General features: G+C 57.6%; 94 protein-coding genes, 2 tRNA genes, 1 other RNA gene and 1 pseudogene (1 of these 98 running past the window's edge). 61 read left to right on the top strand and 37 right to left on the bottom strand.

What is annotated here, in order from left to right:
* Together BUE92_RS10570 and BUE92_RS10565 are read right to left on the bottom strand one after the other, a co-directional pair.
* A protein-coding gene (locus BUE92_RS10570) for a cysteine hydrolase family protein (protein ID WP_073523568.1) crosses the window boundary here: on the bottom strand, positions 1–390 show its 5' portion. 129 nt of this gene lie to the left of the window's left edge; 390 of the gene's 519 nt are visible here — the first part of the coding sequence; it begins with the start codon at positions 388–390; its stop codon lies off the left edge, out of view.
* Between the two features lie 372 nt (positions 391–762).
* Positions 763–1,635 (bottom strand): hypothetical protein, encoded by an 873-nt coding sequence (locus BUE92_RS10565; RefSeq protein ID WP_073523566.1) that lies wholly within the window; start codon positions 1,633–1,635, stop codon positions 763–765.
* A gap of 157 nt (positions 1,636–1,792) precedes the next feature.
* On the opposite strand from BUE92_RS10565, the gene BUE92_RS10560 reads away from it, so the two are divergent.
* The 3 genes from BUE92_RS10560 to BUE92_RS10550 all read left to right on the top strand — a co-directional run bounded on the left by BUE92_RS10560 (position 1,793) and on the right by BUE92_RS10550 (position 4,720).
* Complete coding sequence (locus BUE92_RS10560; RefSeq protein ID WP_073523564.1) at positions 1,793–3,112, top strand: hypothetical protein; 1,320 nt, start codon at positions 1,793–1,795, stop codon at positions 3,110–3,112.
* Positions 3,113–3,164: 52 nt separating this feature from the next.
* Positions 3,165–3,392 carry a helix-turn-helix transcriptional regulator gene (locus BUE92_RS10555; RefSeq protein ID WP_025857074.1) on the top strand — a complete coding sequence of 76 codons (228 nt, stop codon included), beginning with the start codon at positions 3,165–3,167 and terminating at the stop codon, positions 3,390–3,392.
* A gap of 335 nt (positions 3,393–3,727) precedes the next feature.
* Positions 3,728–4,720, top strand: coding sequence for a YagK/YfjJ domain-containing protein (locus BUE92_RS10550; protein ID WP_073523563.1), 993 nt, complete (start codon positions 3,728–3,730; stop codon positions 4,718–4,720).
* A gap of 112 nt (positions 4,721–4,832) precedes the next feature.
* Here the strand turns inward: BUE92_RS10550 and BUE92_RS10545 are convergent, their stop codons facing one another.
* Positions 4,833–7,445 carry an AAA family ATPase gene (locus tag BUE92_RS10545; protein WP_073523562.1) on the bottom strand — a complete coding sequence of 871 codons (2,613 nt, stop codon included), beginning with the start codon at positions 7,443–7,445 and terminating at the stop codon, positions 4,833–4,835.
* 321 nt (positions 7,446–7,766) lie between these two features.
* On the opposite strand from BUE92_RS10545, the gene BUE92_RS10540 reads away from it, so the two are divergent.
* Genes BUE92_RS10540 through BUE92_RS10530 form a run of 3 tightly spaced genes read left to right on the top strand, consistent with a single transcriptional unit; the run spans position 7,767 to position 13,440 of the window.
* A complete protein-coding gene (locus BUE92_RS10540) occupies positions 7,767–8,687 on the top strand; it encodes a WYL domain-containing protein (protein ID WP_073523561.1) in 921 nt (306 codons plus the stop codon).
* Between the two features lie 58 nt (positions 8,688–8,745).
* Positions 8,746–10,851, top strand: a complete 2,106-nt coding sequence (locus BUE92_RS10535; protein WP_073523802.1) for a site-specific DNA-methyltransferase — start codon at positions 8,746–8,748, stop codon at positions 10,849–10,851.
* 3 nt (positions 10,852–10,854) lie between these two features.
* A complete protein-coding gene (locus BUE92_RS10530; protein ID WP_073523560.1) occupies positions 10,855–13,440 on the top strand; it encodes a DEAD/DEAH box helicase in 2,586 nt (861 codons plus the stop codon).
* A 130-nt stretch (positions 13,441–13,570) separates the two neighbouring features.
* Here BUE92_RS10530 and BUE92_RS10525 read toward each other — a convergent pair whose 3' ends face one another.
* Both BUE92_RS10525 and BUE92_RS10520 read right to left on the bottom strand, forming a co-directional pair.
* Positions 13,571–13,873: a hypothetical protein gene (locus tag BUE92_RS10525; RefSeq protein WP_073523559.1), complete on the bottom strand. Its 303-nt coding sequence runs from the start codon at positions 13,871–13,873 to the stop codon at positions 13,571–13,573.
* A 205-nt stretch (positions 13,874–14,078) separates the two neighbouring features.
* Positions 14,079–14,582 carry a hypothetical protein gene (locus tag BUE92_RS10520; protein WP_256673955.1) on the bottom strand — a complete coding sequence of 168 codons (504 nt, stop codon included), beginning with the start codon at positions 14,580–14,582 and terminating at the stop codon, positions 14,079–14,081.
* 180 nt (positions 14,583–14,762) lie between these two features.
* Here BUE92_RS10520 and BUE92_RS10515 point away from each other — a divergent pair, with 180 nt between their 5' ends.
* Positions 14,763–15,110, top strand: coding sequence for a helix-turn-helix domain-containing protein (locus BUE92_RS10515; protein WP_073523556.1), 348 nt, complete (start codon positions 14,763–14,765; stop codon positions 15,108–15,110).
* 9 nt (positions 15,111–15,119) lie between these two features.
* On the opposite strand, the gene BUE92_RS10510 is transcribed toward BUE92_RS10515, so the two are convergent.
* The 6 genes from BUE92_RS10510 to BUE92_RS28880 all read right to left on the bottom strand — a co-directional run bounded on the left by BUE92_RS10510 (position 15,120) and on the right by BUE92_RS28880 (position 19,200).
* Positions 15,120–15,440 carry a hypothetical protein gene (locus tag BUE92_RS10510; RefSeq protein WP_073523554.1) on the bottom strand — a complete coding sequence of 107 codons (321 nt, stop codon included), beginning with the start codon at positions 15,438–15,440 and terminating at the stop codon, positions 15,120–15,122.
* Positions 15,441–15,500: 60 nt separating this feature from the next.
* Positions 15,501–15,689, bottom strand: coding sequence for a hypothetical protein (locus BUE92_RS10505; RefSeq protein WP_073523552.1), 189 nt, complete (start codon positions 15,687–15,689; stop codon positions 15,501–15,503).
* Between the two features lie 56 nt (positions 15,690–15,745).
* Positions 15,746–16,639, bottom strand: coding sequence for a recombination directionality factor (locus tag BUE92_RS10500; RefSeq protein WP_073523550.1), 894 nt, complete (start codon positions 16,637–16,639; stop codon positions 15,746–15,748).
* 90 nt (positions 16,640–16,729) lie between these two features.
* On the bottom strand, positions 16,730–17,731 hold the full coding sequence (locus BUE92_RS10495) for a YqaJ viral recombinase family nuclease (protein ID WP_073523548.1): 1,002 nt from the start codon (positions 17,729–17,731) through the stop codon (positions 16,730–16,732).
* Positions 17,732–17,809: 78 nt separating this feature from the next.
* Entirely contained in the window at positions 17,810–18,778 is a 969-nt protein-coding gene (locus BUE92_RS10490; RefSeq protein WP_073523546.1) for a DUF932 domain-containing protein, read from the bottom strand.
* A gap of 92 nt (positions 18,779–18,870) precedes the next feature.
* Positions 18,871–19,200: a hypothetical protein gene (locus BUE92_RS28880; RefSeq protein WP_073523544.1), complete on the bottom strand. Its 330-nt coding sequence runs from the start codon at positions 19,198–19,200 to the stop codon at positions 18,871–18,873.
* Positions 19,201–19,976: 776 nt separating this feature from the next.
* On the opposite strand from BUE92_RS28880, the gene BUE92_RS10475 reads away from it, so the two are divergent.
* From BUE92_RS10475 to BUE92_RS10420, 12 genes are all read left to right on the top strand, one after another.
* The gene (locus BUE92_RS10475; RefSeq protein WP_073523540.1) at positions 19,977–20,999 is read left to right on the top strand and encodes a helix-turn-helix transcriptional regulator; all 1,023 of its coding nucleotides are present in this window, start codon (positions 19,977–19,979) and stop codon (positions 20,997–20,999) included.
* A gap of 174 nt (positions 21,000–21,173) precedes the next feature.
* The gene (locus BUE92_RS10470) at positions 21,174–22,106 is read left to right on the top strand and encodes a dynamin family protein (RefSeq protein WP_256673958.1); all 933 of its coding nucleotides are present in this window, start codon (positions 21,174–21,176) and stop codon (positions 22,104–22,106) included.
* Entirely contained in the window at positions 22,103–24,358 is a 2,256-nt protein-coding gene (locus tag BUE92_RS10465; protein WP_073523538.1) for a dynamin family protein, read from the top strand. The genes BUE92_RS10470 and BUE92_RS10465 overlap by 4 nt, the downstream gene beginning before the upstream one ends.
* Before the next feature lie 13 nt (positions 24,359–24,371).
* Positions 24,372–25,250, top strand: coding sequence for a hypothetical protein (locus BUE92_RS10460; RefSeq protein ID WP_256673954.1), 879 nt, complete (start codon positions 24,372–24,374; stop codon positions 25,248–25,250).
* Positions 25,251–25,254: 4 nt separating this feature from the next.
* A complete protein-coding gene (locus BUE92_RS10455; protein ID WP_073523796.1) occupies positions 25,255–28,524 on the top strand; it encodes an ATP-binding protein in 3,270 nt (1,089 codons plus the stop codon).
* Positions 28,521–29,108 (top strand): HNH/ENDO VII family nuclease, encoded by a 588-nt coding sequence (locus BUE92_RS10450; protein WP_057406260.1) that lies wholly within the window; start codon positions 28,521–28,523, stop codon positions 29,106–29,108. Before BUE92_RS10455 ends, BUE92_RS10450 begins: the two co-directional genes overlap by 4 nt.
* 11 nt (positions 29,109–29,119) lie before the next feature.
* Positions 29,120–29,527, top strand: coding sequence for an SMI1/KNR4 family protein (locus BUE92_RS10445; RefSeq protein WP_057406261.1), 408 nt, complete (start codon positions 29,120–29,122; stop codon positions 29,525–29,527).
* A 217-nt stretch (positions 29,528–29,744) separates the two neighbouring features.
* Positions 29,745–32,372 carry a hypothetical protein gene (locus BUE92_RS10440; protein WP_143169968.1) on the top strand — a complete coding sequence of 876 codons (2,628 nt, stop codon included), beginning with the start codon at positions 29,745–29,747 and terminating at the stop codon, positions 32,370–32,372.
* A complete protein-coding gene (locus BUE92_RS10435; protein ID WP_073523536.1) occupies positions 32,369–34,891 on the top strand; it encodes a hypothetical protein in 2,523 nt (840 codons plus the stop codon). Before BUE92_RS10440 ends, BUE92_RS10435 begins: the two co-directional genes overlap by 4 nt.
* Positions 34,892–35,056: 165 nt before the next feature.
* Entirely contained in the window at positions 35,057–35,890 is an 834-nt protein-coding gene (locus tag BUE92_RS10430) for a vWA domain-containing protein (RefSeq protein ID WP_057406263.1), read from the top strand.
* A 2-nt stretch (positions 35,891–35,892) separates the two neighbouring features.
* The gene (locus BUE92_RS10425; RefSeq protein WP_073523534.1) at positions 35,893–36,630 is read left to right on the top strand and encodes a hypothetical protein; all 738 of its coding nucleotides are present in this window, start codon (positions 35,893–35,895) and stop codon (positions 36,628–36,630) included.
* Between the two features lie 3 nt (positions 36,631–36,633).
* Positions 36,634–38,307: a serine/threonine protein kinase gene (locus BUE92_RS10420; protein ID WP_081372181.1), complete on the top strand. Its 1,674-nt coding sequence runs from the start codon at positions 36,634–36,636 to the stop codon at positions 38,305–38,307.
* Between the two features lie 105 nt (positions 38,308–38,412).
* On the opposite strand, the pseudogene BUE92_RS10415 reads toward BUE92_RS10420, so the two are convergent.
* The 5 genes and pseudogenes from BUE92_RS10415 to BUE92_RS10395 form a co-directional block, all read right to left on the bottom strand.
* Positions 38,413–39,673, bottom strand: a pseudogene (locus BUE92_RS10415) (integrase domain-containing protein).
* 184 nt (positions 39,674–39,857) lie between these two features.
* Positions 39,858–40,254: a transfer-messenger RNA gene (gene ssrA, locus BUE92_RS10410) on the bottom strand.
* Positions 40,255–40,348: 94 nt separating this feature from the next.
* On the bottom strand, positions 40,349–40,627 hold the full coding sequence (locus BUE92_RS10405; protein WP_073523532.1) for a hypothetical protein: 279 nt from the start codon (positions 40,625–40,627) through the stop codon (positions 40,349–40,351).
* A gap of 137 nt (positions 40,628–40,764) precedes the next feature.
* The gene (locus tag BUE92_RS10400; RefSeq protein ID WP_073523530.1) at positions 40,765–43,575 is read right to left on the bottom strand and encodes an FAD-binding and (Fe-S)-binding domain-containing protein; all 2,811 of its coding nucleotides are present in this window, start codon (positions 43,573–43,575) and stop codon (positions 40,765–40,767) included.
* Positions 43,576–43,645: 70 nt separating this feature from the next.
* Complete coding sequence (locus BUE92_RS10395) at positions 43,646–45,340, bottom strand: lactate permease LctP family transporter (RefSeq protein WP_073523528.1); 1,695 nt, start codon at positions 45,338–45,340, stop codon at positions 43,646–43,648.
* 251 nt (positions 45,341–45,591) lie between these two features.
* On the opposite strand from BUE92_RS10395, the gene BUE92_RS10390 reads away from it, so the two are divergent.
* Positions 45,592–46,359 (top strand): FCD domain-containing protein, encoded by a 768-nt coding sequence (locus BUE92_RS10390; RefSeq protein WP_073523526.1) that lies wholly within the window; start codon positions 45,592–45,594, stop codon positions 46,357–46,359.
* 27 nt (positions 46,360–46,386) lie between these two features.
* Here BUE92_RS10390 and smpB read toward each other — a convergent pair whose 3' ends face one another.
* The gene (gene smpB / locus BUE92_RS10385) at positions 46,387–46,869 is read right to left on the bottom strand and encodes an SsrA-binding protein SmpB (protein ID WP_003176160.1); all 483 of its coding nucleotides are present in this window, start codon (positions 46,867–46,869) and stop codon (positions 46,387–46,389) included.
* Between the two features lie 167 nt (positions 46,870–47,036).
* Between smpB and BUE92_RS10380 the strand changes: the two genes are divergently transcribed.
* The gene (locus BUE92_RS10380) at positions 47,037–47,471 is read left to right on the top strand and encodes a type II toxin-antitoxin system RatA family toxin (protein ID WP_005791512.1); all 435 of its coding nucleotides are present in this window, start codon (positions 47,037–47,039) and stop codon (positions 47,469–47,471) included.
* A complete protein-coding gene (locus BUE92_RS10375) occupies positions 47,464–47,766 on the top strand; it encodes an RnfH family protein (RefSeq protein WP_073523524.1) in 303 nt (100 codons plus the stop codon). The genes BUE92_RS10380 and BUE92_RS10375 overlap by 8 nt, the downstream gene beginning before the upstream one ends.
* 289 nt (positions 47,767–48,055) lie before the next feature.
* Here BUE92_RS10375 and BUE92_RS10370 read toward each other — a convergent pair whose 3' ends face one another.
* Positions 48,056–48,583, bottom strand: a complete 528-nt coding sequence (locus BUE92_RS10370) for an outer membrane protein assembly factor BamE (RefSeq protein ID WP_034126997.1) — start codon at positions 48,581–48,583, stop codon at positions 48,056–48,058.
* 98 nt (positions 48,584–48,681) lie between these two features.
* On the opposite strand from BUE92_RS10370, the gene fur reads away from it, so the two are divergent.
* A complete protein-coding gene (gene fur / locus BUE92_RS10365) occupies positions 48,682–49,086 on the top strand; it encodes a ferric iron uptake transcriptional regulator (RefSeq protein WP_003194220.1) in 405 nt (134 codons plus the stop codon).
* Between the two features lie 86 nt (positions 49,087–49,172).
* On the opposite strand, the gene recN is transcribed toward fur, so the two are convergent.
* Positions 49,173–50,846, bottom strand: a complete 1,674-nt coding sequence (gene recN / locus BUE92_RS10360; RefSeq protein WP_073523522.1) for a DNA repair protein RecN — start codon at positions 50,844–50,846, stop codon at positions 49,173–49,175.
* A 254-nt stretch (positions 50,847–51,100) separates the two neighbouring features.
* On the opposite strand from recN, the gene grpE reads away from it, so the two are divergent.
* The 8 genes from grpE (at position 51,101) to BUE92_RS10320 (ending at position 61,567) form a co-directional block, all read left to right on the top strand.
* On the top strand, positions 51,101–51,661 hold the full coding sequence (gene grpE, locus BUE92_RS10355) for a nucleotide exchange factor GrpE (protein WP_073523520.1): 561 nt from the start codon (positions 51,101–51,103) through the stop codon (positions 51,659–51,661).
* A gap of 102 nt (positions 51,662–51,763) precedes the next feature.
* The gene (gene dnaK, locus BUE92_RS10350; protein ID WP_014719959.1) at positions 51,764–53,680 is read left to right on the top strand and encodes a molecular chaperone DnaK; all 1,917 of its coding nucleotides are present in this window, start codon (positions 51,764–51,766) and stop codon (positions 53,678–53,680) included.
* 316 nt (positions 53,681–53,996) lie between these two features.
* A complete protein-coding gene (gene dnaJ / locus BUE92_RS10345; RefSeq protein ID WP_054896114.1) occupies positions 53,997–55,121 on the top strand; it encodes a molecular chaperone DnaJ in 1,125 nt (374 codons plus the stop codon).
* A 10-nt stretch (positions 55,122–55,131) separates the two neighbouring features.
* On the top strand, positions 55,132–55,938 hold the full coding sequence (gene dapB, locus BUE92_RS10340; protein ID WP_073523518.1) for a 4-hydroxy-tetrahydrodipicolinate reductase: 807 nt from the start codon (positions 55,132–55,134) through the stop codon (positions 55,936–55,938).
* 259 nt (positions 55,939–56,197) lie between these two features.
* Entirely contained in the window at positions 56,198–57,334 is a 1,137-nt protein-coding gene (gene carA, locus BUE92_RS10335; RefSeq protein ID WP_073523516.1) for a glutamine-hydrolyzing carbamoyl-phosphate synthase small subunit, read from the top strand.
* 105 nt (positions 57,335–57,439) lie between these two features.
* Positions 57,440–60,661, top strand: coding sequence for a carbamoyl-phosphate synthase large subunit (carB, locus tag BUE92_RS10330; RefSeq protein ID WP_073523514.1), 3,222 nt, complete (start codon positions 57,440–57,442; stop codon positions 60,659–60,661).
* On the top strand, positions 60,658–61,134 hold the full coding sequence (gene greA / locus BUE92_RS10325; RefSeq protein WP_003194203.1) for a transcription elongation factor GreA: 477 nt from the start codon (positions 60,658–60,660) through the stop codon (positions 61,132–61,134). Before carB ends, greA begins: the two co-directional genes overlap by 4 nt.
* Positions 61,135–61,162: 28 nt before the next feature.
* Entirely contained in the window at positions 61,163–61,567 is a 405-nt protein-coding gene (locus BUE92_RS10320) for an MFS transporter (protein WP_073523512.1), read from the top strand.
* A gap of 9 nt (positions 61,568–61,576) precedes the next feature.
* Here the strand turns inward: BUE92_RS10320 and BUE92_RS10315 are convergent, their stop codons facing one another.
* Complete coding sequence (locus BUE92_RS10315; protein ID WP_003176146.1) at positions 61,577–61,885, bottom strand: YhbY family RNA-binding protein; 309 nt, start codon at positions 61,883–61,885, stop codon at positions 61,577–61,579.
* A gap of 107 nt (positions 61,886–61,992) precedes the next feature.
* Between BUE92_RS10315 and rlmE the strand changes: the two genes are divergently transcribed.
* The 16 genes from rlmE to BUE92_RS10235 all read left to right on the top strand — a co-directional run bounded on the left by rlmE (position 61,993) and on the right by BUE92_RS10235 (position 78,207).
* Positions 61,993–62,643 carry a 23S rRNA (uridine(2552)-2'-O)-methyltransferase RlmE gene (rlmE, locus tag BUE92_RS10310; protein WP_003194199.1) on the top strand — a complete coding sequence of 217 codons (651 nt, stop codon included), beginning with the start codon at positions 61,993–61,995 and terminating at the stop codon, positions 62,641–62,643.
* Positions 62,644–62,843: 200 nt separating this feature from the next.
* The gene (gene ftsH / locus BUE92_RS10305) at positions 62,844–64,754 is read left to right on the top strand and encodes an ATP-dependent zinc metalloprotease FtsH (protein WP_073523511.1); all 1,911 of its coding nucleotides are present in this window, start codon (positions 62,844–62,846) and stop codon (positions 64,752–64,754) included.
* An 8-nt stretch (positions 64,755–64,762) separates the two neighbouring features.
* Positions 64,763–65,614: a dihydropteroate synthase gene (gene folP / locus BUE92_RS10300; RefSeq protein ID WP_073523509.1), complete on the top strand. Its 852-nt coding sequence runs from the start codon at positions 64,763–64,765 to the stop codon at positions 65,612–65,614.
* A 16-nt stretch (positions 65,615–65,630) separates the two neighbouring features.
* Positions 65,631–66,968, top strand: a complete 1,338-nt coding sequence (glmM, locus tag BUE92_RS10295) for a phosphoglucosamine mutase (protein ID WP_073523506.1) — start codon at positions 65,631–65,633, stop codon at positions 66,966–66,968.
* Between the two features lie 66 nt (positions 66,969–67,034).
* Entirely contained in the window at positions 67,035–67,790 is a 756-nt protein-coding gene (tpiA, locus tag BUE92_RS10290) for a triose-phosphate isomerase (protein WP_073523505.1), read from the top strand.
* 4 nt (positions 67,791–67,794) lie between these two features.
* Entirely contained in the window at positions 67,795–68,178 is a 384-nt protein-coding gene (gene secG / locus BUE92_RS10285; RefSeq protein ID WP_003194191.1) for a preprotein translocase subunit SecG, read from the top strand.
* Between the two features lie 22 nt (positions 68,179–68,200).
* Positions 68,201–68,286, top strand: a tRNA-Leu gene (locus BUE92_RS10280).
* A 96-nt stretch (positions 68,287–68,382) separates the two neighbouring features.
* Positions 68,383–68,459, top strand: a tRNA-Met gene (locus tag BUE92_RS10275).
* A gap of 140 nt (positions 68,460–68,599) precedes the next feature.
* Positions 68,600–69,058: a ribosome maturation factor RimP gene (gene rimP, locus BUE92_RS10270; protein WP_032873230.1), complete on the top strand. Its 459-nt coding sequence runs from the start codon at positions 68,600–68,602 to the stop codon at positions 69,056–69,058.
* Between the two features lie 47 nt (positions 69,059–69,105).
* Complete coding sequence (gene nusA / locus BUE92_RS10265; RefSeq protein WP_073523503.1) at positions 69,106–70,587, top strand: transcription termination factor NusA; 1,482 nt, start codon at positions 69,106–69,108, stop codon at positions 70,585–70,587.
* Positions 70,588–70,614: 27 nt separating this feature from the next.
* A complete protein-coding gene (gene infB / locus BUE92_RS10260) occupies positions 70,615–73,131 on the top strand; it encodes a translation initiation factor IF-2 (RefSeq protein ID WP_073523501.1) in 2,517 nt (838 codons plus the stop codon).
* A 159-nt stretch (positions 73,132–73,290) separates the two neighbouring features.
* Entirely contained in the window at positions 73,291–73,686 is a 396-nt protein-coding gene (gene rbfA / locus BUE92_RS10255; RefSeq protein WP_003176137.1) for a 30S ribosome-binding factor RbfA, read from the top strand.
* Between the two features lie 3 nt (positions 73,687–73,689).
* On the top strand, positions 73,690–74,607 hold the full coding sequence (gene truB / locus BUE92_RS10250) for a tRNA pseudouridine(55) synthase TruB (protein ID WP_014719950.1): 918 nt from the start codon (positions 73,690–73,692) through the stop codon (positions 74,605–74,607).
* Between the two features lie 116 nt (positions 74,608–74,723).
* Complete coding sequence (gene rpsO, locus BUE92_RS10245) at positions 74,724–74,993, top strand: 30S ribosomal protein S15 (RefSeq protein ID WP_003176135.1); 270 nt, start codon at positions 74,724–74,726, stop codon at positions 74,991–74,993.
* Positions 74,994–75,187: 194 nt separating this feature from the next.
* The gene (pnp, locus tag BUE92_RS10240; RefSeq protein WP_073523498.1) at positions 75,188–77,293 is read left to right on the top strand and encodes a polyribonucleotide nucleotidyltransferase; all 2,106 of its coding nucleotides are present in this window, start codon (positions 75,188–75,190) and stop codon (positions 77,291–77,293) included.
* Positions 77,294–77,586: 293 nt separating this feature from the next.
* Positions 77,587–78,207 (top strand): BON domain-containing protein, encoded by a 621-nt coding sequence (locus BUE92_RS10235; RefSeq protein ID WP_014719949.1) that lies wholly within the window; start codon positions 77,587–77,589, stop codon positions 78,205–78,207.
* Positions 78,208–78,528: 321 nt separating this feature from the next.
* On the opposite strand, the gene BUE92_RS10225 is transcribed toward BUE92_RS10235, so the two are convergent.
* The 13 genes from BUE92_RS10225 to dksA all read right to left on the bottom strand — a co-directional run bounded on the left by BUE92_RS10225 (position 78,529) and on the right by dksA (position 97,181).
* Positions 78,529–81,450: a DUF748 domain-containing protein gene (locus tag BUE92_RS10225; RefSeq protein ID WP_073523496.1), complete on the bottom strand. Its 2,922-nt coding sequence runs from the start codon at positions 81,448–81,450 to the stop codon at positions 78,529–78,531.
* Positions 81,451–81,538: 88 nt separating this feature from the next.
* Positions 81,539–82,555 (bottom strand): class I SAM-dependent rRNA methyltransferase, encoded by a 1,017-nt coding sequence (locus tag BUE92_RS10220; RefSeq protein WP_073523495.1) that lies wholly within the window; start codon positions 82,553–82,555, stop codon positions 81,539–81,541.
* Between the two features lie 92 nt (positions 82,556–82,647).
* Complete coding sequence (gene acs, locus BUE92_RS10215) at positions 82,648–84,585, bottom strand: acetate--CoA ligase (protein ID WP_073523494.1); 1,938 nt, start codon at positions 84,583–84,585, stop codon at positions 82,648–82,650.
* A 105-nt stretch (positions 84,586–84,690) separates the two neighbouring features.
* A complete protein-coding gene (pgi, locus tag BUE92_RS10210; RefSeq protein ID WP_073523493.1) occupies positions 84,691–86,355 on the bottom strand; it encodes a glucose-6-phosphate isomerase in 1,665 nt (554 codons plus the stop codon).
* 224 nt (positions 86,356–86,579) lie between these two features.
* Complete coding sequence (gene panC / locus BUE92_RS10205; protein ID WP_073523492.1) at positions 86,580–87,431, bottom strand: pantoate--beta-alanine ligase; 852 nt, start codon at positions 87,429–87,431, stop codon at positions 86,580–86,582.
* Positions 87,428–88,228, bottom strand: a complete 801-nt coding sequence (gene panB / locus BUE92_RS10200; RefSeq protein ID WP_073523490.1) for a 3-methyl-2-oxobutanoate hydroxymethyltransferase — start codon at positions 88,226–88,228, stop codon at positions 87,428–87,430. The genes panC and panB overlap by 4 nt, the downstream gene beginning before the upstream one ends.
* A gap of 321 nt (positions 88,229–88,549) precedes the next feature.
* Entirely contained in the window at positions 88,550–89,032 is a 483-nt protein-coding gene (gene folK / locus BUE92_RS10195) for a 2-amino-4-hydroxy-6-hydroxymethyldihydropteridine diphosphokinase (protein ID WP_073523488.1), read from the bottom strand.
* Between the two features lie 2 nt (positions 89,033–89,034).
* Positions 89,035–90,438, bottom strand: a complete 1,404-nt coding sequence (locus tag BUE92_RS10190; protein ID WP_073523487.1) for a polynucleotide adenylyltransferase PcnB — start codon at positions 90,436–90,438, stop codon at positions 89,035–89,037.
* Positions 90,439–91,133: 695 nt separating this feature from the next.
* The gene (locus BUE92_RS10185; RefSeq protein WP_073523486.1) at positions 91,134–92,570 is read right to left on the bottom strand and encodes a sigma-54-dependent transcriptional regulator; all 1,437 of its coding nucleotides are present in this window, start codon (positions 92,568–92,570) and stop codon (positions 91,134–91,136) included.
* A 22-nt stretch (positions 92,571–92,592) separates the two neighbouring features.
* Complete coding sequence (locus tag BUE92_RS10180) at positions 92,593–95,547, bottom strand: sensor histidine kinase (RefSeq protein ID WP_178380702.1); 2,955 nt, start codon at positions 95,545–95,547, stop codon at positions 92,593–92,595.
* Positions 95,531–95,707 (bottom strand): hypothetical protein, encoded by a 177-nt coding sequence (locus BUE92_RS27850; protein ID WP_003176118.1) that lies wholly within the window; start codon positions 95,705–95,707, stop codon positions 95,531–95,533. The genes BUE92_RS10180 and BUE92_RS27850 overlap by 17 nt, the downstream gene beginning before the upstream one ends.
* Positions 95,708–95,769: 62 nt before the next feature.
* Complete coding sequence (gene gluQRS, locus BUE92_RS10175; protein ID WP_073523484.1) at positions 95,770–96,657, bottom strand: tRNA glutamyl-Q(34) synthetase GluQRS; 888 nt, start codon at positions 96,655–96,657, stop codon at positions 95,770–95,772.
* Between the two features lie 83 nt (positions 96,658–96,740).
* The gene (gene dksA, locus BUE92_RS10170) at positions 96,741–97,181 is read right to left on the bottom strand and encodes an RNA polymerase-binding protein DksA (protein ID WP_073523483.1); all 441 of its coding nucleotides are present in this window, start codon (positions 97,179–97,181) and stop codon (positions 96,741–96,743) included.
* A gap of 321 nt (positions 97,182–97,502) precedes the next feature.
* Here dksA and BUE92_RS10160 point away from each other — a divergent pair, with 321 nt between their 5' ends.
* Positions 97,503–98,675, top strand: a complete 1,173-nt coding sequence (locus tag BUE92_RS10160) for a pyridoxal phosphate-dependent aminotransferase (RefSeq protein WP_014719940.1) — start codon at positions 97,503–97,505, stop codon at positions 98,673–98,675.
* Positions 98,675–99,388, top strand: coding sequence for a DNA/RNA nuclease SfsA (gene sfsA / locus BUE92_RS10155; protein WP_073523480.1), 714 nt, complete (start codon positions 98,675–98,677; stop codon positions 99,386–99,388). The genes BUE92_RS10160 and sfsA overlap by 1 nt, the downstream gene beginning before the upstream one ends.
* Here sfsA and BUE92_RS10150 read toward each other — a convergent pair.
* Complete coding sequence (locus tag BUE92_RS10150; RefSeq protein ID WP_073523478.1) at positions 99,385–99,702, bottom strand: Rieske (2Fe-2S) protein; 318 nt, start codon at positions 99,700–99,702, stop codon at positions 99,385–99,387. The two genes, sfsA and BUE92_RS10150, sit on opposite strands and share 4 nt — an antisense overlap.
* A gap of 156 nt (positions 99,703–99,858) precedes the next feature.
* On the opposite strand from BUE92_RS10150, the gene BUE92_RS10145 reads away from it, so the two are divergent.
* From BUE92_RS10145 to BUE92_RS10135, 3 genes are read left to right on the top strand one after another with little or no spacing between them, the layout of a single operon-like run.
* Entirely contained in the window at positions 99,859–100,737 is an 879-nt protein-coding gene (locus BUE92_RS10145; RefSeq protein WP_073523476.1) for a heme/hemin ABC transporter substrate-binding protein, read from the top strand.
* The gene (locus tag BUE92_RS10140; RefSeq protein ID WP_057975459.1) at positions 100,734–101,771 is read left to right on the top strand and encodes a FecCD family ABC transporter permease; all 1,038 of its coding nucleotides are present in this window, start codon (positions 100,734–100,736) and stop codon (positions 101,769–101,771) included. The genes BUE92_RS10145 and BUE92_RS10140 overlap by 4 nt, the downstream gene beginning before the upstream one ends.
* On the top strand, positions 101,771–102,538 hold the full coding sequence (locus BUE92_RS10135) for a heme ABC transporter ATP-binding protein (RefSeq protein ID WP_073523473.1): 768 nt from the start codon (positions 101,771–101,773) through the stop codon (positions 102,536–102,538). Before BUE92_RS10140 ends, BUE92_RS10135 begins: the two co-directional genes overlap by 1 nt.
* A gap of 243 nt (positions 102,539–102,781) precedes the next feature.
* Here BUE92_RS10135 and BUE92_RS10130 read toward each other — a convergent pair whose 3' ends face one another.
* The 3 genes from BUE92_RS10130 to BUE92_RS10120 all read right to left on the bottom strand — a co-directional run bounded on the left by BUE92_RS10130 (position 102,782) and on the right by BUE92_RS10120 (position 105,252).
* Positions 102,782–103,054: a TfoX/Sxy family protein gene (locus BUE92_RS10130; protein ID WP_003194139.1), complete on the bottom strand. Its 273-nt coding sequence runs from the start codon at positions 103,052–103,054 to the stop codon at positions 102,782–102,784.
* A gap of 204 nt (positions 103,055–103,258) precedes the next feature.
* A complete protein-coding gene (locus BUE92_RS10125) occupies positions 103,259–103,603 on the bottom strand; it encodes a pentapeptide repeat-containing protein (RefSeq protein WP_073523470.1) in 345 nt (114 codons plus the stop codon).
* Between the two features lie 92 nt (positions 103,604–103,695).
* Positions 103,696–105,252 (bottom strand): bifunctional aminoglycoside phosphotransferase/ATP-binding protein, encoded by a 1,557-nt coding sequence (locus BUE92_RS10120; RefSeq protein WP_073523468.1) that lies wholly within the window; start codon positions 105,250–105,252, stop codon positions 103,696–103,698.
* Between the two features lie 118 nt (positions 105,253–105,370).
* Here BUE92_RS10120 and mrcB point away from each other — a divergent pair, with 118 nt between their 5' ends.
* The 9 genes from mrcB to msrQ all read left to right on the top strand — a co-directional run bounded on the left by mrcB (position 105,371) and on the right by msrQ (position 115,188).
* A complete protein-coding gene (mrcB, locus tag BUE92_RS10115; RefSeq protein WP_073523467.1) occupies positions 105,371–107,695 on the top strand; it encodes a penicillin-binding protein 1B in 2,325 nt (774 codons plus the stop codon).
* 16 nt (positions 107,696–107,711) lie between these two features.
* Complete coding sequence (locus BUE92_RS10110; protein WP_073523466.1) at positions 107,712–108,446, top strand: tetratricopeptide repeat protein; 735 nt, start codon at positions 107,712–107,714, stop codon at positions 108,444–108,446.
* Complete coding sequence (locus BUE92_RS10105) at positions 108,446–108,775, top strand: YqcC family protein (RefSeq protein WP_073523465.1); 330 nt, start codon at positions 108,446–108,448, stop codon at positions 108,773–108,775. Before BUE92_RS10110 ends, BUE92_RS10105 begins: the two co-directional genes overlap by 1 nt.
* Positions 108,776–109,207: 432 nt before the next feature.
* A complete protein-coding gene (locus tag BUE92_RS10100; protein ID WP_003194133.1) occupies positions 109,208–110,932 on the top strand; it encodes an acetolactate synthase 3 large subunit in 1,725 nt (574 codons plus the stop codon).
* A gap of 2 nt (positions 110,933–110,934) precedes the next feature.
* Positions 110,935–111,426, top strand: coding sequence for an acetolactate synthase small subunit (gene ilvN, locus BUE92_RS10095; protein ID WP_003176102.1), 492 nt, complete (start codon positions 110,935–110,937; stop codon positions 111,424–111,426).
* Between the two features lie 46 nt (positions 111,427–111,472).
* Positions 111,473–112,489, top strand: coding sequence for a ketol-acid reductoisomerase (ilvC, locus tag BUE92_RS10090; RefSeq protein ID WP_003194132.1), 1,017 nt, complete (start codon positions 111,473–111,475; stop codon positions 112,487–112,489).
* Positions 112,490–112,633: 144 nt separating this feature from the next.
* A complete protein-coding gene (pssA, locus tag BUE92_RS10085) occupies positions 112,634–113,491 on the top strand; it encodes a CDP-diacylglycerol--serine O-phosphatidyltransferase (protein WP_014719927.1) in 858 nt (285 codons plus the stop codon).
* A gap of 63 nt (positions 113,492–113,554) precedes the next feature.
* The gene (msrP, locus tag BUE92_RS10080; RefSeq protein ID WP_073523464.1) at positions 113,555–114,568 is read left to right on the top strand and encodes a protein-methionine-sulfoxide reductase catalytic subunit MsrP; all 1,014 of its coding nucleotides are present in this window, start codon (positions 113,555–113,557) and stop codon (positions 114,566–114,568) included.
* Positions 114,568–115,188 (top strand): protein-methionine-sulfoxide reductase heme-binding subunit MsrQ, encoded by a 621-nt coding sequence (gene msrQ / locus BUE92_RS10075; RefSeq protein WP_073523462.1) that lies wholly within the window; start codon positions 114,568–114,570, stop codon positions 115,186–115,188. Before msrP ends, msrQ begins: the two co-directional genes overlap by 1 nt.
* Positions 115,189–115,343 lie beyond the last annotated feature (155 nt).

Raw genomic sequence — 115,343 nt, 5'->3', positions numbered from 1 at the left:
TACTGCATCGAAGCCAAGATCACGCGCGGCACGGCAGGTGCTGTCGACGCAGTACTGCGTTTTCATCCCAGTGACTACCACGCCGGTGGCGCCGCTGGAGCGCAGATTGTCCGCTAGGTCAGTCATTGCAAAAGCGTTAGGCCGACGCTTTTCGAACACCACTTCCCCACCCAGCAACTTCAGTTCCGGTGCAACCAGCGTAAGCGGGCTGCCCGACTCGATTGGCGAGCCAGCGGGGCCGATGTGGCGAGCGAGAAAAATCGGCGCACCTGCGCTGCGGGCCTTGTCCATCAGGGTATTGAGCGTTTTCAACAGCGCGTCGCAGCGCCAGGGTTTCTCCGGGCTGTGGATGAGTCCGACTTGGATATCGAGTATCAACAGGGCGTACATAGGTGCATCTCCTTGCGTATGAACCAGCGACACAAGGGCATAAAAAAGGCCCTGTCCATCGCTGGCGGGCCTTTGAAGTGTTCGTTGGTTATTGGCTCACGACACCTCGCACGCTCCGCTTGAAGCGGTCGTGGTGGTGGTTGTCGGGGTGAGGCAATAGGTAGTCATGGGTTGACACTAACATTGCGGTTGCTGGAATGCCAGGCACAAAGAAAGACGTCCTTGGACGTCTTTCTTTGCTGAAGTGGTGGGCCGGGGTAATCTGAATTGATTATGTATGTGATTGATTTTAAATGATTAATATCGGTTTGTTTTTTCGTTGGAATACTTTTTGGAATACTAAGATCTATGCGCTGAGTCAAACCGAGCGCGTCAATCGCTTTGATCTGCTTCCCACGGTTTCGGCAAAAGATCGCTGGGCATAGTGAACCGCCTTTTCTTTTGAGCCCCCATTTTCATCGTGGTCAGTTGGGCGTCGACTTGAGCGCAGGTAGGTACGTTGTCATTCGTCTGCGGGCTTAAATTCACCGCAGCTGATTGCTCAGGTTGGAGCTCGTCCGCAATTGTGGTTGTGGCCGGCACTTGGCTGCCATGGAGTGATTCGGGGAGAGGAGTATTTGTTCGTTGCTGTTCCTGGGAGGCTTCCGCAATCGGTAACGGCCTCGGTGCACCTGAGTACACTTCGGTCACTTCGTGCACAGTGTTTACGTCGTCTTCCACAGTTGTCTCAGGGTGGCGGGCTGAGTTTGGGAACTCTCCGTTATCCCTTTCACCAGTATTGTTCGGTCCCTGGAATGAGTAATTACGAGCTGCTCGCGGGACTTGCTTCGATTGTTGCGTTTGTCGCTTGCGGATATGGGCTTTGTAGGCCTTTGTGATAAGGCTTTCTAGCAATGCTGTGGCGCTCCTTCCCTGGTCCTCGGCCATTTCACTCAAGTTTGTTTTGGCTGACGTGTTCAGAGTGAAGGCGCACACCTTCTTGCCTTTCGCGGAATCCCGCCGGTCCTTTTGCCGCCAGGCAGCTTTCATGTCTTGGAATATTTCGCGTCCATCGTTCCGACGCTCAATCTTTGCACCGAGCTCCAGCATTTCTCCATGTCTCGCAAAATGCATCGGGGAGCCGGCGCGATTCTCTTTATCGAAAACCTTGAAGCCCTTCGCCCATAAGTAATCCAGGGCCCATTGCCGCTGGGTCCCATTCTCTGGGTCAAGCCACTCTAAGCCCGGTTTCCGTTTACGCCCCATTGTTAGCCTTCTGAGGATTGTGAGGTTCGCTCAATCATAGCCTTTTAACGTGGGTTTATTCAATTAAGTACGAATACCGTTATGCAGTCACGTTAAAAATCTTTTTTTATAAAAACAGGGTATATTTATCGATATAAATTTAAATGAGATTGACGCTGTGTTTGTTGATTTGTTGCTAAAGCCGGTGTCAGGTCTTGGGCCGAATGCGAGGTTTTTCCTGGCGGCTTTCGCGATGCGCTTTGGTGGGGAAGGCGCTGTTTTGCTTACGGTGAAGGAATTGGCGAGGCGTCTGATGATCTCGTCGCGGCTGGTGACAGAGGTAGTGCCTGAGTTGGCGAGGGACGAAGCGTTCCTAGTGGTCAAAGAGGTGTCAGTTGGGCGGGGGCGGCCCACACGTAGCTATGAAATTGCACCTGCGCTTCAAGAGGTTGAGCGAAGCAGGCCAGAGTCCATCGCCTCGCTAACTCATGGGCCTCTCATCAGGCACTTGCTGTCCTGCCCAGATATCCAGGAGTCGGACAGCATTGTGGAGGTTGCTGTAGGAGAGCCGGAGCAGGCAGTTGGTTACAAGCAGCTACCTGCCAGGAAAAAATCGAACCGACTCAGCGTCAGTAATCGATTGCTTCTGGCTGTGTTGATGTGTCATGCGGATGACCTCGGAGTTGTTCGCAGGGTTGGGATGCCCATGCTCAAGCAGCTCACCGGCCTGGATGAGGTCAAGCTGAAACCCAGGCTGCGACGACTGGTTCAGCTGGGGTTCATTCGTAGTTCGGTTGCGGGGGTGACCAGTTCGATTTTTGCGGAGGTCAAGGTCAGCACAACTTATTTTCTCAATTTGAACCACCCGCAGCTGAGGCTAGAGGAAGACTGCTGTGCGTCCATCGTGCTTCACGAGTATGGAGTCGGTCGTCGGGAGACTGTCTCTGCCGCAGCTCCGGCTGTTGCACTGCGTTTCTTCCAGGCGCTTAGGGAGCCTGTTTTTGAAGTGCTCTATCTAAAGTTGGCTCGATATGTGTCGCACCTGCTGAGCCACCATTGGAATGAGCTGCGTTTGCCAGAACGCTCGTGGGAGTTCGCGCCGCTGAAGAATATGATCTCGGCCGACTTCAATCGACCGCAAGGAGATTTCACGACAGGCTTGGCGATAGGGGAGATTGATTGGTTGGAGGTCATCGACCATTTTCATTGGTTTGTGGTAGCGCGGGCCGCCAAGATCAAGTCTCGACTTGAGGGCACGGTATTGGGCGACCTTAAGGATTCGCGAATGGAGGTGATACCTTCCCCTGATCGAGACGACGGTAGTCGGATCACTACGCTGTTGCTGAGACGGGGGCCGGTACCTGTGGCCAGTTGCCTGGTCATTAGGGATGCGCGGTCAGGCTTCTGTGAGCCATTCAATGGAGAGACGCAGCTAACTGAGGAAGAGCGCTACCAGTTTGGCTTGCAGACTAATCCCAAGCCGGGTTGGGCTGGTTAGGTCATTTTTAACCGCCTCTTCAGATCCTCTGAGCCAATAGAGGAGCCTGCTCATGAGGATCATCCGCCTGAAAGAAGTCATCGATTCGACCGGCCTGGCAAGGTCGACTATTTACAAGTACATCGGGGAGGGCACCTTCCCGAAGCCGGTCTCATTGGGGGACCGTTGTGTCGGTTGGGTTGAAAGCGAGGTGCACGACTGGATTTTGGGAAGAATCGAAGAGCGCGACTTGGCTGAGAGCGCTGCAGCCCGCCCCGGCCGCCTGAGTATGGCCAGCTAGAAACCACCATTTGCGCCATGACCGGTTGATAGCTGGTCATGGCGCTTATGCCGCTAGGGGGAATCCTTTGTTCTCAGCTAACTCCCCTAGGATCCAAATGGGTCAATCTCTAGGCAGGCTTGGCAATGTTGCTCCCCATTGCCAAGCCTGATCGGGATCGTCCACCGTGGCGTGAGGTGCTTCTAGTTATATAGCTATTAACTATCAGTCAGTAACGATCCAATAGGTTGTCTAACTCAGCTACACACCACCTCCTCAAGCTAGCGATAGGTCATCAGTTAAAAAGTACAAAGCGCACCTACCTGATATGCAAACCACCAATCAGGTACGTCACCATGACCAAGCGCAACACCTACACCTACCTTTCCCAGTCCGACATCGCCATTCAGATTGAACGACTCGTCCAGGCCATTGAGCAGCATGACAGCCCAGCCTTTCGGTTCAGGCAAACCCGTGCAGGTTATGAGCGAGTAGAGGAGACCCGGCTCTCCAGGTACTTCACTCACATCCGCCAGATGATGGACCTGTTCGATGACCGAGTTGAATACCGCTACAGCGAACACCTGCAAGCGTTCAGGGAGGCTTGTCAGGACATCGGACTAGAACCTAACCCTTCCGGTCCTGTGTGCTTGAACAAAGAGAGTACAGCTTACTTGGACCATCATCGCAGCATGAACGTCTTGGTCGATCGTATTCGGCAGTTGACTCGTGAACCGTGGTATCGCCGGCGGAAAGATGACAGGCGCTATCAGGTCAGGCAGCAGGAGGGCAATGTCACCGGTTACGTTGATGCTTTGCTTGATCGCTACTCGCGAACGAACATCATCCGGATTGATCTCTACTACCGTTCTGAAGCTCAAGCCAGATTACGTGTCGAACAAGTGTTCGATGATTTGGACTCGATGCTTACTAAGCATGAGCGTAACCCTATCTTCGACCACCTCACTGGTTACATCTATGCGGTTGAGCAGGGTGAGGATCGTGGCTACCACATCCATGCTGCCTACTTCTTCAATGGCAACGAGGTACGTGGAGACATCTACAAAGCCCAACAGATTGGTGAGCTTTGGGACCGTATCACAAGGGGGCAGGGATGCTTCAACAGTTGCAATCACGACAAGGATCAGTACGGTGAACGGTGCATTCTCGGTGTTGTACGACGAGACGATCTGGATATCCGGAGGCATGTCCACTATGCGATGCGCTATCTGGTCAAAAATCACCAGTTGGGTATGAAACCGTTGCGAGGTAAGTGCCTGCGTAAAGGACAGCTTCGGTGTCCAATGCGATATGACCGCACTACACACCCTGATTCTGCACAACCATAATACTGTAAAGGGCAGGGCGGCACTTGACCGCCCTGCTTCTTGGCGTTGCGCCACTAGACTTCCTTAACTTGCCAGCTTGATCAGCAAACGCTGGCTCCGAGGCCCCTCGCGATCACCCTCGAGCTTTTGCGATTGTTCTGAGGCGATCATCTACAGCCTTGCGCCACGCATCCAGCTTCGCAATATCTTGATCCAGTTCATCGGGCTCTGGAATGGGCAGCCTTCCAACCGCCATAGCGGCATCGTGCTCGAATTTTGAGCTTTTAGTCATTCCGGTTTCAATCTCTCGATAGTCGTCGTCGGTCACGATCACAGACTTGAGCCGTTGAGTTGAAACCCCCTCGCCAAACCGCTGAACAGCACCATTAAGTAGAACTTCCTCGATACACCGCTCCCATGCAAGACGCAGCTTTCCATAGCAAGCGGCGGTAAGGTGGCGATGCTCGTCATCATTTCCCACTTTCTGTGCTTTGCGAACCTCCACCAGCATATCTCTTAGTCGAGCCAGGCGTCCTTTGGTACCCAAAACATCGAAGGGTAAGTCTTGGGAGTGGACACCAAAGCCTTGGGCTGTTCTGCGGATGTAGTTTTTGGTTAGTGTGCCAGCTAGCTCCTCGATTTTTTGCTCCAGAATGCAAAGGAAGTAGATGTCGTGTGTGAAGACGATCACTTGACGAGTCAGAGACTCGATTGCCAAACGCTCAGCCACCTCCCACCGGCGCCGGTGGTCGAGCGAAGAGACCGGATCATCGAACACGATGCCGCCGCGTCCCTTGCCAAGTTTGATCTCAGCTAGGAAGGACGCGATGGCAATCGCGCGCTGTTCCCCTTCGCTTAGAATTGCCCCAGGTGCACCACCACCTGGCAGTTGCAAGACAAGCTTGAATTGCGTCCGGCCTCCAGGCGATTCCGGCTTCATTACGACCTGTAGCTGATGCACCTTTAGCCGCTTGAGTTCTTCATTAAGGGCGTCGGCCAACTCCTGGCTAGCCGTTGTACGAGAAAGCTCGGTGGACTTTCTCGAAATACCACGGGCATCGAGGCTGTCGATGCAGATTTGCAGCTTGCGACAAATCTCATGCTTGGCTAAAGCCTCCAAAACAGCGTCTTTGACCTCTCCGAGGCGCACCCGAGCATCGAACTCACGTTTCTCGGCAACCATGGCGGCGCGTACTGCCTCATCAGCTGTGGCTTCCAGAGCCTTCGCCTGCTCCTGCAAACCTTCAATGATGATGGTCAAGGCATGCAGTGGATTGGTCGATAGTTTCGTAATTTCGGCCCATGGGAGATCAGATGCAGCTGCCCGTAACGTGGATTTCTGTCGGAGGAGCAGGCTGTCCTGCATCGACGTGCATTCTGTTGCAAGGATTGGATCAATCTCAGTCAGTTCCTCAATCAGCGCATCGCGGAACATCACATCTAGAGCGGCTTGCTGGATTGCCCTATAGGCAGATGCCGCGAGCTCGCGAGCTTGCTTCGCAGTCTGCTCGGCTTTCTGTTTGATGAAGGCATCAAATTGGACAAGACGCGCGGTCCCTTCCGGGCCTAGGACATTCTGGCAAAGCGGGCAGGCAGCGCCCTCTGGAAGACCAGGGAACTCATGCTCAGGGTGACAAGTTTGGGCGAATGCTCGGGCCGCTTCGAAGAGAGCCTTCCACTCCTCTCCGCCGGTACCGATCAGTTGTCCAGGGGTCTGCTTGAATTCGGTTGAAGCCAGTTCAGCTGCGGATTTTGCCGTTTTGGATTTATCAATGAGTGTTTGAAGTTGGGCGATCTTATCGTCGTCAACAAAGGCTATCGCGGCTGCGATACGATCCCTCAATCCATTGAGTCGTGTGGCTTTCTGGCGCAGCGCTTGGGCCTTCTGCTTCGGGTCAGCTTCCGACAAGGTCTTTGTCAAAAGAGTTAGCCGGTCCTGTTCAGCCTCGGTGACCTGAGCCAGTGCTTCAATTTGATCTGCTTTGGTCTTGGCCGGTATACCAATAAGCACCATTGCAACTGCCGTTTGTTCCTTCGTCAGCGCCACATAAGCCGCGTCACTCGGAGCGTTTGCCGTCTTTTCATGTGTGGCACGAACCTTGAGTTTGTTGCATGCACTGGCCAGGCCTTCCAGTATGTCCAGCCCATATGGGGCGTAGGCGAAGTCGCCATGGTTGTCGATGTAAGCTCGGGCGCAGTGGGTATCGAAGATGGAAATGTCTGATAGCGGCTCGGGAGCAGCCGCTCCATAGCGCCAGGGTAAGTCTGTGGCAACACCATCTATCATGGTCTCGAATACAGCTTGAGCTGCGCCGGCAGTCTTGGGGTCGAGGTTCGCATTGGGAAGGATAGGTTCGCGTCGGTCCCTTGCGCGGCACGCGTGCTTGAATACCCTGGAGTAGCCCGACTTACCGGCGCCGTTCTCACCATAGATGACAGTCAAGCCTGTCAATGCAATTGGGATACTGCCGCCATGCGCCAATGCGTTGACATGTGCCAACTCCTTGATGCCAACCAACTGAACGATTCGAGCTGGATCGGCAGGTGGGGCGACCTGAGCGTCTTGAAGCTTTTTGGGTTTACGACCTTCTGGGTCAGGAATTCCGGCCTCTACTTTGACCAGCGCATATAAGTCCTCAAGATCGACTGCGCTAAGTGTCCGATCCTCATAGAGCCTGGCGACTGCATCTTGTTGCCAGGCTGAGAGCCCCTTCGACCACGCGTGGATCTCTTGGATAATGGTCACCAGCCTTCCTCCTTGTTTGCGAGCCTTACCAAACCCACTAGTTGTTGTGTCCCCTCTAATTACAGCACCTCATGCTAATTTGCCACCATAAAAAGGGTATTCTTGACCTCTAGCACTTCACGGTGCGTATTTTTTGCCGCCTCTCCTCTGTCCGTGCCTTGTGATGTTCATCCAAAGGGCACTCGCATTCCGGTTTTGTGAGGATATCTGATGATGGAGCGGATCAAAATGATCTGTATATGCAATTTTTATAATTTCTATTTGCTGGCGTTGTGATCGTCATTTATCCTGCGTTACACCCCTTTATATGCTGGCCAAGCCGTGACTATCGATTCCCTCGCGCAATTGACGCAAGCTCAGCGCGACCGCCTCGCTTACCTAGAATTGCGTCTGCGGTTTGTGGGCGAGGTGGGACGGCAGGATCTGATACAGCGCTTTGGCATTCAAACTGCAGCCGCCACTCGTGACCTGGCCACCTACCGTGAGCTGGCCGGTAGCAATATGGCCTACGACCGAAGCAGCAAGATTTATACGCCGGCGAAGGGTTTTCGGCCGCTCTTTGAATATTCAGCGGAAAGGGTATTGGCCTGGTTGGCGGAGGGTTTCGGAGATGGCGAGCCTGCTACTAGTGCGCCGGGAATTCCCTGTGTGACGCCTGGTCGCCTGATTCAGCCTGACCTGGACAGTCTGGGATTAGTAACACGAGCCATCTATCATCGCTGCCCGCTTCGGGTGGAGTACTCCCTGGACAGCGGCAAAACCCAGCGGGAAATCGTGCCTTTCGCTTTGATCGATACAGGTCTGCGCTGGCATGTACGCGCCTACGACCGCAAGCGTGGAGCGTTTCAGGACTTTGTGATCACCCGCATCCGGCGAGCCAAATTGCTTCTGGACTCACAGGTTGCTGAACATGAGCGACCCGAACAAGACGTCCAGTGGACCCGGATTGTGGAGGTGGAGCTGGTAGCGCATCCGGATCAACCGCATCCGGATATCACTGCGATGGATTACGGTATGCGCGATGGGGTGCTGCGCCTACGCCTGCGTGGTGCCACTGCCGGTTATGTACTACGCAAGTGGAGCATCGACTGCTCGCCGGATCACCGACTGCGCGGGGCGGAATACAACCTTTGGCTGAAAGACCCGCTACTGCTCTATGGAGTAGAAACAGCGGCGCTGGCGCCGGGCTATATCATGCCGATGGATTGCAGCCAGACTTTAGAAGAATCCCAAACAAGGTGAGCATTCATGCGGCCTTTCATTATCTCGCAGTATGTACTGCAAAACACAGGGAGCTCCCGTGTCACGACTCACTGATCTGATCGCCAAAGCGAAGGCCGATAACGCCCAGATGGGCGCCGACTTGGAGCGTGAATTCAAGGTTCTGTCCTCGCGCTTGCCATTTGGCCTGAACTTTGAGCGCCACAGTCCGGAAGCTGTAGAACTACCATTGCGCCCGATCCGCAAGGGGGACAAGGTGCGCGTGCTGCCCCCGCGCGGCGCGACTAAGAAAGGTGACCAGCGCCTATGGCAGGTCAAGGCCATCCACAAGGTTAAGAAGATGGCCGACTTGGAACTGCCGGGGGCTGCTGAGGCCGAAACGCAATCGGTGGCACTGGATGAACTGGTAGTTGTGGCCGAGTTCCGCGACACGATCTATCCCGGCTTAATCAGCACGGGCAAGGTGGAGCGCGGTGGCGATAAGCCGTTCCATACTGTTATCAATGGCGAGAACTATCACGTGCTGAAGGCGCTTACCTTCACACACCGCGGCAAGGTAGACGTCATCTACATCGACCCACCATACAACACGGGCGCAAAGGATTGGAAATATAACAACGACTATGTAGAGGGCGACGACCTATACCGTCACAGTAAATGGTTGGCGATGATGGAGCGCCGCTTGCTCTTGGCGAAGGAGTTGTTGAATCCAGCTGATTCTGTACTGATTGCCACCATCGACGAAAAGGAATATCTGCGACTTGGGTTGCTGTTGGAGCAGGTATTTCCTGAGGCGCGGATTCAGATGGTGAGTTCTGTTATCAACCCCAAAGGTGTTCCACGAGATGGATTTTCCCGTGTGGACGAATACATTTTCGTCGCACAATTTGGTTCATCGGAAATTGTTGGTGATATCAAAGAAGGAAGTGGCGGCACAGAAGTTCGTTGGCGTGGCTTGACGAGAACGGGCGCAAACGGCATCCGAAGTAAGTCCCCCGGCGCGTTCTATCCAATTTACTTCAGCCAGGACGGCAAGATTGCAGATGTCGGCGACGCTCTGCTATTAGAGCAAGAAGCAAGCTCCGTGCCGCCCCGAAAAGGGCTGATTGCTGTGTGGCCTACACCTCGTCCCGATGGTGAAGATGGACGATGGTCGGTCGTTCCCGAGCGATTGCGCGAAATGATCAAGATGGGGGCAGTCAGAGTTGGACGTGTAAAACCCGATGAGGGGCAATTCCCAATCTTCTACCTTACATCCAACCAACTTTCAGCAATCGAGTCGGGAGAACTGGAGGTGCGTGGCAAATCTCCAGAGGGTGTTCTGCAAGTCTTCTTCCATGAGGATGGAGGACGGATATCAGCACCTCGTACCGTGTGGGACAAGGTAAGTCATAGCGCCAGCGAACATGGTTCCGGCCTGCTGAAGACATTGCTTCCTGGGAGAAAATTTCCATATCCGAAATCACTGTATGCCGTAGAGGATGTGCTTCGACTTACCGTTCGAGATAAGCCAGAAGCCATCATCCTCGATTTCTTCTCCGGCTCCGGTACCACCGCGCATGCCGTCATGCGACTGAACCGTCAGGATGGCGGTCGCCGCCAATGCATCTCTGCCACCAACAACGAGGTAGCCGCAGACGAGCAGAAAACCCTGCGGGAGCAGGGACTGCGCCCCGGCGATGCACAGTGGGAAAAGTACGGCATATGCGATTACATCACCAAGCCACGTGTGGCTGCCGCGATCACTGGAAAAACCCCAGACGGTGGTCCGATCAAGGGTGAATACAAATTCACCGATGAATTTTCAATTGCCGACGGTTTCGAGGAAAACGCCGAATTCTTCACCCTGACCTACGAGACCAGAAATGCGGTCAACCACAACCTCGCCTACGCACGTATCTCCCCCTTATTGTGGCTGCGGGCTGGCGCGATTGGCCAGCGCATCGACCAGCTGCCTGCGGAGGGTTGGGCGGTAGCGGACAGCTACAGTTTGCTTACCGAGGTGGATCAGGCCACGCCCTTCATCAACGCGCTCAACAAAGTAAGAGGTCTGCGCATCGCTTGCATCGTCACCGACGACGACCGCTGCTTCCAGGCGATAGCCAAGCGACTGCCTGACGGAGTGGAACCGGTGCGTCTGTACGAATCCTATTTGACCAATTTCAGCTTTGCCAACGGGGAATAAGGCATGAAGTTCACTCTTAAAGACTACCAACGCGACGCTGTCCGCGATGCGTTGGATAATCTGAAGGACGCGCGAGATGACTGGCACCGGAAGTCTCGCAAAAGCGCGTTCTCGCTGACCGCTGTGACCGGCGCGGGCAAGACCGTCATGGCCGCCGCCGCATTCGAAGCGCTTTTTCACGGCGATGACGAATTTGATTTTGATGCCGACCCAGGAGCTGTGGTCATTTGGTTTAGTGACGACCCATCACTGAACGAGCAGACCCGCTTTCGGTTGATAGAAGCTAGCGATCGAATCAATCATACCGACCTGGTTGTGGTAGAAAACAACTTCAACCGTCCAAGGTTCGAGGCAGGCAAAATCTACTTCCTCAACACGCAGAAGTTGAGCAAGAACAGCCTACTGGTGCGCGCATATGACCAAAAGGAACTAGAGGCCAAGGCGGGTGACCTGCTTCCAGAAACTCGCCCCGACCTGCGCGCCTACACCATTTGGGACACGATACAGAACACCATCGATGATCCTGACCTGACGCTTTATCTCGTCCTGGACGAGGCGCATCGGGGCATGGGTAGCGCCGCGCCGAAGGAAAAGGGCACCATAGTCCAGCGGCTCATTAATGGTGCCGGTGGAGTCCCAGGCATCTCAGTGGTCTGGGGGATCTCGGCGACGGTGGAGCGTTTCAATAAGGCCATTGAGTTTGCGGGCAAACACATCAAGCTGCCGAACGTGGTGGTGGATGCCGCCAAAGTTCAGGAGTCCGGCCTTATCAAGGACACCATCCTGCTGGATATTCCTAATGAAGTCGGTGACTTCGATACAGTGCTGGTACGGCGTGCGACCGACAAACTGAAAGAATCAACCGTTGCCTGGGCTGAGTATGCCAAGCAGCAAGAAGAGGCACGTGTCGTCGTTCCTCTGATGGTATTGCAGGTTCCCAACACACCTATCCCCAGCGACATCGGACGCGCTCTGGACACCATCTTTGAGCGCTACCCTGAGTTGCCTGCAGCCAGTGTGGCGCACGTCTTCGGCGATCACACCACGCAGCGGTTCGGCAACCACGACGTCCCCTACATCGAGCCGCAGCGCGTCCAAGAATCCAGTTGGGTGCGTGTACTAATTGCCAAAGATGCCATCAGTACCGGCTGGGACTGCCCACGCGCTGAGGTTATGGTGTCCTTCCGTGCCGCCAGCGACCGGACACACATCACCCAGTTGCTGGGCCGCATGATGCGTTCACCATTGGCCCGTCGCATCCCCGGCAATGATCGGTTGAACGCAGTGGACTGTCTGCTGCCAAAGTTCAACCGTAAGACCGTTGAAGCGGTCGTTGATACCCTCATGCAGGGCGACGACACAGCGCCACCCTCTGGACGCATCCTTATCGACTACGTAGAGGTGACGCCTAACCCTGATGCGTCTGCAGCCGTTTGGGAAATATTCGAGGCCCTGCCATCGCAAACACGACCGCAGCGCGGAGCAAAACCTTCTAGGCGATTGACCTCATTGGCTCACGAGCTTGCTTCAGATGACATCCTTCCGCGCGCAGGGAGATTGGCTCATGCACATATGCACAAGGAGCTAGATGCGTTCCAGGAAAGCCAGAAAGAAAAAATCGAGGCGAAACGCGGATCGGTGATGACCGTGGACGGTAAGACGGTGATCGCCGACTTGAAGGGGAAGGAAAAGAACTTCGATCAGTTCTGGGAAGACGCTGACATGGCGGTGATCGACGACGCCTACCGGCGTGCGGCTCGTATCTTCAGTCCGGACATTTCCCGCACCTATGTCGAGCATTTAGCGCAGAAGGTCGCAAGTCTGGACAACGATCCGGAAGAATACTTGGAGGCTATCGTCGAGGCACGCGTCACCGTCGCAGGTTTGGGGCTGGTTACGGAAGTGCAGACGTACTTTGATACAGAGGCTGACAAGCTAGCAAAGGTGTGGCTAAAGACTTATGCGCCGCAGATAAAAGCACTGAGTGATGATCGGAAGGAATCCTACCGGCAAATCATTGAAATGAGCACCGAGCCGCAGAGCGTGGATTTGGCTAAGCCCGAATCTCGCTATGAGCCAACCAAAGCGCGTGAGAACGATAAGGAGGTCGCCTTCCCGAGCTGGAAGCACCATCTGCTATGTGATAAAGGCGGCAAGTACCCGGCCGAACTCAACGATTGGGAGCGTACAGTTGTTGAAACTGAGTCCGAGCGAATCGGCTTCCGCTTTTGGTATCGAAATCCGCAGCAGCCAGGACAGGCCTCGCTGGGTATCGCATATGTCGAAGATGAGCAATATAAAATCGTCCGTCCCGATTTTGTCTTCTTTGTCGAGTTAGACGGTAATATGGTGGTAGACCTAGTTGACCCACATGGTCTGCATTTGGTCGATGCGCTGCCCAAGCTTAAGGGGCTGGCTGTGTATGCTGAAATCCATGCAATTGCCTACCGGCGCATCGAGTCCATTGCAGAGGCCGGCGGTAAGCTACGTGTGTTGGATTTAACCCGCCCCGATGTCAGGGCAGCAATAAAGAGTGCAACGAGCGCGAAGAGCCTATTCGAAAGTGCGTTGGCGAGCGACTATGCTTGAGTTCGTCGTCATCCTGTCATAGCTCAATCCAAGGCTTATTCGAAAGCCAAGGTGTTATCTGAAGTGATCTGACTATGCTCGGGTTTGAGTAGGTATTTATGCGGTGGGGCGTCTATATCGGCGCCCACTTTTAAAACCAGTGCTCGGGGATTTCGATTTCGTAGTTCTTGGCTGTGGTCTTTAGCGTGGCGAGAATTTCAGCGTGCCGCGTCTGCTCGCTGGGCAGCCAGGAATTGCGGCGCTCCAACAGGTTTTTCAGTTCGCTTAGGTTGTACATGCCCAGACGGTGGAGGTTGCCCCAGTTGGGGATGCCGAAAAGGTTGTAGATGACCACGGTGGCGTCGCGCTCGCTGGCTAGGCGTTTCTCCCCGCTGAGCTTTTCGGCTGCAGCTTCGGCTTCATCTCGATCGTCGTAGGTGTTGAGCAATTTCATTGGTTTTCGAATGCAAGCTAAATGGGTCGTAGATTCTGCCCGAGTGACAAAAAAAGAACATCCCTCTCATTGGCCTGGTGCATAGCTGGTCAGCTATGCACCAGGCCAAAAAATAAAGTCTGAAGTGAAGCCAATAGGGGGCATGCCCCCTATTTCTTGGATTAGCAAGGTGACTGGCCTAGCTTGGCCAGCGGTGCGCTAGTCCTCATTGCAACAGATAGCCCATCGGCTGATCATCTTTATCGAAGCAGAGGATGGTCTCACAGTGACCTCCTAGCTGGTCGGCATTCGATTCGCTGATGTCCGGCAACCATTTGCCCAATTCGGCAATAGGTACTTTTTTACTGTTGATGTAACAGTCATCATCCATGCGTGGGTTGCACCAGGCGGTTTTGACTTCTGGCCATTCGGATTGGGGAGTGGAAGGAGTCTTCGCGGCTGCTGATGCAGCTCCGCCCTTCTCCTGATTCCACGCTACCCAACCACCGATGTAACGTTTGTCGAAGGTCGAGACCAGTTCATTGTCCGGGACACCTGCATCGAGGTAGAGCTTCATCAACAGACTACCTGCTTCCGCGTATGACACTTGGCGAGAGGCGTCGGTACGATAGGCGACCGGTTTGTCATCCGTGCTGGTCCCGATCCGGTACCACATCGAGATTAGGAACGGGATGTCCTGGTTCCACTCACCCACCATTGCGTTGCTCACGCGGCACTTGCCACGTTGACACATCCCACTGATCTGGTTGTTGTAGCGGACGTTCTGCTGCAAGCGATAGTGGTTTAGAGAAAAAGTCGCATATCAACCTTTTGGGGTGAGTCTCGGTTTGGTAAGTCCTTCATGTCAATAGGTTGATGACCAACCATCCAAGTTGAATTGGAGGGTGGCATGTCAAAAACCGAATCGAAGCAGCTGGCGGAGCTTGTTGGCCAAGCAATTGCTCGCCAGCGTGCTCGTTGCAAGCTGAGTCAGGAGCAGGTTGCGGAAAAGCTTGGGATTGGAAGCGAGGCCGTATCCCGTATCGAGCGAGGGATCGTTATGCCCAACATCGAGCGTTTGGTGGAGCTTGCGGCAATTTTCGGGTGTGAAACGGCTGACCTGCTGACCGAGGGAAGTTCACGCCCAGAGGACCAGGCGCGGAGGCTCTATGACTTGCTGTCTAGGCTGGAGGCGCATGACCGCGACTTCGTCATGGACATGGTGGAGCGTCTTGTCACTAGGCTTGATCGCGACTGATGGGCTCAGTCACGGCGGTTGCGTTGTTTCAGAGGACTCTTTTTCCCCGGTCTCGTCGAACAGAGCACTACAGCGTAGGCACAAGCAGTTGAACGCCGCGAAGTGATATTTGGCGACATCCTCGGCTACCCGCAACGCCGATGGATACGCGGGAGTGATAGCGGCCAACCCATTGATGAGCAGATGGCTGCCTGGCGCTTGGGTATTCTCATTCGCTTTCTGCACTTCTCGCAACGCGCTGTCAGCCAGGCCGAGCAACAGGGCGATGCCTTTGGCTGCTTCCCTAGTCAGGACGGCCTGGGAGTCGCAGATCAAGCAGTATCGAAGCATGATTCATTCTCCTGGTAAAAGCGGCCGTGTGTATGGCCGCTGACGGTTAATTGGAATATTTCAGGTGGGATTGCCCCGACTGGGGGAAATTAGTCTGAGCAAGCGACTCAGGATCCAGCAGGCCAGCACCACGGCCAGTAACAGCGGTGGGAAGCGCAGCATGAGCAGAATACTCAGCACCAGCGCCCCGGCGGCTGCAAGCGCGCCGACGAATATGAACAAGCAGAGCAAAAATCGCAGTAGCGACATGGCGGGTCTCCAAGATCTTGTGCCTGGCCGATGTACTCGGTACCGACAGGTTTGATTCAGTGGGCCTGCGAGGTGAGGGCTTCTAGTTTTCCCGCGAGGGAATTGGGAGCTGGCTGCGATTCACCCTGGCTAGAGGTGCTGGCGGGCTCCGAATTTACGAAGAACTCCTCGATCACGACGTGACTGTCCTCCTCGCTGTCCTCGAAGGCGCCGTTGCCGAAGCCTCGGCGAGCCGCGTCATCTAGAGCCCTCTGATCGAAACCTGCTGTTTGCCGCTGTGTATCCAGCTCGCTCGCCTTCTGCAGCGCTTCGCTCATATCCATGCCAGCGCGTATCGTGAGGTCGACATAGAAGATCGGCGTGCCATGGCTTTGCCGGGTGGATTTACCGCGTAGACGCAGCTCCAGCGGTAGGCAAGCCAGTCGATTACCTGAGATGGCCTGGAAGTAATGCAGTCGAGCGGCCAGGGTGCGGATGCTGTTGAATCCGGTGGTGCGGAACACAAAGCTACCCAACGAATCCTCATCACCGATAATCACATTCAGTCGGCCGTAAGGCTTGCAGGCACCATCTTTGGCCAGTGGGCAGGCATCGGGCGAAGGGCAGGGCAGAGACTGTATGCCGTCCTGGGCAGCGCGCTTACAGGTTTCACCATTGCCCACGCACAACGGTCGCCCGGACTGCCGGTCGAACAAGGTGTAATCGGCCCGGAAATTCAGCTCCGGTTCGTTGAACAATAGGCGTATAGGAATACTGCGCAGCTTGTCTTCCTTACTCTGGCGCAGTTCGTCGTTGAGTGGATGTAGCAGCCAGCCATCCCTGTTTTGTACCTGGGATGTGATGGTGAACTGATCATCTTTCTCCGGCAGGCGTTTACCGTTTCTTTCAACGACTTTGCCGATGGAGATGCGTCCGAGCACGGGCGGAGTCAGTGCTAAGCCTTTCAACATGATGGTTCTCCTGGAAATGAAAAAAGACCAGTCACGCAGCGCGAACTGCATGGACTGGCCAAGGGGAGGGAAGAGTGAAAGAGGTGGAAATCAGCCGACCAGGAAACGCCTTGCACCGGGTTTCAGCAGCGGGTACTTGGCCTGCAGGTAGGGCTTGTTCTGGAGCAGTTGAGCGACATCGAGACCGATGCTGTCCTTGGCCTTGCGCCAGGAGACGTAGCCGCTGGAGAACTCCGCCCGACTGGCATCGCCCATGGCCTGCTGCAGCATTTGCTTGAGCTCAGCCTCGCGCTTTTCCTTGTCGGCAATCGACTGGCGTACGGCCTTGAGCTCTAAGTAGGCCGCAGCTAATCCTGCATGGCCGCTGAAGTCGACGGTCTGACCGTTGTCCTCCGGGTACAAGCAGCGCAAAGCCGCCTCGGCCGATGCACTACCGTCGGCTGGCGGCGGGGTATCGGTTTCCACGTAGTTCCAAAACTTACGCTCCAGTTCGATCAGGCGGGCGATCATCTGCTCATCTCGCTCGATGCGATGGATCTCCAGGTGCTGACCGCCGAGTAGCACCGCTACATCTGCCGCCTGCTTGCCGGTGACTGCGAGTTGGTGCATCACTTGCAGTTCTACATACTCGGGTACACCTTCCTTCCAGAGGCGTGCCCCGTTTATGCCGGCGGTCTTGCATTCGAGGATCTGCACGTCGTCCGCGGCGATCACCTCACGGTCAATGTTGGCTAGCATCCAGGACATATCCGGATTCGGATGCTGCAGTACGGCGTTGATCCGTCGCACCTTGTTCTTAGTACGCTTGCTGTAGTGCCAGGCCACGATTGGCTCCAGCACGTTGCCCCAGTACATCGGACTTTCTTCATCATGTGGGTCGGCTTTTGGCAGTGTGGTGTCTCGATCGGTTTTCTCCAGCCACAGCTCCAATTGCGATTTGTAGGGATTTAGACCCACCGCAGCGCCGGCATCCGAGCTGCCGATGCCTTGCTTGCGCACCGCCAGCCAATCTTCACGAGGCAGTTCCTTCGTGCTGATCAGGCGCAGCGCTGGACGAGCCTTGCTAGTGCTGCGCAACGGAGTAGCGTTCATAGCGTTCACCTTGCAGAAATAGAAACGCCCGATCAGCCTCGTTGCTGATCGGGCGTTTTGGGGGGAGGAAGTAACCGGTTAGGCGACAAGCTGCAGGGCGGTGTCCAGAGCACGTTGCTTGATCTGCGCCCCTTGGCCGAACCAGGCCGAGTCCATGCGGTACTCGTTGCTACGGGCGCGACGTTCATGGTCGACGTACTCGGTTACGGCGTTGAGCAGGCCCCAGGCGGTACCGCGAGCCGAGTCCAGCTGGCTGCCGCGACCACGGCCTTCATACAGTTCTTGCACCTTGCGCAGGGCGCGTTCGTTGGGTAGTTGCTCCGGTAGTTGATTGCTCGGATTTACCTCACACAATACTGACATGAAATATCCAAGAGCCTCATGCCACTGAACCTTGCGTTCAGCGAGATGGCGCATGCGATACATGAACTCGTCCCAACCGGAGACGGCTATGCCGAGTTGCTTCTTCACTGCCTTCGGATCGAAGCGGGTATTGTGCGGCACCTTGATTGCACGAGATGAGCCGTCCAGGGCTATCGTCAGGGTGTTGTTGCATACCACACGCACGGTGGTGGGTGTTGCCGTGGTGGCCAGGGTGCCGTCGCAGGATGTGGCCAACAGCAGGTAGCCGTTGACCTGATCGTTTCCTTTCAGGGCAGTGCCTTGTCCGGTGCGCGCCAGTGCCCAAAACTTGCGCCCGCCTTTGAGTACCCCCGCAGTCTCCAGCTCGTAACCGGAGACCTCGGTGAGGTCACGATAAAACTCCAACACTTCCCGAGGCTGCACGGTGTGGTAGCGCCGGGAAACCACTGACAGCGGTGCTTTGGTGTCCGAACGGTAGAGCACCTTTTGCTCGGGGAAGGAGTGGATGCTTCCGAGATGGCCGACAGTATCGGCTTTGAAGTGAACGGGGCTTTCTTGGATCTGCCAGTCCATTCCGGCCTCGCGTTGCCAGATTTCGATGGGTTGTTTCTGCGTGAGCTGATTGCCTAGGCCATGCCACGGGGCAGAGCAAGCGTAGGCCATTGTTTCGACGAGATGAGCCATGGTTGCGATTCCTTTAGGTGCACACCGGCATATAGCGCCACGCAGAGCGCAGCACTGTCCGGACGTAATGAATAGAAGGAAAGTTGACTTGGTTAGGTCGGCAGGTTGAAGCGATGACCGCAGAGCCGGCAGAGGTTGTGGGCCAGGACGTAGCGATCGAGCGACTCACCCAACTGGGCGCCGAGAGCACAGCCACCGACACCGCCGGCCAGCCCACCGAGGATGGCACCCGATACCGAACCGAGTGTGATACCGACAGGGCCGGCGATAGCGCCAATAAGCGCGCCCGCTTGGCCTCCAGCCAAAGCAGTACTGACGCCGCGCGCGGCACCACCCAACGTGCCGATGGCCGCGCCGACTTTCATGGCGTGATGGAATGAAGCGACTTTAGGGGAGTTACAACGAGGACACTGCAACGACATGGGATGAACCTTCCTGATAGTGGTGTCATTGCTGTTATGTAGAGTTGAGATTTTGTTGAATCGAATTAGTACGCCTATGGGCACGTGATTTGGTCGCTAGGGCAGCGAACACACTCATCCACTTCTATTGGACCGAATTATGATGAGTTTTGTCTGCTAAACGAGGCGACACACATTGTCGTACCTGTGCCCCAAGCTGGCGCCATTCGACAGTTTAGGACACCGCTATGCCAATCTTCCCGCGTCCGTTCACCTTTGTGTGCGCTCACTGTTCTTGGAAAGAAACAGTTCTACCTCACAACGATTTGGCATCGCTCGGCCAAGCAGCGTTCATAATTTGTCCTGAGTGTCATACCCCTTCGCTGGAGGGGCGAGAAGCCACTCGTCATGAAATCCTCAGAACCCGCTTGGAGCAATTTCTTAGCCTCAACGATTGACTCTTCAAAGTCGCGACACACCTTGTCGCTCTACCCTGGAAAATGACCAAAAAGACCTAGGAGATTACGATTATGAAAAATCTGTTTGCCGTCATCGGTTTTTGTGTGGTGCTGAAGAAAGGCTATGAACTGTATTGCGAGTACAGCGAACTGAAGCGCGACAAGGAAGGGCGCCAGTCTTCTCCCGCCTGAACCTCAAGTTCCGCGCGCCGTTGTCGAAAGACTAAAGTCTCATGTTGAATACAATAGATGGCAAAACGCCATTTTAGTCAGTAGCATCGATGCCAAATTGGCGTCAGCCTGCTGGCTATCAGTCGAATTGCAAACAAGGTAGTCACCATGTCTCAAGCGAAGGATACGCTGCTCCGGCTATTCGCATTATTGCGCCTGATTCCCACCGAGCCGCAGCGTATTGCAACCCCGACCCTGCTCGAAAAGCTTCGCGATAGAGGTTTTTCCGTGACACTGCGCTCGGTTCAGCGTGATTTGAACCGGTTATCGATACCTTTTTCGTTGCAATGCGACGAGCGCGTGATCCCGTTTCGTTGGAGCTTCACGCGGGATGCGCCGCTCAGATTGGAGGATATGGATGCCTCCACCGCACTGGCCTTGTATCTGTCGGAGAGCCATTTAAACACCCTGCTGCCCCAGACCGTATTAGACCAACTCGGTCCACAGTTTCGCCGGGCGCGCAATTTCCTTGGCGATCTAGGCCAAAACGGATTGGCCGATTGGGCGCGACGGGTTCGTGCGATTCCTAATGGGAAAACCTTGCTGCCCGCTGCGATCGATCCCCAAGTCTGGGGGCTGGTGTCTGCCGTTTTGCTGGAGCGCAGGCAATTGCAAGTGACCTATCAGAGCCGGAGCAAGGGCGAACTCAAACAGTTTCGCCTACACCCGGCGGGTCTGGTATCGCGGCATGCCATCAGCTACTTGCTGGCCTCGGTGGATGGCTATGGTGATTTGCGCCAGTTTGCCCTGCACCGTATTCAGCACGTTCAAGTACTTGATGAGCCGTCCGTGCTGCACGCCACCTTTGATGTGGACGATTACATCGCGAGCGGAATATTCAGCCATCGCCAAACCAATATTCAGGTAGAGCTGATCGCGGATGTTCATCCGCAGATTGCCGTCCTGCTCGGCGAGACCCCGCTGAGTCACGAGCAGACCTTGAGCGATATTCCCGCGCATACCTGGAAGCGTCTGCGCGCCCAAGTGCCGCTGGATCGTGAAACGCTGTGGTGGATCTTCGGCCTGAACGACAACATCCGCGTGCATGGGCCGCAGGTCTGGGTCGATGAGATCAGCACCAGATTGAACAGTATGCAAAACCTCTATGCGTCAACTGACTACGCGACATGAACTGTCGCACTGCCGTGCAAGACTGCGGCTGATCAACCTCCAATGGATTAACACGTGTTTGGTGCCCAAGGCACCCGGCAATAGGGACAGAAGCTGATGACGGGCTCCACCGCTACGCCTGCAAAACCTCGAAAGGCCAGGAGGGCGGAACCTTCTGTTACCACCACGTTTGATGTGTTGGTGTTGGCCACAATGAGCGCAGGCAAAACGTCGTTCATCAACGCGCTGATTGGCCAGGAACTGCTGTATACCGCCAATGAAGCCACCACTGCCTGCGTGACCCGTGTCGAGCATCGCCAGGGCGCCCGTCGATTCAATGGCGCCTGTTATTGCTACAACGACACCGAGTTGGCCTCCCTGCATTCCCCGTCGGTAGCCTTGCTAAAGGACTGGAACGCCAATGCCGAGGTCAAGCGCATCAGCTTGGCTGGAACCTTCAAAGTGCAGCCGCGCCCAGCGCCCGGGCTGGTATTTCACGACACGCCAGGGCCTAACAACAGCCAGGATGAAAACCACGCCAGACTGATGCTGGAGGCTATCCGCACGGTGTCGTTCAATGCGCTTTGCTATGTGCTCAACGCCAGCCAACTGGGGACTTGTGACGACCGGTTGCTGCTCGAACAGCTGCGCGAAGAACTCGCCGCCAAGCCTGCCCAGCCGATTTATTTCATCCTCAACAAAGTGGATTTGCTCGATCCCGAGAAGGGCGAAAGCATTCAAGGCTATGTGCACAACGCCCAGCGCTATTTGCGCGATATCGGTTTTGAGCAGCCGATCATCATTCCGACAATGGCCAGTGCCGCGCTGTACGCGCGCAAGGCCCTGAGTGCCGAAACACTGACGCGCGCGCAACGCTCCAAATTGCGTCAGGTACTCGATGACCTGGAAGTGAACAAGCGCGATTTGCTCAATGCCACCATCGTGCCAGAAGTGGTTAAGCGCCGAGTCTTCACATCACTCAACAACCTGGAACGCAGACAGCGAACCAAGGCACTCGATACCCGTGCCTACGATAAAAACCAGTTGCAACAGTTGGTCACAATCAGTGGGCTCAAAACCGTTGAAGCCCTTATCCATCATCAACGCCGATTAGATGAGCAACCATGAATACTATTGAAATCATCCATAACCCATTCATCGTCGAGACTCAGTTCCTGATCAGTGGCCAACCGCCGGCCGAAGGCTGCAAGCTGTCGAGCTATAAAGAATCGCGGCTGCAAGTGTGGATCGAGAAGCTGTTTGATGAGTTGAGTCAGTTGTTCAATGGTGACAATAACTTTGATGTCACTTTCAGAGGGGTCGAGTCGGACTACCTTGACGTGGTTGAGGCGGCGAAAGTCGCGACGGGCAAGGGCATGCAGGTCACTCTGCAGTTTATCGAGGCTGACCCGGCGGAGGAGCGCCTGACCCGCATTCGTGAGTTGATGGAAGAGGCCAAGCTTCATCCTGAATTTGAGCATTTCATTCGTGACAATGCTGATGTCAGCCAATCCTTTGAAGACGCATTCAACAAGGATTTCGACGTGTATGTGGTGGCGACCATGTCCTCGGGCAAGTCGACACTGATCAACGCCATGCTTGGCCAGGACCTTCTGCCTGCCGCCAACGAAGCCACTACCGCGACCATTGCCCGGATCACCGACAACGCATCGATGGGCCAGCGCTTCGCCGCCCAACGCGTAACCAACGATCACCGTATTGCGGAAAACAGCGATGACGTGAGCCTGGAAGTGCTGCAGGCATGGAACAGTCTGCCGGACACGATGCGCATCGATATCGAGGGCAAAATTCACGCGATTCAAGACCGTGACAGCGTACGCTTGGTATTGACCGACACACCTGGGCCGAACAACAGCCAGGACGAAAGACACCAGCTCAAAACCATGAGCTTCATTCAGGACTCCCAGCGCAACCCGCTGATTCTGTATGTGCTCAATGCCAGCCAGTTGGGAACCAACGACGACAAAAACCTTTTGGGTCTGGTCGCTGAAACCATGCGCAAGGGCGGTAAGCAGAGCAAGGATCGGTTCATTTTTGTCATCAACAAGATGGATGTGTTCGACCCGGAGAAAGGCGAGGACCTGCCTTCGGTACTGGCCCGCGTCAAAAACTATCTGGTTGAAAACGGGATTTTCAATCCGCTGATCTACCCGGTGTCGGCCAACCTGACGCGGCTGCTGCGCAAGCCCCAGCACTTGCACTCACGCAAGGAACGCGGCGAGTTGAACTCCATGATGGACATGTTCGGTGAAGAGCCGAGCATGAACTTGCTGCAATACATGCCGATCACCGAGCGGGTCAAACGTAGCTTGCAAGAGAAGAAACTCCCCGAGATCGTGCTGAGTAGTGGCTTGCCGGCGGTCGAAGCGATGATTGACGAGTACATCGACAAGTACAACTTCCCGCATCGGGTCAAGCGCGCCTATGACGCGATGACCAAAGCCATTGCTGTCGGTCTCAACGAAACGCAACTGATCGAGCAACTGGATCAGGACGAGAAGATGCTGGCGCATATCAATGAAGAGATCCAGGCGCTGGAGTATCGGCAGGAGAAAGGGTTCGATACGCAGGCTTACAAGGACAAGATAAAGCGTGAAGGTAAGGTGGTGCCGCGGGTGACTGAGGATGAGCTTGCGAGCTTGGAAAAATCTACGGTCAAGTATCTCAGGTCGGTCAGTGAGCGTTTTAACGGAGAGGTCGAGCCGCGTATCGCTGAAATCCGGGTCAAGGAAGTTGAAGAGGAACTCCAGTTCCAGTACCGAAAGCTCATCAATGCTTATGAAGCGGTGTTCATCACTAGTCAGCGAGTCATTAGTGAAGACCTTCAATCTGAATATCAGCGCTACATCGTGGCTCTGTTCAACGACTGCCAACATTTGAAGTTGCCTATCCTGGACAGCCTCCAAAAAGCTACGGCTGATATTTCCTTCAATCTTACTATCAAGAGTGATGAGGTGCAGACCAAGCGAGTCGTGATTGACCGTTACGAAGTCAGTGACAGCACTTGGTACAACCCCTTCTCGTGGGGGGCCACTCGCACAGTTTACAAATATGGCGAAGAAAAAACCGTCGATCTTAGAGCGCTTTGGAGCGACCGCAGCACGCGTGTTGACGATGAGTTTGGTCGATTGATCGTGGCTGCTCGTACCGAAATCGACAAAGGCAAGACCGTCCTGATTGATCAGTTCGTGGCGTTTATGGGGCGCGAATTCGACACCAAGTTCAATGAGTTGATTGACTCGCTCAAAGACAAGATGACGGACCGCGACCTGCGTCAACGAGCTCTTGAAGAGGCCCGTGAGTTGCAAGCGTGGATCAATCAATTCAAAGAAAAACTCGACGAAACCCTCGCCGTTTGACTTCGGAGTTTCTATGACGACTGACGCCATAATGATTGAAAAAGCTCGTAAGCAGTTTCTGACGGCGCTCGATGACACACAGTGCGACACCGATGTGTTGCAGAAGATAATGGACGCCGTGCAACAGACCCCAGGGGTGATGGAGGCTCATAAGGTCGATGCTGTCACTCGCGCCATTGATGTGGACCCTGTGAGTTGGAACCCGGAATATTTCAGTCGGCAAAAGGTTTTCGCTGCCCGCAACTTTTCCAAGGAGCGGCTGGAGCATCTGATACAGGTCCGCGACGTGTTTCGTCAACGAAACGAAAAGGGATTTACACCAACTGTTGCCGCTTCACATGTGAGAAAAGATCCGATGAGCAGTGCGTCCTCCGATTACCAACCTTCCAGCAACCTCAAGAAGTTTGTCGAAGAAGGTGACTTGTTGACGACCCGCACAGCACTGCGCCTGGAGCTCAACGACCGTCGTCTGGATGGCGCCGAATTGCGCGCTGCGCTGGGGTGGATCAAAGATAGTGTTTCCGGGATATTCGAGGTTTTTTCAGAAGGGGCATTTGCGCGTGAGCTTGTGGCAGATCAGAACAAATGGACCGAAGATTATTACGATCTACAGGTCACTTACCTGAAAACCAACTTCTCGGAAAAGCGCTTTTTGCACCTGATCGACGTTCGCGAGCTTTTGCGCAGCAGCGCTGTTGAGGGCTTTGCTTCGACCAAGACAAAAGCCTCCACCGCGCATTCAGCCTCCCCTGTAGCGCAAGCATCAAGCACCCACTCCCGCCAGCCCATTTGCGATGGTGCATCAGAGCGCAATCCAGCCTTCAAGGCCGCACTGCTGATCGGCGGCGCCATTGCGGCCGTGGTGGTGTTCCTTATTGCACTGGTACGGTGACCTGATGACCTCTCCAATACTGACCCGCACTGCCGTGCAGGATATCCGTGAAAACGCCGGTCTGACCCTTGAAGCTGGGCGTGCGCTGATCAATCGCAGCTACCTGTCGGAGCTGGAGCAGTATCCGGTCCATGCCTTTGCCGAGAAGGGGCTGCGGTTCAATGCTGCCAGTGACGTGCGGATTTTTCGCATTGAGCGCATCGTCCAGGACAACAAACAATCGGTACTCGAGAGCACCACGGCCGCTTACACCGCATTGGGTGCTGCGGGTTACTCGGTTTTCCTGATATTGCGCTCCAACGGTATCGAAACCGACCTTTACATCGGCACCCGGGGTGAGCCCGGTAAAACCCTCGGGCACAGTTCTGGCGAGCTGCTGCGGGAGACCTTCAAGGGGCACTTTTCGGGCAGTTCATTAGTGCCGCTGCCGCAACAGCATGCCGATGCCTTGCTGGGTGCTTTGCAGGCCGAAAAGGCCAACCCTTCGGCAAGTATCACGGCGGTCACGGGTGTGCCTGCGTTGTCGACGGAGAACCGCGAACACTTCATGCAAGGGCTCGAGCGCTTTATCGATGCGGCTGAGCGCCGGGTGTACCACGCGATCATTCTTGCCGAGCCGGTTTCGTCGCAGAACCTTGACTTGATCCGCGCCGGATACGAGCAGGTCGCCACGCAACTTTCGCCATTGCTCAAACAGCAATTGTCGTTCGGCGAACAAGACAGCGATTCCGTGGGGCTGAGCATCAGCCAGGGCTTGAGTGACTCCCTTGGACACAGCCTTGGGCTGACCGAAACCAAGGGTACGTCGACGACGCTGGGCACATCGACCACCGACACAACCGGTACCAGCGAGTCGTTCAGTGCACAGACCCTGACCTCCAAAACGGTCGCTATCGGTGCCAATGTGCTGGGTATGGTGGGTGGTGCGACATTGGGGCCATTCGGCGCGATGCTCGGTAGCCAGATCGGCTCGGCCGCTGCTGCGCTGCTCAACGAACAACGCACCACCGGTACCAGCCAGTCGACGTCCACCGGCCGCAATGAAAGCCACGGCACGTCCTTCAGTGAGGCCGCGTCGAAAACCACCTCGACCACACACACCACCAGCACCACCGACACTCATTCGTTGAACAAAACCCTGGGCTCTAATCGGCAGATTTCGATTGAGACCGTGGACAAGACCATCGAGCAGTTGCTCAGCAAAATCGATCACCACCTCGAGCGTATCGACGAAGCCAAGACATACGGTGGCTGGAACTCGGCGGCGTATTTCATCGGTGACAGCACTGCGTCGTCCGAATCGTTGGCGAGTATCTTTCTTGGGCTGGTACGCGGCAGCAAGTCCAGCCATGAAGACTTCGCCCTGACCACCTGGAAATCTGCCAACAAGTCCGCTGTGCTGGACTGGCTCAGCGCGTTCAGCCATCCGCAATTGAAGCCGGGGTTTTCGAAAAAGATCCCGATCAGTTACCTCACGCCCGCCACGCTGGTGTCTGGTAAGGAGATGGCGATCCAATTGAGCCTGCCCCGACGCTCCACCTCCACGGTGGCCGTGCTGGAAACCCAGGCGTTCGGCCGCAAGGTGCAGCGCCTGGATGGTCACAGCAGTGAGCCAGGCAAGGGCAAGACACTGACTTTGGGCAACATCCGCCACTTATGGGAAAACCTGCCGCAAAAGATCGAGTTGAGCCTCGATCAATTGGCCAGCCATGTGTTTGTCAGTGGTTCGACCGGTGCCGGTAAAAGCAACACGCTGTATGAAATGCTCAGCCAAATCAGCGCCGCCGGCGTGCCATTCCTGGTGATTGAGCCGGCCAAGGGCGAGTACAAACACGTCTTCGGTCATCGCGATGACGTCAATGTATTCGGCACGCATCCGGCCCACTGTGAATTGTTGCGCATCAACCCGTTCCGCTTCCCGTTGGCCATTCATGTGCTGGAGCACGTTGATCGGCTCGTGGAAATCTTCAACGTCTGCTGGCCGATGTATGCCGCAATGCCTGCCGTACTCAAAGAGGCAATCCTGCAGGCGTATCAGCAATGTGGTTGGGACTTGGACGCGTCGACCAACCGTTACAGCGATGCATTGTTTCCGACGTTCAGTGACCTGCTCAGTACCCTGCAAAGCGTGATCGAGGCCTCCGCGTACTCCCAGGAGCTCAAAGGTAACTACATCGGTTCGCTGTCCACGCGGATCAAATCCCTGACCAATGGCTTGAATGGGCAGATTTTTACCGCTAACGAAATCGACAGCGCAGAGCTGTTTGATCAGAGCGCAATCGTGGACCTGAGCCGCGTCGGCTCGTCTGAGACCAAGGCCCTGATCATGGGGATCCTGGTGATGCGCCTGAGTGAGCACCGAATGGCCTGTGGTGGCATGAACCAGCCGCTGCGCCACGTCACAGTCCTTGAGGAAGCGCACAACATCCTCAAGCGCAGCCCGTCCGAAGGCGGTGCTGAAGGGGCAAATGTGGTCGGCAAGTCAGTGGAGATGCTGACCAATGCCATCGCCGAAATGCGCACCTATGGTGAAGGTTTCATCATTGCCGACCAGTCGCCCCATGCGGTGGATATCGCCGCGATTCGCAGCACCAACACCAAAATAATCATGCGCCTGCCGGATGAAATGGACCGTCGTTTAATCGGCAAGTCGGTGGCGTTGCGTGATGACCAGCTTGAAGAAATCGCCAAGTTACCCAAAGGTGTTGCCATCGTTTATCAAAATGACTGGCTGGAGCCGGTGCTGTGTCAGGTGAAGAAATTCGCTGGGCATGAAACCCCTTATGTGTATACCGCCAATGACAAGCGCGCCGTGCGTAGCCAGGATTTCAACCTGCAGGTACTCAACCTGCTGCTGAGCAACCGTATCCGCAGGCCAGTCGCCTTGGATTTAGCGTTGCTGGAAAATGGCTTGTGTGAATTGCCGTTGCTGGCTCGCAGCAAAATTGCGCTGTTCGAGGCGCTCAATGCCCACAAAGAAGAGAAGCCGTCGGCGCTGTGCAAGCCCGAGGCATTTACCTACGCCGCACAATTGGTGGTCGATGTGCTCGGTTGCCGGCAGCAGGTTCAGCAGATCATTCAAACGGCGACCGATTACGGGCAACTCAGCAATCAACTGGACCAGCTACTCCACGAGCGAGCGACAGCCTTGAGCACTGAGCTGGCCCTGGCGACCCAGCAATGCTTGATGAAGGATTACAGCCTCCAGCACGAGAGCCATATCGATATTTATTCTGCATGGCGTGCGCACCTCGAAACAGGGAGCGTTCTGTGAACTTTGAAAATTTCTTTGCTGGAAAAACCGAGGTTCCGTCCAACCTGGCGTTACTGGCGCGTGAAATGCCGGACCGCTGCCTGATCGTTGTCGAGCTTGATCGACCTATCGTGCTCACCCAGGAAACCCGCCTGGAGCTACCGCAAATGTCGCCGGAAACCCGTGAGCGGCTTGAACTGCTGGGCGTTCCAAAAGAGGTTCTGGATGCTATCGGTAGTGAAGCCGAAGCGAAAATCTATGAAGGCGCGAATCTTGAACCGGCCGAGGTCAATGGCAAGGATGCACTGATTCGTACCGACATCGATTACGATCAAAAAGATTATATGGGTACCACCAACCTGGACCGGATGAAGTCGGGAAGGGCTCCGCTGGATGCCAACGGAAAGCCGATCGAGTTACATCACATCGGCCAGAAACAGGACTCGCCATTGGCAGAATTGACCAGCGCTGAGCACCGTGGCAACGGAAACGATAACGTGCTGCACAACAAACAGAAGGAGTCCGAGATCAATCGCGAGGACTTCGATAAAGAGCGAAAAGACTACTGGAAGGCGCGAGCCGAACAGATTGAGAATCAGCGCTGAGGGCGAATCTTATGAAAAAACTTGAACAACTCGTTGATCTCCATCAGGCCAACACCCGGCCAGTAGATACCGCCAGCATCCAGAATCTTGAGCAGAAACTGGGATTCGCACTGTCTGACGAATACAAGCGCTACCTGTCGGCTTTTGGAGTCATTGTCTTTGACGCCTACGAAACGTATGGCCTAGGCGTGCCTGACGACTATTACCTGAATGTCTTTGCCGCATTCTCGGACCTGGGCCGTGACCCGACCTACCCGAAAAATACTGTGCCACTGCTGGAGATTGGTGATGGTCAATACTATCTGTACGACAACCACGCACGGAAAGTTCTGATTTGGGCTACACCGAATGGCGGCATTGTTCGTGTATTGGAAGACGGCCTGGAGACCTTTTTAATCAAGCAGGTTTTCGTCGGCTAGCTGAAGGTAGTTTGAACAAATAGGACTCTGTCTCATTCATCCTATTAGGTCGCGTAGTTGTGTGGGGCGAGTGTCAGACTCCCCCCAACTTGGTCCTAAAACGAATAGTCGAGGCAGAATAATCGCAAAATTTTGCAATGTGAACTATTGAGTAGTGCGCTTTCCCTCCAAGTCACTTTCGACGATGTTTACGATGCAAACCAAGGGAGATACCAGCTTGAACCAGCCTACGCCCGCAACGAGAAGCTTTGATGTGCTTATTCATCTGGATCAAGGAGACAGCGCAAAGGCGCTCTCGGCCAACGAGCTTGTCCAGCGCCGGCACTACGAACTTCTCCGGGATCAAGTGAATGAACACCTCGCCACCTTGAGGCCTGCAGAGTCACTCAAGCAGGACTACCCATACGGCAGTGGTTGGACGCAGTTCCTTGATGGTTCCCGAGGCGCAGGCAAGTCAACTTTCTTGAGTTCAGTAAAGGCTGCCATGAAGGCGGATGTTGACCTGAAAAGTCAGATGGCATTCATCGCTCTGATAGATCCAAGTCGCATCGAGCATAGCGAGATCATCCTGCTCGTCATCCTGCAGCACCTCAACAAGCGGGTCGAGGAGGCCCTCAAGGAACTGCGACAAATGCATAATGAACAGCTTCGGGACGAATGGCGCCGAGCGTTCAAGGGAGTCGCCGGCGGCCTCAGCTTATTCGCAAAGGAATACCACCCGCTCAACGATCTGGATCCGGAGCTTTTCCTCGACTGGGGCCTGGAGCGCACAAGCGACAGCACTAGCTTGAGAACAAAGTTGCACCATCTATTCGAGACTGCGTGTCGCATTCTCGGTGTGCAAGGGCTGATGCTTGGGTTCGACGATGCTGACACAGACTCCACGCATGCAATTAACCTGCTGGAGTGCATCCGAAAATACTTAGATACCCCCCGTTTAATGGTGCTGGTGACGGGGGACATGGAGCTCTATTCGCTCCTCGTGCGTCAACACTTCGCAACAACGGTCGCAGGCAGACCCGAGGCAGCTCTAGACCTTCAGCGCAGTTCAAAGCAAGGAGACCGCTCGGGCCAATATCTACGCATGATTGATCATATGGAAGAGCAGTACTTGCTCAAACTCTTCCCGATACGGCGGCGCATGCAGTTGAAACCATTGTGGAATATCAAGCTTCTTGATAATTGCCACGCTACCTATCCTGCTTGGGGCCAGAACGAGATATCGGTAGAGGATGTAGTCCAAGCAATAGTGCAGCGTGGTCTGCGTGTTAAAGCCAGCTCTGACGTGTCCACATATACCGAATTTCTGCTCAAGCAACCTCTGCGATCAGTTTTACAGGTGCTATCCAGTTGCGCACCGCATCTGGAGATATCGTCTTCTGCCGACTTGAAGTCAGGGGTTTGGTCATTTGATTTGACCAGTGAACTCAGCCGCTCCTTACAGGCCCTAGCGCTGACAAGCCTCTATAAGTTCTCCGTCGATACCGACGCGATTGCCGCAAAAGAGTTGCCAGCTTTAACGCTGGCCGTTTTCGACCTCTCACTGGAGGACGGAGACATTGATACTGCTCCATATCTCCGGCCAATGTCGGCGGAACAGGACATCAAGGCTTGTTTTGCTGCACTGGCAGCGGAGGTACCAAATTTCTGCGCCGGCAAGCCGGGAACGGCTCTTCGGTATCTTTTGCGTGGGCCCGGCAGTGTGTCGCTCTACAACCTTGCCAACTCTCATCTCAGCGATAAGGACTCAACGTCTTCATTGGGTCGCGTGCACCAATTCAAGTCTTACATGGGTATCGGCCGCAGAGAAGACAGCCTAGACTGGGCTCGACGCGCGACAGCAGTCATCGCAATGCCCTACAGCGTGAACTACAAGCCCCGTGTCGTTTTGCCCGGTATTGTGGGGCTGCGTCGAGGTACGAGAGGGAGAAAGGGCGAGCTAATCGCTCGGGCCGTGATCCAACGTGCTGTTGATAATACAGCGATTCCGCATCTGCCCGTGTTTGCGCTAAGCATGGTCAACGTAGTGAGCGCTACTAATCCGCGTACCTATGGGTCCATCTTTACGCTAATCGGCCTCATCGAGAAATTGCTTTCCGCAGATAACCAGGGTGATCTGGAAGCCCGGACGGTCTATGAGCGGGCTTATCCGTCTCTAACCGTTTCTGGTCCCAGTTGGTCGCGCCAAGGCGACGCTACACCGGAAGATGAGGACGACGAAGATAAGCAACGCGCACTGGCTGAGTCTAATGAGTGGGCTAAACAAGAAGCCCTGTGGATGAGCATTAATACTTGGCTCGAAAGCGTGCGCGATTTGTTTAAGAAGACCATGCCTTCAGGCATTTTTCTAGGCAAGGTCTGGACACGACTCTTCTTCAGTCTGCAGAACGCGGCCGAGGATCTGAAACCCAGCGCTAAATTCGACACGGTGATGGAGATTTTTTCACTCTGCGTTATTAACGCATTCTTGGTCGAGGAGGCTGAACACCACCTGCTTGACACGTCAGATGCGTCGAAGACTATTTCGAGGATCGACAGGAACAACCCTCGAACCTCGGCTAGCTGGTTTGTCGACAAGCTCAACTCAGCGAAACCTCAAAGAGATGATTTCCCATTTACGGCAATCATGGCGACATGCCCCTTGCTTCTGGGACTTCTGGACACTGAACTGGATTATGCCCAAGCGTTGAAACCGTTGTTTCCTGATGACATGAATGAAGCGGCGATCAAGGGTTTGTTGTGCCCGAAAGAGCTTAAGGAGCTCATGCAGAAAGTTTCCGTAACGGGCGAGTCACGGTCCCGACAAACTGCATCTCGTGGTGCTGGTGAGGCCACCCACGAATGAGTGCCCAAGCCGCCTCCATCGGCTCACTCCTCTCGACGCTACTGCTGTCGGACTACCGGGTCCTGCGTCTCTCTTGGGAGACGCCCTTCACCCAGCAGTTGGAATGGTCTAAGTTACGGGAGCCCGCCTATCTCGCGTACCAGCCTTGGGCTGCACGCTTTCCGGATCATGTGTTCGATTCGGCATGGCGCTTCCTGGCAGGGCGGCAGCCTGAAAATGGCGTCCTAATCAATGCGCTCCAGGCCCTGGTCGATGAGTTCCTGAGCCTGCGGCATGGCGAGTTGCGTGTCCATCGCGATCTATTCGGCTCCTGGCAGCAAGGCGTTGCCAGCAGGCTTTCTTCGCTCCCAATCCAAGCTGCAGCTGACGTAATTCTCCGCGCGGGGGAGTGCAACCCAGACCGTTCGTTTCGTTTGCGGCTCGACTCATTCAATCGAGAGATAGCCCCGTGGAGACGCCAAGTTGTGCCCTTGCTTCGACCAGAGGAGGCTCCGGTCGCCGACTATGTTGAGCGGGAAGGTTTGCACGAATCACACCTACATCTGAATGGCAGTACGCATGCCGAGATCTGCTGGCTGCGTGCGATCCGCGACTCACGCGCGGAAACTCGGGATTTCGTGAACGCCTGGACCCGCGAGAAGAGCGGAGGCCGTATTCGCGAGCTAGTTGGACAGACGAATCCAGAACTGACTCCGCAGGTCTTTCACCAGCACCTGCAGACTGCAGGCCGGCTTCGTTCTTGGCTCATCGGCTCTACAAATGGCCAGCTCGCGCCGAACGCACTACTGCCATCGTCGTGTCAAAGTTTGTATAGCGCTGGGAACGACGAGTGGTCTGAAGGGTTAAGCGTGCCTACTCCGTCGTGGCGTGACGAACCCGATGTTGAAGAAGAGTTCACGTGGATGGCAGCTCTCGTTGCCAGACTTCGGCAACACCCGAGCGTCCAACTTTCTCGGATGTTTCATACATACTTGCTGCTGCTGAATCAATACTATCGATTGCTCGTTCAGAGTGAAGCGCAGTATGGGTTCGACCAGTTTCAGAAGTTCACTCTGACGGGGCTTCGTGAGCCGTCGGAACGGGAGTTTCGAGCGCGCTTTCACGCCATGCACGGACCTCGATTAGCACGTAGCACTGTCGGATATCTGGAGGGACGCTTCGCCCCCAAAGTCGACCCGCTAAAAGCTTGCCGATTGTTCCAGGCAATCCTGGGCGGCTACCTCAATTATCTAAACGATGCTGCTGCTGGCAGATTGTCCATCAAACCACCCCGTTCTCTCTCTGCCTTGTTGAGCGAGCTAGACCGCTATTTTGAGCGACCGACTTTCCCTCATCGAAGCGTTCATCGGCTGGCACTGGTCGCACATTTTATCAAGCTAGACTGGTCGCCTAATGAAAAGGGCAAGGCAGGCCCATATAGGCACTACCCACTCGACATGCAGCTACGTCGAACTACTAATGTGTTGCTCTCAGTTCTCGCCCGCTGGCCTCGACTAAGGACGTGGGTACGGGGCATCGATGCCGCCGCAAATGAGCTACACGCGCCCCCGGACGTTTTCGCCCCTGCCTTCCGTGTCTGCCGTCGAGCCGGTTTGGATAGGCGCACCTACCACGCGGGTGAAGACTTCCGGCACCTTCTGTCGGGTATAGCCACCATGTGGGAGGCACTGGAACTACTGGATCTGCGCAACGGCGACCGTATCGGACATGGAACAGCCATGGGGATCCGCCCAAGCCTGTGGCTTGATCGTATGCCAGGCAAAATCACCCTGCCTCGAGGTGAGTGGTTGCTGAGTGTGCTTGCCGCTTGGCAGTTGCTGCGGGATGTGCCAGAGATGCAAGCCTGCGTCCACCGCCTTCATCGCGAACTGGAGTTGGTTGCTCACCAAATTTTCGGGCGTTCACTGGTAGCGTTCGACATCGAACGCGCGATGGCGCTTCGAGGTTTGAGTCGCCTTGACTTGATGCGCCAGCTAACCGGTGACGAAAACTCGCCGCACGAACCGCTGAGCGACCTCTGGCGCGAGGAAACTTTGCGGGTTAGGTCAGCGTGCCAGAATCAGCCTCAGGCAGTGGGACTGCTCTGGGAGTGGTTGAACGACGCAGGGGTTCACAAACGTGCAGGCGAACTGACCGAGAAAGAGGCTGACTTCATGGATGCCCAAGGTTACCTCCGACTGCAGCAAGCGCTAATGCAACAGATTGCCGATCGGGGAGTCCTCATTGAGACACTGCCATCTAGTAACGTCCGGATCAGTCAATACCACCATATCGGCGAGCATCACTCGCTACGCTGGATGCGGGTCCCCGGCCACGTTGAGGATGGAGATCCGGACATTAAGGTGTGCCTCGGTTCCGACGATCCAGGGATCTTCGCGAGCGATCTCGAAACCGAGTTCTATCTAATGTACGCCACACTTCGGCGAGCCGGTCTCAGCGATTCTGAGTCGTTACATCGCCTGAGCGTATTAAACGAACGTGGCAGAATTTATCGCTTCCACCATCCCTTGCTGTCGTGAGCGGGCGAATCGTCGCTTCAGACACCAATCTACCAGCGACAGATTGTGCTCTGAAGATTCATTAGTCGCTCTTGGAATCCAAGTCTCAGAAATTTCGTGATTCCAGGATGATTTCAAAATGCTATATGATCGTATTCTGGAGAGTAGATTACCAATGAGGGTTACATGAGCTATAGCGCCGAGATTAGCCGTACCAGTCCTACTGCATTCCTGTTCCTGGTTGACCAGTCCGGGTCAATGCAAGACACCATGACAAATGGGAAGTCGAAAGCTCAGTTCGTGGCGGATGTTCTAAATCGTACTTTTGCCACGTTGATTACCCGCTGCACAAAGTCCGAAGGTACTCGTGATTATTTCGAGGTTGGTGTCTTGGGCTACTCCGGTGCTATTGCTGAGAACGGCTTGTCGGGGGCGCTTTCGGGGACGGTTTTGAACCCGATTTCTCAGATTGAAGCTCATCCTTTGCGCGTTGAAGACCGGGTCAAACGGGTTGATGACGGAGCAGGCGGTTTGGTAGACCAGTCCATCAAGTTTCCGGTGTGGTTCGAGCCCAAAGCCGGAGGCGGCACCCCTATGTGCAATGCAATCACAACCGCAGCGGAGCAGTTGGTTGCATGGTGTGATGCCCATCCGGACAGCTACCCTCCAACCGTTTTGCATGTTACGGATGGTGAATCGACTGATGGGGATCCCGAGGGGCTTGCTCAGCAACTCCAACAAATCAGCACCAGCGATGGAAACGTTCTGTTGTTCAACCTGCACGTGAGTACTAGTGGGGGAGATCCGGTTAAATTTCCTTCCTCTGACGCGGGCTTGAGCGATAACTACGCAAAATTGTTGTTCCGTATGTCCAGCCCCCTGCCTATTCATCTTCATAAAGTTGCAGAAGAGAAGGGTATTAACGCAACCATGGAATCTCGGGGTTTCGTTTTTAACGGTGATATCGCCGAAATTGTCGACTTCTTCGATATCGGTACTCGGGCAGCTCAGTTGCGCTGACCATGACATTCCGAATCCTCTTTGACGGGACGGTAGCCAAGCACCTCGATGCGCCAGATGATAACGAGGACGCTTACCGTATTGCTCAGGATAGGGGGCGTGTGGTGCTATCAGATGGCGCCTCGGAGTCCTTCGATGCGAGTAGCTGGGCGAACTTGGTGGTGGATCAGTTTCTAGGCTCTGATCCGTCGGACGAACAGCTTGGTTTGTGTATTCAGGCATATGGGCTGCTTCACGATCCTCAAACTTTATCTTGGTCTAAAGCAGCTGCTTACGAGCGTGGCAGCTTCGCCACGTTGGTGATTGCACAGAATGATCATGATCGCAAAACGGTAACAGTGACGACCTTAGGCGATAGCCTTGTCGCTTGGTGCAATGAAAATGGTGAAATTGAAACCGTCCCTTACGTATGTGCTGATCAGTTCACAGAGAAGCCAACTCTCTTAGCTACTCGCAGTGCACTGAATGCAGAAGTGGCTATCGGCGACCAAGGGCCTTGGAGTCAAAGGGAGTGGAGTTACGACCAGCAGGAAGCATGTTTGCTTCTTTGCATGACCGATGCGCTGGGAGCTTGGCTACTGCATCGTCAAGAGCAGGGCTATTCGGATGCCTTTGAGCGGCTTAGTGGAATCAGGGATCAACAGGCTTTTCTTGAGCTGGTAGAGGAAGAGCGAGCCTCCGGTGCAATGCGCAGAGATGACACCACCTTGATTATCGTTACTCTCAACAGTTTGACGTAAACCATGGCATACCCAACCTTAGAACAATACAACGAGGCCTTGCAGTCCCCGCAGTTAGTACTGCAAGACGCTGAGTTGAAACATGGCCGATTGAAAACCTCCGGATTGGGTCTGCCCTTGGCTTTGTGCGGCGGATTTGCGTTGACTTATATCGTGGATTTAGCGGGCAAGAGGTTTGCACTTCGTTGTTTCCACAAGGAGTCAAGAGAGCTGGAGCAGCGCTATAAAGCGATCTCCGCGCGAATCAAGCAATTGGCCAGTCCTTATTTTTTGCCCTTCGATTTCATCCCGAATGGAATTCGCATACAAGGATCGACGTATCCCATAGTCAAGATGGCATGGGCGCAAGGGCGTACTCTGGCTGAGTTCCTAGAAGGCGAGCATCAAAACACTCAAGCACTCCAACGTTTACGACAAGCTCTCGCCAAGCTGGCTGGGTTTCTTGAGCAGAACCAGATCGCTCATGGTGACATCCAGCCCGAAAACGTCATGGTTAGCGCAGACGGCGGCACCGTGCAGCTAATTGACTACGACGGAATGTTCGTAGAAGGGTTTCAGGGGGCGGCTGCTACCGAATTGGGGCAAGTCAACTTTCAGCATCCAAAGCGAACGGCTAAAGATTTCAATCAGAAGCTCGACCGCTTCTCGTTCCTCACGTTGGATGTTGCCCTTCAGGCCCTTGCAGTTTCCCCTTCGCTGTGGGGTGTATCTCGTTCAGAACCTAGCGCTGTAGTGTTTCGGCGAAATGACTTTCTTGATCCTGGCTCTTCAATCATTTTTGGTGAGGTTCTAAAGCTTCCTAGCGTGGCAAGTCACGCTAAAAATCTCGCTAGAGTGGTCGTAGGAGAATTTCAAAACGTTCCGACGCTTGCGGATTTTCTTCAGGACAAAGGAGTCGTCGGCGGGGCGATTACATTCCAGCAAAAGGCCACTCCATCCGCGGTTGGATATCAAGGTGCTTACCTAGTCTGCGACGCAACAAAATATGTTCAGGTGCTTGCCCAGGTAGGCAGCCGCATCGAACTTATTGGACAGATTCACTCTGTTCGAACTGGGTGGGGAGCTAATAAAAAACCGTATGTTTTTGTGAACTTTTCTGACTGGCGTGGGCAAGCCGTCAAGCTAGCCATTTGGTCTGACGGGATGAAAGCAATCGGATCGAATGTACCCGATAAATCCTGGGTGGGACGCTGGCTGTCAGTAACAGGGTTGGTTGATCCTCCTTACAAAGGACAGGCCAAAGCGGTTAGTTACACGCACCTTTCACTAACGATTACAGCATCTGGTCAGATACAACAGTTGCCGGAGCAGGAAGCGCAATTCCGACTTCGTAGCTTTGGCCTTTCGCCCGTGGTCAATTCCACCCCGAGTCGAAACGCTGACGTACTTTCGAGTATGGGGAAGGGGCGGGTTGCTTCAGTTACTCCTATTCAGACCGCGCCTCCGAATGTGCCTCCCCCGAAAAGCTCGAACCAGCAGCTACTTGAAAAGATGCAAGCTCAGGCGTCTCAGGCTGCTCGTCAGACGACAAGCGCTCCTCAAGCGTCTACTCAATGGCAAAGCTCTCCTGCGCCGAGGCCAGTAAGTACTCCAAAACGATCTTCAGGAATAGATTGGGTTGGCTGGTTGTTCATTATAATTATGGGGCTTGGCTTATTACGAGCCTGCGTAAAATAGACCCAACCTTCAGCTTAACTTGGCTAGCGAATGCTTATTGCCATTTTCTGCCGACCGCTACCGGTCGAAAACGCCCCGTTACGGCTAATACTAAATATTGATTGGTTAGCGTATCGATACAACTTTCAAACCTCGGGTTGTTTGAAATGCCGAGACGGACAGGCTACCAGTGGCAGCTTGTTGAATGTGGTCGCTCCACCAGTTCATCATGGGCCGTCTGCGCTCAATGTAATCTGCTCGGTTGTAGGCGCTGCGCACTTCGTCTTTGTCGACGTGGGCAAGTGCTACTTCGATCAATTCTGGATCCCAGTCGCCATGTTCATTGAGAATGGTACTGGCCATTGAGCGCATGCCATGACTTACCAGGCGCCCTTCGAAACCCATTCGCTTCAGCGCCATGTTGGCGGTCTGGCTGTTGCAGTGGGTGCGAGGGTTCCGGTCTGCAGGAAACACATAGTCCCTGTTTCCACTGTAAGGCTTGATAGCCTCTAGCAGTGCCAGAGCCTGCTCCGTAAGCGGGATAAAGTGTGTGCGACGCTTCTTCATGCGCTCCGCTGGGATCGTCCAGATCTTCTTATCGAAGTCGATGTCTGCCCAGCGGGTGGTCGCGGCCTCTGCTGGTCGGGTCATAGTGTGGAGCTGCCATTCGATTAGGCAACGCGTTGTTCTTTTGATGCTGGCATTGGCTATTGCCACCATGAGCTCATTTAGCTCATCGGGAGGCAGTGTGGCCATATTTTTCTTTTTTGGCTTCTTAAAGACCGAGCGAATCCCGCTAAGGGGGTTGGCATGGATGAGCCCGTAATTTACCCCGTAAGTCATGATCTCGTTAAGGCGCTGGGTCAGCCTTTTAACGGTTTCCAAGCTACCTTTGGTCTCAAGAGGCCTGAGCAAATTGATGACCTTAGGGGCTCTGATTGCGGAAATTGGGGTTGAGCCTAGGTCCGGGAAAATGTGGAGAGTGAGCGAGCGCCAGATATCTTCAGCGTAGGCAGCAGTCACCGAGTCTTTCTTCAGATCGAACCATGCCTTCGCCACGTTTTGAAACGTGTGCTCTGTCGCGGCTTTTTCTACCAGGCGCTGAACATCACGCTGCTCTTTCGGATCTAGTCCTTGGGCGACAAGCTCCCTGGCCTCAACAGTCCGTTTTCGCGCTTGGGCCAGGCTGACTTCGGGAAAGGTACCCAATCCCATGTTGATCCGTTTTTTGGTCACGGGATGGATATAGTTAAAATTCCAAAGCCTAGAATCCATTGATTCTCACTCGCATTTGAAGGCCGTTGCCATCCGTGAGCGTGTAGTCCTTTTCTTTAGGCTTGGCTGCTTTGACTTTCATGTCTGAAAGCCGCGTGGCTTGGGCGCACATGGTGTATTCCAATGCTGTTTGTGTATTCCAAAAATTACCAGTTGGGAGCTTGGAATACCACTTGGAATACACGTTTGCATGGATGTCTATGGACGCTGACGGATCTTGATTGTGCTGAAAGCCCCGTATTTGCTGGGTTTTAGGCACAAAAAAAGACGTCCGTGGACGTCTTTAGATGTGTATTTGGTGGAGCCGGGGGGATTTGAACCCCCGTCCGCCAGTACTCCGCTGTCGGTACTACATGCGTAGCCGTTTCTATTAAGTTAACCCTCAGCGACCCGAAGGGCAGGGTGCTTTGGGCGAGTTGTGTAAGTTTTAGCCGCTTCGTCCACAACGTACTGCACGGCGATTCTGTTCTATATGACAATCACTTTGGGTTTACAGACATCCCCTGGTGATTGCTGGACCCGAAGGTACCAGAAGCTCAGGGCTAAGGCTGCTTACGCAGCGAGAGCGAATTCCTGGCCGTAGTTTTCGTCATTGGCAACTATAAGAAGTTGCAACAGTGGATTTACGAGTTCTGTTACCAACTCGGCATGCACCTAAAGTTTCGCGACCGGCGTCGAATCCTAAACGGCCCCGTGCTTGTAACTCGTTGTTTCTCAGTGAGTGACAAGCCTGTGTAGTGTACGCCAAACCGTCACGGAAGGCCAACCCGAAGGTTGGCCTTGCCGCTTACTCGCCGCCTTTCTCGCTGTTCTGCAGGTCTTGCAGGGCCTTGGAGGTGATTTCGATGCACTTCTTCTCATCACCTGCGGCGTGGGCGGCCCTGGCTTGGGCAAGGGCGGTGTCTATTTCGCCACTTTTACCGCTGGTGTCGGTGGCGAGCAGGGCCTTGCCGTTGTTGATTTTGTTCAGGTTGATTTCGCATAGGTCTTTGTCACCGGCAGCGAAAGCGGGGGAGGCGAGCATCGCAGCGGTCATGAACACGCCAGCAAGAGCGGAACGCTTCATAGGGTGTCTCCTTGCGCAAAAGGGCTCGACGCTGCTGGCGTGCAACCGCTGCCAGCGACATCACTCATGGGCCTCGATGATCCAGGCCTATGCAGATGACTACGCCAGCGCGCCAGGGTTCTGTTTTTTTTGCCGGGTCAATGGGTGCGGGCGCTGGTGACTCGGTCTACCAGGTAGACCAGGCCGTGGTAGTCGATGCCACCGTGCTGGCTCAGGCCGATTTCGCAGGTGCGGCTGGTGGAGATGCCTTCGCTGCAATAGTGCACGGCGTCCTTCAGTGAGCGCAGGGAGTGGGCGTTGAGCTCCGGTGTGGTGAAGCCTTTGTCGCCGGCAAAGCCGCAGCAATGAATGCCTTCGGGGATCACTACGGTTTTTGCGCAGCGTCGCGCCAGTTCGATCAGTGCCTGGCTTTCGCCCAGGTGTTGGGTGCTGCAGGTGACGTGCACGGCGATGGGCGCTTCCTGGGGCGTGAAGTCGAGGCGGTCCATCAGGTGGGTGCGGATAAAGCGCACGGGGTCGTAGAGGTCCAGGCGCGTTTCTCCCAACTCTTGCACCAGGCGCAGGGTGCAGGGGCTGGTGTCGCAGTAGATGGGGTCAAGGCCGCCACGGCTGGCGTGGAGCAGGGCGCCGATCAGTTCCTGGCGCTTGTGTTCGGCCTGTTCGGCGTAGCCTTTGGACGCGAAGGGCTGGCCGCAGCAGAGACTGTCCTGGTTGTCGGGGAAGACCACCTGGTAGCCGGCTTTTTCCAGCAGCTGGCGGGTTTTGTCGTACAGAGACATTTGCTCTTTATCGCCGGCTGCCGGGCCCATGGCGCGGGAGACGCAGGCGGCCAGGTAAACCACACGCGGGCGCGCGTCCGTCACCGCCGGGCTGAAGCGGATGGCTTTTTCGGGCTGTGGCATGGCGTTGGTCCACTGCGGAATTTGCCCTTTGGACAGCTTGGTCAGCGTGCTCGAGAGCTTGGCCAGCCGTGGGGCACCCAGCAGCATACGTGCGCCATTGGCGACGTGCAGGGTAAAGCGCGCACCTTGCAGCGCGGTGGCGAAATGGCTGGCGAGCCAGTCGGCGGTTTTCGTACGGTCGGCCTCGCGGCTGCGCAGTTTTTTCACCAGGTCGCCGGTATTGATGCCTACAGGGCAGCGTTGCGCGCATAAGCCGGTGGCGGCGCAGGTGTCGATGCCTTGGTAGTGGTAGGCCGCTTCCAGTTCGGTGGTGTCCACGCCTGCGCGTTTTTTGGCCTGGATGTCGCGCCAGATCACGATGCGCTGGCGCGGGCTCAGGGTCAGGCCTTTTGACGGGCACACCGGCTCGCAGAAGCCACACTCGATGCACTTATCCACAAGCTCATCGGCGGCGGGCAACGGCTTGAGGTGTTTGAGGTGGATCTGCGGGTCTTCGCTGAGTACCACGTCCGGGTTGAGGATGGCGTTGGGGTCGAGCAGGCGCTTGAGCTGCCACATCAGTTGATAAGCGTCGCTGCCCCATTCCAGTTCGACGAAAGGGGCCATATTGCGACCGGTGCCGTGTTCAGCCTTCAGCGAGCCACCGAACTCCACGGCCACCAGCTGCGCGACGTCGTCCATGAACGCTTGATAGCGTGCGACTTCTTCGCTGCTGTTGAAGCCTTGGGTGAACACAAAGTGCAGATTGCCTTCCAGGGCATGTCCGAAAAGGATGGCTTCGTCGTAGTGATGTTTGTCGAACAGTGCGATCAAGCGGTTCACGCCAATCGCCAGCTGTTCTACCGGGAAGGTGACGTCTTCGATGATCACGGTGGTGCCGGTTTTGCGCACGGCGCCTACGGCCGGAAAGGTGTCTTTGCGGATGGCCCACAGGCGCGCGTTTTCCAGTGGGTCTTCGGTGAAGTCGACCTGTTTCTCCACGGGGAACGCCGACAGGGACGCCATGATCCGCGTCAGTTGTTCGTGCAGCAGCGATGGCGAAGCGGCGCGGGATTCGATCAGCAGTGCGCAGGCATTTTCCGATAAGTGCTGTACGAAAGCAGGCATGCCCGGTTTGTCCTGCACCGAGCGCATGCTGCGTCGGTCCAGCAGTTCAACCGCTGAGACTGGCTGGGTTTTCAGCACGGTGACCGCGTTGCAGCAGGTTTCGACATCCGGGAAGACGATCAGCGCTGAGGCTTTGTTCGGGTGATCGATCACGGTGTCGTAGGTGACCGCACTGATAAACCCCAGGGTGCCCTCGGAGCCGACCAGCAGGTGGCTGAGGATATCCAGCGGGTCATCGAAATCCACCAAGGCATTGAGTGACAGGCCGGTGGTGTTTTTCAGCCGGTATTTGTGGCGAATCTTTGCCGCCAGCTCAGTATTTGCCCGTGTTTCGCGACCCAGCAGGGCCAGGCGTTCAAGCAGTGCGCTATGTGACTGGCGGAAGGCTTGCACGCTGGTGGCATCTTCGGTGTCCAGGCGGCTGCCATCGGCCAGCACCAGGCGAATGCCCGCCAGGGTGTGGTAGGTGTTTTGCGCCGTGCCGCAGCACATGCCACTGGCATTATTGGCGACGATACCGCCGATCTTGCAAGCATTGATGGATGCCGGGTCCGGCCCGATCTTGCGCCCGAACGGTGCGAGCCAGACATTGGCCTGGGCGCCGATGACGCCGGGTTGCAGGCGTATCTGTGCACCTTGCCCGCGAATTTCACGGTGGTTCCAATTGTCACCGAGCACGATCAGCACCGAGTCGCTGATGGCCTGGCCCGAGAGGCTGGTGCCTGCGGCACGGAAGGTCACCGGCACGCGGTCGCGCTGGGCCAGTTGCAGCAGTGTCACCACTTCGTCTTCTGACTCCACGCGGATCACCAGCTGTGGGATCAGTCTGTAGAAGCTGGCGTCGGTGCCGAAGGCGAGGGTGGAAAGTGGATCGTCGAAGCGGCGATCTTGCGGGATTAGTTGTGCGACGTCGCTCAGGAAAGCAGCAGGCAGGCTCATCGGTCCTCCAGAAATAGCAGACGCCGGAAGGATGCCCCGGCGTCGATTCTTACCCTATTACGTGCAGGTCTCAGTGCACCAGCATGCCGGTGAACCAGTACGCCTGCGCCAAGGTGATCAGCCCGACGATGGTGGCAAAAAACAGGCTGTGCTTGAGGGTAAAGCGGAACAGGTCGGATTCCTTGCCCACCAGGCCGGTGGCGGCGCAGGCCACGGCGATTGATTGCGGCGAGATCATTTTGCCGGTCACGCCACCGCTGGTGTTCGCGGCTACCAGCAAGGTGTCGTTGACGCCGATCTGGTGAGCGGTAGTGGCTTGCAATGAGCTGAACAGGGCGTTGGATGAGGTATCGGAGCCTGTCAGGAAAACTCCCAGCCAACCAAGGAAAGGCGAGAAGAACGGGAAGGCAGCACCGGTGCCGGCCAAAACCAGGGCCATGGTCGAGGACATGCCGGAATAGTTGGTGACGAAGGCGAATGCCAGCACCATGCCGATGGACAGGATCGGCCAGCGCAGCTCGTAGAAGGTTTCTTTTAAAGTGGTAAGACCAGTTTTTACGTCGATTTTCAACACCAGCATAGAGATCAGTGCGGAGAAGAAAATGGCAGTACCGGTGGCCGAAATCGGGTCTAGCTTGAATACGGCCGGGATGGCGGTGGGGTTGGTCACGATGGGCGCGACTTTAACCACCAGTTGATCCAGGTGCGGGATCGCGAAATTGAACACCCAGCCGTACATCGAACCGCCCGCGGCGAACAGGGCCTTGAAGGGTTTGAGGGTCCAGATGGTCACCAGTACGGTGAGGATCAGGAACGGCGACCACGCCTTGAAAATTTGCCCCAGGCTGTAGGGCGAAACCACGGTGTTGCGGGGCAAGCCGAAGCCGCCGGCGCTGGAGGTGACCGCCACGCTGGATGTCGCGCCGGCAATTTGTGCGCCTGCGGTGCGTTTGGGCTGCCAGATTTTCAGGAACAGCGTCAGGGCAATCAAACTGGCGAGTGCCGAGGTGATGTCCGGCAGTTCCGGGCCAATGAAGTTCGAGGTGAAATATTGGGTGACGGCAAAGCTCAAGCCGGCCACCAAGGCCGCCGGCCAGGTTTCGCGAACGCCGCGCAGGCCATCCATCATGAACACCAGCCAGAACGGCACGAACAGCGACAGCAGCGGCAGTTGGCGGCCGGTCATGGCGCCAATCTTGAACGCATCAATGCCGGTGACCTGGCCGGCGACGATGATCGGAATGCCCAATGCGCCGAAAGCCACGGGCGCGGTATTGGCGATCAGGCAGAGGCCGGCGGCGTACAGCGGGTTGAAGCCCAGGCCTACCAGTAACGCGGCGGTGATTGCCACGGGCGCGCCGAAACCGGCCGCACCTTCCAGGAAGGCGCCAAAGCAAAAACCGATCAACAACACCTGCAAGCGCTGGTCGTCGGTGATCGACAAAACGGAGCTGCGGATGATCTCGAACTGGCCGCTCTTGACCGTCAATTTGTACAGGAATACCGCCGCGACAATGATCCAGGCGATGGGCCACAGGCCGTAGGCAAAACCATAGCCGGCCGCGGCCAGCGCCATGTCTACCGGCATCTGGAAGGCGAAAATGGCGACCAGGATCGACAGGGCCAGGGTGATGCTGCCGGCCACATGGCCTTTGAGGCGGAACACGGCCAGCGCCAGAAAGAAGAATACGATGGGAATAACGGCGGCCAGTGCGGACAGGCCGAGGCTGCCGAGTGGGCTGTAAAGCTGTTGCCAGGTTTGCATATGGGGTGGCCCCTGATTGTTGTTGTTTGGTGAGCTTGGGTAATTGGTAATACCAATTTACAATCGCTGTGGGCTAGATTAAGAGCCTGGGCAGGGGTGTGTCAATTTGCCGCCTGCGAAACTTTGGTCGTAGGTCGGGAGGCGGGGTGTTCTGATCGGCGAAATTGAAGGCGTTCTGATAGGTGCTGCCGGCGCGTCGATAGGCCAGAATAGGGGCCCCGGCGATTGGTCGGGATGGTGGAGAGTGAGTTATGGGGTTTGATCAGGTGCGTCAGCGCCGTTTGTCTGACGATATTGTCGAGCAGCTTGAGGGGATGATTCTCGAGGGCACGCTGAAGTCGGGCGAGCGCTTGCCGGCCGAGCGCGCGTTGGCTGAGCGCTTTGGTGTGTCGCGCCCGTCGTTGCGTGAGGCGATTCAGAAACTGGCGGCCAAGGGGTTGCTGGTCAGTCGCCAGGGCGGTGGCAACTATGTGGTGGACTCCCTGGGTTCGACCTTCAGCGATCCGCTGCTGCACTTGTTGGAAAGCAATCCCGAAGCGCAGCGCGATCTGCTGGAGTTTCGCCAGACCCTTGAGGCTTCGTGTGCCTACTACGCGGCGTTACGCGCCACGGAGGTTGACCGTGAACGGCTGACCGCAGCGTTTGAGGCGTTGCAGGATTGCTACGCGCGCGCCGACGAAGTGAGCCGAGTAGAGGAGGGTGCTGCGGATGCAAGGTTTCACTTGGCGATTGCCGAAGCCAGTCATAACGCCGTGTTGCTGCACACCATTCGCGGGCTGTTTGACCTGCTCAAGCGTAACGTGGTGACGAATATTGGTGGCATGTACCAGCAGCGTACTGAGACCCGCGACATGCTGATCAGTCAGCACCGGGACTTGTACCTGGCCATCATCGAGGGGCGGGCCGAACAGGCGCGCGAAGTCTCGACACGGCATCTGTTGTATGTGCAGGAGGTGCTGGAGGAGGTGCGTCAGGAGGTTCAGCGTGTGGCTCGTGCGGAGCGACGCAAAGGGATGTAGCCCGCGTGGGCTACACCGTCACAAGGATTATTCTTCCTTGCCCTTGTTGCGCACGGCGCGATGCAGTTCGCGATTGGAGTCGCGCTCGCGTTCGGTGTCGCGCTTGTCGTATTCCTTCTTGCCCTTGCCCAATGCGATCTCGCATTTGACCAGGTGCTTGCTCCAGTACCAGGACAAGCAGATGCACGCGTAGCCTTTTTGCTGCACGGCTGCGGCGAGCTTTTCGAGTTCGCGGGCATTGAGCAACAACTTGCGCGTACGCACCGGGTCGGCAATCACGTGGGTGCTCGCGGTGGTCAGCGGGGTGATATGACTGCCAAGCAGCCATGCCTCGCCATCCTTGAGCAGCACATAACTGTCGACCAGCTGCAGTTTGCTGGCACGCAGACTTTTTACTTCCCAGCCGGCCAGGACCAGACCAGCCTCGAACCGATGTTCGATGAAGTAATCGTGTCGCGCCTTTTTATTTTGCGCGATGGTCCCTGTGGGGTGTTTCTTTTGTTTAGCCATAGGGGCGGCATTATAGGGAGTTGCGAGCGTGTCGGCTACGGTCAACCTGTGTGCTTGAGCGAGTTGGACGAATCCCGGACAATGCGGGCAGTTCTTTGGTTTTTTTCTCTCGCGGATTGGGCTGTTCTTTCGCGATGTTTGCCTTAAGCAGTGGAAGTAACGCTCACATGACGACGCATATTCAACGTTCGGCCCTGTTGCCCTATCCGGCGCAGGCGCTCTATGACCTGGTCAACGACGTGGCGCGTTACCCGGAGTTTCTGCCTTGGTGTTCGACAGCCGAGGTTCTGGAGAGCAGTGACGAGCACATGGTTGCCAGTGTGGGGGTGGCCAAGGGCGGCCTCAGCCAGCATTTTGTGACACGAAATGTGCTGGTGCCGGGCAAATCCATCGAAATGAACCTGCAGGAAGGGCCGTTCACTCAGTTGCACGGTGTGTGGGTGTTCAAGGCGCTGACGGACAAGGCCTGCAAGATCAGCCTGGATCTTTCGTTTGATTATGCCGGGCCGATTGTGCGTGCGACCTTGGGGCCTTTGTTCAATCAGGCAGCCAATACCCTGGTGGACGCCTTCTGTCAGCGCGCCAAGCAACTGCATGGTTGAGATTGAGGTTGTGTTCGCCGCCGAGGATCGCCAGGTTTTGTTGGCGGTAAAGGTGGCTGAAGGCACTCGTTTGCGCGAGGCGGTGCGGGCGTCGGGAATGGCGGCGCATTTTCCTGATGTTGATCTGGCTGATTGCCCGCTGGGTATATTTGGCAAGGTTGTCGTGGATGCACAGGTGCGTTGCGTACAAGCGGGTGACCGTATTGAGATCTATCGGCCTTTGCTGGCCGACCCTAAAGAGGTGCGCAGGCTGCGCGCGGCCAAGGCGGCATTGGCCAGGCAAGCGAATTCTTGAGCTTGCCAAATGGCAGCTAGCTATCTACACAACTCCGATACAAAGCTGAACCCGTGGCGACCTGCCAACCGACACATATCTCCCCGAAGCCGCGCGATCCAGTTGTGGGAGCTGGCTTGCCTGCGAAGGCGGTGGTTCAGTTGAAGAATCCTTTACTGACACGCCGCCTTCGCGAGCAAGCCCGCTCCCACAGGGGGCTGAGCCAGGCGCTGATACGGTGGGCAATATAGCTATGCAAATAGCAGGCAACAAAAAGCCCGGCATGCCGGGCTTTTTATCGAGCGCAAGATTATTGCGGGCTGGTGTCCAGAGGTTGAGGCGTCGGGACGGGCACGGTTTCCACGTTGTCGATGTCTTTCTGGATGGTGTCCAACAACGAACCTGGCTTGGCCGGTACCTCGGATTTCGGTTTTTCGGCTTCCTGCGCAGGTGCGGTCACGTTGGTGCCGCTGTCCTTGCCCAGCAAGGCTTCATCGCGGCTTACGCCGGGCATGAAGTCACCGGACAGGCTCACGAGCTGGTCATTGCCATTGAATATGACACTGACGCGCTCCTGCTGGCGTTCACCGCCACCAGGCTGCAGGCTGTAGAGATAATCCCAGCGATCGGCATGGAAAGTGTCGGTCAGCAGGGGATTGCCCATGATAAACCGTACTTGCCGTCGGGTCATTCCCGGGCGTAACTGGTCTATCATGTCCTGCGTGACGACATTGCCCTGCTGGATGTCGATTTTGTAAACCCCGGGGAATGAACAACCGGCGAGTGCGAGCAGTCCCACAAAGGTGAAACTGGTTAGCAAGAGCTTGGTGTTTTGCATCGGTGGGCGACTTCCACTATCTTGGCTGGGACAACGTAAACGCCGATCATACCCGTATTAAGAGAAGCTGCGAAGCAGCATCCGCGAGAAAGCTAACCATGGTTGAAAATAGCGAACTACGCAAAGCCGGTCTCAAAGTGACTCTGCCACGAGTCAAGATTCTACAAATGCTCGATTCTGCTGAGCAGCGCCACATGAGTGCCGAAGATGTTTACAAGGCACTGATGGAGTCTAACGAGGACGTCGGCCTGGCCACGGTCTACCGTGTACTGACCCAGTTTGAAGCCGCAGGGCTGGTGGTTCGTCATAATTTCGACGGCGGTCATGCGGTGTTTGAATTGGCTGACGGTGGTCATCATGACCACATGGTTGATCTGGATACCAATGAGGTTATCGAGTTCACCAGCCCTGAAATCGAAGCGCTGCAGCACAAGATTGCTGAGGAGCATGGGTTCGATTTGGTCGACCACAATCTCGTGTTGTACATCCGTAAGAAAAAGTAAAAATCGACGCAGTTTTGCTCTGCGAAACGATTGAAGGCGACCCTCGGGTCGCCTTCGTGCTTTCTATAGGTGGGAAAAACGTCGCTTCAGGCCTTCGCGGCCACCACCATTTTTTTCGCGTGGGCCAAGGACTCCTTGGTCAAGTCGATACCACCAAGCATCCGCGCCACTTCTTCCACCCGTTCCGACTTGTTCAGCTTGGAGACGGCTGTGTGTGTCGCGTCGCTACCGCGCACCTTATGCACAAACAGGTGCTGATGCCCTTGGGCTGCCACTTGCGGCAAGTGGGTCACCGTAAGCACCTGGCCGCGATCGCCCAGGCGACGCAGCAATTGGCCAACAATTTCTGCGGTCGGCCCGCCAATGCCCACATCCACTTCATCGAATACCAGTGTGGGTACGCGTGAGGTCTGGGCGGTAATCACCTGGATCGCCAGGCTGATCCGCGAGAGTTCGCCGCCGGAGGCCACTTTGGCCAGGGCCTTGAGCGGTTGGCCGGGGTTGGCACTCACCAGCAGTTCGACGTGCTCCAGCCCATGGGGCTGCAATTCTTGACTGGCGTTGGGATGCAACTCGATGGTGAAACGCCCGCCTGGCATGCCCAGGCGTTGGATTTCAAGCTCAACGGCGCTTGCCAGGCTGGTGGCTGCCTGCTGGCGCAGAGCGCTCAGCTCCCGGGCCTTTTCCTGATAATGACGGGCAAACGAAGCGAGCTCCTCGCCCAGTCGTTCGATGGACTCGTCGTTCGCGTTGAGTGTTTCGATTTCATCCAGCAGTTTCTGCTGCATGGTTGCGACTTCAGTCGGCTGGATTCGATGCTTGCGAGCCAGGGTATAAATAGTGTCCAGGCGCTCTTCTATTTCCTGCAGGCGAGCTGGGTCGGCGTCGAAATGGTCCAGGAAACGATTGAGTTCGCCCACGGCCTCTTCAACCTGGATCTGTGCGCTGGTCAACAGGGTGGTCGCTTCGCTCAGTGAGCCGGAAGCATTGTTCACACTGGACAGGCGGTTCAGGCTGGCGGTCAGTGCGTTGAGCACATTGCCGGAGTCGCTCTCGCTGCATTGCTCGACCACTTGGCGGCAGATCCCCAGCAGGGTTTCGGCGTTGGTCAGGTTCTTGTGTTCCTGCTCAAGTTGCTCCAGTTCTGTCTCACCCAGGCCAAGGCTTTCGAGCTCTTCCAATTGGTAGCTGAGCAACTGGTGGCGGGCGCGTTGTTCGTCGCCGGAGTTGGAGAGGCGTTCCAGTTCCTGGCGTGTCTGGCGCCAGCGTTGGGCTGCCAGTTGAACTTGCCGGGAAAGATCGGTGGCGCCGGCGTACTCATCGAGCAGACGACGGTGGGTATCGGTTTTCAGCAGGGATTGGTGTTCGTGCTGGCTGTGGATATCGATCAGCAATTCGCCCAGGGCTTTCAAGTCGCCCAGTGGGCAAGGCGTGCCGTTGATATAGCCGCGGGAGCGCCCCTCGGCGGTGATCACCCGGCGCAGAATGCAGGGGCCTTCATTATTAAGGTCGCGCTCGGCCAGCCATGCTTCGGCTTCGGGGATGTCCGCCAGGTCGAAGGTGGCCAGGATGTCGGCCTTGTCGGCGCCAGGGCGTACCACGCCACTGTCGGCGCGGTCGCCGAGGGTAAGGCCGAGGGCGTCGAGCATGATCGACTTGCCGGCGCCGGTTTCGCCTGTGATTACGCTCATCCCGCGATCCAGTTCAAGATCCAGATGTTCAACGATGGCGTAGTTATGTACAGACAGGTGCACGAGCATGACGGCCGCTCCCAGGCTTTAGGTCTGGTTATTTATACAGTGTTTTGTTCAGGCCTGACAATCCTGGCGCTTAGCTCGATTTGCTTGAGTTGCGATTTTTTTTAGCGCGATGTGGAATGAGCGCGAAGGAAATGATCCAGGTCAATCGAAAGACTTTTGGTAACGCCTGCGCCCTTGAACCTGAAAATTGTGGCCCCATATACCGGAGCAGAAGCGCGAGTTGAGTTCGCGCATGATTTTGAAAGGAGAAATCTATGGCTGACGAACAGACGCAGGATACGCAAACTCCAGACGCCAATTCGGCTGTCGGTGATGAACTGGCGACTCGTGTGCAAGTGCTCGAAGAGCAATTGGCCGCTGCGCAGGATCAATCGTTGCGTGTTGCCGCCGATCTGCAGAACGTCCGCCGCCGTGCCGAGCAGGATGTAGAGAAGGCTCACAAGTTTGCGCTGGAAAAATTCGCCGGTGACCTGCTGCCGATCATCGACAGTCTGGAGCGTGGCCTTGAGTTGTCCAACCCGGACGATGAAAACATCCGCCCAATGCGCGAAGGCATCGAGCTGACCCTGAAAATGTTCCAGGACACCCTGAAGCGTTATCAGTTGGAAGCTATCGATCCGCAAGCCGGCGAGCCGTTCAATGCTGAACATCACCAAGCCATGGCCATGCAGGAAAGCCATGACCTGGAACCCAATAGCGTCATCAAGGTATTCCAGAAGGGCTACCAGCTCAACGGTCGCCTGATGCGTCCGGCAATGGTGGTGGTGAGCAAGGCTCCTGCACCCGTTGCGCCTTCTATTGATGAGCAGGCTTGAAATTCGCCGCAAGGCCCCCATTTATAAGTCAAGCGTTTAAGTGCTACCGCAGTTAGCCAAAACTGCTGCGGCAACCAAATTCAAGTTTCGGGAGAGTAAATCATGGGCAAAATTATCGGTATCGACCTGGGGACCACCAACTCCTGCGTCTCCGTGCTGGAAAACGGCGTTGCAAAAGTTATTGAAAACGCCGAAGGCGCACGTACCACTCCGTCGATCATCGCTTACGCCAACGACGGTGAAATCCTCGTCGGTCAATCGGCCAAGCGTCAGGCGGTGACCAACCCGCACAACACCCTGTACGCGGTAAAGCGTCTGATCGGTCGTAAGTTCGACGAAGAAGTCGTACAGAAAGACATCAAGATGGTGCCTTACAAAATCGCCAAGGCCGACAACGGTGACGCCTGGGTTGAAGTGAACGGCCAGAAAATGTCGCCGCCGCAAATCTCGGCTGAAATCTTGAAAAAGATGAAGAAGACCGCCGAAGACTACCTCGGTGAAGCAGTGACTGAAGCGGTGATCACCGTTCCTGCCTACTTCAACGACAGCCAGCGCCAGGCCACCAAAGACGCCGGCCGCATCGCGGGCCTGGATGTAAAACGTATCATCAACGAACCAACCGCAGCCGCGCTGGCTTACGGTATGGACAAGGCCAAGGGCGACCACACCGTGATCGTTTACGACCTGGGTGGCGGTACGTTCGACGTTTCCGTGATCGAGATCGCAGAAGTTGACGGCGAGCACCAGTTCGAAGTGTTGGCCACCAACGGTGACACCTTCCTGGGTGGTGAAGACTTTGACATTCGTCTGATCGACTACCTCGTTGACGAATTCAAGAAAGAAAGCGGCATGAACCTCAAGGGTGACCCGCTGGCCATGCAGCGCCTGAAAGAGGCCGCTGAAAAAGCCAAGATCGAACTGTCTTCCGCTCAGTCGACCGACGTGAACCTGCCGTACATCACTGCAGACGCTACCGGTCCTAAGCACTTGAACGTGAAGATCTCGCGTTCCAAGCTCGAAGCACTGGTTGAAGACCTGGTTCAGCGCACCATTGAACCTTGCCGCATCGCGCTGAAAGACTCCGGTATCGACGTTGGCTCTATCAACGACGTGATCCTGGTGGGCGGTCAGACCCGTATGCCACTGGTTCAGAAGCTGGTCACCGAGTTCTTCGGCAAAGAAGCCCGTAAAGACGTGAACCCGGACGAAGCCGTTGCCATGGGTGCTGCTATCCAGGGTGCTGTGCTGGCTGGTGACGTGAAAGACGTGCTGCTGCTGGACGTAAGCCCGCTGACCCTGGGTATCGAAACCATGGGTGGCGTGATGACTGCGCTGATCGAGAAGAACACTACGATTCCTACCAAGAAATCCCAGGTGTTCTCGACTGCCGATGACAACCAGGGCGCCGTGACTATCCACGTGCTGCAGGGCGAGCGTAAGCAAGCCGCACAGAACAAGTCCCTGGGCAAGTTCGACCTGGCTGAGATTCCACCAGCACCACGTGGCGTGCCACAAATCGAAGTGACCTTCGACATCGACGCTAACGGCATCTTGCACGTCGGCGCGAAAGACAAGGCGACCGGCAAAGAGCAGAAGATCACCATCAAGGCCAACTCCGGCCTGTCTGATGAAGAAATTCAACAGATGATCCGTGATGCTGAAACCAATGCTGAAGCGGACAAGAAGTTCGAAGAGTTGGCAGGCGCCCGTAACCAGGGTGACGCGCTGGTTCACTCGACGCGCAAAATGATCGCTGATGCTGGCGACAAAGTGACGGACGAAGAGAAAACCGCAATCGAAGCGGCAGTGGTTGCCCTGGAAGCCGCCATTAAAGGCGACGACAAGGCTGCCATCGAAGCCAAGGTTGAGGAACTGTCGAAAGTCTCCGCGCCAGTTGCCCAGAAAATGTACGCCGAGCAAGGCCAGCCGGCTGACGGCGCTGCGCAACAAGCAGAGCCTGAAGCCAAGCACGACGATGTTGTCGATGCCGAGTTCGAAGAAGTTAAAGACAACAAGTAAGTTGTCGCCCGGTTGACCGCGCACAGGCGGTGACTGGTAGGATGTCGCCGCGCGGGAGCTTGCTCCCGCGTTGGCGTGTCTGGGGTATGCGAATTTTTACAGCATGCGACAACGCTCGGATGCTGGCGGTGTGAACGGGAATGCTCCTGCTTTCCGAATGACAGTCACCGCGTTTTTGGCCGGCTCCCTGGCTAAAAGCAGTAATGACCAGGATCGTTGAATTGACGTGAGTTGGGTCCGGGCCTGTATTGGGGCTCAACGAGTTTGGCAGGGTTCAGGAGGGCCAGGTCAAACGTCCTTAAGAGTGCAAAGACTTATGGCAAAGCGTGACTATTACGAAGTATTGGGTGTGGAGCGTGGCGCCAGCGAGGCGGACCTGAAGAAGGCCTACCGCCGCCTGGCGATGAAGCACCACCCGGACCGTAATCCGGATAACAAAGAATCCGAAGAGATGTTCAAAGAGGCCAACGAGGCCTACGAATGCCTGTGTGATCCCAATAAGCGTGCGGCCTACGACCAGTATGGCCATGCTGGCGTCGACCCGAGCATGGGCGGCGGCGGTGCCGGTTTTGGTGGCCAGAACTTCTCCGATATTTTCGGCGACGTATTCAGCGACTTCTTCGGCGGCGGCCGTGGCGGCCAGCGTGGCGGCCCTCAGCGCGGCAGTGACTTGCGTTACACCTTGGAGTTGAACCTGGAAGAGGCCGTGCGCGGCACCAGTGTCAATATCCGTGTGCCGACGCTGGTCAACTGCAAGCCGTGCGACGGCTCCGGTGCGAAGAAAGGCTCCTCGCCGATCACTTGCCCGACCTGCGGCGGTATCGGGCAGGTGCGCATGCAGCAGGGCTTCTTCTCGGTGCAGCAAACCTGCCCGCGTTGCCATGGCCAGGGCAAGATCATTTCCGATCCGTGCGATTCCTGCCACGGCGAAGGCCGCGTCGAAGAGTACAAGACGCTGTCGGTGAAAGTGCCGGCAGGTGTGGATACCGGTGATCGTATTCGCCTGTCGGGCGAAGGCGAGGCGGGTGCCCAGGGTGGCCCTACGGGCGACCTGTACGTGGTGATCAATGTGCGCGAGCACTCGATCTTCCAGCGTGACGGCAAGCATTTGTTCTGCGAAGTGCCGATCAGCTTTGTTGATGCGGCCCTGGGTGGCGAGCTGGAGATTCCGACGCTGGATGGTCGGGTCAAACTCAAGATTCCCGAGGGGACTCAAACCGGCAAGCAGTTCCGCATTCGTGGCAAAGGCGTTGCGCCCGTGCGCGGTGGCGGTGCTGGCGACCTGATGTGCCGTGTGGCGGTTGAGACCCCGGTGAACCTGAATCGTCGTCAGCGTGAACTGCTCGAAGAGTTCCGCAGCTCGCTGGAAGGCGATGACTCGCACTCGCCGAAGACCACGGGCTTCTTTGACGGTGTAAAACGCTTCTTCGGCGACCTGTAAGGATCTGAATATGCGACGTATAGCCGTAATGGGCGCTGCCGGGCGCATGGGCAAGACGCTGGTCGAGGCGGTGCAGCAACGCTCGCCGGCCTCCGGGCTGACGGCGGCGATTGTTCGCCCAGGCAGTACGTTGATCGGCGCGGACGCAGGTGAGTTGGCCTCGTTGGGTCGCATCGGTGTTTCGTTGTCTGGCAACCTCGAGCAGGTAGCTGACGAGTTCGACGTGCTGATCGACTTCACCCTGCCGGAAGTGATGCTGAAAAATCTGGCCTTCTGCCGCAAGGCAGGCAAGGCCATGGTGATCGGTACGACCGGTTTGAATGCCGAGCAGAAACAGTTGCTGGTGGAGGCGGGCAAGGATATTCCGATCGTCTTCGCGGCCAATTTCAGTGTGGGTGTGAACCTGTCGCTGAAGTTGCTGGACCTGGCGGCGCGCGTGCTGGGTGATGAAGCGGATATCGAGATCATCGAAACCCATCATCGCCACAAGATCGATGCGCCTTCGGGCACGGCATTGCGCATGGGTGAAGCCATTGCGGATGCGTTGGGTCGCGATCTGTCGAAAGTGGCGGTGTACGGGCGTGAGGGCCATACCGGTGCTCGTGCGCGTGACACCATTGGTTTTGCCACTGTGCGTGGTGGTGATGTGGTCGGTGATCACACGGTGCTGTTTGCTACCGAAGGCGAGCGCCTGGAAATCACCCACAAAGCCTCCAGTCGCATGACTTTCGCCAAGGGCGCGGTGCGTGCTGCACTCTGGTTGGAAGGGCGTGAGCCAAGCTTGTATGACATGCGTGACGTGCTGGACCTGCACTAACCAGTAGCTAAAACGGGGCCTCAGGATTATCCTGTGGCCCCGTTTTTACCCGCTAAGCGACGTCCTGTCGCATTCTCCTGCCTTTAAGGCTCATTAGCGGTGGACCAAAAAAGCCTTTTTCTGTAAGCTACAGCTTTAGTGTGTCCACTAAAAGCGCGCAGAATAATTCAGTGAAGAAGCGGGGTGACGTGTCCATACGTCACTCCGCTTTTTTACAACCTGCGATCGCCCTTTCAGGCTTTATTTACGGGAGGTCTTCTTGACTAAGCCAGCCATACTCGCCCTTGCTGATGGCAGCATTTTTCGCGGCGAAGCCATTGGAGCCGACGGTCAAACCGTTGGAGAGGTGGTGTTTAACACCGCCATGACCGGCTATCAGGAAATCCTTACCGATCCTTCCTACGCCCAACAGATCGTTACCCTGACCTATCCGCACATTGGCAACACCGGCACTACGCCGGAAGATGTCGAGTCTGAACGTGTCTGGTCGGCGGGCCTGGTGATTCGTGACCTGCCACTGGTTGCGAGCAACTGGCGTAACACGATGTCGCTGTCCGATTACCTGAAAGCCAACAACGTTGTGGCGATCGCCGGTATCGATACGCGCCGCCTCACGCGCATCCTGCGTGAAAAAGGCTCACAGAACGGCTGCATCATGGTCGGTGACAATATCTCCGAGGAGGCGGCGATTGCCGCGGCGCAAGGTTTCCCTGGCCTGAAGGGCATGGACCTGGCGAAAGTCGTCAGCGTCAAAGAGAAGTACGAGTGGCGTTCCACTGTTTGGGATCTGAAGACCGACAGCCATGCGACCATCGAGGCTGCCGATCTGCCTTACCACGTGGTCGCCTATGACTACGGCGTCAAGTACAACATCCTGCGCATGCTGGTCGAGCGCGGTTGCCGTGTGACCGTGGTGCCCGCGCAAACCCCTGCCAGCGATGTGCTCGCGATGCAGCCGGACGGTGTGTTCCTGTCCAACGGCCCGGGTGACCCTGAGCCATGCGACTACGCTATCCAGGCCATCAAGGACGTGCTGGAGACCGAGATTCCGGTGTTCGGCATCTGCCTTGGCCACCAGCTGCTGGCCCTGGCCTCCGGCGCCAAGACCCTGAAAATGGGCCACGGTCACCACGGTGCCAACCACCCGGTACAAGACCTGGACACCGGCGTTGTGATGATCACCAGCCAGAACCACGGTTTTGCGGTGGATGAAGCCACCTTGCCGAGTAACGTGCGCGCCATTCACAAGTCGCTGTTCGACGGTTCCCTGCAGGGCATCGAGCGCACCGACAAGAGCGCGTTCAGCTTCCAGGGCCACCCTGAAGCCAGCCCGGGCCCGAACGACGTAGCGCCGCTGTTCGACCGTTTCATCAATGAGATGGCCAAGCGACGCTGACTGAGTGGCCTGCGGGCGGCCCCGGATTGCGGTGGCCCCCGCAGGCTCTTCAAAGATTGTTCAAGACGGCTTGCCGACTGACCTGCGGATTTGAGTGACAAACCCATGCCAAAACGTACAGACATAAAAAGCATCCTGATTCTCGGCGCTGGCCCGATCGTGATCGGCCAGGCCTGCGAATTCGACTACTCCGGCGCCCAGGCCTGTAAAGCCCTGCGCGAGGAGGGCTACCGCGTCATCCTGGTGAACTCCAACCCGGCCACCATCATGACCGACCCGGCCATGGCCGACGCCACCTACATCGAGCCGATCAAGTGGCAGACCGTTGCCAAGATCATCGAAAAAGAGCGTCCGGACGCGCTGCTGCCAACCATGGGTGGCCAGACCGCTCTGAACTGCGCCCTGGACCTGGAGCGCGAAGGCGTCCTGGAAAAGTTCGGCGTAGAGATGATCGGTGCCAATGCCGACACCATCGACAAGGCTGAAGACCGTTCGCGTTTCGACAAGGCCATGAAGTCCATCGGCCTGGCGTGCCCGCGTTCCGGTATCGCCCACAGCATGGAAGAAGCCAACGCGGTCCTCGAGACACTGGGCTTCCCGTGCATCATCCGTCCGTCGTTCACCATGGGCGGCACTGGCGGTGGTATTGCTTACAACCGTGAAGAGTTCGAAGAAATCTGCGCTCGCGGCCTCGACCTGTCGCCGACCAAAGAGCTGCTGATCGACGAGTCCCTGATCGGCTGGAAAGAATATGAGATGGAGGTTGTCCGCGATAAGAAGGACAACTGCATCATCGTCTGCTCCATCGAAAACTTCGACCCGATGGGCGTGCACACCGGTGACTCGATCACCGTGGCGCCAGCACAGACCCTGACCGACAAGGAATACCAGATCCTGCGTAACGCCTCCCTGGCGGTATTGCGCGAGATCGGCGTTGAAACCGGTGGTTCCAACGTTCAGTTCGGCATCTGCCCGGACACCGGCCGCATGGTCGTGATCGAGATGAACCCACGTGTATCGCGTTCTTCGGCGCTGGCCTCGAAAGCGACCGGCTTCCCGATTGCGCGTATCGCTGCCAAATTGGCTATCGGTTACACCCTGGACGAGTTGCAGAACGAAATCACCGGCGGCGCTATGCCGGCGTCTTTCGAACCGTCTATCGACTACGTTGTGACCAAGCTGCCACGCTTTGCCTTCGAGAAATTCGCCAAGGCGGATGCGCGCCTGACCACCCAGATGAAGTCGGTCGGTGAAGTCATGGCAATCGGCCGCACATTCCAGGAATCCCTGCAGAAAGCCCTGCGCGGCCTGGAAGTCGGTGTTTGCGGCCTGGATGAGAAGCTCGACCTGACCAATCCGGAAAGCATGAGCATCCTCAAGCGCGAGCTGACCGTGCCGGGCGCCGAGCGTATCTGGTACGTGGCTGACGCCTTCCGTGCCGGCCTGAGCGTCGAAGATATCTTCGGCATGAACATGATCGACCCGTGGTTCCTGGTGCAGATCGAAGATCTGATCAAGGAAGAAGAAAAGGTCAAGACGCTGGGCCTGTCCTCTATCGACCGCGACTTGATGTTCCGCCTCAAGCGCAAAGGCTTTTCCGACCAGCGTCTGGCCAAGCTGCTGGGTGTGACCGAGAAGAATCTGCGCACTCATCGCCACAAGCTGGATATCTTCCCGGTCTACAAGCGCGTTGATACCTGCGCCGCAGAATTTGCCACCGACACGGCCTACATGTACTCCACCTATGAGGAAGAGTGCGAGGCCGCGCCGACGGGCCGCGACAAGATCATCATCCTGGGTGGCGGTCCGAACCGTATCGGCCAGGGCATCGAGTTCGACTACTGCTGCGTACACGCCGCCCTCGCGCTGCGCGAAGACGGGTACGAGACCATCATGGTCAACTGCAACCCGGAAACGGTTTCCACTGACTACGACACTTCCGACCGTCTGTACTTCGAGCCGGTAACGCTGGAAGACGTGTTGGAAATCTGCCGCGTCGAGAAGCCTAAAGGCGTGATCGTCCAATACGGCGGCCAGACCCCGCTGAAGCTGGCGCGTGCCCTGGAGGCCGCTGGCGTGCCGATCATCGGTACCAGCCCGGATGCAATCGACCGTGCCGAAGACCGTGAGCGTTTCCAGCAAATGGTTGAGCGCCTGAACCTGCGTCAGCCGCCGAACGCTACCGTGCGCAGCGAAGACGAAGCCATTCGCGCGGCCAGCAAGATCGGCTACCCGCTGGTGGTGCGTCCGTCCTACGTGCTGGGCGGGCGGGCGATGGAAATCGTCTACGAAGAAGAAGAACTCAAGCGCTACCTGCGTGATGCGGTGAAAGTCTCCAACGACAGCCCGGTGCTGCTGGATCACTTCCTCAACTGCGCCATCGAAATGGACGTGGATGCGGTCTGCGACGGTACTGACGTAGTGATCGGCGCCATCATGCAGCACATCGAACAAGCTGGCGTTCACTCCGGTGACTCTGCGTGCTCCCTGCCGCCGTACTCGCTGCCGGCGCACATCCAGGACGAGATGCGCGAACAGGTCAAGAAGATGGCCCTGGAACTGGGCGTTGTCGGCCTGATGAACGTACAGTTGGCGCTGCAAGGCGAAGACATCTACGTCATTGAAGTCAACCCGCGTGCTTCGCGTACCGTACCGTTCGTGTCCAAGTGCATCGGTGTGTCCCTGGCCATGATCGCTGCGCGAGTGATGGCCGGTAAGACCCTGAAGGAAATCGGCTTTACCAAGGAAATCATTCCCAACTTCTACAGTGTGAAAGAGGCGGTGTTCCCGTTCGCCAAATTCCCTGGCGTGGACCCGATCCTGGGCCCGGAGATGAAGTCCACCGGTGAAGTGATGGGCGTGGGCGATACCTTCGGTGAGGCGTTCGCCAAGGCCCAGATGGGCGCCAGCGAAGTGCTGCCGACCGGCGGTACTGCGTTTATCAGCGTACGTGATGACGACAAGCCACTGGTTGCAGGGGTCGCCCGCGATCTGATCAACTTGGGCTTTGAAGTCGTGGCTACCGCCGGGACCGCCAAGCTGATCGAAGCTGCCGGCCTGAAAGTACGTCGCGTAAACAAGGTGACGGAAGGCCGTCCGCACGTGGTCGACATGATCAAGAATGACGAAGTCACCCTGATCATCAACACCACCGAAGGTCGTCAGTCGATCGCGGACTCCTATTCCATTCGTCGTAATGCCTTGCAGCACAAGATTTACTGCACCACTACCATTGCTGCTGGCGAAGCTATCTGTGAAGCGCTCAAGTTCGGTCCGGAAAAGACCGTGCGTCGCTTGCAGGATCTACACGCAGGATTGAAGGCATGATCAAATACCCAATGACCGTCCAGGGCGCCAAGGCCCTGGAAGAGGAACACGCCCATCTGACCAAGGTTGTACGTCCGAAGCTGAGCCAGGACATCGGTACCGCCCGCGAGCTGGGTGATTTGAAGGAAAACGCCGAATACCACGCTGCCCGCGAGCAGCAGGGTATGGTCGAGGCGCGGATTCGTGACATTGAGGGTCGGATTCAGAATCAGGTCATCATTGATGTCACCTCCATCCCTCATACCGGTAAAGTGATTTTCGGTACCACTGTTGAGATCGCCAACGTCGAGACCGATGAGCGCGTTGTCTATCACATCGTGGGTGAGGATGAAGCTGACTTCAAACTCGGCAAGATATCTGTTGGCTCGCCGCTGGCCCGCGCCTTGATTGCCAAGGAAGAGGGTGATGTGGTTGCCGTGAAGACGCCGGGTGGCGTGATCGAGTACGAGATTGTCGAAGTTCGCCATATCTGAAAGACGGCGCCCGCTACGTGCGGGCGCCATGCTTTGGCAACTCTCTCAGATGCTTTGGGTAGGTGGCCTATGGCTGTTACATATTGGTGTGTTGCCGGCGTTGGGCCTGATTGGCCTGGCGCCGCTGCTGATCGATGAGATCGACGGATTGCTGAGTGCGCTGCTGGTGGGTTTTGCGGCGGCGTGCGTGATGCTTCAGGCGTTGGTGCTGATCAAGGCCGAAGGCTTGAAGAGTTTGTGGCGGGATATTCGCGGGCAACTGCTGTTGATGGCGCTGTATGCATGCGCAATGTTTTATATGGTGCATGTGTGGCTGCCGCAAGCGTTGCGCTGGCAGTTATTCAGCTATCTTGTGCTAGGGTTCTCTGGCTTGGTGCTGGTTATGCAACCTGCGCCGGGATGGAGTGGCGGGGCGCGCGAAGCACGCCCTTGACCCTTTTCATCATTTGAAGCGATGAACGTTCGACAGTTGCTTGTTGACGCTGAAGTTCTTGCGATACAGCAGCGCCATCTTGCCGATGACCTGAACCAGGTCCGCTTTGCCGACCTTGCACAGTTCTGCAACGGCGGCCAGGCGCGCTTCGCGATCAAGGATATTGACCTTGATCTTGATCAGTTCGTGATCGTTCAATGCGCGCTCGAATTCGGCTAACACACCCTCAGTCAAACCGTTGTCTGCCACAATCAGAACTGGTTTCAGATGGTGGCCAATGGATTTGTACTGTTTCTTCTGCTCTTGAGTGAGCGGCATAATCTGACCCCTGCGTCTGATCTTGTAAAAAGCGGCGGCCAGTTTACCCGAGCGAGTCCGGGACCGCCCAGTTAATCACGACCCGTTTTATTTTTTCGAGGTGGCCCGTGGCCCGTTCCAAAACTAGCCTTAAGTGGCTGCAAGAGCATTTCAACGACCCTTACGTCAAAAAGGCGCAAAAGGACGGCTACCGTTCCCGGGCCAGCTACAAGCTGCTGGAGATCCAGGACAAGGACAAATTGATTCGTCCAGGCATGAGCGTTATCGATCTCGGCGCGGCCCCCGGTGGCTGGTCCCAGGTGACCAGTCGTCTGATTGGTGGGCAAGGTCGATTGATCGCTTCGGACATCCTCGAGATGGACAGCATCCCGGACGTGACCTTTGTTCACGGCGATTTCACCGAGGACAAAGTATTGGCCGAGATCCTGGAGGCTGTGGGAAATTCGCAGGTAGACCTTGTGATTTCCGACATGGCCCCCAATATGAGTGGATTACCAGCTGTTGATATGCCGCGTGCCATGTTCCTGTGTGAACTGGCGCTGGATTTGGCAGGTCGGGTGTTGCGTCCGGGTGGCGATTTCCTGGTGAAGGTCTTCCAGGGCGAAGGTTTCGACGAGTACCACAAGAACATTCGCAAGTTGTTCGACAAGGTGCAGACGCGCAAGCCGGACTCTTCCCGTGACAGGTCCCGGGAGCAGTATTTGCTGTGCCGTGGCTACCGCGGCGTCGAAGGCGCGGCAAGTGAAGAGCGTTTTTGAGAAATTCGAGGGGGGCGATAGGTTTTTTTATATCGCTTTCGTCACGAGGCTTTACGAATATTGTGTAGTCAAAGTTTCACAAAGGGTTACAGACGGCGCCTGCCAGAGTTGTAGGTAATGTAGTAAGTTAGGCCGGTGAATATCATGCGAAGCGCGCGCCAGTAGCGGAGCTTGCTTCAGAGGGTAGTTAATTGAACGATATGGCAAAGAATCTGATCCTGTGGTTGATCATCGCGGCTGTCCTGGTGACGGTGATGAACAACTTCTCCAGCCCTAACGAGCCGCAGACCCTCAACTATTCCGACTTCATCCAGCAAGTTAAGGATGGCAAGGTCGAGCGCGTAGCGGTTGATGGCTACGTGATTACCGGTAAGCGTATTGATGGCGACAGCTTCAAGACCATTCGTCCGGCCATTCAGGACAACGGTCTGATCGGCGATCTGGTGGACAACAAGGTCGTTGTGGAAGGCAAGCAGCCTGAGCAGCAGAGCATCTGGACCCAGTTGCTGGTAGCGAGCTTCCCGATCCTGGTGATTATCGCCGTGTTCATGTTCTTCATGCGCCAGATGCAAGGTGGTGCGGGAGGCAAGGGCGGGCCGATGAGCTTCGGCAAGAGCAAGGCGCGCCTGCTCTCCGAAGATCAGGTGAAGACCACCCTGGCTGACGTTGCAGGTTGCGACGAAGCCAAGGAAGAAGTCGGCGAGCTGGTCGAGTTCCTGCGTGATCCGGGCAAGTTCCAGCGCCTGGGTGGCCGTATTCCTCGCGGCGTGCTGATGGTGGGCCCGCCGGGTACCGGTAAAACCTTGCTGGCCAAGGCGATTGCCGGCGAAGCCAAGGTGCCTTTCTTCACGATTTCCGGTTCTGACTTCGTCGAGATGTTTGTCGGCGTCGGCGCCAGTCGTGTTCGCGATATGTTCGAGCAGGCCAAGAAACACGCGCCATGCATCATCTTCATCGACGAAATCGATGCCGTCGGTCGCCATCGTGGCGCTGGCATGGGTGGCGGTCACGATGAGCGTGAGCAGACCCTCAACCAGTTGCTGGTAGAGATGGATGGTTTCGAGATGAATGACGGCATTATCGTCATCGCCGCAACCAACCGTCCGGACGTGCTGGACCCTGCATTGCTGCGTCCGGGCCGTTTCGACCGTCAGGTTGTGGTCGGCCTGCCGGACATTCGTGGTCGTGAGCAGATTCTGAAAGTACACATGCGCAAGGTGCCGATGGGTGACGACGTGGCTCCGGCTGTGATCGCCCGCGGTACTCCCGGCTTCTCCGGTGCTGACCTGGCGAACCTGGTGAACGAGGCTTCGCTGTTCGCTGCTCGTACTGGCAAGCGCGTCGTTGAAATGAAAGAGTTCGAATTGGCAAAAGACAAGATCATGATGGGCGCTGAGCGCAAATCCATGGTCATGTCCGAGAAAGAGAAGCAGAACACCGCTTATCACGAGGCGGGTCACGCCATTGTAGGTCGCGTTGTGCCTGAGCATGACCCAGTCTACAAAGTGTCGATCATTCCGCGTGGTCGGGCACTGGGTGTGACCATGTTCCTGCCGGAAGAGGATCGCTACAGCCTCTCCAAGCGTGCGCTGATCAGCCAGATCTGCTCGCTGTATGGCGGCCGTATTGCTGAAGAAATGACCCTTGGCTTCGACGGTGTGACCACTGGCGCCTCCAACGACATCATGCGTGCCAGCCAGATCGCACGAAACATGGTGACCAAGTGGGGGTTGTCGGAAAAACTCGGCCCATTGATGTACGCCGAGGAAGAAGGCGAGGTGTTCCTGGGCCGTGGCGGCGGCGGGCAAAGCGCCAGCTTCTCGGGTGAGACAGCCAAGCTGATCGACTCCGAGGTTCGTAGCATCATTGACCAGTGCTACGGCACGGCCAAGCAGATTTTGACCGACAACCGTGACAAGCTGGACGCCATGGCTGATGCGTTGATGAAGTACGAGACCATCGATGCCGACCAGATCGACGACATCATGTCGGGCCGTACGCCGCGTGAGCCGCGCGACTGGGAAGGTGGTTCGGGTACCTCGGGCACTCCGCCTGTGGTGCAGAATGAGCGCCCTGAAACGCCTATCGGCGGCCCGGCAGCTGATCACTAAGGTTTGAAATGACTTCTGCTTTGTCCTCTACCCGGTTGCCTTGCGGCAACCGGGTTCTTGATTTGGCCCGGACGCATGTCATGGGCATCCTGAATGTAACCCCTGACTCCTTTTCCGATGGTGGCCGCTTCAGTCAACTGGACGCCGCGTTGCGCCATGCCGAGGCGATGGTGGCTGCCGGTGCGACGCTGATTGATGTGGGAGGGGAATCGACCCGCCCCGGCGCCCGCGTTGTTTCTCCTTTGGAGGAGTTGGAGCGGGTGGCGCCCGTGGTTGAGCGTATTGCCCGTGAACTGGATGTCATCATCTCGGTAGACACCTCCACCCCGGCAGTGATGCGCGAAACCGCGCGGCTGGGAGCCGGGTTGATCAACGATGTGCGTTCGCTTCAGCGCGACGGCGCCCTTGATGCGGCCGCTGCAACCGGCTTGCCTGTCTGCCTGATGCATATGCTGGGTGAGCCCGGCAACATGCAGGACAGTCCGCATTACGACGATCTGGTCGGCGAGGTGAGTGGATTTCTTGCTGAGAGGGTTGCCCAGTGTGTGGCTGTGGGTATTGCGCCTGAGCAGATCATCCTCGATCCGGGGTTTGGCTTTGCCAAGACCCTGCAGCACAATCTAAGCCTGTTCAAACACATGGAAGCGCTGCACGCCCTTGGTCGCCCGCTGTTGGTCGGCGTGTCGCGCAAGAGCATGATAGGGCTCGCCTTGAATCGCCCGGTCGGCGAACGCCTGTATGGCGGCCTGGCGCTTGCGGCGCTTGCCGTGACCAAGGGCGCACGTATTTTGCGTGTGCATGATGTCGCCGAAACGGTCGATGTGGTGCGCATGCTCGCTGCTGTAGAATCAGCCGAATAAGAATGATGGAGCACTTATGACTAAAAAATATTTTGGCACCGACGGCATTCGTGGTCGGGTCGGCGAATTTCCGATCACCCCTGATTTCATGCTCAAGCTGGGTTGGGCGGCAGGCATGGCGTTCCGCAGCATGGGCGCATGTCGCATCCTGGTGGGCAAGGACACCCGTATTTCGGGCTACATGTTTGAGTCTGCGCTGGAGGCCGGATTGTCCGCCGCCGGGGCCGATGTGATGCTGTTGGGCCCTATGCCCACGCCGGCAATCGCTTACCTGACGCGTACCTTCCACGCCGAAGCCGGTATTGTGATCAGCGCCTCCCACAATCCTCATGATGACAACGGCATCAAGTTTTTCTCGGGGCAGGGCACCAAGCTGCCTGACGAGATCGAGTTGATGATCGAGGAACTGCTGGATGCGCCGATGACGGTGGTTGAGTCCAGCAAGCTGGGCAAGGTGTCGCGCATTAACGACGCGTCAGGTCGCTATATCGAATTCTGTAAAAGCAGCGTTCCGAGCAGCACCAATTTCGCAGGCTTGAAGATTGTTGTCGATTGCGCCCATGGTGCGACCTACAAGGTGGCGCCGAGCGTCTTCAAGGAGTTGGGCGCACAGGTCTCCGTGCTGTCGGCTCAGCCCAACGGCTTGAACATCAACGACAACTGCGGTTCCACCCACATGGAGCAGCTGCAGGCTGCAGTGCTGGCTGAGCATGCGGACCTGGGCATCGCTTTTGATGGCGATGGCGACCGAGTGCTGATGGTGGATCACACCGGCACGATCGTGGATGGTGATGACCTGTTGTTCATCATTGCCCGTGACCTGCATGAGCGTAACAAGCTGCAAGGTGGCGTGGTCGGCACCCTGATGAGTAATCTCGGGCTGGAATTGGCGTTGGCAGAACTGGGGATTCCCTTTATTCGCGCCAATGTCGGTGACCGCTATGTGATCGCCGAACTGCTGGAGCGTAACTGGTTGGTTGGTGGTGAAAATTCCGGGCATGTGGTCTGCTTCCAGCACACCACCACGGGTGACGCTATCATCGCCGCGCTACAGGTGCTGTTGGCCCTGCGTCGCCGCGAGGAGAGCCTGGCCCAGGCGCGCCAAGCCCTGCGCAAGTGTCCGCAAGTGCTGCTCAATGTGCGTTTTGCCGGTGGCGAGAACCCGATCGAGCACCCTGCTGTCAAAGAGGCTTGCGAGCGCGTGACCCAGGCAATGGCTGGGCGCGGGCGCGTGTTGCTGCGCAAGTCCGGCACAGAGCCGCTGGTGCGCGTGATGGTCGAAGGTGAGGACGAAACACAGGTTCGCGGCCATGCCGAAGACCTGGCAAAACTGGTAACTGAAGTTTGCGCCTGAATTCGGCTTGCCAGTGATGATGTGGTTGGGTAACATCTGCGCCCACTTTGACCGACGGGGTACAGCATGCGTCGCACTATGGTAGCTGGTAACTGGAAGATGCACGGTACCCGCGCCAGTGTCGCTGAGCTGATCAACGGCCTTCGTCACTTGGCCTTGCCTAGCGGTGTTGACGTCGCGGTGTTCCCGCCTTGCTTGCATATCAACCAAGTGGTTGATGGCTTGAAAGGCAAGTCGATTCAGGTCGGCGCGCAGAACTCTGCGGTAGAGCCGATGCAAGGTGCGTTGACCGGCGAGATTTCGCCGAGTCAGCTGGTTGATGCGGGTTGTTCCTATGTGCTTGTCGGGCACTCCGAGCGTCGCCAGATGATGGGCGAGCGGGATGGGATGCTCAACCGCAAGTTCGCCGCAGCACAGGCTTGTGGCTTGATTCCGGTGTTGTGCATAGGGGAGACCCTTGAGCAGCGCGAATCGGGCAAGACTCTTGAAGTTGTCTCGCGTCAGCTGGGCAGCATCATCGAGGAGCTGGGTGTTGGTGCATTTGCAAAGGCGGTCATTGCTTACGAGCCGGTCTGGGCCATTGGCACCGGGCTGACTGCTACACCGCAACAGGCGCAGGATGTGCACGCAGCCATCCGCGCGCAGTTGGCGGCAGAGAATTCTGAAGTCGCACAAGGTGTGCGGCTTCTATACGGCGGCAGCGTGAAGGCGGCCAATGCGGTCGAACTGTTCGGCATGCCGGATATCGATGGGGGGCTCATTGGTGGAGCTTCCCTGAATGCAGATGAGTTCGGTGCGATCTGTCGCGCCGCGGGAAACTGAAAAAATGCTGGAAACAGTCGTAGTCGTTTTTCATCTGTTGGCTGCCCTGAGCGTAGTTGCTCTGGTTTTGTTGCAACAGGGTAAAGGTGCGGATGCTGGTGCGTCTTTCGGTGCAGGTGCTTCAAATACTGTGTTCGGAAGCCAAGGTTCCTCTACCTTTCTTAGTAAGTTTACTGCTATACTTGCCGCAGGTTTCTTCATAACCAGCTTAGGGTTAGGTTACTTTGCTAAAGAGAAAGCTCATGTGCTGACTCAAGTAGGTTTGCCAAACCCAGCGGTATTGGAAGTTCCAAAAGCAAAACCGGCTTCTGATGATGTCCCGGTGCTTCAAGAGCAAAAGTCGGCTACTCCAGCGACTGACGTACCTCCAGCTCAAGAGCAAAAGTAAGAAGGGTTGTAAACGCTGTATTGCCGAGGTGGTGGAATTGGTAGACACGCAACCTTGAGGTGGTTGTGCCCATAGGGTGTAGGGGTTCGAGTCCCCTTCTCGGTACCAATTATCAGGAGAGCCCGCTGTTGCGGGCTTTCTTGTAGGTGGAAGGTTACATTGACCCTGTAAGGGATCGGTCGTATACTTCCGCCCCAGCTTTGTCGCGGGGTGGAGCAGTCTGGTAGCTCGTCGGGCTCATAACCCGAAGGTCGTCGGTTCAAATCCGGCCCCCGCAACCAGTTTTAGCGGAGCCCCTTTTAAGGGGCTTTTTGTTAGCTGGACACTTTCAACGCCGCTGTTCGACGGCGTTTCAAGGATGGGCGTTTCGCCCATTTTTTTATTTTGCACAGCATGCACATACATGCACGAGGGGGTTCAGGTGTCGAGCAAGCTAGAAGAGTTGCAGGCCTTGTTGGCCCCGGTGGTCGTGGCCCTAGGCTATGAATGCTGGGGTATTGAGTTTTCGGCTCAAGGTCGCCACTCAATGTTGCGCGTTTATATCGATAAAGAGGGCGGCGTGCTGGTAGACGATTGTGCCATTGTCAGCCGTCAGATCAGCGGTGTGCTGGATGTTGAAGATCCGATCTCCGTTGAATACACCCTTGAAGTTTCCTCGCCAGGCATGGAACGCCCACTGTTCACTATCGAGCAGTTTGCTAAATATGCCGGTGAACAAGTGAAGATCAAGCTGCGCTCCCCCTTTGAAGGGCGACGCAACTTTCAGGGCCTTCTGCGCGGTGTAGAAGAGCAGGATGTCGTGGTGCAGGTAGAAGACCACGAGTTCCTGTTGCCGATCGATATGATCGACAAGGCCAACATTATTCCCAGTTTTGACTGAGACGCGGATCCCGCGGATCCAATGGCTTGCGAAAGGCGAGGCGTACGATGAGCAAAGAAGTACTGCTGGTTGTTGAGTCGGTATCCAATGAAAAGGGTGTACCGGCAAGCGTGATTTTTGAAGCGTTGGAGCTGGCCCTGGCCACTGCTACCAAGAAACGTTTTGAAGACGAAGTAGATCTGCGTGTGGAAATCAACCGCCACACCGGTGCCTATGAGACTTTCCGTCGTTGGACGGTGGTCGAAGAGGACGATCTTGATGATCCGGCCATCGAAACCTGGCCAAGCAAGGTTGCGCAAACGCATCCGGGCGCTCAGGTTGGCGATGTTGTCGAAGAAAAGATCGAGTCGATCGAATTCGGCCGTATTGCTGCACAGACCGCCAAGCAGGTCATCGTGCAGAAGGTTCGCGAAGCCGAGCGCGCTCAAGTCGTTGACGCCTATCGCGAACGCCTGGGTGAAATCATCTCTGGCACCGTGAAGAAAGTTACCCGCGATAACGTGATCGTCGACCTGGGCAACAACGCCGAAGCGTTGCTGGCTCGCGAAGACATCATCTCTCGCGAAACCTTCCGTGTCGGCGTGCGTCTGCGTGCGCTGCTCAAGGAAATCCGCACCGAGAACCGCGGCCCGCAGTTGATCCTGTCGCGTACCGCGCCGGAAATGCTGATCGAGCTGTTCCGTATCGAAGTGCCGGAAATCGCCGAAGGCCTGATCGAAGTGATGGCTGCGTCCCGTGACCCGGGTTCGCGTGCCAAGATCGCGGTCCGCTCCAAGGACAAACGCATCGACCCGCAAGGCGCTTGCATCGGTATGCGCGGTTCGCGCGTGCAGGCAGTGTCGGGCGAATTGGGCGGTGAGCGTGTGGACATCGTCCTGTGGGACGATAACCCGGCGCAGTTCGTGATCAACGCCATGTCGCCAGCTGAAGTGGCGGCAATTATCGTTGACGAAGATGCCCATGCAATGGACATCGCCGTTGGCGCAGACAATCTGGCTCAGGCCATTGGTCGTGGTGGTCAGAACGTGCGTCTGGCCAGCCAACTGACCGGTTGGACCCTGAACGTGATGACCGAATCGGACATCCAGGCTAAGCAGCAAGCTGAAACCGGTGACATCCTGCGCAACTTCATCGAAGAGTTGGAAGTCGATGAAGACCTGGCACAGGTACTGGTAGATGAAGGCTTCACCAGCCTGGAAGAGATTGCCTACGTACCGTTGGAAGAAATGCTCAACATCGACGGCTTTGACGAAGACACCGTCAACGAGCTTCGCGCTCGGGCCAAGGATCGTTTGTTGACTAAAGCCATCGCTACTGAGGAAAAGCTGGCAGACGCCCATCCGGCCGAAGACCTGCTCTCGCTTGAGGGTATGGACAAGGATTTGGCGATGGAACTGGCGGTGCGCGGCGTAATTACCCGCGAAGACCTGGCCGAGCAGTCTATTGACGATCTGCTCGACATCGACGGCATTGACGATGATCGTGCCGGCAAGTTGATCATGGCCGCCCGAGCCCATTGGTTCGAGTAATTAGGCGCGGCCTGAGGAGAGAAGTGCATGACGCAAGTCACGGTGAAACAACTGGCCGATGAGGTCAAAACACCGGTAGAGCGCCTGTTGCAGCAGATGCGTGAGGCAGGTCTGCCGCACACCGCCGCCGATGAAGGTGTGAGCGATAGTGAGAAGCAGTCTTTGCTGACTCACTTGAAGAGCAGCCACAAGGCGAAAGTGGAAGAACCGCGCAAGATTACATTGCAGCGCAAAACCACCAGCACCCTGCGGGTTGCGGGTAGCAAGAGCATCAGCGTTGAAGTACGCAAGAAGAAAGTCTTCGTACAGCGCAGCCCGGAAGAAATCGAAGCCGAGCGCAAACGCGAGCTGGAAGAACGTCGCGCAGTAGAAAACGCTGCACGTCAGAAGGCTGAAGAAGAAGCCAAGCGTCGCGCCGAAGAAGAAGCGCGTCGCCAGCCTGCTGCTGCGCAACCTGCTGCCACTGACGCGGTCGCCGCCCCTGTTGAGGCTGTGCGTGAGGCTGCCCCGGCTGCCGCCGCACCTGCTCCTGCAGCAGACGCCCGCAAGCGCGACGAGCCTCGTCGTCCGGACAAACCACGTGCTGACGATAACAATCGTCGCGGTGGTGGTGGCGATGGCGAGCGTAAAAACGCTCCGCACCGCGCCTCGGTCAAAGAGAAAGCGCCTGCGCCGCGCGTTGCCCCACGTACCACCGACGAAGAAAGCGATGGCTTCCGTCGTGGTGGTCGCGGCAAGGCCAAGCTGAAGAAGCGCAACGCCCACGGTTTCCAGAGCCCAACCGGCCCTGTCGTGCGTGATGTGCAGATCGGCGAGACCATCACTGTTGGCGATCTCGCCAATCAGATGTCGGTCAAGGCTGCTGAAATCATCAAGTTCATGTTCAAACTGGGTACTCCAGCGACCATCAACCAGGTGCTTGATCAGGAAACTGCTCAGCTTGTGGCTGAGGAGTTGGGCCACAAAGTGACCCTGGTCAGCGACACCGCCCTGGAAGATTCCCTGGCCGAGTCCCTGAAGTTTGAAGGTGAGACGTTCTCCCGTGCGCCAGTTGTGACCGTAATGGGCCACGTTGACCATGGTAAGACATCGCTGCTCGACTACATCCGTCGTGCCAAGGTAGCTGCTGGCGAAGCCGGCGGTATCACCCAGCACATCGGTGCGTACCACGTTGAAACCGAGCGCGGCATGGTCACCTTCCTCGACACTCCAGGTCACGCCGCGTTTACCGCTATGCGTGCCCGTGGTGCCAAGGCGACTGACATCGTGATCCTGGTTGTTGCAGCGGACGACGGCGTGATGCCGCAGACCATTGAAGCTGTCCAGCACGCCAAGGCAGCTGGTGTTCCACTGGTTGTTGCAGTGAACAAGATCGACAAGCCGGGCGCCGATCTCGATCGCATCCGTAGCGAACTGTCGGTTCACGGCGTGACCTCCGAAGAGTGGGGCGGTGATACGCCGTTCGTTTCGGTCTCGGCGAAAGTCGGTACTGGCGTGGACGAACTGCTCGAAGCGGTCTTGCTGCAAGCTGAAGTACTCGAACTCAAGGCAACTCCATCGGCTCCAGGCCGCGGTGTTGTGGTTGAATCGCGACTCGACAAAGGCCGTGGCCCGGTTGCAACCGTACTGGTTCAAGACGGTACCCTGCGCCAAGGCGACATGGTGCTGGTCGGTTCGAACTATGGCCGTGTACGTGCCATGCTCGACGAGAACGGCAAGCCAATCAAGGAAGCCGGTCCTTCCATCCCTGTCGAGATCCTCGGCCTGGACGGTACCCCGGACGCTGGCGACGAGATGAGCGTGGTTGCCGACGAGAAGAAAGCCCGTGAAGTGGCTCTGTTCCGTCAAGGCAAGTTCCGCGAAGTCAAACTGGCTCGTGCTCACGCCGGCAAGCTGGAAAACATCTTCGAGAACATGGGCCAGGCAGAGAAGAAGACGCTCAATATCGTCCTCAAATCTGACGTACGTGGTTCCCTCGAAGCGTTGAACGGCGCCTTGAACGGCCTGGGTAACGACGAAGTGCAAGTGCGCGTTGTCGGTGGCGGTGTCGGTGGTATCACCGAATCTGACGCCAACCTGGCACTGGCTTCCAACGCTGTACTGTTCGGCTTCAACGTGCGTGCCGATGCCGGCGCTCGCAAGATCGTCGAGCAGGAAGGCCTGGACATGCGTTACTACAACGTCATCTACGACATCATTGAAGACGTCAAGAAGGCCCTTACCGGCATGCTTGGCAGCGACGTCCGGGAGAACATCCTGGGTATCGCCGAGGTGCGTGACGTGTTCCGCTCGCCGAAATTCGGCGCGATCGCCGGTTGCATGGTTATCGAAGGTACTGTGTACCGTAACCGTCCAATCCGTGTGCTGCGTGAAGACATCGTTATCTTCGAAGGCGAGCTGGAATCCCTGCGCCGCTTCAAGGATGACGCTTCCGAAGTACGTGCTGGCATGGAATGCGGTATCGGCGTCAAGAGCTACAACGACGTCAAGCCTGGCGACAAGATCGAAGTCTACGAGAAGGTTCAGGTTGCTCGCAGCCTCTAACTCGCGCACTTCCGGAGCCACGCCGCGTGTGGGCATGCAAATGCCCCACGCAGCGTACGGACTCTAAACGCAACGCCCGGTCTGGCTTTTGTCAGGCCGGGCGTTTGCCGCTTTCAGACCCCACGGGTTTCTCCGTGTGGCAGTAACAGGTAACAAGACATGGCAAAAGAATACAGCCGTACCCAGCGTATCGGCGATCAGATGCAGCGTGAGCTGGCCCAACTGATCCGCCGCGAAGTCAAAGACCCACGTGTTGGCCTGGTCACCATTACCGCCGTTGAAGTGAGCCGTGACGTGGGTCACGCCAAGATCTTCATCACCGTGATGGGGCAGGACAACAGCGAAGAAATCGCGCAAAGCATCAAGGTGCTCAACTCCGCCGCAGGCTTTTTGCGTATGCAGTTGGCCCGTGAAATGAAGCTGCGCAGCGTTCCGCAGTTGCACTTCCACTACGACGAAAGCGTCGTGCGTGGCGCGCACCTGTCGGCCCTGATCGAACGCGCCGTGGCTGAAGACAGCCAGCATCCGTCCACACCTGAAGACGCCAAGGAGTAAGCGGTGGCTCAGGTCAAACGTATCCGTCGCAACGTCAGTGGCATCATTCTGCTCGACAAACCCATTGGCTTTACCTCCAATGCCGCGTTGCAGAAGGTTCGCTGGCTGCTCAATGCCGAGAAGGCCGGGCATACCGGCAGCCTTGATCCATTGGCCACCGGTGTATTGCCGTTGTGCTTTGGCGAGGCCACCAAGTTTTCGCAATACCTGCTTGATTCCGACAAGGGTTACGAAACCCTGATGCAACTGGGCAAGACAACCACCACGGCGGATGCCGAAGGTGATGTTTTGCAGGTTCGAGACGTGACCGTTGGTCGTGCGGATATCGAAGCTGCTTTACCCGCTTTTCGTGGGCAAATCAGTCAGATACCGCCGATGTACTCGGCACTCAAGCGCGATGGCCAGCCACTTTACAAGCTGGCACGTGCGGGCGAAGTAGTGGAGCGCGAACCGCGTTCTGTTACTATTGCGCGCTTGGAATTGCTCGCTTGTGAAGGCGACACTGCCCGTTTGGCCGTGGACTGCAGCAAAGGCACCTATATCCGTACCCTGGTGGAAGATATTGGTGAAAAGCTCGGTTGCGGCGCGTACGTTGCAGAACTGCGACGCACCCAGGCCGGCCCTTTCAGCCTGGCCCAGACGGTGACGCTGGAAGAGTTGGAAGCGGTACATGCCGAAGGCGGCAATGAAGCGGTTGATCGCTTTCTCATGCCATCGGACAGCGGTTTGCTCGATTGGCCGCTGCTGCACTTCTCGGAGCACAGCGCGTTCTACTGGCTCAACGGCCAGCCGGTACGCGCCCCGGATGCCCCGAAGTTCGGCATGGTGCGGGTACAGGATCATAACGGTCGCTTTATCGGTATCGGTGAAGTGAGCGAAGACGGGCGCATCGCGCCACGTCGACTGATTCGGTCAGAATGACCGAACGAGGGTGGCTGTTAATAGGCATGGTCACTTCTCATTTATAGATACGGGGGTATGCCCTCGGCCTATTGAGATCACCCTTTGGGTGGTTTCCTGAAAAAAAGGATTGCCTCATGGCTCTCGACGTTCAAGAAAAAGCACAAATCGTAGCTGACTATCAGCAAGCTGTTGGTGACACTGGTTCGCCAGAAGTGCAAGTTGCACTGCTGACCCACAACATCAACAAGCTGCAAGGTCACTTCAAGGCCAACGGTAAAGACCACCACTCCCGTCGTGGTCTGATCCGCATGGTAAACCAGCGCCGTAAGCTGCTGGACTACCTGAAAGGCAAGGATCTGGGTCGTTATCAGGCTCTGATCGGTCGCCTGGGTCTGCGTCGCTAATAAGCGATTGCGCTAGAGGTTGGTTGTCTACCGCGTGTCATCGGGATTCCCGTTGGCCCGTGGTAGGCTCCCAGCCTCAAGTTTTATCTGGATACACGTTTTACCCTGGACGAGCGTCGGGCCGATTCCCGGCATTGCCCAAGAATTTCGCAAGAAGACAAGTTCCCCAAGAGCCACAAAGAAGGTAGGACACCGTGAACCCGGTTATCAAAAAATTCCAGTTCGGTCAGTCGACCGTTACCCTCGAGACAGGCCGTATCGCCCGTCAAGCCTCCGGCGCAGTGCTGGTTACCGTTGACGACGACGTGACCGTATTGGTGACCGTTGTTGGCGCCAAGACCGCTGACCCGAGCAAGGGCTTCTTCCCTCTGTCCGTTCACTACCAGGAAAAGACTTACGCTGCCGGTAAGATCCCTGGCGGTTTCTTCAAGCGCGAAGGCCGTCCCTCCGAGAAAGAAACCCTGACTTCCCGACTGATCGACCGTCCGATCCGTCCGCTGTTCCCAGAAGGCTTCATGAACGAAGTGCAGGTTGTCTGCACCGTCGTTTCCACCAGCAAGAAGACCGATCCGGATATCGCTGCGATGATCGGTACCTCGGCTGCCCTGGCCATCTCCGGCATTCCTTTCGATGGCCCGATCGGTGCTGCCCGCGTTGCGTTCCACGAAAGCACCGGCTACCTGCTGAACCCGACTTACGAGCAACAGAAAGCATCGAGCCTGGACATGGTCGTTGCCGGCACCTCGGAAGCCGTATTGATGGTTGAATCGGAAGCCAAAGAGCTGACCGAAGACCAGATGCTGGGCGCCGTACTGTTTGCTCACGACGAGTTCCAGGTCGTGATCAACGCTGTTAAAGAACTGGCTGCCGAAGCTGCCAAACCAACCTGGACCTGGGCTGCTGCCCCGGAAGCCACCGAACTGCTGGGCGCTATCCGCTCCGAGTTCGGCGCTGCCATTTCCGACGCCTACACCATCACCGTCAAGGCCGACCGTTACGCTCGCCTGGGCGAGCTGAAGGATCAGGTTGTCGCCAAGCTGTCCGGTGAAGAAGGCCAGCCTTCGGCCAGCGACGTCAAAGCTGCATTCGGTGAAATCGAATACCGCACCGTTCGCGAAAACATCGTTAACGGCAAGCCACGTATCGACGGTCGCGACACCCGCACCGTGCGTCCGCTGAACATCGAAGTCGGCGTTCTGCCGAAGACCCACGGTTCGGCACTGTTCACCCGTGGCGAAACCCAGGCCCTGGTTGTTGCGACCCTGGGTACTGCCCGTGACGCACAGCTGCTGGACACCCTGGAAGGCGAGAAAAAAGACCCCTTCATGCTGCACTACAACTTCCCTCCGTTCTCGGTGGGTGAGTGTGGTCGTATGGGTGGTGCGGGTCGTCGCGAAATCGGTCACGGTCGTCTGGCCCGTCGTTCGATTGCCGCGATGCTGCCGGCTGCCGACGTGTTCCCATACACCATTCGCGTTGTGTCGGAAATCACCGAGTCCAACGGTTCCAGCTCCATGGCTTCCGTTTGCGGTGCTTCCCTGGCACTGATGGACGCCGGTGTGCCAATGAAGGCACCGGTTGCCGGTATCGCCATGGGCCTGGTTAAAGAAGGCGAGAAGTTCGCCATCCTGACCGACATCCTGGGCGACGAAGATCACCTGGGCGACATGGACTTCAAAGTAGCCGGTACCGCCAAAGGTGTGACCGCGCTGCAGATGGACATCAAGATCAAAGGCATCACCGAAGAGATCATGGAAATCGCCCTGGGCCAAGCCCTGGAAGCGCGCCTGAACATCCTCGGCCAGATGAACCAGATCATTGGTCAGTCCCGCACCGAACTGTCGGAAAATGCTCCGACCATGATCGCGATGAAAATCGACACCGACAAAATCCGTGATGTTATCGGTAAAGGCGGCGCGACCATCCGTGCGATCTGTGAAGAAACCAAGGCTTCGATCGACATCGAAGACGACGGTTCGATCAAGATCTTCGGCGAAACCAAGGAAGCGGCTGAAGCAGCACGCCAGCGCGTCCTGGGTATCACTGCTGAAGCCGAAATCGGCAAGATCTACGTCGGCAAGGTTGAGCGTATCGTCGACTTCGGCGCGTTCGTCAACATCCTCCCGGGCAAAGACGGTCTGGTTCACATCTCCATGCTGAGCGATGCTCGCGTTGAGAAAGTGACCGACATTCTGAAAGAAGGCCAGGAAGTGGAAGTGCTGGTACTGGACGTGGACAACCGCGGCCGTATCAAACTGTCCATCAAGGACGTAGCAGCAGCCAAGGCATCGGGCGTTTAATCACCCGCAGGCTTTACGCTGAAAAAAGGACTCTTCGGAGTCCTTTTTTATGGGCGCGAGAAAATGAAGCAGAATCAGCTGTTTAGCGCCGCCCAAAAGCCGCAACTTGCATGCAGACACGATGGGCTTCATGCAAGTTGCACGATTCCGAAAATGTATGGTTTTCATAACTTATTGTTTATTAAGGGATTTAATCTGTGCGGCGACTTGGCACACTGCCTGCAATATCCCTGGTAGCGCTGCAGCATGAAGGTTTACGCCTGCAGACTTTTAATAAAACAGGAGTTACTCGTATGAAGAAGTTCGCTCTCGCTACTGCTACCGCTCTGACCCTGGCCATGGGTGCTAACGTAGCCTTTGCTCAGACTTCCCAAGCCCCTATGACTTTGGCGGCCGGTGAAGCGACCAAGGCTAAGGAAAGCGTTTCGGATACTTGGATCACCACTAAAGTCAAAGCTGACCTGCTGACCGAAAAAGGCATTCCGGGTTCGGACATCAAGGTTGAGACCAACAAAGGTGTGGTTTCCCTGTCCTCCGACGTAGCAGTCTCGGATTCGCAGAAAGCTACTGCTGTAGCCATTACCAAGAAAATCAAAGGTGTGACTGCGGTTTCTGCTGACGGCCTGCTGGCTGGCGGTGCTACCAAAGCTGACGGCATCGACAAAACCAAAGGCGCTGCCCACGACGCTAAAGAGACCACCAGTGATACCTGGATCACTACCAAAGTGAAGGCTGACCTGGTAACTGAAAAAGGCATTCCTGGCACCGACATCAAGGTTGAAACCAACAAAGGTGTTGTATCCCTGTCCTCGCCTACCGCTGTGACCGCTTCGCAGAAAGAAACGGCTGTAGCGATCACCAAGAAGATCAAAGGCGTTAAAGCTGTATCGGCCGATGGCCTGAAAGCAGAGTAACGCTAGACGTTTCGTTTGAACTGAATAGCGGCGGCTTAGGGTGAGTTAGATATCCACCTGATGCACCTCTGGAGTTCATGCGACCGACCACACGGATGTGGTCATTACAGGCCCCTGCACTTGTGTCGGGGCCTGTTCTATTTCAGGCACAAGACCGAATAAAAAATGAGAGGGTTCAAGCCCCAAGTCCGGTGTAGGAGCGAGCTTGCTCGCGAAGAACTCGCAGACGCTGCGTTCATTCAGGACGCCCGCGTTATCGTTGGCGTTTTTCGCGAGCAAGCTCGCTCCTACAGAGAGTTGTAGTGCTGCGCTAGCTGTCGGTTACTCAGCATCCAAGTGCATGGGAGTGATCACGCGGCCATCTTTCTCGGCCTGCCCCAGTTGCGCATCGATGAAGTACACGCGCTCATCTTCCAGCTGGCCCTTGTCTACCAGGTAATCCTTGATAGTGCTGGCTCGGTCCTGCCCCAACTGGCGCAGTAGCACGTCACTGCCACTCCAGAACTTGATCACACCGTCCTTGAGCTTCGCCGAGCGCTCATCGCTGCCCAGGTCTTTCCATTCGGCCGGGGGTTGCTGTTTGAGGCGGGTGCGGTAGATGCCTTCCAGCAATGGTGCTTTTTCCTTCTCCGGCACCTCAAGCAACGAGGCCTGGGCCGGGACTTTGTCGCCACGGCGCTGGAGGATCTTGTAATAGTTGTATTGGTATTCACGTTCCAGTCGCTGTGCGGCCAGGAACGGCCCGTCGCTGCTGGCGGCGGCTGTGCCTTCAATTTCCAGGCGCAGGGCAGGGCGTTCTTTCAGCGCCTTGGCCAGAGTGTTCAGAGCGCCTTCGGCGTCTTTGCTCAGCTCACTGGAGCCTGCGGCGAACGACACGTTGCCCAAGTCTTCAGAACCGCCACCGGTGACCAGCCCGCCAATGAACTTGAAGGGTGCGGTTGCGGCGCGCACCACAAGGTTACGCAGGGTTTGCCACACAATCGGCATCACGCTGAATTGCGGGTTGTTCAGGTCACCGCTCACCGGCAGTTCGATGGAGATCTTGCCGTCGGAGTCCTTGAGCAGGGCGACAGCCAGGCGAATCGGTAAGTCCACGGCATCGGAGCTGTCGACTTTTTCACCCAGTTGCAGTTGCTCGACCACCACTTTGTTTTCAGCCTTCAATTGGCCTTTGGTGATCACGTAATGCAAATCGAGATTCAGGCGGCCCTTGCGGATGCGGAAGCCTGCGAATTTACCTGAGTAAGGTGTCAGGTTGGTCAGTTCGACACGCTTGAAGCTGGTGGCGATGTCCAGCGCGGCCATCGGATCAAACGGGTTCACGCTGCCTTTGATGGTCACTGGTGCGTAACGGTCCACCTTACCCTTGATGTCGACGCTGGCCGGTTTGGCCTGGCGACTGTCGATGGTGCCAATCTGGCCGTTGAGCTGTTGAATCGCGGTGGCAAAGTTGGGCGTGAGGCTGAAGTCGGCAAAGTTGGCCGAACCGTCGTTGATTGCGATCTGCCCGATATGAATGCCCAGGGGCTTCTCGTTACTGGCGCCAGGTTTGGCTGCCGACTTGCTGCCACTGCCGGCCGGCTGCGCAATCAGCAGGTCGTCAATGTTAGTGGTGCGGTCATCGTTGATCATGAAGCGCGCATACGGCTGCAACAGGTTGACCTTGTCGATCGACAGGCTCTGGCCGTGCTGGTAGTTCACGCCTTCCAGCACCAGGCGCTGCCACTTGAGGAAGTCGCGGGTCTTCAGGGTGTCCAGGGTATGCAGCTGGTCAACCTGAGCGCGGCCAGTGACCTGGAGGGTCAGTGGCTCGGTGCTTTTGAGGTTCACGTCCAGGTTGCTGCCCAGCATGCCGCTGCGCAATTCCAGACGGATAAACGGGCTGATATAGGCCTGGGCGACACGCAGGTCGATGTCCTGGGTGTTCACTTTCAGCTTGGCGCTGACCGGGTTGAGGTTAACCTCGCCGGTTGCCTGGATCTTGCCTTGCTTACCCAGGCCGGTGTCGACCTTCAAGGCAAAGGGGCTCTGGTTGAGGCTGTCGAAGTTCTGTACGTCGACATTCAACGGGCCCAGTTCCAGCGCGACCGCAGGTTTAGCCTGGCGGTCGGCCAGGTGCACCTGATAGTTACGCAGTTGCACATCCTTGAGCAGCACTTGCCACGGCTTGCTCGGGGCTGCCGGTTGTGCCGAAGGCGCGTCGGCAGCGGCTGGTTCCGGAGCCTTGGCCGGTTTGCTCGGTTGGCTGGCGAACAGCTTCTGCCAGTCCAGTTGACCATCGGCCTCACGGGCGGCCCAGGTTTCCAGCTTGTTGCTGCGGATCTTGCCGACAATTACCTGCTGCTTGGCCAGGTCTACCGTGGTTTCGCTGACGTCCAGGCGTTCCAGGCGTGCCAGTGGCCGGCCATCGGGGGCCTTGATAGCAAAGGGGGCGATGCTGGCGGCGGTGTTGGTCAGGTTCAGCTCGGTTTTTTTGGCCAGGCTGAATTTGTAGTCAGTGCTGAAGTTGAGCACCCCGTCTTCCAGCACCAGTGGCAGGGCGTCACGTACATATGGCCACCAGGCTTTCATCTTGCCGTCGGTAACCTTCAAGGTGCCTTCGGAGGTGATCGGTACCAGGCTGAAGTTGCCTTTCCAGTCGATCTGGCCACCTTCCGGGCCGGCGGCGACCAGGGTCATGTCGGCATTGTCGTCAGGTAAGGTGCTGAGGTTTTTCAGCTCGAAGTCGAGTTCGTCGTAGAGGAATTCGATGGGCTCGCTGGGGCGCAGGTCCTGGAAATGCAGGTTACCACCGGCCAGCTTGATGCTGTCGATACGCAGTGGGAACGGCTTGGCATCGGGATCGGCCGGGGTTGGCTCGCTCGGAGGTAGTTTGAACAACTGCGCCAGGTTCAGTTGGCCGGACTTGTCGAACAGCAGTTCGGTCTTGGGCTTGTCCAGTTGCACGTCGGCCAGGTGCAGGGCGCGGGTCCAGAGGCTGTCGATCTGCAGGTTGGCGTAGAGGCGTTCGAAACCTACTTGCTCTTTGCCTGGCTCACCGATCTTCAGGCCCCACAGCGTCAGTTCCAGGCTGAAGGGGTTGAGCTCGATGCGCTCGATTCGCGACGGCACCGTGGCGTAATTGGCCAACTGTTGGTTGGCAATGCGAAGGGCGATGCCGGGTAATATCAGAAAGCCCAGCAAGCTATACAAAGCAAGGGCGGTCAACAAGGCGCCTACGGCGCGGATCAATCCTTTGGGCATGGGTGAACGCCATCTATGTCGAACGAGAGTGCCTTGGAGTATGGCACGGGAATTCGGTTCCGAAGAACCGTGGGCGCTGGGAAACTTCCTACAAGTGCAGGATCAGAGTCTTCAACGGAGGTTGTTGGTCTCTGGAGGGAAAGTCGGCTCCAGGTGTCATAACCTGCCATTCGCGCACCGGGCGCCCGGCTTTTTCTGCGCAGCGCAGCACCTGCTCACGCCAGTCCTCCATGCTGACCTTTGCCAGGTTGTTGCAACAAATCAGCACGCCATTGTCGGCGGTGGCCAGCAGTGCGGGTTTGAGCAGGCTTTGATAGTCGCGCAACAGGTCGACAGTGCCGAAAGCGCTCTTGGCCCAGGCGGGAGGATCGAGCAGTACCAGGTCGTACTGGCGTTGCTCCAGACGTGGATAGCTCGGCAGTTTCTGCCCGCGACGCTGGGTGATCGGCAGGCCCGCCAGTTGGCGAATGGCCGGGAAGTAATCGGACTGTACAAACTCCATGCTCGGCAACTGCGGGTTGAGCTGGCCGTTTTCACGCCCCACTGCCAGGTTGCCCTCGGCAAAATCCAGGTTGCACACCTCGCGTGCGCCGCCCGCTGCCGCGCTCAAACCCACGCCACAGGTGTAGGCGAACAGGTTCAGCACGCTTTTGCCGGCGCTGTGGTCCTTGACCCAGCCCCGGGTGTTACGCAGGTCGAGGAACAGCAGTGGGTCTTGCCCGGCGTGGCGCCCACGCACACGGTAGTTGAGGCCCCACTCGTGGCCGACCAGGTCTGCCAGTGCGCCAGGCTCGGCGCGGTACACCGTGTCTTCGCGGTCGATGCGTGAGTTGCCGCGGGCACGGTCGTTGTACACCAACAACAATTCCAGGCCCATGTATTGGTTGATCAGTTGGTGCAGGTCCAGCAGGTCTGCCGTTTCCAGGGACTGGTGGAAGCTTTGTACCAGCAATTGCGGACCGTAGCGGTCGATGGTCAAGCCACCGGCGCCTTCCTGGCTGCCGTGGAACAGCCGGTAGCAATCCGTACCCTGGGCGTGCAGCGTGTTGATCAGGTCTTGGCGGTGATCGAGGGCGGCGCGCAGCGCCTGATTCAAGGGAGTCATGGAGCGCGCCTTGCTTGTAGATGAATAAGAAAAATGGGGCGCGAAGTTTAACAGCTAACCCCGGCCTGCACAGGCCGGGGATAATCCTGGCGCTATCGGTTGAGGCGTTTGTCGATCAAACCGTCCACCACGCTGGGGTCGGCCAGGGTCGAGGTGTCGCCCAGGCTGTCCAGTTCGTTGCAGGCGATCTTGCGCAAGATGCGCCGCATGATCTTGCCGGAGCGGGTTTTCGGCAGGGCAGGGGCCCATTGGATCAATTCCGGTTTGGCGAAGCTGCCAATCTCCTTGCTGACCAACTCCAGCAGGTGCTGTTTCAACGCGTCGCTGGGTTCGACGCCATTCATGGGGGTGACAAAAGCGTAGATGCCCTGGCCCTTGACGTCGTGGGGGTAGCCCACAACGGCGGCTTCGGCGACCTGATCATGCAGCACCAGGGCACTTTCCACCTCGGCGGTGCCGATGCGATGGCCGGACACGTTGATCACATCGTCGATCCGCCCGGTGATCCAGTAGTCGCCGTCTTCATCGCGCCGTGCGCCATCCCCGGTGAAGTAGTAGCCGGGGTAGGGCTTGAAGTAGGTGTCGATCATGCGCTGCGGGTCGCCGTAGACGCTGCGAATCTGCCCCGGCCAGCTGGCCTTGATCGCCAGGACGCCACTGCCGGCGCCACTGATTTCCTTGCCCTGTTCATCGAGCAACACCGGTTGTACGCCGAACATGGGCTGTGTCGCGCAGCCCGGTTTGATGCGCTGGGCGCTGACCAGCGGGCTGAGCATGATGCCGCCGGTTTCGGTCTGCCACCAGGTATCGACAATCGGGCAGCGCTGTTCGCCGACGGCGTTGAAATACCAGTCCCAGGCTTCCGGGTTGATCGGCTCACCCACGCTGCCCAGCAGGCGCAGGCTGGCGCGGGATGTACTCTGCAGCGGACCGTGGCCTTCTCGCATCAGGGCGCGCAGGGCGGTGGGCGCGGTGTAGAAAATATTCACCTGATGTTTATCGATGACCTGCCAGAAGCGCGAACTGTCCGGATAACTCGGCACGCCTTCGAACATCAGCGAGGTGGCGCCATTGGCCAGCGGGCCATAGACGATATAGCTGTGTCCGGTGACCCAGCCCACGTCGGCGGTGCACCAGAACACTTCGCCTTCTTGGTAATCGAGCACGTACTTGAAGGTCATCGCCGCTTGCAGCAGGTAGCCAGCGGTGGTGTGCAACACGCCTTTGGGTTTGCCGGTGCTGCCGGAGGTATAGAGGATGAACAGCGGGTCTTCAGCGTCCATCGGCTCGGGTGGGCAGTTGTCGCTGGCGGCGTCCAGGGCAGCTTGGTACTTGAGGTCGCGGCCCTCGTGCCAATTCACGCTCGCCCCGGTGCGCTCCACCACCAGTACCGTGCTGACGTTCGGACAACTGGCCAGCGCTTTGTCGACGTTCTGTTTCAACGCCACGGGCTTGCCACCGCGTACGCCCTCGTCGGCGGTGATCACAGTGCGGCAATCAGCGTCGAGAATGCGGTCGCGCAGGGCGTCAGGGGAAAAGCCGCCGAAGACCACCGAGTGCACCGCGCCAATTCGCGTGCAGGCCAGCATGGCGTAGGCCGCTTCGGCGATCATGGGCATGTAGATGCACACGCGATCACCTTTGTTCACGCCACGGCTTTTCAACACATTGGCCAAGCGGCTGACGTTTTGATGCAGTTGACGGTAAGTAATCGTGCAGGATTTTGACGGATCGTCGCCTTCCCAGATGAAGGCCGGCTGATCGGCGCGTTGCGCCAGGTGACGGTCGATGCAGTTGTAGCTGACGTTCAACTGGCCACCGGTAAACCATTGGGCGGCACCGGTGTGAATGTCTGACTGCTGGACGCTGTGCCAGGGTTTTATCCAGTCGAGAAAGCCCTTGGCCTGTTCGGCCCAGAAGGTGTCTGGCTGGTCGATGGATTGGCGATAGAGGCGCTGGTAGTCCTCTTGACTGAGTTGCGCAGCCCGGCGGACGGCGTTGGCGCTGGGAAAGGTGCTGATATCGAACATGAGCGCTCCTTATTCTTGTTTTTGCGACAAGTAATAAAGATGCACCCTGAGGCTTGAGGGTTCAAGGCCAACGTCCAAACGGACGTTGGCCTTGAATGAACGCCTTCAGCCGCGGTGACGACCGCGGAAGTAGTTGATCAGGCCCTGGGTCGAAGCATCTTCGGCCAAGGTTTCTTCGGCGCCGGTCAGGCGGTTGTACACGCCTTTACCCAGCTCCTTGCCCAGTTCAACGCCCCATTGGTCGAAGGCATTGATGCCCCACACCACGCTCTGCACGAACACCTTGTGTTCATACATCGCCACCAGCGCGCCCAGGCGGCGCGGGCTGATGCGCTCGACCACCAGGGTGTTGCTCGGACGGTTACCCGGGATCACCTTGTGCGGTGCCAGCTTCTGTACTTCGCCTTCCGGCAGGCCCTTCTCACGCAGCTCGGCTTCGGCCTCGCTGCGGGTCTTGCCGAGCATCAGCGCCTGGCTCTGGGACAGGCAGTTGGCGTACAGCCACTGATGGTGGTCGGACACGGGGTTGAAACTGACGATCGGCACGATGAAGTCGGCCGGGATCAGTTGAGTCCCTTGGTGCAGCAACTGGTGGTAAGCGTGCTGGCCGTTGCAGCCTACGCCGCCCCAGATCACCGGGCCGGTATCGGTAGACACTGGTGTACCGTCCTGGCGCACGCTCTTGCCATTGGATTCCATGTCCAGCTGCTGCAAATGCTTGGTGATGTTACGCAGGTAATGGTCGTACGGCAGGATCGCATGGCTCTGCGCACCCCAGAAGTTGCCGTACCACACGCCCAGCAAGCCCAGCAGCACGGGCATGTTGGCTTCGAACGGCGCGTTCAGGAAGTGCTGGTCCATGGTGTAGGCACCCGACAGCAGTTCCTTGAAGTTGGACATGCCGATAGCCAGGGCAATTGGCAAGCCGATGGCAGACCACAGCGAGTAGCGCCCACCGACCCAGTCCCACATAGGGAAGATGTTTTCTTCACGAATACCGAAGGCCACGGCTGCGGCATTGTTGCTCGAGACGGCGATGAAGTGGCGATACAGCTCGGCTTCCGAACCCCCCTGGGCCAAGTACCAGGCGCGGGCGGCCTGGGCGTTTTTCAGGGTTTCCAGGGTGTTGAAGGATTTGGACGAGACGATAAACAGCGTGGTCTCGGCGCGCAGCTTCATGGTCAGTTCATGGAACTCGCTGCCGTCGATGTTCGCCAGGTAGTGGCAACGCACGCCTTTATGGGCGTAGGACAGCAAGGCCTCGGAGACCAGTTCCGGGCCGAGGAACGAGCCACCGATACCGATGTTCACCACGTCGGTGATCGGCTTCTCGGTGTAGCCGCGCCACAGGCCGTCGTGGATACGGCCGACCAGGTCAGTGATCTGGTTCAGCACTTTGTGCACGTCCGGCATGATGTTCACGCCGTTGACCGACAGCTTGTCGCCCACCGGGCGGCGCAGGGCGGTGTGCAGGGCAGGGCGGCCCTCGGAGGAGTTGACCGGTTCGCCAGCGTACTGCGCGTCGATCGCCGCCTTGAGATTGACTTCCTTGGCCAGGCCCACCAACAGGTCGCGGGTTTCGCTGGTGATCAGGTTTTTTGAGTAATCGAGGAAAAGTCCGCAGCTGCTCAAGGTGAACTGGGAAAAACGCTGAGGATCGGCATTGAACGCCTCGCGCATGCTGAAATCCTGCATGGCTTGGCGATGTTGAACAAGCGCTTGCCAGGCGGGCAGCGCGGTAACGTCATGAGGGGTGCGGTAGTACGCCATCGCTGCGGGTTTCCTTTATATTACGGGGACTGCCTTTAGGACACTTCAAAGCCCGGAACATCCAGTCTTATCGCAAGGATTGGGTTCCAGACAGCGCTAACCATAGCGCAGGGCAGTTACATTAAACCTAGCGTGTGGATATGTCTTGGCTTTGTCTGCGCTGTGGCCGGTACTTTTTTATACCGGCACAGCCGTCGGGGCAACAGGTTGAGGTAAAGCGGGCGTCAGGCGAGGTTCAGGTGCAGGTTATCGATGAGGCGTGTTGCCCCCAGATAAGCGGCGACCAGGATCACCACATCACGATCTTCAGCCGTGGCCGGACGCAGATGTACGCCTTGGCGCACTTCCAGGTAGTCCATGCGCAGCCCTGCGGCTTCAATCTGCTGGATGTGCTCGGCGCGAAGCTTGGCGAAATCATGATCACCGCCTTTGATGGCCGTGGCGATCTGGCTGAGCGCGCGGTACAGCACCGGCGCGACCGCACGTTGCTCCTCGGTGAGGTAACCGTTGCGCGATGACAGCGCAAGGCCGTCCTCGGCGCGCACGGTAGGCTCACCGATGATCTGGATCGGCATGTTCAGGTCGTGGACCATGGCGCGGATCACCGCCAACTGCTGGTAGTCCTTCTGGCCAAATACGGCCATGTCCGGCTGGACCATATTGAACAGCTTGCTGACCACCGTGGCCACGCCTTCGAAGTGCCCTGGGCGGCTGGCGCCGCACAAGCCTTCGGACAGCTGAGGCACGCTGACGCGGGTCTGGCCGTTCATGCCATCGGGGTACATTTCCTCGACCGTGGGCGCAAACAGCAGGTTGCAGCCGGCCTGCAGGAGCTTTTCCTGGTCGGCGGCCAGTGTGCGCGGGTATTTGTCCAGGTCTTCGCCAGCGCCGAATTGCAGCGGATTGACGAAAATGCTCGCCACCACGAAATCCGCTTGCTGCGCGGCCTTGGTCACCAGGGTGGCGTGGCCGCTGTGCAGGTTACCCATGGTGGGCACAAAGCCGATGCGCTTGCCGGCGTTGCGGGCGTGGGTTACGGCAGCCCGCAGTTCGCGGACGGTTTTAACGGTGTTCATGCCGAGAATCCGTGTTCAGCGCCTGGGAACGTCACGTTTTTGACTTCGCTGACGTAGGCGCTCAGGGCGGCGTGGATGCTGTCCTGGCCGGCCATGAAGTTCTTCACGAACTTGGGCACGTGGCCGGTTATCGACAGGCCGAGCATATCGTGCAGGACAAGCACCTGGCCGTCGGTGGCGGAACCGGCGCCAATCCCGATCACGGGCACTTTGACGGCCTGGGTGATTTCGGCAGCCAGTTCGCTAGGCACGCACTCCAGCAGAATCATCGCTGCACCGGCCTGTTCCAAGGCGATGGCATCGGCGCGCATCTGGCGGGCCTGGGCTTCATTGCGGCCCTGGACCTTGTAGCCACCGAGGATATTGACCGACTGCGGCGTCAGGCCCATGTGCGCGCACACTGGCACGCCGCGCTCGGCCAGCAGCCGGATCGACTCGGCCAGCCACACGGCACCTTCGACTTTGACCATGTGCGCGCCGGCCTGCATCAGTTTGCCGGCGTTCAGGAAGGTTTGCTCAAGGGTGGCGTAACCCATGAACGGCAGGTCGGCAATGATCAAGGCGCCATCGTTGCCGCGCTTGACGCTGGCGGTGTGGTAGGCGAGTTCATCGGTGGTCACGGGCAGCGTGCTGTCATTCCCTTGAAGAACCATGCCCAAGGAATCGCCCACCAGCAGCACTTCGACTCCAGCCTGGCAGCTGGCGTGGGCGAAAGTGGCGTCATAGCAGGTCAGCATGGTGATTTTTTCACCTTTGAGCTTGAGGCTCTGCAAGGTGGTCAGGGTAATGTCTGGCATGAAAGGGTCCTCGTTCAGGCGCTTGGAAACAGCGAGTAACGCGCGTGAGTCTTCGTTTATACAGGCGCACTGTCTTGAAAGCAGTGCTTATAAGGCCTGGATTGCGCCCTGTCGCGCCGGGTTGGCGGCAGCGGGACGCCTATAGTCGTGAGGAGGACACGGGAAGTCAATTGGATGTGTTACCGCATTGTTACGATGGCGGTGTTACCGCTGTTACTGACGCGATTGTAGGAGCGAGCTTGCTCGCGAAGAAACCATAGGCGCCGCGTTTAATCAGGCTGGGCGCGTTATCGTTGGCGATTTTCGCGAGCAAGCTCGCTCCTACAGAGGGAGGCGTTCCAGGCCGACGAATGGGCAGGCCTCAAGCAGGCTGCTGAGGCTTTGTCCGTCAGGCAACTGCATACCGGCTGGCGCCAACTCAGCCAACGGATACAGCACAAACGCGCGCAGATGCATCTGGTAGTGCGGCACCTTGAGGCGCGGCTCGTCGATCAGGCGATCACCGAACAGCAGGATATCCAGGTCCAAGGTGCGCGGGCCCCAGCGTTCCAGGCGTTCTCGGCCCTGATCGTTCTCGATGGCTTGCAGCGCATCGAGCAGGTCCAATGGCGCCAGGTGACTGTCCAGCGCCGCAACGGCGTTGGTGTAGCGCGGCTGGCCTGGAAGCAATGAGTCGCTTTGGTAGAAAGCGGACACACCGGCGAGGTGGGTGCCAGGCAGTTGCGCCAGCGCCTCGATCGCGCTGCGCAATTGTTGCTGTGGGGCAGCCAGGTTGCTGCCCATGCCGATGTAGATACGTTCCACGTTTATTCGCCCGCAGCGCCCGAGGCATCGGCACTGCTGCGTTTACGCTTGGTGCCGCTGCGGCGACGCTTTTTCGGCCCTTCGCCGGCGCTATCGCCTTTGCTGCCCAGCTCACGAATCATTTCGCGGCGCTGGCTGTCATTGGCGTCCTGATAATCGGTCCACCATTCGCCCAGGCCATCGGTCTGCTCGCCCGCGCTTTCACGTAGCAGCAGGAAGTCGTAGCCGGCACGGAAGCGCGGGTTGTCCAGCAACAGATCGGCGCGCTTGCCGCTGCGGCGTGGCAGGCGCTCCTGCATGTCCCAGATTTCGCGGATCGGCATGGTGAAACGTTTGGGGATGGCGATGCGTTGGCACTGTTCGGCGATCAGCTCGTGAGCCGCTTCCTGCATGGCCGGGATCGGCGGCATGCCACGGTCCTGCAGGCGCAGTACGCGTTTGGGCAGGGCCGGCCACAACAAGGCGGCAAACAGGAACGCCGGGGTCACCGGCTTGTTCTGCTTGATGCGCAGGTCGGTGTTGATCAAGGCTTCGCTGATCAAGGTGTGGGTGTACGTTGGGTTGTACTCCAAGGCCTCGGCGCTGGCCGGGAACAGGGGGTCGAACAACTGCAGGTCCACCAGCATTTCAAAGGTGTCGGCGGCGTAACCCGAAAGGAACAGCTTGAGCACTTCTTCAAACAGGCGTGCCGAGGGGATTTCCCGCAGCATCGGCGCCAGTTCGCGAATCGGCGCGGCGGTGTGCTTTTCGATGCCGAAGTTGAGCTTGGCCGCGAATCGCACCGCGCGCAGCATGCGCACCGGGTCTTCCTGGTAGCGCTGCGTCGGATCGCCGATCAGGCGGATCAGGTTGTTGCGAATGTCGTGTACGCCGTTGGCGTAATCGAGAATACGCTCGCTGACCGGGTCGTAATACAAGGCATTGATGGTGAAGTCGCGACGTTGCGCGTCCTCTTCCAGCGTGCCATACACGTTATCGCGCAGGATGCGCCCGCTCTCGTTACGGGAAGACTGGTTAGTGTCCTCCTCGTCATCGTTTTGCGGGTGACCGGCGCGGAACGTTGCGACCTCGATGATTTCGCGACCAAAGTGGATATGCACCAGCTTGAAGCGCCGACCGATGATTCGTGCATTACGAAACTCGGCGCGCACTTGTTCAGGCGTAGCACTGGTGGCGACGTCGAAATCCTTGGGCGTGATGTTGAGCAACATGTCGCGTACGCAGCCACCCACCAGGTAGGCCTGGTAGCCGGCGTTCTGCAAACGTTCGACGATGTTCACTGCATAACGGCTGAATTGAGCGCGCTGCAGCGAATGCTGGCTGCTATTGAGCACTTCAGGCGTGCTGCGTTTGTGTTGCGTTCGACGCAAGGGAGAACGGAATGACTGGAACAACTTCTTCAGCATGGGATGCACTGTTTGAAGGAATGTTCGGCCATAACGAAGAATGACCGCATGATGGGCGGGGATTCTAGCATTTAGTCAGGGGATGGTGTAGGAACAAGCTAAAGGCATTGCGCCATAAGCGTTTGAAGGTCAAATCCCGGAAACTACAAGGGGAGCCGAAGCTCCCCCAGAAGTAGTTGCGTGCTCTATTTTTATTATTGATGTCGGGCTTCTTGTTTTTGTTGATCGCCCTCGCCACGAAGCTTCACCTTCATGACACTCCCAATCGGGAGTCAAGAGCAAACGGATTGCTTTGGTCGCTGTGTTGCTGATCTACGATCCAACCAGTTCAGGCTCTGCCTTAGGGCAGTTTTTGTTGTTCTCGGCCTGGTTGCGGGGCAAGCCCCAAATGCAACGCCTCTCCAAAAGAATCAGTTAGCTGCGCCTCCGCCGTGTTGTTTTTGTTATGCGTGAGTCGATTCGTCTTATTTTTATTGTCTTGTACAAAGCTTGTTATTGTTTTTGTACTAAGCATATAGCAGGGTGCGTGCCAACTTTTGCGCCGACCAGCAAAACCGGGGGGTTGGGCTGATTTCGCCAGATTGAGGGCCAAAAAAAGCCGGGGCTTCGTTACCGTAAGCCCCGGCTTTTGTTACGTGAAAAGTCAGCGGTAACAGTTTTTTCACATCAACAGGTGTTACCTGTGGGCTGCACCCTCAGCTTTCGCTGGCCACCCCGGTCTTGCGCCGTGGAATGCCCAGGCGCTGACGCCGTTCCCACAGGCATTTGCGACTCACGCCCAGCTTGCGTGCCAGCTCTGTCTCGGTCATATGGTCCTGATGCTCGAGCACGAAGTGCTGGAAGTAGTCTTCCAGTGACAAATCTTCCGTCGGTTCATGGCTGGTATTGCTACCGCCGCCCTGCTGCGGGGCCAGGCCGATGAAATCGTCGTCATCCAGGTCGCTGAGCTCAATGTCGATGCCCAGCAACTCGGCGGAGATCTCCGGGCTCTCCGACAGAATCACGGCGCGCTCGACGGCGTTTTCCAGCTCACGCACGTTCCCTGGCCACGAGTAGTGACGGATCGCCTGCTCGGCGTCTGCGGCAAACTTCAGGTCGGTGCGGTCAATGCGTGCGCCTTGACGCAACAGGAACGCATTGGCGATCTCGTTGACGTCGGCACCACGCTCGCGCAGGGCCGGCAATTTGAGCGCAATGACATGCAGGCGGTAATACAAATCCTCACGGAACTGGCCGATCTTGGCCAGGCTCTTCAGGTCTCGGTGTGTCGCCGCGATCAATCGAACATCGACCTTCTGCGATTGCACCGAGCCGACGCGGCGAATTTCGCCTTCCTGCAGCACGCGCAGCAAACGCGCCTGGGCTTCCAGGGGCAACTCGCCAATTTCATCGAGGAACAAGGTGCCGCCGTCCGCGGCCTCCACCAGGCCCGCACGCCCGGCGCTGGCGCCGGTGAACGCACCTTTCTCGTGGCCGAACAGTTCGGACTCGATCAGGGATTCGGGGATCGCCGCGCAGTTCACCGAGATCATCGGTGCCTTGGCACGCTTGGACAGGTTGTGCAGGGCGCGAGCTACCAGTTCTTTACCGGTGCCCGATTCGCCCTGGATCAATACATTGGAGTCGGTCGGCGCCACCTTGCGGATCTTGCTGTACAAGTCCTGCATCGGAGGGCAGGAGCCGATGATGCCGATCTCGCCGTTGCTGTTGTCGGCCCCCGGTTTTTCGCCGCCGCTGGCCTTGCCGGTGGGGCGTTGCTCGGCAGGCGCGCTGCTGGCCGACACACGGTCACGCAGGATGCGGGCCACGGCCTGGAGCATCTCGTCGTGATCGAAAGGCTTGGCGATGTAATCCACCGCGCCCATCTTCATCGAGTCCACCGCCGAGCGCAGGCTGGCGTAGCTGGTCATGATCAGCACCGGGGTGCCCTGGCCCAGCTTGATCAGCTCGGTGCCCGGGGCGCCGGGCAGGCGCAGGTCGCTGACAATCAGGTCGAACGTGGGAATGCTGAATCGCTCTTGGGCTTCCTGCACCGAGCCGGCTTCGCTGACCTGGTACTGATTACGTTCAAGCAGGCGACGCAAGGCAGAGCGGATAATGGTTTCGTCTTCGACGATCAAAATGTGCGGCATTGATTCAATTCTCTCGACGGTCTCAGTTCACAGCGGACGTCGCTTCGACATGACGCGGCAAGGTCACCCGGATACGGGTGCCGCGTTGGCTTTGTGTGTCAGCCGGGCTGTCGATGGTGATTTGTCCATAATGCTCTTCAACGATGGAATAGACCAGTGCAAGGCCCAGACCGGTACCTTCACCGGGGTCCTTGGTGGTGAAGAAGGGTTCGAACAATCGGTCCATGATGTTCTGTGGAATGCCGCTGCCTTCGTCTTCCACGATCAGGTCGACCGTGTGCTCGAAAGCCTCGCTCTTGACGCGTACCGCACTGCCGGCCGGCGACGCGTCGCGGGCGTTGGACAGCAGGTTGATCAGCACCTGGGCCAGGCGTTGTGAGTCGCCATCGACCCAATGGTCCGGATCGCACAGGTTAAAGAACTGTACTTCGAAATTGCGCCGGTTCAAGGCCAACAGCCCAATGGCATCCTGGGCCACTTCGGCCAGGCACACCGCTTCGTCCTGATTCTGATGGGCGCCGGAGTGGGCAAAGCTCATCAACGACTGGACGATGCGTGAAACCCGCTTGGTCTGTTCAAGGATTTGCCCGCTGATTTCGGTGATTTCCCCGTCTTCTTCGCGTTCTTCGCGCAGGTTTTGCGCCAGGCAGGCGATACCGGTGATCGGGTTGCCGATTTCATGAGCCACGCCGGCCGCCAGGCGCCCAATGCTGGCCAGGCGTTCGGAGTGCACCAGCTTGTCTTCGAGCATCTGTGTATCGGTCAAATCTTCTACCAGCAGCACCAGGCCGCTGTTACCCGGCGCCAGGGGTTCGTCGATGGCCGCTTTGTGCAGGTTGAGCCAGCGGGTCTGGCCGTCGAGGGCCAAGTGCTGTTTGTGCAAGTGCTCGTCTGGCAGGTTGATGAAACCCTGCAGCAGCTCTTTCCAGGGATCACCCAGGGTATTGAGGCGCGAACCCACCACCCGCTGGGCGGCGATGCCGGTGAGTTCTTCCATGGCCTTGTTCCACATCAGGATTTCCTGGTCCTTGGCCAGGGAACACACGCCCATCGGCAGTTCTTGCAGGGTCTGGCGGTGGTAACGGCGCAGGGCGTCGAGTTCGGCGGCCAGGCCTGTGAGACGTGAGTGGTAATCCTCCAGCCGGCTTTCGATGAAGTGGATGTCTTCGGTGACGTAGTTTTCGCCACCGGCCTTGTAGGGCAAGAAGGTTTCCACCATGTCCTGGGACACGCTCGGCCCCATCAACCCGGACAGGTTGGCTTCGATACGGTCACGCAGGCGGCGCAGGGCATAAGGGCGGCGCTCGTCAAATGGCAGGTAGAGGTCGCGCAGCGCCTGTTCGACTTCCTTTTGTGCGGCCTTGGCGCCCAGTGGCTTGGCCAGTTGTGTGGCGAACTCCTGGGGCGAGGCCGCATGCAGTTCGCGGCGTTGCGGGCGGCGCACGTTATCCACCGCACAGGCTTCCGCGGCGCTGGTTTCTTCGGCGCTGGCGTTGGTGAACAGCGAGATCAGGGTGAACATCAGTACGTTGGCGGCCAGCGAGGCGATGGCAGCCATGTGCCAACTGGTGTCGTCCAGCACGTAAATCATGTTCAGCAACGGGATATAGAAGCCCTGCAAGTTGCCGACCAGCGGTAGCAGCATGGTCACGGTCCACACCAGGATCCCGGCCAGCAGCCCGGCAATAAAACCGCGCCGATTGGCGGTCGGCCAGTACAGCACCGACAACACGCCCGGCAGGAACTGCAAGGTGGCGACAAACGCGACGATGCCGAGGTTGGCCAGGTCTTGCCCGGCGCCCAGCAGCAGATAAAACGTGTAGCCGGCCATGATGATCGCGACGATCAGCGCGCGTCGGGTCCATTTCAACCAACGGTAGATATTGCCCTCAGCCGGCGGCTGGTACAGCGGCAGTACCAAGTGGTTGAGCGCCATGCCCGAGAGTGCCAGGGTGGTGACGATGATCAACCCGCTGGCGGCCGACAACCCCCCTACATAGGCCAGCAGCGCCAGAGCCGGGCTGTTGGCGGCAATACCGATGCCCAGGGTGAAATACTCAGGGTTGGTGGTGGCCCCCAGTTTCAGGCCGGCCCACAGGATCAGCGGCACCGCCAGGCTCATCAGCAACAGGAACAGGGGCAAGCCCCAGCTGGCGCTGACCAGCGAGCGCGGGTTGAGGTTCTCGGTGAAGGTCATGTGGTACATGTGCGGCATCACGATCGCCGAGGCGAAGAACACCAGCAGCAGCGTACGCCATGGGCCTTCCTGCAAGGGCGTATGCAAGGCGGCGAGGGCGGTCTGGTTTTGCAGCAGCCACAGCTCCAGCTGTTGCGGCCCGTCGAACACGCCGTAGAGGGCGTAAAGGCCGACGCCGCCGATGGCGATCAGCTTGATGACCGACTCAAAGGCAATCGCAAACACCAGGCCTTGGTGTTTCTCGCGGGTGGCGATATGGCGAGAACCAAAGAAGATGGTGAACAAGGTGATGAGTGCGCAGAAAGCCAGCGCAACGCGATGTTGCACAGGCTCGCGGGTCAGGATGCTGATGGAGTCGGCCACCGCCTGGATTTGCAGGGCCAGCAGGGGCAGCACGCCGATCAACATGAAGATCGTGGTCAGCGCGCCCGCCCAGGTGCTGCGAAAGCGAAAGGCAAACAGGTCTGCCAAGGAAGACAGCTGATAAGTCCGGGTGATTTTCAGGATCGGGTACAACAGCACCGGGGCCAGCAGGAACGCGCCCGACACCCCCAGGTAACTGGAGAGAAAGCCGTAGCCGTACTGGTAGGCCAGCCCCACCGTGCCGTAGAACGCCCAGGCACTGGCGTAGACGCCCAGGGACAAGGTGTAGGTCAACGGATGGCGAATGATCGCCCGCGGAATCATTCCGCGCTCACTGATCCAGGCCACGCCGAATAACGCAGCCAGGTAGGCGGCGCTGATCAGCAGCATCTGGGTGAGACTAAAGCTCATCGGCATCTTTTTGGCTCTGCAGGATGAAGGTCACGACGATCAGGATCAGCCATAGCAGATAAGGGCGATACCAGGCGCCCGTGGCGTCGATCCACCAATCCATGATGGCGGGGGAGAACAGGTAGATCCCGACGACCAGCAGCAGGACCAAACGATAGATGTACATGTTGGCCTCTGATTAAAAATCTGCCGCGATGTTAACGGATGATGGGCAACCTGCAAGCGCCTTCAACTCAATTGCGCTTCGGCCAGGGTCAGTGTGCGCGGGATGCGGGTGGCGTCCCAGTGTGCAATGCCCCAATCCAGCAGTTCTCGTGGGCTGGCGTGCAGCAGCTGCACGTCGGGCTGTTGGCCAAGGGCACGCAGCGCTCTGAGCACCAAAGGCGTGGCCTGGTCGGCTGTCAACGGTGGAGAGCGGTAGGACTTGCCCAGCTTGTTGCCGTCTGGCTGCACGATCAACGGTACATGCAGGTAACGGGGTTGGCGCAGGCCGAGCAGCTCTTGCAAGTAAAGCTGGCGCGGTGTGGAGTCGAGCAGGTCGGCGCCGCGCACGATATCGGTTACACCTTGCCAGGCGTCGTCGAGCACCACCGCCAGTTGGTAGGCGTAGAGGCCATCGCGCCGACGGATGATGAAGTCGCCGGCATCGCGACCCAGATGCTGCCGGAACTCGCCTTGGACGCGGTCGGTAAAGTGATACTCCAACTCGGGCACGCGCAGGCGGATGGCGGCATCCTGCTGTTCGTGGCCGGCATTGCGGCACAAGCCTGGGTAAGCCCCGTTGTAGGGCTCCAATTGCTTGCGCGAGCAGGTGCAGGCGTAGGCCAGGCCGTGGTTGAACAGGTCGTTGAGCACTTTAGCGTAGGCATCATGCCGCTCGCTCTGGCGAACCAGTTCGCCATCCCATTCAAAGCCGTAGCTTTCCAGCGCATGCAAAATCGCCGCCTGGGCGCCGGGCTCTTCACGGGGAGGGTCAAGGTCTTCCATGCGCATCAACCAACGGCCATGGTGGGCGCGTGCATCGAGGTAGGAGGCGAGGGCGGCAACCAGGGAACCGAAGTGCAAATGGCCGCTGGGTGTTGGGGCGAAACGCCCGATATAGGTAGAGGCTGTCATGGCCCGGATACTACTGCATAACCGGTAAACGCCAGAAACAAAAATGGAGCGTTCGCACGCTCCATTCGTTCAACTCGACAGGGTTACTTGCCGACCTGTTTTTCCTTGATTTCAGCCAAGGTCTTGCAGTCTACGCACAGGTCCGCGGTTGGGCGGGCTTCCAGACGCTTAATACCGATCTCGACACCGCAGGATTCGCACCAGCCGTATTCTTCGTCTTCGATCAGTTGTAGGGTCTTGTCGATCTTCTTGATCAGCTTGCGCTCGCGATCACGGGCGCGCAGTTCGAGGGCGAACTCCTCTTCCTGGCTGGCACGGTCTGCCGGGTCAGGGAAGTTGGCGGCTTCGTCCTTCATATGGTCTACCGTGCGGTCCACTTCCTGCATCAAGTCCTGCTTCCATTTCTGCAGGATCTTGGTGAAGTGCTGGCGCATGGGCTTGCTCATGTACTCCTCACCCTTCGCTTCGACGTAAGGTGTGAAGCCGCTGAGGCTCTGCTGCTGTTGCTTTGCTTGGGTGGACATGAATAGACCGCCTCTCACTCTTCTAATCCATTGCGCAGGATTGCAACGTCACCGACACCTGCCGGCCCTGCGGCTGCAAGCGGGCGAACTTACCAGATAGATTCAGGGTGCGCCACTCCCGGTTGTCGAGGTCCAGGGCAAAGGGGTTGCAAACCGCAGCAGCCCGCCATGACTGGGTATGTATCGCCTCGAATGTTGATTTTAGCTGTTTTACGAGCGCGCGCAGGGTGCATCTTGCAGCCCCAATCAGGCAATAGAGCATGTTTTACCGCGAGGGTTCGGTAGAATCCAGATTTTGTCCTCATCGTCTAAGGAAGGCTAATGGCTCAGCCCTACAGTGCGCGCAGTCGCGCCATCGAACCTTTTCATGTCATGGCGTTACTGGCGCGTGCCAATGAGCTGCAGGCCGCCGGCCACGACGTGATCCACCTGGAAATCGGCGAGCCGGACTTCACCACCGCCGAGCCGATCATCCAGGCCGGCCAGGCCGCGTTGGCAAACGGTAAGACGCGCTACACCGCCGCCCGCGGCTTGCCGGAGTTGCGCGAAGCCATCAGTGGTTTCTACCAGCAACGCTACGGTTTGAGCATCGACCCGCAGCGCATTCTGATAACCCCCGGCGGCTCCGGCGCGTTATTGCTGGCCAGCAGTTTGCTGGTGGATCCGGGAAAGCATTGGCTGCTGGCGGACCCAGGCTACCCCTGCAACCGACACTTCCTGCGTCTTGTGGAAGGCGCGGCGCAGTTGGTGCCGGTCGGCCCAGACGTACGCTACCAGTTGACCGCCGATCTGGTGGCCAGGCATTGGGACCAGGACAGTGTCGGCGCACTGGTGGCATCGCCCGCCAACCCCACCGGCACGATTCTCACCCGGGACGAGTTGGCTGGGCTGTCGGGCGCTATCAAGGCGCGCAACGGTCACCTGGTGGTCGACGAGATTTATCACGGCCTCACCTACGGCACCGACGCCGCCAGCGTGCTGGAAGTCGATGATGACGCCTTTGTCCTGAATAGTTTTTCGAAGTATTTCGGCATGACCGGCTGGCGCCTCGGTTGGCTGGTGGCGCCCCCTGAAGCGGTGGGTGAACTGGAGAAATTGGCGCAGAACCTATACATCAGTGCGCCAAGCATGGCCCAGCATGCCGCGTTAGCCTGTTTCACCCCGCAAACCCTGGAGATTCTGGAGCAGCGCCGTGCCGAATTTGGCCGCCGCCGTGACTTCCTGCTGCCGGCCCTGCGTGAGCTGGGCTTCGGTATCGCCGTGGAGCCTGAAGGTGCCTTTTATCTGTATGCCGATATCAGCGCGTTCGGCGGCGATGCCTTCGCGTTTTGCCGTCATTTCCTCGAAACCGAGCATGTGGCCTTTACGCCCGGGTTGGATTTCGGTCGCTACCAGGCGGGGCACCATGTGCGTTTTGCCTACACGCAAAACCTCGATCGGCTGCAAGAAGCGGTGGAGCGGATTGCCCGTGGTTTGCGGAGCTGGCAAGGCTGATGCGTTTTAATCCTCTTCTTGAAGAAGGGCGGCTGATCCGCCGCTACAAGCGTTTTCTCACCGATATCGAAACCGTTACCGGCGAGTTGCTCACCATTCACTGCCCTAACACCGGTTCGATGCTCAACTGCATGGTCGAAGGTGGCCAGGTCTGGTTCAGCCGCTCCACCGACCCCAAACGCAAGTTGCCAGGCACTTGGGAGATTGCCGAAACGCCCCAGGGCCGGCTGGCGTGCGTCAACACCGCGCGTGCCAATCAATTGGTGGAAGAAGCCTTGCTGGCTGGTGTGATCACTGAGCTCAACGGCTTTACCGCGTTGAAGCGTGAGGTGCCTTATGGCCAGGAGAAAAGCCGCATCGACTTTCGCCTGGATTACCCCCAGGGTGCTGCGTTTGTCGAGGTCAAAAGCGTCACCCTGGGCTTTGATGGCAGCTCGGTGGCGGCTTTCCCTGATGCGGTGACGCAGCGTGGGGCCAAGCACTTGCGTGAGCTGGCTCATCTGGCTCGCGACGGTATACGGGCGGTGCAGTTGTATTGCGTGAATCTGTCGGGGATCGACGCGGTGCGCCCGGCTGTGGAAATCGACGCTGGTTATGCGGCGGCGCTACGTGAGGCCAAGGCTGCAGGTGTGGAGGTGCTGGCCTACGGCGTACGGGTCACGCCGCAGGAGATTTACGTCGAGCGTCGGCTGAAGGTGCTGCTGGGCGACTAGAGATCGACCCACAATCCCTGTTCGTCTTCACGGCCGGGCAGGGCAGTGAGGTGTTGGCCTGCGCAGGGCCCGGCGATGCACTCGCCGCTTTCAATCAGGAAGAGCGCGCCATGGGTGGCGCATTGGATCAGGCTGGCGCTGTCGTCGAGGAAGCGATCAGGTTGCCATTCCAGCGGGATGCCGCGATGGGGGCAGCGGTTGAGATAGAAGTACGCAATGCCGTCCCGACGCACCGCCAACAGCCTGTGGCCATCGATGTCAAAACCGCGGCTGCTGTTGGGGGCGAGGTCGCCTGAGGCGCAGAGAAACTTCATTTCAATCCTTAAGTGCCTTGACGTTCAAATGCAAACAATTATCAAATGCCTGCTTCGCCCGTCAGCTGACTGGGTGCTCAATACGATGCCTGGCAGGGGTTATCTGTCACATCAATGAGTGCTTGAGTGGCCCTGCCCTAGGAAGGAAACCCTGTTATGCGCCTGAGTACCAGCGCTATTGCGCTTGTTGCCTCACTGCTGGTCAACCCTGGGGGGCACGCCTCCGAACTGCCGCAACGCTGGGTGAGTGCCGGCGGGGCGCTGTCGGAATGGGTGACGGCCTTGGGCGGTGAGTCGAAATTGGTGGGAGTGGATACCACCAGTCAGCATCCCGCCTCGCTCAAGGCCTTGCCGAGCATTGGTTACCAGCGGCAGTTGTCGGCCGAAGGCATTCTCAGCCTGCGCCCGCAAATCCTTGTTGGAACGGAGGAAATGGGGCCACCGCCGGTGCTGGCACAGATTCGCAGTGCCGGGGTGCAGGTGGATATGTTCTCGGCCCAGCCGGATTTGCCCACGCTCAAAGGCAACCTTGAACATTTGGGGAAACTGCTCGGCAGTGAGGCCCAGGCTGATGCCTTGTTTGCCGGGTATGAGCAGGCGCTGGCACAGCAAAAAAATTGGGTGGCCAAGGCCCAGGCCACGCAAAAAGCTCCAGGCGTGCTGTTGCTGCTCGGCCATGCCGGTGGCAAGCCGCTGATCGCGGGCAAGGACACGGCCGCTGACTGGATGTTGCAGCAGGCTGGGGGGCGTAATCTCGCCACGCATGTGGGCTATAAACCGTTTTCTGTCGAGTCGCTGGCGGGTTTGAGCCCTGAGGTGCTGGTGTTTGCCGATCGCGCGCTGACCGGTGACGCGGCGCGCGCAGCCTTGTTCAAAGAAAACCCGATCCTTGCCTCTACGCCGGCAGCCAAGAGTGGCCGCGTCTTTGAGCTGGATCCGACCTTGCTGGTAGGCGGCCTTGGGCCCCGATTGCCGCAAAGCCTGGAGAAACTGTCTGCCGGTTTTTATCCTTCCCAGCCTAAGCCTGCTCCATGACCACTCTGGTTAAACCAAAAACGCTGTTTATCGGGCTGTCACTGCTGTGTGTATTGGCGATCTGGCTTTCATTGGCACTGGGGCCGGTCAGCCTGCCGTTAGTGGACACGCTCAGGGCTGCGTTAAGGCTGATGGGCGTACCGATTGAGGCCCAGGGGTTGGAGCAGGCCGAGTTGATCCTGGGGCAGATTCGCCTGCCGCGGACCCTGTTGGGGCTGGCGGTCGGTGGTGTGCTGGCGTTGTCGGGTGTGGCGATGCAGGGGTTGTTCCGCAATCCGCTGGCCGATCCTGGCTTGGTCGGCGTGTCCAGCGGCGCAGCGCTGGGTGCGGCGGTGGCGATTGTCGGTGGCTCGCTCTTTGGCGGGCTGCCGGATGCTTTCGGGCCGTACCTGTTGTCGCTGTGCGCGTTTCTCGGTGGCTTGGGCGTTACGGCGCTGGTCTATCGCCTGGGACGTCGCAATGGCCAGACCAATGTCGCGACGATGTTGCTTGCCGGTATCGCGCTGACGGCCCTGGCCAGTTCGACCGTGGGCCTGTTTACCTATCTGGCAGACGATGCCACCTTGCGTACCCTGACGTTCTGGAACCTGGGCAGCCTCAATGGCGCAAGTTATTCGCGGTTGTGGCCCTTACTGCTGGTGAGTGCGGGCGTGGCGCTATGGTTGCCGCGCCGGGCCAAGGCGCTGAACGCGCTGTTGCTGGGTGAGTCCGAGGCCAATCACCTGGGTATTGATGTCGAGGGGCTCAAACGCGAGTTGGTGTTCTGCACGGCCCTGGGTGTTGGCGCAGCAGTGGCGGCGGCGGGCATGATTGGTTTTGTCGGTTTGGTGGTGCCGCATCTGGTGCGGCTGCTGGCGGGGCCGGACCATCGGGTGCTGTTGCCAGCTTCAGTGTTGGCGGGTGCGAGCCTGCTGCTGTTTGCTGACTTGGTGGCGCGCCTGGCGTTAGCGCCGGCGGAACTGCCGATCGGTATTGTCACTGCGTTTATCGGTGCGCCGTTTTTCCTCTATTTATTGTTACGAGGGCGCGCCTGATGTTGCGGGTAGAAGCGTTGCAGATCCGGCGCGGTGGTAAGACCGTGCTGGCCGATGTCAGCTTGGACCTATTGCCGGGCGAAGTGCTGGGCGTGCTGGGCCCCAATGGCGCCGGCAAAAGTACCTTGCTTGGGGCGCTGTGCGGGGAGTTGCAGCCGGATCAGGGCAAGGTCTGGCTGGATCAGCAGGCGCTCAAGCACATGACAGGCGCGCAGCGTGCCCAGCGCCTGGCGGTGCTGCCACAATCCTCCACCCTGGACTTTGCCTTTCGTGTCGAAGAGGTAGTGGGCATGGGCCGCTTGCCTCATCAGACCGGGCGAGTGCGCGATGAAGAAATCATCAACGCGGCGCTGCAGGCTGCTGATGTAGGCCACCTGAGTGGCCGCAGTTACCTGGCCTTGTCGGGCGGCGAGCGGCAGCGTGTGCACCTGGCACGGGTATTGGCGCAGTTATGGCCGGGTGAGGCAGGGCAGACGTTGTTGCTGGATGAGCCCACATCAATGCTCGACCCTTTGCACCAACACACCACCTTGCAAGCTATCCGACGTTTTGCCGACAGAGGCGCTGCGGTGCTGGTCATCCTGCATGACTTGAACCTGGCGGCGCGTTACTGCGACCGGATCCTGTTGCTGGAAAACGGCCGCCCCCACGCGTTGGATACGCCCTCTAAAGTCCTGCAACCAGAGCCACTGAAGGCTGTATTCGGTCTGGATGTATTGGTACAGCCGCATCCGGAGCGTGGGCATCCGTTGATCATTGCGCGTTAAGGCCGGTTAATTCACGGGCAAAAAAAGACCCGGCAAAAGCCGGGTCAAATAACCGTGATTAGCCTGATGAGGAGATAATCTGAGAGTCCGAACCAATGGTCTTTCAGTTATCGGCTGATCTCGCGACCAGTTGTGATAATCATAACGATTCTCATTTGAGAGTCAACATTTGTTTTTCTGCTTCATCCAGTTTTCTCAAACGCTCGTTTGTAATGCCCATAAACGCTGGGTTTGAGTGCCACTCTAGTTCTTCTGATGCACTGAGATCGCTTCCAGCTGACGGTTCAAGGCCTCCTTGCGCTCCGTGGGTATATCGTTCCAGTGCACATCCATCAATGCCCCTTCAATGGCATACAGCAGAACCTTCGATGCTCGAAACCCGCGCGTGCGCACGGCTCGGTAGGCATCGACCGCCCCTAGCCGACGCAAGTCGGACGCGCTGTGGATGCCCACCGCATGCAGCCACTGCGCTGACGTCTTGCCAAGGTTTTTCAGGTGTTGCAGCTCATCGTTCATCAAGCCTCCTTGCGTTGGCCGAATGGTGCGGTGGGTGTCGTGACCAGGCAGCCTGAAAATGAGTGTAGCGCTCAGTAGGAAAAGCGTGGTTCTTTGGTCAGAAAGGGCTGAAAAGCTTATAAGGATGGCGCGCCGGCGCTTGCTCGCAGGCAGGCGCAAGGCGCCCGGCAGGCAGGGGATGTGGCCGGAACTCGGTGTGTGGGGTTACTTGGTGCGGTAGCGCAGGCGAGTACCGAAATTGACCGACATGAGTATTTCGTCAGCCGTGAGTTCGGGCGGGAAATAAGCCCCCGAAATCTGCGCATGGGCCAGGCTGGCGCCTTCCAGTGAGCAGCCACGCAAGTCCAGGCCACGCAGGTCGGCAGAGCGAAAATAGGCGTCGGTGAAGTCAATGCCGGTGGCGTTCAGGTCGCGCAGGTCCAGCCCTCGAAAGTCGCCACCGCGCATGTCGAGGGTGCCGCCTTCAGGGCGTTCCTGGTTGAAGCCGCGGATGTCATCCTTGTGCAGGAGGGCGTAGAGCGGGGTATCAAGAAGCTTGGGCTGACTCATGATCGCGACTCTGGCTGGCGTTATGGAGCCAGTATAGTGCCACTATCGCTAGGTCGCGCGCCGAAGACGACGACGCGACCAAGAAATATTTCTTACAGGCCCGGCAGGCGCTGACGGATATGCCCGACCAAAGCGTCGAGCGTACCGCTTTCATTGGTCTCGACACGCTTGCTGAGCAGCAATTCCTCGGCAGTCAGCGGATCACGACTGGCTTGTTGTTCTTCGATAACGGCCAGTGTGGCGTCAGACGGATCGTTTTTATCCGCCTGACGTTGTGCCAGCCAACTGGTGATAACGGCTTGCGGGGCGTTGCAGTCGAGGATCAGGAACGGCGCCCCAGTGGCCTCGGCAACCAGGCCGGCGGCGTCACGCTGTGCGCGTTTCAAGAACGTGGCATCCAGCACCACCGGGTAGCCGGCGCGCAGCACGGTGTCGGCAATCTCGTTCAGGCGTGCGTAGGTGGCAGCGCTGGCGTCCTGATTGTAGATGCCGGCCTGCAGGGTGTTCTCTACCTGTTGTTCGCCAAACAGGCGCTTGCGCTCTACATCCGAACGCAGGCGTACCGCGCCCAGGGCTTCGACCAGGCGCATGGCCACGTGGCTCTTGCCCACGGCTGAAACGCCATGGGTGATTGCCAGGAAGCGCGAGGGGATGGTGCTGTAGCTTTCCGCCAGGTTGGCATAGTTGCGGTACTGGCGCAGGGTGGTAGCGCGTTGCACCGGGTTGGCTTCGCTCGGCATGCTGAACAGCGCAACCTTGGCGCGCACCAATGCACGGTAAGCTTTATAGAAGTTCAGGAGTTCCAGGCCCTGGTAGTCGCCGGTCAATTCCAGATACTGGCTTATGAAGCGCCGAGCCAGGCATTTCAAGCCGCGATCTTCCAGGTCCATCGCCAAAAAAGCGGTGTCGGCGTACACGTCGGTAAAGCGGAAAGGCTCGTTGAACTCGATGCAGTCGAAGATCACCACTCGGCCATCGATCAGGGTGGCGTTGCCCAGGTGGATATCGCCGTGGCATTCACGGGTATAGCCATCGAGCTTGCGCTGTTCCAGCAGAGGCTTGAGGCGTTCGAAGCTGCTTTCAGCCCAGGCTTGCAAAGCCTCCAGTTGCGTCAGGTCGGCCTTGTCGCTGAGGAACGGGCGGATCTGGTCAAAGTTCTGGCGTACCGGCGCCATTACTTCCTGCGGCGTGCCGGCCGGGTGATCGTGTGGGACTTGGGGGGCGCTGAGGTGGAACTGGGCAATCTGCTTGGCCATCTCATCGATGTGCGCGCTGGTGAGTTCGCCGTTGGCTTGCAGGGTGCTGAGCATCTGGCTTTGCGGGAACTGGCGCATTTTCAGCGCGTACTCGATAGCCGGGCCGTCGCCGCCCAGTCGTGGTGCCTCGGCAGTGCCGGTAATAGGCAACACTTCAAGATACAAATCTTCGGTCAGGCGCTGGTTGAGGCGCAGTTCCTCGCGGCAGAAATGCCCACGGTCATCCAGGTTGGTGAAATCCAGGAAGCCGAAGTTCATCGGTTTTTTCAGCTTATAAGCATAGGGTCCCGTCAGTATCACCCAGGAAATATGGGTCTCGATGACTTGAAACGCTTCAACCGGATGAGGGTACAAGGCCGGGTTTTGCAGGGCAGCGATCAGGGTCTGGCTCACGGGCGATCCTTCAAAGTCTGGGGAAAATCATGGTGGGCATTATGGCTGCTGATGCCAGTCGTGCAAACCGCTGTCCGGCTCATGTTGATCATCAATAAAGTGCGTATAATCCGCCGCCATGACTCGAACCCGATCTCCCCGTTCCCGTAAAAAACCTCCTTCCCGCGGCCCGCGCCCTTGGCTGGGCTGGGTGATCAAGCTTGGCCTGGTGGGCCTTGTGGCGGTCGCCGGTCTTGCGGTGTACCTCGATGCCGTGGTGCAGGAAAAATTCTCCGGCAAGCGCTGGACGATTCCGGCCAAGGTGTATGCACGCCCGCTGGAGCTGTTCTCTGGCCAGAAGCTGAGCAAGGAAGACTTCCTTACCGAGCTCGATGCGCTGGGCTACCGCCGCGAACCCGTGAGCAATGGCCCTGGCGCTGCGGCGGTCAGCGGTAATACCGTCGACCTGAACACCCGTGGCTTCCAGTTCTACGAAGGCCTGGAAAAAGCCCAGCCGGTGCGCGTGCGTTTCTCTGGCGACTATGTGGCTGAGCTGTCTTCGCTCAATGGCTCCAAGCTGCCGGTGGTGCGTCTCGAACCGTTGCTGATCGGCGGTATTTACCCGAAGAACCTTGAAGATCGCATCCTGATCAAGCTCGATCAGGTACCACCGTATCTGCTGGAAACCCTGGTCGCTGTCGAAGACCGCGATTTCTATAGCCACTGGGGTGTCTCGCCGAAGTCGATTGCCCGCGCTATTTGGGTCAACACCTCAGGCGGCAAGATGACCCAGGGCGGCAGTACGCTGACCCAGCAACTGGTCAAGAACTTCTACCTGACCAACGAGCGCAGCCTGACCCGTAAACTCACCGAAGCCATGATGGCGATGTTGCTGGAGCTGCATTACAGCAAGCAGGAAATCCTCGAGGCTTACCTCAACGAGGTATTCGTCGGTCAGGATGGCCAGCGCGCCGTGCACGGTTTCGGCCTGGCCAGCCAGTTCTTCTTCGGGCAGCCGTTGTCCGAATTGAAATTGCATCAGGTCGCGTTGCTGGTGGGGATGGTCAAGGGCCCGTCCTATTACAACCCGCGCCGCAACCCGGAACGCGCACTCGAACGTCGCAACCTGGTGCTCGATGTTCTGGAGCAGCAGGGCGTCGCCACCGCTGAACAGGTGGCCGCTGCGAAAAAAATGCCACTGGGCGTGACCACCCGCGGCAAGCTGGCCGATAGCTCATTCCCTGGTTTTATCGACCTGGTCAAGCGCCAACTGCGCGAGGACTACCGCGACGAAGACTTGACCGAAGAGGGCCTGCGGATCTTCACCAGCTTCGATCCCATCCTGCAGATGAAGGCCGAAGCGTCGGTCAACGACACCTTCAAGCGCCTGACTGGCCGTAAAGGCTCGGATGAAGTCGAGGCCGCCATGGTCGTGACCAACCCGGAAACCGGCGAAGTCCAGGCCATGATCGGCAGCCGCCAGGCCAGTTTCGCCGGCTTCAACCGCGCACTGGATGCCGTGCGGCCGATTGGCTCGCTGGTCAAGCCCGCGGTTTATCTCACGGCACTGGAAAAACCCAGCAAGTACACGCTGACCAGTTGGCTGTCCGATGACCCACTGTCGATCAAAGGCGCGGATGGCCAGGTGTGGACTCCGAAGAACTTCGACCGCCGCTCCCATGGCACGGTGTTTCTGTATCAAGGATTGGCGCATTCCTACAACATTTCGACCTCGCGTCTGGGGCTTGAAGTGGGTGTGCCGAACGTGCTGAAGACCCTGGCGCGACTGGGGATCGAACGTGAATTCCCTGCGTTCCCGTCCATGCTCCTGGGCGCTGCGGCCATGACGCCGATGGAAGTGACCACCATGTACCAGACCCTGGCCAATGGTGGTTTCAATACACCGATGCGCGGTATTCGCAGTGTGCTGACCGCCGATGGCGAACCGCTCAAGCGCTACCCGTTCCAGATTCAGCAGCGCTTCGATGCGGGCTCCATTTACCTGATCCAGAACGCCATGCAGCGCGTGATGCGCGAGGGTACAGGGCGTTCGGTCTACAGCGTGCTGCCGTCCAACCTGACCCTGGCGGGCAAGACCGGTACCAGTAACGACTCCCGTGACAGCTGGTTCGCAGGGTTCGGCCAGGATGTACTGGCCGTGGTATGGCTGGGGCGCGACGACAATGGCAAGACGCCGTTCACCGGTGCCACCGGCGCGCTGCAGGTATGGACCAGTTTCATGCGCAAGGCGGATCCGTTGCCGCTCAACATGCCGCAGCCGGACAATATCGTGCAGGCCTGGATTGATCCACATACGGGCCAAGGTTCCGACGCCAACTGCCCGGGCGCGGTGCAGATGCCGTATATTCGCGGCAGCGAACCACCACCCGGCCCCGCGTGCGGTGGCAGTATTCCTGCTGACGCGGAATCGGTGATGGATTGGGTCAAGGGCTGGATGAATTAAGCAAAGAGGGTTTCAAGTGAACAAGTTGTGGATTCCAGCGATTGCGGCTCTGGCTTTGCTCGGCGGTTGCTCCAGCGTGCAGCGCGGCTCTATTCCCGTGGTGGACGCAAGCACGTCCGTCTCCAACAACGACCGCATTTCGGCCAATGGCGGCTTCCGTCAGACCGTGGTCAAGCGGCCTGCCCAAGCGGCACCCCAGGCGATACCTCAGGATTCGGGCGTGGTCGTCATGGTGCCCGGCAGTGGCGCGGCGACCTCGGCGCCCATCAGTGCCGAGCCATGGACACCGGGGCCGAGCACTGCCGGGCCCGCAAATGCTGCGCCGATTCAAACTGCGCCGATCAACCAGGGCACCTACAACATGCCTTCCACGCCGAGCGGTATTCCGTCGGCGTCAAGTGGCGGTGGGCTGTCGGCTGACGAACAACTGGATGGCCCGGTGCTGGCGCTGCTCACCACCGCTCAGCAGCAGCAGGCCGGTGGCGACTTGAACGGCGCCTCGTCGAGCCTTGAGCGTGCCCAGCGCGTGGCTCCGCGTGAGCCGCAAGTGCTGTATCGACTGGCCCAGGTGCGCATGGCCCAAGGCGATGCGCCCCAAGCGGAGCAGTTCGCTCGTCGCGGTCTCACTCTGGCCAATGGCCGTCCAGACCTGCAAGCCAGCCTGTGGGCCTTGATCGGTGATGCACGTGCCGCCCAAGGGGATGCCGCGGGTGCTGCCCAGGCGCGGCAAAAAGCCAAGGTCAGCCTCTGATGGATGCGCGTTTTCCCGCGATTGCCGAGCAGTTATTGCTGATCGAGCGCGAACTGCGCGTGCAGGGCTGGTGGGATGAAGTATCCCCCAGTGTTGAAGCCCTCAGCAGTGTCGAGCCCTTTTCCGTCGATACCCTGGACTTCCACCAGTGGCTGCAATGGATCTTCCTCGCGCGTATGAAGCAGATCCTGGAAAAGGACCTGCCCTTGCCGAACGCGTCGGGGATCCTGGAAATGGCCGAGATGGTCTACGCCGACCGGCCGTTGGAGAGCCTTGGCTTGCGTAACGCGCTGAAAAAGTTCGATCAATTGATCGCCGACGCTCGTTAATTGCCTGACTGCCGGTTTTTCCGGCAGTCTTGCGCACATTTCTACCGCTTGACGACATTCAGGCGAGTTTTATCCCTCCTCAAAGCCCTTTCTTCTGCGTTCTCATGCGCTTAGTTGGAAAAAAGCGCAATTATTGCTTGACTTGAAGGGCGTGAAACAGAAGAATCCAAAGTCCGCTGTATCGGGACTGCCAGAAGCAGGCCCGCTCAGCAGATCATGAGGCGCACATCCGCGCCGACCTGTAACACCCGCAACGCGTTACCTCGCGCTGGGTGGGAAAAGCCCGCAACACTTGGGACGATCCCAATACTTGCTCAGTCAGTGCTGACGTAGTCGGCGACCACCGTCGCTCATGCTCTGTTGAGAAGTAAACCTATTAAGACCCGTCTGTTTTTTAACGGACGGTATTCTGGCGTTTTAGAGGTGAACAACGTGGAGCTTTTATCTGGCGGTGAGATGCTCGTCCGCTTTTTGCGTGACGAAGGCGTCGACTATATCTACGGGTACCCAGGTGGTGCTCTGCTGCATGTCTACGACGCACTGTTCAAGGAACCGGCTGTTACCCACATCCTGGTTCGCCACGAACAGGCCGCGACCCATATGGCTGACGGTTACGCCCGTGCCACCGGTAAAGCCGGCGTGGTACTGGTAACGTCCGGCCCAGGCGCAACCAATGCCATTACCGGCATCGCGACTGCCTATATGGACTCCATTCCGATGGTGATCATTTCTGGCCAGGTGCCTAGCACCATGGTCGGCACCGATGCATTCCAGGAAACCGACATGATCGGTATTTCCCGGCCGATCGTGAAACACAGCTTCATGATCAAGCATCCCTCGGAAATCCCGGATGTCATGAAAAAGGCGTTCTACCTCGCCCAGTCCGGTCGCCCGGGCCCGGTAGTGGTCGATATCCCGAAAGACATGACCAACCCGGCCGAGAAGTTCGAATACGTCTTCCCGAAAAAAGCCAAGCTGCGTTCCTACAGCCCGGCCGTACGTGGGCACTCGGGGCAAATCCGCAAGGCAGCAGAAATGCTCCTGGCGGCCAAGCGTCCTGTGCTGTACTCCGGCGGTGGGGTGATTCTGGGCGGCGGTTCCGCTCCGTTGACCGAACTGGCCAAGTTGCTCAACCTGCCGGTGACCAACACCCTGATGGGTCTCGGCGCATTCCCGGGTTCGGATCGTCAGTTCGTCGGCATGCTCGGTATGCACGGCAGCTACACCGCCAACCTCACCATGCACCACGCCGACGTGATCCTGGCCGTGGGCGCGCGGTTCGATGATCGAGTGATCAACGGCGCGAGCAAATTCTGCCCGAATGCCAAGATCATCCACATCGACATAGACCCGGCGTCCATCTCCAAGACCATCAAGGCCGATGTGCCAATCGTGGGTCCTGTAGAAAGCGTACTGACCGAAATGGTCGCTGCACTCAAGGACATCGGCGAAACGCCGAACAAGGAATCCGTTGCCAGCTGGTGGAAGCAGATCGACGAATGGCGCGGTGATCGCGGCCTGTTCCCTTATGACAAGGGCGACGGCAGCATCATCAAGCCGCAAACCGTGATCGAAACCCTGTGCGAAGTGACCAAGGGCGACGCCTTTGTGACCTCTGACGTAGGCCAGCACCAGATGTTCGCGGCGCAGTACTACAAGTTCGACAAGCCTAACCGCTGGATCAACTCCGGTGGCCTGGGCACGATGGGCTTTGGTTTTCCTGCGGCCATGGGTGTGAAGCTGAGCTTCCCGGATGCCGACGTTGCCTGTGTGACGGGCGAAGGCAGCATCCAGATGAACATCCAGGAACTGTCGACGTGCCTGCAGTACGGCCTTCCGGTGAAGATCGTCTGCTTGAACAACGGCGTACTGGGCATGGTTCGTCAATGGCAGGACATGAGCTACGGTAGCCGTCACTCCCATTCCTACATGGAATCGTTGCCAGACTTCGTCAAATTGGTTGAAGCCTATGGCCACGTCGGCATTCGCATCAACGATCTGAAAGATCTGAAGCCGAAAATGGAAGAGGCGTTCGCCATGAAGGACCGCCTGGTGTTCATCGATATTCAGGTGGATACCAGCGAGCACGTCTACCCGATGCAGATCAAAGACGGCTCTATGCGCGACATGTGGCTGAACAAGACGGAGCGTACTTAATCATGCGGCATATTATCTCCCTGCTTCTGGAGAACGAACCCGGCGCTCTGTCTCGTGTTGTCGGCCTGTTTTCGCAACGCAACTACAACATCGAAAGCCTGACCGTGGCCCCGACCGAAGACCCGACCCTGTCGCGCCTGACGTTGACCACCGTAGGCCACGATGAGGTGATCGAGCAGATCACCAAGAACCTCAACAAGCTGATCGAAGTGGTCAAGCTGGTCGACTTGTCGGAAAGCGCCCACATCGAGCGCGAGCTGATGCTTGTTAAAGTCAAGGCGACTGGGGCGCAGCGTGCCGAGATCAAGCGCACTACCGATATTTATCGCGGGCAGATCGTCGATGTGAGCGCCAGCGTTTATACCGTTCAACTGACCGGTACCAGCGACAAACTGGACAGCTTCATCCAGTCGATCGGGACGGCCTCGATTCTGGAAACCGTACGCAGTGGTGTCACCGGGATTGCCCGTGGCGACAAAGTACTCAGCATCTAACCCAATTAGCGAATGGCCTTACGGCCTGGATATATAGAGGAACCTCATGAAAGTTTATTACGATAAAGATTGTGACCTGTCGATCATCCAGGGCAAGAAAGTCGCCATCATCGGCTACGGTTCCCAGGGCCACGCCCAAGCGTGCAACCTGAAAGATTCCGGCGTGGACGTGACTGTTGGCCTGCGTAAAGGCTCGGCTACTGTCGCCAAGGCTGAAGCCCATGGCCTGAAAGTGACTGACGTTGCTTCTGCTGTCGCGGCTGCCGACCTGGTCATGATCCTGACCCCGGACGAGTTCCAGTCCTCGCTGTACAAAAACGAGATCGAGCCGAACATCAAGAAAGGCGCCACCCTGGCTTTCTCCCACGGCTTCGCGATTCACTACAACCAGGTTGTGCCACGCGCTGACCTCGACGTGATCATGATCGCGCCCAAAGCACCGGGCCATACCGTGCGTTCCGAGTTCGTCAAGGGCGGCGGTATCCCTGACCTGATCGCGATCTACCAGGACGCGTCGGGCAATGCCAAGAACGTTGCACTGTCCTACGCTGCAGGCGTGGGTGGCGGTCGTACCGGCATCATCGAAACCACCTTCAAGGACGAGACCGAAACCGACCTGTTCGGTGAGCAAGCCGTTCTGTGCGGCGGTACCGTTGAGCTGGTAAAAGCTGGTTTCGAAACCCTGGTTGAAGCTGGCTACGCGCCGGAAATGGCCTACTTCGAATGCCTGCATGAACTGAAGCTGATCGTTGACCTCATGTACGAAGGCGGCATCGCCAACATGAACTACTCGATCTCCAACAACGCCGAATACGGCGAGTACGTGACCGGCCCTGAAGTGATCAACGCCGAGTCCCGCCAGGCCATGCGCAACGCCCTGAAACGTATTCAGGACGGCGAGTACGCCAAAATGTTCATCAGCGAAGGCGCTACCGGCTACCCTTCGATGACCGCCAAGCGTCGTAACAACGCCGCTCACGGTATCGAAGTCATCGGCGAGCAACTGCGCTCCATGATGCCGTGGATCGGTGCCAACAAGATCGTCGACAAAGCCAAGAACTAAGTCGTACGTATCAAGGGAAAACGCGGCTTAGGCCGCGTTTTTTCGTTTGGAGGGCCGGTTCTGGTATAAAGCTGCATCGTTTGCAGGCGAACACTCGCTGCAAGTATCTGTCGAATTTTTTCACACCGTTGCAAGGTAAAGTCCATGAGCGAACGTCCCGAAGAGCCAAACCAGGCTTCCGACGCCGAAAGCATGCTGCCGATCGATGAACATGTCGAAGAAGGGCATGACGCCGAAGGCCGCAAGGTCCGGCATCGTGGCATCTATCTGCTGCCTAACCTGTTCACCACGGCGAACCTGTTCGCCGGCTTCTACTCCATCATCAACTCCATGAGTGCCCAGAGTGCGCTGGCGGCGGGTGATGCGGCGAGTGCCAGCAAATACTTCGGTTTTGCCGCTATCGCAATCTTCGTCGCCATGGTGCTCGACGGCCTGGACGGGCGCGTGGCGCGCATGACCAATACCCAAAGTGCCTTCGGCGCCGAGTACGACTCGTTGTCGGACATGGTCGCCTTTGGTGTTGCCCCTGCACTGCTGGCGTTTGCCTGGGCATTGGGTGACATGGGCAAGGTCGGCTGGATGGTTGCCTTCATCTATGTCGCGGGCGCCGCTTTGCGCCTGGCGCGCTTCAACACCCAGGTGGGGACTGCCGACAAGCGCTACTTCATCGGCCTTGCCAGCCCGGCAGCGGCGGGTGTTGTTGCGGGTATTGTCTGGGCGTTCAGTGATTACGGGATTCAGGGGTCGAAGATGTCGTTCCTGGTTGCCCTGATGGTGGCGGCGGCTGGCATGCTGATGGTCAGCAATATCAAGTACAACAGCTTCAAGGAATTTGACCTCAAGGGACGCGTGCCTTTCGTGGCCATCCTTGTGGTGGTGCTGGTGTTCGCGGTCGTGTTCAGTGATCCACCGCGTATCCTGCTGCTGGCGTTCCTGGCCTACGCCGCTTCTGGCCCGATTCAGTACTTGTTGCGTCTGCGTCGGGACAAAACATTGTCTTAATGTAATCTCCTCCATACTCCGCAGTCTATTGGTGCATCAGTTCTCCAACGCTGCGGAGTTACCATGTTAATCAAATTGCCTAAAGCGTCCGATTGTCACGAATCGGATGTCACGCCTGAATCCTTCTACCTCTCTCGCCGCAGCCTGCTCGGCGGTGCGTTTGCCGGTATTGCCGCCAGCAGCTTGCCGCGTTGGGCCAGTGCCGGCGATGCTTCGCGGTATGCCGACGTCGAGCCGGGCAGCGTGCCTAGCTGGTTTGCGGAAAAACTTCCGAATACGAAGTGGCAGGCCGTGACGGTCAAGGATGAGGCCATCACGCCATTCAAGGACGCAACTCACTACAACAACTTCTATGAGTTTGGTACAGGCAAGGGCGACCCGGCAACGAATGCGGGCTCGCTCAAGACGCAGCCCTGGAGTGTGGTGATTGATGGTGAAGTCGCAAAACCTGGGCGCTATGCCTTGGAGGACTTCATGAAACCCTATGAGCTGGAAGAGCGCATCTACCGCCTGCGTTGCGTCGAGGCATGGTCCATGGTGATTCCGTGGATAGGCTTTCCCATCTCGGCGTTGCTCAAGCAGGTCGAGCCAACCTCCAAAGCCAAGTACATCCGTTTTGAAACCCTTCAGGATCCCAAGAGCATGCCTGGGCAACGCTCAAGTTTCGGCTTGATCGATTGGCCTTATGTGGAAGGGCTGCGCCTGGATGAGGCGATGAATCCATTGGCGATCCTCGCTGTGGGCATGTATGGACGGGAGTTGCCTAACCAGAACGGCGCGCCGTTGCGCTTGGTGGTGCCGTGGAAGTATGGCTTCAAGAGTGTGAAGTCCATCGTGCGTATCAGTCTGGTCAGTGAGCAGCCGAAAACGACCTGGCAGAGTATTGCGGCTGATGAATATGGGTTTTATGCGAATGTGAATCCTGCGGTCGATCACCCGCGCTGGACCCAGGCGCGGGAGCGCCGTCTGCCGAGCGGCCTGTTTAGTCCGAATGTGCGCCAGACGCAGATGTTCAATGGCTATTCGGATGAGGTCGCTTCTTTATATACCGGCCTCGATCTGCGGAAGAACTACTGATGCGCTATCCCATCTGGCGCATCGGCGTGTTTGTAGCCGCAGCAGTGTGGCCATTGCTCTGGTTGTATGAAGCGTGGAGTTCTGCGCTGGGGCCTGATCCAGGCAAGGTGCTCGTCGATCGCCTGGGTTTGGGGACGCTCATTCTATTGCTGATAACGCTTGCTATGACGCCGCTGCAGAAGTTGAGCGGTTGGGCGGGGTGGATAGTAGTGCGGCGACAGTTGGGGCTGTGGTGCTTTGCTTATGTCGTGCTGCACCTGGCGGCCTATTGCGTGTTTGTCCTAGGGCTGGAGTGGTCGCAGCTCGGCGTAGAGTTGAGCAAGCGGCCCTACATCATTGTGGGGGCGCTGGGGTTTGTTGCTCTCCTTATATTGGCCGTCACGTCGAACCGCTATAGCCAGCGTCGGTTGGGGAGTCGCTGGAAGAAGCTGCATCGTCTGGTCTATGTGATTCTTGGGCTCGGTTTGCTGCACATGCTATGGATAGTGCGGGCCGATCTGAAGGAGTGGGCTATCTACGCTTCTATAGGTGCGCTACTTCTGTTGATGCGGGTGCCGTCGGTAATGCGTCGAATCCCTCGCCTTATTGCTAAAAAAGCGCCTTCTGCAACAAAAGCGTAATTAAGCCTTGACGGCAGATTCTGGAAGCCTATAATTCGCCCCACTTCCGGCGCAGTCGAAACGGAAAACTCCTTGGTAAACAATGAGTTAAGAAGTTTTCGGCAGCAAGTTGCTTCAGTTCATCGAAGCCAAAAGGAAGTTGAAAAAGAGGTGTT

It is taken from the genome of Pseudomonas fluorescens (genome assembly GCF_001902145.1).
GTDB classification, from domain to species: Bacteria; Pseudomonadota; Gammaproteobacteria; order Pseudomonadales; family Pseudomonadaceae; genus Aquipseudomonas; species Aquipseudomonas fluorescens_BV.
Note: the sequence above shows the minus strand (reverse complement) of the source record. Positions and strands in the feature narration are given on the sequence as shown.

Bases quoted from the DNA above. Each gene is read 5' to 3' on its own strand.
- glmM (WP_073523506.1), top strand. From the start codon at position 65,631: ATGACTAAAAAATATTTTGGCACCGACGGCATTCGTGGTCGGGTCGGC.
- BUE92_RS10515 (WP_073523556.1), top strand. From the start codon at position 14,763: ATGTCAAAAACCGAATCGAAGCAGCTGGCGGAGCTTGTTGGCCAAGCA.
- recN (WP_073523522.1), bottom strand. From the start codon at position 50,846: ATGCTCGTGCACCTGTCTGTACATAACTACGCCATCGTTGAACATCTG.
- BUE92_RS10225 (WP_073523496.1), bottom strand. From the start codon at position 81,450: ATGCCCAAAGGATTGATCCGCGCCGTAGGCGCCTTGTTGACCGCCCTT.
- BUE92_RS10320 (WP_073523512.1), top strand. From the start codon at position 61,163: ATGCTTTGGCAACTCTCTCAGATGCTTTGGGTAGGTGGCCTATGGCTG.
- BUE92_RS10525 (WP_073523559.1), bottom strand. From the start codon at position 13,873: ATGAAATTGCTCAACACCTACGACGATCGAGATGAAGCCGAAGCTGCA.
- acs (WP_073523494.1), bottom strand. From the start codon at position 84,585: ATGTTCGATATCAGCACCTTTCCCAGCGCCAACGCCGTCCGCCGGGCT.
- BUE92_RS10235 (WP_014719949.1), top strand. From the start codon at position 77,587: ATGAAGAAGTTCGCTCTCGCTACTGCTACCGCTCTGACCCTGGCCATG.
- gluQRS (WP_073523484.1), bottom strand. From the start codon at position 96,657: ATGACAGCCTCTACCTATATCGGGCGTTTCGCCCCAACACCCAGCGGC.
- BUE92_RS10380 (WP_005791512.1), top strand. From the start codon at position 47,037: ATGACGACGCATATTCAACGTTCGGCCCTGTTGCCCTATCCGGCGCAG.
- BUE92_RS10425 (WP_073523534.1), top strand. From the start codon at position 35,893: ATGACATTCCGAATCCTCTTTGACGGGACGGTAGCCAAGCACCTCGAT.
- BUE92_RS10505 (WP_073523552.1), bottom strand. From the start codon at position 15,689: ATGTCGCTACTGCGATTTTTGCTCTGCTTGTTCATATTCGTCGGCGCG.
- BUE92_RS10435 (WP_073523536.1), top strand. From the start codon at position 32,369: ATGAGTGCCCAAGCCGCCTCCATCGGCTCACTCCTCTCGACGCTACTG.
- BUE92_RS10190 (WP_073523487.1), bottom strand. From the start codon at position 90,438: ATGCTGAAGAAGTTGTTCCAGTCATTCCGTTCTCCCTTGCGTCGAACG.
- tpiA (WP_073523505.1), top strand. From the start codon at position 67,035: ATGCGTCGCACTATGGTAGCTGGTAACTGGAAGATGCACGGTACCCGC.
- BUE92_RS10220 (WP_073523495.1), bottom strand. From the start codon at position 82,555: ATGACTCCCTTGAATCAGGCGCTGCGCGCCGCCCTCGATCACCGCCAA.
- BUE92_RS10475 (WP_073523540.1), top strand. From the start codon at position 19,977: ATGTCTCAAGCGAAGGATACGCTGCTCCGGCTATTCGCATTATTGCGC.
- rbfA (WP_003176137.1), top strand. From the start codon at position 73,291: ATGGCAAAAGAATACAGCCGTACCCAGCGTATCGGCGATCAGATGCAG.
- BUE92_RS10465 (WP_073523538.1), top strand. From the start codon at position 22,103: ATGAATACTATTGAAATCATCCATAACCCATTCATCGTCGAGACTCAG.
- BUE92_RS10370 (WP_034126997.1), bottom strand. From the start codon at position 48,583: ATGCAAAACACCAAGCTCTTGCTAACCAGTTTCACCTTTGTGGGACTG.
- ilvN (WP_003176102.1), top strand. From the start codon at position 110,935: ATGCGGCATATTATCTCCCTGCTTCTGGAGAACGAACCCGGCGCTCTG.
- smpB (WP_003176160.1), bottom strand. From the start codon at position 46,869: ATGGCTAAACAAAAGAAACACCCCACAGGGACCATCGCGCAAAATAAA.
- nusA (WP_073523503.1), top strand. From the start codon at position 69,106: ATGAGCAAAGAAGTACTGCTGGTTGTTGAGTCGGTATCCAATGAAAAG.
- infB (WP_073523501.1), top strand. From the start codon at position 70,615: ATGACGCAAGTCACGGTGAAACAACTGGCCGATGAGGTCAAAACACCG.
- BUE92_RS10145 (WP_073523476.1), top strand. From the start codon at position 99,859: ATGCGCCTGAGTACCAGCGCTATTGCGCTTGTTGCCTCACTGCTGGTC.
- BUE92_RS10130 (WP_003194139.1), bottom strand. From the start codon at position 103,054: ATGAACGATGAGCTGCAACACCTGAAAAACCTTGGCAAGACGTCAGCG.
- dksA (WP_073523483.1), bottom strand. From the start codon at position 97,181: ATGTCCACCCAAGCAAAGCAACAGCAGCAGAGCCTCAGCGGCTTCACA.
- BUE92_RS10445 (WP_057406261.1), top strand. From the start codon at position 29,120: ATGAAAAAACTTGAACAACTCGTTGATCTCCATCAGGCCAACACCCGG.
- BUE92_RS10495 (WP_073523548.1), bottom strand. From the start codon at position 17,731: ATGAACGCTACTCCGTTGCGCAGCACTAGCAAGGCTCGTCCAGCGCTG.
- BUE92_RS10555 (WP_025857074.1), top strand. From the start codon at position 3,165: ATGAGGATCATCCGCCTGAAAGAAGTCATCGATTCGACCGGCCTGGCA.
- pgi (WP_073523493.1), bottom strand. From the start codon at position 86,355: ATGGCGTACTACCGCACCCCTCATGACGTTACCGCGCTGCCCGCCTGG.
- BUE92_RS10430 (WP_057406263.1), top strand. From the start codon at position 35,057: ATGAGCTATAGCGCCGAGATTAGCCGTACCAGTCCTACTGCATTCCTG.
- dnaJ (WP_054896114.1), top strand. From the start codon at position 53,997: ATGGCAAAGCGTGACTATTACGAAGTATTGGGTGTGGAGCGTGGCGCC.
- BUE92_RS10150 (WP_073523478.1), bottom strand. From the start codon at position 99,702: ATGAAGTTTCTCTGCGCCTCAGGCGACCTCGCCCCCAACAGCAGCCGC.
- BUE92_RS10565 (WP_073523566.1), bottom strand. From the start codon at position 1,635: ATGGGGCGTAAACGGAAACCGGGCTTAGAGTGGCTTGACCCAGAGAAT.
- fur (WP_003194220.1), top strand. From the start codon at position 48,682: ATGGTTGAAAATAGCGAACTACGCAAAGCCGGTCTCAAAGTGACTCTG.
- BUE92_RS10375 (WP_073523524.1), top strand. From the start codon at position 47,464: ATGGTTGAGATTGAGGTTGTGTTCGCCGCCGAGGATCGCCAGGTTTTG.
- BUE92_RS10135 (WP_073523473.1), top strand. From the start codon at position 101,771: ATGTTGCGGGTAGAAGCGTTGCAGATCCGGCGCGGTGGTAAGACCGTG.
- mrcB (WP_073523467.1), top strand. From the start codon at position 105,371: ATGACTCGAACCCGATCTCCCCGTTCCCGTAAAAAACCTCCTTCCCGC.
- pssA (WP_014719927.1), top strand. From the start codon at position 112,634: ATGAGCGAACGTCCCGAAGAGCCAAACCAGGCTTCCGACGCCGAAAGC.
- dapB (WP_073523518.1), top strand. From the start codon at position 55,132: ATGCGACGTATAGCCGTAATGGGCGCTGCCGGGCGCATGGGCAAGACG.
- carB (WP_073523514.1), top strand. From the start codon at position 57,440: ATGCCAAAACGTACAGACATAAAAAGCATCCTGATTCTCGGCGCTGGC.
- BUE92_RS10185 (WP_073523486.1), bottom strand. From the start codon at position 92,570: ATGCCGCACATTTTGATCGTCGAAGACGAAACCATTATCCGCTCTGCC.
- ilvC (WP_003194132.1), top strand. From the start codon at position 111,473: ATGAAAGTTTATTACGATAAAGATTGTGACCTGTCGATCATCCAGGGC.
- BUE92_RS10500 (WP_073523550.1), bottom strand. From the start codon at position 16,639: ATGTTGAAAGGCTTAGCACTGACTCCGCCCGTGCTCGGACGCATCTCC.
- BUE92_RS10105 (WP_073523465.1), top strand. From the start codon at position 108,446: ATGGATGCGCGTTTTCCCGCGATTGCCGAGCAGTTATTGCTGATCGAG.
- rpsO (WP_003176135.1), top strand. From the start codon at position 74,724: ATGGCTCTCGACGTTCAAGAAAAAGCACAAATCGTAGCTGACTATCAG.
- BUE92_RS10390 (WP_073523526.1), top strand. From the start codon at position 45,592: ATGGGGTTTGATCAGGTGCGTCAGCGCCGTTTGTCTGACGATATTGTC.
- secG (WP_003194191.1), top strand. From the start codon at position 67,795: ATGCTGGAAACAGTCGTAGTCGTTTTTCATCTGTTGGCTGCCCTGAGC.
- BUE92_RS10550 (WP_073523563.1), top strand. From the start codon at position 3,728: ATGACCAAGCGCAACACCTACACCTACCTTTCCCAGTCCGACATCGCC.
- greA (WP_003194203.1), top strand. From the start codon at position 60,658: ATGATCAAATACCCAATGACCGTCCAGGGCGCCAAGGCCCTGGAAGAG.
- dnaK (WP_014719959.1), top strand. From the start codon at position 51,764: ATGGGCAAAATTATCGGTATCGACCTGGGGACCACCAACTCCTGCGTC.
- BUE92_RS10160 (WP_014719940.1), top strand. From the start codon at position 97,503: ATGGCTCAGCCCTACAGTGCGCGCAGTCGCGCCATCGAACCTTTTCAT.
- BUE92_RS10490 (WP_073523546.1), bottom strand. From the start codon at position 18,778: ATGGCTCATCTCGTCGAAACAATGGCCTACGCTTGCTCTGCCCCGTGG.
- BUE92_RS10395 (WP_073523528.1), bottom strand. From the start codon at position 45,340: ATGCAAACCTGGCAACAGCTTTACAGCCCACTCGGCAGCCTCGGCCTG.
- BUE92_RS10125 (WP_073523470.1), bottom strand. From the start codon at position 103,603: ATGAGTCAGCCCAAGCTTCTTGATACCCCGCTCTACGCCCTCCTGCAC.
- BUE92_RS28880 (WP_073523544.1), bottom strand. From the start codon at position 19,200: ATGTCGTTGCAGTGTCCTCGTTGTAACTCCCCTAAAGTCGCTTCATTC.
- BUE92_RS10530 (WP_073523560.1), top strand. From the start codon at position 10,855: ATGAAGTTCACTCTTAAAGACTACCAACGCGACGCTGTCCGCGATGCG.
- panB (WP_073523490.1), bottom strand. From the start codon at position 88,228: ATGCCAGACATTACCCTGACCACCTTGCAGAGCCTCAAGCTCAAAGGT.
- BUE92_RS10315 (WP_003176146.1), bottom strand. From the start codon at position 61,885: ATGCCGCTCACTCAAGAGCAGAAGAAACAGTACAAATCCATTGGCCAC.
- panC (WP_073523492.1), bottom strand. From the start codon at position 87,431: ATGAACACCGTTAAAACCGTCCGCGAACTGCGGGCTGCCGTAACCCAC.
- grpE (WP_073523520.1), top strand. From the start codon at position 51,101: ATGGCTGACGAACAGACGCAGGATACGCAAACTCCAGACGCCAATTCG.
- BUE92_RS10180 (WP_178380702.1), bottom strand. From the start codon at position 95,547: ATGCCGATGAGCTTTAGTCTCACCCAGATGCTGCTGATCAGCGCCGCC.
- ftsH (WP_073523511.1), top strand. From the start codon at position 62,844: ATGGCAAAGAATCTGATCCTGTGGTTGATCATCGCGGCTGTCCTGGTG.
- BUE92_RS10405 (WP_073523532.1), bottom strand. From the start codon at position 40,627: ATGAAGCGTTCCGCTCTTGCTGGCGTGTTCATGACCGCTGCGATGCTC.
- msrP (WP_073523464.1), top strand. From the start codon at position 113,555: ATGTTAATCAAATTGCCTAAAGCGTCCGATTGTCACGAATCGGATGTC.
- BUE92_RS10420 (WP_081372181.1), top strand. From the start codon at position 36,634: ATGGCATACCCAACCTTAGAACAATACAACGAGGCCTTGCAGTCCCCG.
- BUE92_RS10460 (WP_256673954.1), top strand. From the start codon at position 24,372: ATGACGACTGACGCCATAATGATTGAAAAAGCTCGTAAGCAGTTTCTG.
- BUE92_RS10140 (WP_057975459.1), top strand. From the start codon at position 100,734: ATGACCACTCTGGTTAAACCAAAAACGCTGTTTATCGGGCTGTCACTG.
- BUE92_RS10455 (WP_073523796.1), top strand. From the start codon at position 25,255: ATGACCTCTCCAATACTGACCCGCACTGCCGTGCAGGATATCCGTGAA.
- folP (WP_073523509.1), top strand. From the start codon at position 64,763: ATGACTTCTGCTTTGTCCTCTACCCGGTTGCCTTGCGGCAACCGGGTT.
- sfsA (WP_073523480.1), top strand. From the start codon at position 98,675: ATGCGTTTTAATCCTCTTCTTGAAGAAGGGCGGCTGATCCGCCGCTAC.
- BUE92_RS10400 (WP_073523530.1), bottom strand. From the start codon at position 43,575: ATGAGCCTGCCTGCTGCTTTCCTGAGCGACGTCGCACAACTAATCCCG.
- BUE92_RS10510 (WP_073523554.1), bottom strand. From the start codon at position 15,440: ATGCTTCGATACTGCTTGATCTGCGACTCCCAGGCCGTCCTGACTAGG.
- msrQ (WP_073523462.1), top strand. From the start codon at position 114,568: ATGCGCTATCCCATCTGGCGCATCGGCGTGTTTGTAGCCGCAGCAGTG.
- BUE92_RS27850 (WP_003176118.1), bottom strand. From the start codon at position 95,707: ATGTACATCTATCGTTTGGTCCTGCTGCTGGTCGTCGGGATCTACCTG.